Annotated in this window: 107 protein-coding genes, 1 tRNA gene, 1 other RNA gene, 2 pseudogenes and 4 other annotated features (2 of these 115 only partly in view); of the genes and pseudogenes, 11 read left to right on the forward strand and 100 right to left on the reverse strand. The window is 47.8% G+C overall.

The window, feature by feature from the left end:
• The 13 genes from fabF to recD2 form a co-directional block, all read right to left on the reverse strand.
• Positions 1-249, reverse strand: partial view of a beta-ketoacyl-ACP synthase II gene (fabF, locus tag KNQ09_RS07980; RefSeq protein WP_064299573.1) — the beginning only. Its footprint begins 990 nt before the window's first position; the window shows 249 of its 1239 coding nt (coding positions 1-249); its start codon is at positions 247-249; its stop codon lies off the left edge, out of view.
• Position 250: 1 nt separating this feature from the next.
• Positions 251-1195, reverse strand: a complete 945-nt coding sequence (locus KNQ09_RS07985; protein ID WP_064299572.1) for a beta-ketoacyl-ACP synthase III — start codon at positions 1193-1195, stop codon at positions 251-253.
• A 107-nt stretch (positions 1196-1302) separates the two neighbouring features.
• Positions 1303-2001: a 5'-methylthioadenosine/S-adenosylhomocysteine nucleosidase gene (mtnN, locus tag KNQ09_RS07990; protein WP_023468903.1), complete on the reverse strand. Its 699-nt coding sequence runs from the start codon at positions 1999-2001 to the stop codon at positions 1303-1305.
• 52 nt (positions 2002-2053) lie between these two features.
• Positions 2054-2527 carry a transcription elongation factor GreA gene (greA, locus tag KNQ09_RS07995; protein ID WP_029342224.1) on the reverse strand — a complete coding sequence of 158 codons (474 nt, stop codon included), beginning with the start codon at positions 2525-2527 and terminating at the stop codon, positions 2054-2056.
• Between the two features lie 56 nt (positions 2528-2583).
• Positions 2584-3231 (reverse strand): uridine kinase, encoded by a 648-nt coding sequence (udk, locus tag KNQ09_RS08000; protein ID WP_023468905.1) that lies wholly within the window; start codon positions 3229-3231, stop codon positions 2584-2586.
• Positions 3232-3247: 16 nt separating this feature from the next.
• Positions 3248-3886 carry an O-methyltransferase gene (locus tag KNQ09_RS08005; protein ID WP_081834729.1) on the reverse strand — a complete coding sequence of 213 codons (639 nt, stop codon included), beginning with the start codon at positions 3884-3886 and terminating at the stop codon, positions 3248-3250.
• Positions 3887-3957: 71 nt separating this feature from the next.
• Positions 3958-5106 (reverse strand): endolytic transglycosylase MltG, encoded by a 1149-nt coding sequence (gene mltG / locus KNQ09_RS08010; protein ID WP_050677579.1) that lies wholly within the window; start codon positions 5104-5106, stop codon positions 3958-3960.
• A gap of 78 nt (positions 5107-5184) precedes the next feature.
• Positions 5185-5478, reverse strand: coding sequence for a DUF1292 domain-containing protein (locus KNQ09_RS08015; protein WP_023468908.1), 294 nt, complete (start codon positions 5476-5478; stop codon positions 5185-5187).
• Positions 5465-5752, reverse strand: coding sequence for a DUF1292 domain-containing protein (locus tag KNQ09_RS08020; protein WP_023468909.1), 288 nt, complete (start codon positions 5750-5752; stop codon positions 5465-5467). The genes KNQ09_RS08015 and KNQ09_RS08020 overlap by 14 nt, the downstream gene beginning before the upstream one ends.
• A gap of 14 nt (positions 5753-5766) precedes the next feature.
• Positions 5767-6189, reverse strand: a complete 423-nt coding sequence (gene ruvX, locus KNQ09_RS08025) for a Holliday junction resolvase RuvX (protein WP_023468910.1) — start codon at positions 6187-6189, stop codon at positions 5767-5769.
• Positions 6186-6455 (reverse strand): IreB family regulatory phosphoprotein, encoded by a 270-nt coding sequence (locus tag KNQ09_RS08030; protein ID WP_029342229.1) that lies wholly within the window; start codon positions 6453-6455, stop codon positions 6186-6188. The genes ruvX and KNQ09_RS08030 overlap by 4 nt, the downstream gene beginning before the upstream one ends.
• Before the next feature lie 34 nt (positions 6456-6489).
• On the reverse strand, positions 6490-9132 hold the full coding sequence (alaS, locus tag KNQ09_RS08035) for an alanine--tRNA ligase (protein WP_214858079.1): 2643 nt from the start codon (positions 9130-9132) through the stop codon (positions 6490-6492).
• 57 nt (positions 9133-9189) lie between these two features.
• Positions 9190-9400, reverse strand: a binding site (T-box leader).
• A gap of 42 nt (positions 9401-9442) precedes the next feature.
• On the reverse strand, positions 9443-11668 hold the full coding sequence (gene recD2 / locus KNQ09_RS08040; protein WP_023468913.1) for an SF1B family DNA helicase RecD2: 2226 nt from the start codon (positions 11666-11668) through the stop codon (positions 9443-9445).
• A gap of 116 nt (positions 11669-11784) precedes the next feature.
• Here recD2 and KNQ09_RS08045 point away from each other — a divergent pair, with 116 nt between their 5' ends.
• On the forward strand, positions 11785-12333 hold the full coding sequence (locus KNQ09_RS08045; RefSeq protein ID WP_023468914.1) for a VOC family protein: 549 nt from the start codon (positions 11785-11787) through the stop codon (positions 12331-12333).
• Positions 12334-12378: 45 nt separating this feature from the next.
• Here the strand turns inward: KNQ09_RS08045 and KNQ09_RS08050 are convergent, their stop codons facing one another.
• The 4 genes from KNQ09_RS08050 to cymR are packed head-to-tail and all read right to left on the reverse strand — an operon-like array spanning position 12379 to position 15744.
• Complete coding sequence (locus tag KNQ09_RS08050; RefSeq protein ID WP_064299569.1) at positions 12379-13044, reverse strand: tetratricopeptide repeat protein; 666 nt, start codon at positions 13042-13044, stop codon at positions 12379-12381.
• A 13-nt stretch (positions 13045-13057) separates the two neighbouring features.
• Positions 13058-14179, reverse strand: coding sequence for a tRNA 2-thiouridine(34) synthase MnmA (gene mnmA, locus KNQ09_RS08055; protein WP_064299568.1), 1122 nt, complete (start codon positions 14177-14179; stop codon positions 13058-13060).
• A gap of 16 nt (positions 14180-14195) precedes the next feature.
• On the reverse strand, positions 14196-15323 hold the full coding sequence (locus tag KNQ09_RS08060; RefSeq protein ID WP_214858081.1) for a cysteine desulfurase family protein: 1128 nt from the start codon (positions 15321-15323) through the stop codon (positions 14196-14198).
• 13 nt (positions 15324-15336) lie between these two features.
• Positions 15337-15744, reverse strand: coding sequence for a cysteine metabolism transcriptional regulator CymR (gene cymR, locus KNQ09_RS08065; RefSeq protein WP_029342236.1), 408 nt, complete (start codon positions 15742-15744; stop codon positions 15337-15339).
• A gap of 60 nt (positions 15745-15804) precedes the next feature.
• On the opposite strand from cymR, the gene KNQ09_RS08070 reads away from it, so the two are divergent.
• A complete protein-coding gene (locus KNQ09_RS08070) occupies positions 15805-17142 on the forward strand; it encodes a replication-associated recombination protein A (protein ID WP_214805223.1) in 1338 nt (445 codons plus the stop codon).
• Between the two features lie 11 nt (positions 17143-17153).
• Here the strand turns inward: KNQ09_RS08070 and KNQ09_RS08075 are convergent, their stop codons facing one another.
• The 19 genes and pseudogenes from KNQ09_RS08075 to KNQ09_RS08170 form a co-directional block, all read right to left on the reverse strand.
• Positions 17154-17918 carry a tRNA threonylcarbamoyladenosine dehydratase gene (locus tag KNQ09_RS08075; RefSeq protein ID WP_023468920.1) on the reverse strand — a complete coding sequence of 255 codons (765 nt, stop codon included), beginning with the start codon at positions 17916-17918 and terminating at the stop codon, positions 17154-17156.
• A gap of 93 nt (positions 17919-18011) precedes the next feature.
• Positions 18012-18201: non-coding RNA, 6S RNA (gene ssrS / locus KNQ09_RS08080), on the reverse strand.
• Between the two features lie 74 nt (positions 18202-18275).
• The gene (locus KNQ09_RS08085) at positions 18276-19460 is read right to left on the reverse strand and encodes a DASH family cryptochrome (RefSeq protein WP_214858084.1); all 1185 of its coding nucleotides are present in this window, start codon (positions 19458-19460) and stop codon (positions 18276-18278) included.
• 290 nt (positions 19461-19750) lie between these two features.
• The gene (locus KNQ09_RS08090; protein WP_214858085.1) at positions 19751-20335 is read right to left on the reverse strand and encodes a DNA-3-methyladenine glycosylase; all 585 of its coding nucleotides are present in this window, start codon (positions 20333-20335) and stop codon (positions 19751-19753) included.
• A gap of 62 nt (positions 20336-20397) precedes the next feature.
• Positions 20398-22164, reverse strand: a complete 1767-nt coding sequence (gene aspS, locus KNQ09_RS08095; protein ID WP_214858086.1) for an aspartate--tRNA ligase — start codon at positions 22162-22164, stop codon at positions 20398-20400.
• Complete coding sequence (gene hisS, locus KNQ09_RS08100) at positions 22161-23441, reverse strand: histidine--tRNA ligase (RefSeq protein ID WP_214858087.1); 1281 nt, start codon at positions 23439-23441, stop codon at positions 22161-22163. Before hisS ends, aspS begins: the two co-directional genes overlap by 4 nt.
• 42 nt (positions 23442-23483) lie before the next feature.
• Positions 23484-23705, reverse strand: a binding site (T-box leader).
• A gap of 45 nt (positions 23706-23750) precedes the next feature.
• The gene (dtd, locus tag KNQ09_RS08105) at positions 23751-24200 is read right to left on the reverse strand and encodes a D-aminoacyl-tRNA deacylase (RefSeq protein WP_064299562.1); all 450 of its coding nucleotides are present in this window, start codon (positions 24198-24200) and stop codon (positions 23751-23753) included.
• 14 nt (positions 24201-24214) lie between these two features.
• Positions 24215-26413 carry a RelA/SpoT family protein gene (locus KNQ09_RS08110; protein ID WP_023468927.1) on the reverse strand — a complete coding sequence of 733 codons (2199 nt, stop codon included), beginning with the start codon at positions 26411-26413 and terminating at the stop codon, positions 24215-24217.
• Positions 26414-26554: 141 nt separating this feature from the next.
• Positions 26555-27073 (reverse strand): adenine phosphoribosyltransferase, encoded by a 519-nt coding sequence (locus KNQ09_RS08115; protein ID WP_023468928.1) that lies wholly within the window; start codon positions 27071-27073, stop codon positions 26555-26557.
• Positions 27052-29361 (reverse strand): single-stranded-DNA-specific exonuclease RecJ, encoded by a 2310-nt coding sequence (gene recJ, locus KNQ09_RS08120; RefSeq protein ID WP_214858088.1) that lies wholly within the window; start codon positions 29359-29361, stop codon positions 27052-27054. Before recJ ends, KNQ09_RS08115 begins: the two co-directional genes overlap by 22 nt.
• 72 nt (positions 29362-29433) lie before the next feature.
• Positions 29434-31645: pseudogene (gene secD, locus KNQ09_RS17435) on the reverse strand (protein translocase subunit SecD).
• A 153-nt stretch (positions 31646-31798) separates the two neighbouring features.
• On the reverse strand, positions 31799-32089 hold the full coding sequence (gene yajC / locus KNQ09_RS08135; RefSeq protein WP_029342244.1) for a preprotein translocase subunit YajC: 291 nt from the start codon (positions 32087-32089) through the stop codon (positions 31799-31801).
• A gap of 71 nt (positions 32090-32160) precedes the next feature.
• Positions 32161-33306 (reverse strand): tRNA guanosine(34) transglycosylase Tgt, encoded by a 1146-nt coding sequence (gene tgt, locus KNQ09_RS08140; protein WP_029342245.1) that lies wholly within the window; start codon positions 33304-33306, stop codon positions 32161-32163.
• Positions 33306-34346, reverse strand: coding sequence for a tRNA preQ1(34) S-adenosylmethionine ribosyltransferase-isomerase QueA (queA, locus tag KNQ09_RS08145; protein ID WP_064299560.1), 1041 nt, complete (start codon positions 34344-34346; stop codon positions 33306-33308). The genes tgt and queA overlap by 1 nt, the downstream gene beginning before the upstream one ends.
• Before the next feature lie 4 nt (positions 34347-34350).
• Positions 34351-35346 (reverse strand): Holliday junction branch migration DNA helicase RuvB, encoded by a 996-nt coding sequence (ruvB, locus tag KNQ09_RS08150; protein ID WP_023468935.1) that lies wholly within the window; start codon positions 35344-35346, stop codon positions 34351-34353.
• A gap of 4 nt (positions 35347-35350) precedes the next feature.
• Positions 35351-35944: a Holliday junction branch migration protein RuvA gene (gene ruvA, locus KNQ09_RS08155; protein WP_023468936.1), complete on the reverse strand. Its 594-nt coding sequence runs from the start codon at positions 35942-35944 to the stop codon at positions 35351-35353.
• Between the two features lie 163 nt (positions 35945-36107).
• Positions 36108-37205 carry a quinolinate synthase NadA gene (gene nadA, locus KNQ09_RS08160; RefSeq protein WP_214858089.1) on the reverse strand — a complete coding sequence of 366 codons (1098 nt, stop codon included), beginning with the start codon at positions 37203-37205 and terminating at the stop codon, positions 36108-36110.
• Positions 37195-38037, reverse strand: coding sequence for a carboxylating nicotinate-nucleotide diphosphorylase (gene nadC / locus KNQ09_RS08165; protein ID WP_214858595.1), 843 nt, complete (start codon positions 38035-38037; stop codon positions 37195-37197). The genes nadA and nadC overlap by 11 nt, the downstream gene beginning before the upstream one ends.
• Positions 37961-39430, reverse strand: coding sequence for an L-aspartate oxidase (locus KNQ09_RS08170; protein WP_214858091.1), 1470 nt, complete (start codon positions 39428-39430; stop codon positions 37961-37963). Before KNQ09_RS08170 ends, nadC begins: the two co-directional genes overlap by 77 nt.
• Before the next feature lie 98 nt (positions 39431-39528).
• Here KNQ09_RS08170 and KNQ09_RS08175 point away from each other — a divergent pair, with 98 nt between their 5' ends.
• Entirely contained in the window at positions 39529-40611 is a 1083-nt protein-coding gene (locus tag KNQ09_RS08175; RefSeq protein WP_214858093.1) for a cysteine desulfurase family protein, read from the forward strand.
• 21 nt (positions 40612-40632) lie between these two features.
• Positions 40633-41178, forward strand: a complete 546-nt coding sequence (locus KNQ09_RS08180) for a transcription repressor NadR (protein ID WP_251138113.1) — start codon at positions 40633-40635, stop codon at positions 41176-41178.
• A 41-nt stretch (positions 41179-41219) separates the two neighbouring features.
• Here the strand turns inward: KNQ09_RS08180 and KNQ09_RS08185 are convergent, their stop codons facing one another.
• From KNQ09_RS08185 to KNQ09_RS08310, 26 genes and pseudogenes are all read right to left on the reverse strand, one after another.
• Positions 41220-42494: a hemolysin family protein gene (locus tag KNQ09_RS08185; RefSeq protein ID WP_251138114.1), complete on the reverse strand. Its 1275-nt coding sequence runs from the start codon at positions 42492-42494 to the stop codon at positions 41220-41222.
• Between the two features lie 53 nt (positions 42495-42547).
• Entirely contained in the window at positions 42548-43843 is a 1296-nt protein-coding gene (gene obgE / locus KNQ09_RS08190) for a GTPase ObgE (RefSeq protein WP_149427670.1), read from the reverse strand.
• A gap of 15 nt (positions 43844-43858) precedes the next feature.
• A complete protein-coding gene (locus KNQ09_RS08195; RefSeq protein ID WP_023468944.1) occupies positions 43859-44341 on the reverse strand; it encodes a Spo0B domain-containing protein in 483 nt (160 codons plus the stop codon).
• Positions 44342-44409: 68 nt separating this feature from the next.
• Positions 44410-44688 carry a 50S ribosomal protein L27 gene (gene rpmA / locus KNQ09_RS08200; RefSeq protein ID WP_012370976.1) on the reverse strand — a complete coding sequence of 93 codons (279 nt, stop codon included), beginning with the start codon at positions 44686-44688 and terminating at the stop codon, positions 44410-44412.
• 14 nt (positions 44689-44702) lie between these two features.
• On the reverse strand, positions 44703-45041 hold the full coding sequence (locus KNQ09_RS08205) for a ribosomal-processing cysteine protease Prp (protein WP_023468945.1): 339 nt from the start codon (positions 45039-45041) through the stop codon (positions 44703-44705).
• A 3-nt stretch (positions 45042-45044) separates the two neighbouring features.
• Positions 45045-45353 carry a 50S ribosomal protein L21 gene (gene rplU / locus KNQ09_RS08210; RefSeq protein ID WP_012370978.1) on the reverse strand — a complete coding sequence of 103 codons (309 nt, stop codon included), beginning with the start codon at positions 45351-45353 and terminating at the stop codon, positions 45045-45047.
• Positions 45354-45368: 15 nt separating this feature from the next.
• Positions 45369-45438 (reverse strand) — a sequence feature (ribosomal protein L21 leader region).
• Positions 45439-45512: 74 nt separating this feature from the next.
• Positions 45513-46853, reverse strand: a complete 1341-nt coding sequence (locus KNQ09_RS08215; protein WP_064299552.1) for a ribonuclease E/G — start codon at positions 46851-46853, stop codon at positions 45513-45515.
• Positions 46854-46916: 63 nt separating this feature from the next.
• Complete coding sequence (gene minD / locus KNQ09_RS08220) at positions 46917-47720, reverse strand: septum site-determining protein MinD (protein WP_029342255.1); 804 nt, start codon at positions 47718-47720, stop codon at positions 46917-46919.
• Positions 47721-47770: 50 nt separating this feature from the next.
• On the reverse strand, positions 47771-48445 hold the full coding sequence (locus KNQ09_RS08225) for a septum site-determining protein MinC (RefSeq protein ID WP_214858095.1): 675 nt from the start codon (positions 48443-48445) through the stop codon (positions 47771-47773).
• A gap of 3 nt (positions 48446-48448) precedes the next feature.
• Positions 48449-48952 carry a rod shape-determining protein MreD gene (mreD, locus tag KNQ09_RS08230; protein ID WP_023468949.1) on the reverse strand — a complete coding sequence of 168 codons (504 nt, stop codon included), beginning with the start codon at positions 48950-48952 and terminating at the stop codon, positions 48449-48451.
• Positions 48945-49829, reverse strand: a complete 885-nt coding sequence (gene mreC, locus KNQ09_RS08235; RefSeq protein ID WP_058703839.1) for a rod shape-determining protein MreC — start codon at positions 49827-49829, stop codon at positions 48945-48947. The genes mreD and mreC overlap by 8 nt, the downstream gene beginning before the upstream one ends.
• 14 nt (positions 49830-49843) lie before the next feature.
• A complete protein-coding gene (locus KNQ09_RS08240) occupies positions 49844-50878 on the reverse strand; it encodes a rod shape-determining protein (RefSeq protein WP_029342258.1) in 1035 nt (344 codons plus the stop codon).
• Between the two features lie 162 nt (positions 50879-51040).
• A pseudogene (locus KNQ09_RS08245) lies at positions 51041-51325 on the reverse strand (JAB domain-containing protein); the annotation flags it as partial.
• A gap of 161 nt (positions 51326-51486) precedes the next feature.
• A complete protein-coding gene (locus KNQ09_RS08250) occupies positions 51487-52101 on the reverse strand; it encodes a hypothetical protein (protein WP_214858097.1) in 615 nt (204 codons plus the stop codon).
• Positions 52102-52638, reverse strand: coding sequence for a hypothetical protein (locus tag KNQ09_RS08255; protein WP_214858099.1), 537 nt, complete (start codon positions 52636-52638; stop codon positions 52102-52104).
• A 1472-nt stretch (positions 52639-54110) separates the two neighbouring features.
• Positions 54111-54743 (reverse strand): RadC family protein, encoded by a 633-nt coding sequence (gene radC, locus KNQ09_RS08260; protein ID WP_050677672.1) that lies wholly within the window; start codon positions 54741-54743, stop codon positions 54111-54113.
• A gap of 46 nt (positions 54744-54789) precedes the next feature.
• Positions 54790-55365, reverse strand: coding sequence for a Maf family protein (locus KNQ09_RS08265; RefSeq protein WP_214858101.1), 576 nt, complete (start codon positions 55363-55365; stop codon positions 54790-54792).
• Between the two features lie 107 nt (positions 55366-55472).
• Complete coding sequence (locus tag KNQ09_RS08270) at positions 55473-56204, reverse strand: YfgM family protein (RefSeq protein ID WP_214858103.1); 732 nt, start codon at positions 56202-56204, stop codon at positions 55473-55475.
• Complete coding sequence (locus tag KNQ09_RS08275) at positions 56201-57937, reverse strand: type IV pilus biogenesis protein PilM (RefSeq protein WP_214858104.1); 1737 nt, start codon at positions 57935-57937, stop codon at positions 56201-56203. The genes KNQ09_RS08270 and KNQ09_RS08275 overlap by 4 nt, the downstream gene beginning before the upstream one ends.
• A gap of 18 nt (positions 57938-57955) precedes the next feature.
• Positions 57956-58711, reverse strand: coding sequence for a prepilin peptidase (locus KNQ09_RS08280; protein ID WP_029342263.1), 756 nt, complete (start codon positions 58709-58711; stop codon positions 57956-57958).
• A 60-nt stretch (positions 58712-58771) separates the two neighbouring features.
• Positions 58772-59296, reverse strand: a complete 525-nt coding sequence (locus tag KNQ09_RS08285; protein ID WP_029342264.1) for a type II secretion system protein — start codon at positions 59294-59296, stop codon at positions 58772-58774.
• Positions 59297-59433: 137 nt separating this feature from the next.
• Entirely contained in the window at positions 59434-60651 is a 1218-nt protein-coding gene (locus KNQ09_RS08290) for a type II secretion system F family protein (RefSeq protein ID WP_214858106.1), read from the reverse strand.
• Between the two features lie 4 nt (positions 60652-60655).
• Positions 60656-61702 (reverse strand): type IV pilus twitching motility protein PilT, encoded by a 1047-nt coding sequence (locus KNQ09_RS08295; protein ID WP_214858109.1) that lies wholly within the window; start codon positions 61700-61702, stop codon positions 60656-60658.
• A complete protein-coding gene (locus KNQ09_RS08300) occupies positions 61699-63363 on the reverse strand; it encodes a GspE/PulE family protein (protein ID WP_214858111.1) in 1665 nt (554 codons plus the stop codon). Before KNQ09_RS08300 ends, KNQ09_RS08295 begins: the two co-directional genes overlap by 4 nt.
• 8 nt (positions 63364-63371) lie before the next feature.
• A complete protein-coding gene (locus KNQ09_RS08305; RefSeq protein ID WP_029342268.1) occupies positions 63372-63686 on the reverse strand; it encodes a hypothetical protein in 315 nt (104 codons plus the stop codon).
• A 15-nt stretch (positions 63687-63701) separates the two neighbouring features.
• Positions 63702-64898, reverse strand: coding sequence for a G5 domain-containing protein (locus tag KNQ09_RS08310; RefSeq protein WP_251138115.1), 1197 nt, complete (start codon positions 64896-64898; stop codon positions 63702-63704).
• Positions 64899-65252: 354 nt separating this feature from the next.
• Between KNQ09_RS08310 and KNQ09_RS08315 the strand changes: the two genes are divergently transcribed.
• From KNQ09_RS08315 to KNQ09_RS08325, 3 genes are read left to right on the forward strand one after another with little or no spacing between them, the layout of a single operon-like run.
• Entirely contained in the window at positions 65253-65780 is a 528-nt protein-coding gene (locus tag KNQ09_RS08315) for a prepilin-type N-terminal cleavage/methylation domain-containing protein (RefSeq protein ID WP_214727454.1), read from the forward strand.
• Positions 65743-66363: a prepilin-type N-terminal cleavage/methylation domain-containing protein gene (locus KNQ09_RS08320; RefSeq protein WP_029342271.1), complete on the forward strand. Its 621-nt coding sequence runs from the start codon at positions 65743-65745 to the stop codon at positions 66361-66363. Before KNQ09_RS08315 ends, KNQ09_RS08320 begins: the two co-directional genes overlap by 38 nt.
• A gap of 18 nt (positions 66364-66381) precedes the next feature.
• Positions 66382-67953, forward strand: a complete 1572-nt coding sequence (locus KNQ09_RS08325; RefSeq protein ID WP_214807567.1) for a type IV pilus modification PilV family protein — start codon at positions 66382-66384, stop codon at positions 67951-67953.
• Positions 67954-67999: 46 nt separating this feature from the next.
• Here KNQ09_RS08325 and KNQ09_RS08330 read toward each other — a convergent pair whose 3' ends face one another.
• The 30 genes from KNQ09_RS08330 to KNQ09_RS08475 form a co-directional block, all read right to left on the reverse strand.
• The gene (locus KNQ09_RS08330) at positions 68000-68686 is read right to left on the reverse strand and encodes an ankyrin repeat domain-containing protein (RefSeq protein WP_214858115.1); all 687 of its coding nucleotides are present in this window, start codon (positions 68684-68686) and stop codon (positions 68000-68002) included.
• A gap of 18 nt (positions 68687-68704) precedes the next feature.
• Complete coding sequence (locus KNQ09_RS08335; RefSeq protein ID WP_214858117.1) at positions 68705-72304, reverse strand: GEVED domain-containing protein; 3600 nt, start codon at positions 72302-72304, stop codon at positions 68705-68707.
• Between the two features lie 82 nt (positions 72305-72386).
• Complete coding sequence (locus KNQ09_RS08340; RefSeq protein ID WP_214858119.1) at positions 72387-73619, reverse strand: bifunctional folylpolyglutamate synthase/dihydrofolate synthase; 1233 nt, start codon at positions 73617-73619, stop codon at positions 72387-72389.
• A 54-nt stretch (positions 73620-73673) separates the two neighbouring features.
• Entirely contained in the window at positions 73674-76310 is a 2637-nt protein-coding gene (locus KNQ09_RS08345) for a valine--tRNA ligase (RefSeq protein WP_035396608.1), read from the reverse strand.
• A gap of 50 nt (positions 76311-76360) precedes the next feature.
• Positions 76361-76590: a binding site (T-box leader), on the reverse strand.
• Positions 76591-76644: 54 nt separating this feature from the next.
• Positions 76645-77955 (reverse strand): glutamate-1-semialdehyde 2,1-aminomutase, encoded by a 1311-nt coding sequence (hemL, locus tag KNQ09_RS08350; protein ID WP_023468969.1) that lies wholly within the window; start codon positions 77953-77955, stop codon positions 76645-76647.
• Positions 77952-78941: a porphobilinogen synthase gene (gene hemB / locus KNQ09_RS08355; protein WP_023468970.1), complete on the reverse strand. Its 990-nt coding sequence runs from the start codon at positions 78939-78941 to the stop codon at positions 77952-77954. Before hemB ends, hemL begins: the two co-directional genes overlap by 4 nt.
• Positions 78938-79618: a uroporphyrinogen-III synthase gene (locus tag KNQ09_RS08360; RefSeq protein ID WP_214858121.1), complete on the reverse strand. Its 681-nt coding sequence runs from the start codon at positions 79616-79618 to the stop codon at positions 78938-78940. The genes hemB and KNQ09_RS08360 overlap by 4 nt, the downstream gene beginning before the upstream one ends.
• On the reverse strand, positions 79608-80534 hold the full coding sequence (hemC, locus tag KNQ09_RS08365; RefSeq protein ID WP_023468972.1) for a hydroxymethylbilane synthase: 927 nt from the start codon (positions 80532-80534) through the stop codon (positions 79608-79610). Before hemC ends, KNQ09_RS08360 begins: the two co-directional genes overlap by 11 nt.
• A gap of 83 nt (positions 80535-80617) precedes the next feature.
• The gene (gene hemA, locus KNQ09_RS08370) at positions 80618-81958 is read right to left on the reverse strand and encodes a glutamyl-tRNA reductase (RefSeq protein ID WP_050677617.1); all 1341 of its coding nucleotides are present in this window, start codon (positions 81956-81958) and stop codon (positions 80618-80620) included.
• 214 nt (positions 81959-82172) lie between these two features.
• Entirely contained in the window at positions 82173-83315 is a 1143-nt protein-coding gene (locus tag KNQ09_RS08375) for an AI-2E family transporter (protein WP_214858124.1), read from the reverse strand.
• Positions 83316-83342: 27 nt separating this feature from the next.
• Positions 83343-84776, reverse strand: a complete 1434-nt coding sequence (locus KNQ09_RS08380) for a glycosyltransferase family 2 protein (protein ID WP_050677619.1) — start codon at positions 84774-84776, stop codon at positions 83343-83345.
• Positions 84766-85785 (reverse strand): HEAT repeat domain-containing protein, encoded by a 1020-nt coding sequence (locus tag KNQ09_RS08385; protein WP_214858125.1) that lies wholly within the window; start codon positions 85783-85785, stop codon positions 84766-84768. Before KNQ09_RS08385 ends, KNQ09_RS08380 begins: the two co-directional genes overlap by 11 nt.
• Entirely contained in the window at positions 85785-86531 is a 747-nt protein-coding gene (locus KNQ09_RS08390; protein WP_214723761.1) for a response regulator, read from the reverse strand. The genes KNQ09_RS08385 and KNQ09_RS08390 overlap by 1 nt, the downstream gene beginning before the upstream one ends.
• Positions 86532-89579 carry a hypothetical protein gene (locus KNQ09_RS08395; protein WP_251138116.1) on the reverse strand — a complete coding sequence of 1016 codons (3048 nt, stop codon included), beginning with the start codon at positions 89577-89579 and terminating at the stop codon, positions 86532-86534.
• 183 nt (positions 89580-89762) lie between these two features.
• Positions 89763-90344 carry a ribosome biogenesis GTP-binding protein YihA/YsxC gene (yihA, locus tag KNQ09_RS08400; protein ID WP_023468975.1) on the reverse strand — a complete coding sequence of 194 codons (582 nt, stop codon included), beginning with the start codon at positions 90342-90344 and terminating at the stop codon, positions 89763-89765.
• Position 90345: 1 nt separating this feature from the next.
• Entirely contained in the window at positions 90346-92655 is a 2310-nt protein-coding gene (gene lon / locus KNQ09_RS08405) for an endopeptidase La (RefSeq protein ID WP_023468976.1), read from the reverse strand.
• Positions 92656-92724: 69 nt separating this feature from the next.
• Positions 92725-93990, reverse strand: coding sequence for an ATP-dependent protease ATP-binding subunit ClpX (clpX, locus tag KNQ09_RS08410; protein WP_023468977.1), 1266 nt, complete (start codon positions 93988-93990; stop codon positions 92725-92727).
• Between the two features lie 234 nt (positions 93991-94224).
• A complete protein-coding gene (gene tig, locus KNQ09_RS08415) occupies positions 94225-95517 on the reverse strand; it encodes a trigger factor (protein ID WP_023468978.1) in 1293 nt (430 codons plus the stop codon).
• Between the two features lie 110 nt (positions 95518-95627).
• Positions 95628-96611, reverse strand: a complete 984-nt coding sequence (locus KNQ09_RS08420; RefSeq protein ID WP_064299534.1) for a hypothetical protein — start codon at positions 96609-96611, stop codon at positions 95628-95630.
• A 28-nt stretch (positions 96612-96639) separates the two neighbouring features.
• Entirely contained in the window at positions 96640-97164 is a 525-nt protein-coding gene (locus tag KNQ09_RS08425; RefSeq protein WP_231681742.1) for a hypothetical protein, read from the reverse strand.
• A gap of 102 nt (positions 97165-97266) precedes the next feature.
• Positions 97267-97340: transfer RNA gene (locus tag KNQ09_RS08430), tRNA-Arg, on the reverse strand.
• Positions 97341-97413: 73 nt separating this feature from the next.
• Complete coding sequence (locus KNQ09_RS08435) at positions 97414-97923, reverse strand: metallophosphoesterase family protein (protein WP_214858126.1); 510 nt, start codon at positions 97921-97923, stop codon at positions 97414-97416.
• Between the two features lie 5 nt (positions 97924-97928).
• Complete coding sequence (locus KNQ09_RS08440) at positions 97929-98522, reverse strand: XTP/dITP diphosphatase (RefSeq protein WP_214858127.1); 594 nt, start codon at positions 98520-98522, stop codon at positions 97929-97931.
• Positions 98519-99274 carry a ribonuclease PH gene (gene rph / locus KNQ09_RS08445; protein ID WP_214858128.1) on the reverse strand — a complete coding sequence of 252 codons (756 nt, stop codon included), beginning with the start codon at positions 99272-99274 and terminating at the stop codon, positions 98519-98521. Before rph ends, KNQ09_RS08440 begins: the two co-directional genes overlap by 4 nt.
• A complete protein-coding gene (gene racE, locus KNQ09_RS08450) occupies positions 99275-100081 on the reverse strand; it encodes a glutamate racemase (protein ID WP_023468984.1) in 807 nt (268 codons plus the stop codon). It abuts the gene before it with no gap.
• An 86-nt stretch (positions 100082-100167) separates the two neighbouring features.
• Positions 100168-100431 (reverse strand): phosphocarrier protein HPr, encoded by a 264-nt coding sequence (locus KNQ09_RS08455; RefSeq protein WP_012371023.1) that lies wholly within the window; start codon positions 100429-100431, stop codon positions 100168-100170.
• A gap of 65 nt (positions 100432-100496) precedes the next feature.
• The gene (locus KNQ09_RS08460) at positions 100497-100952 is read right to left on the reverse strand and encodes an acyl-CoA thioesterase (RefSeq protein WP_058713782.1); all 456 of its coding nucleotides are present in this window, start codon (positions 100950-100952) and stop codon (positions 100497-100499) included.
• Between the two features lie 56 nt (positions 100953-101008).
• Positions 101009-101815, reverse strand: coding sequence for a succinate dehydrogenase iron-sulfur subunit (gene sdhB / locus KNQ09_RS08465; RefSeq protein WP_023468986.1), 807 nt, complete (start codon positions 101813-101815; stop codon positions 101009-101011).
• Positions 101815-103578: a succinate dehydrogenase flavoprotein subunit gene (gene sdhA, locus KNQ09_RS08470; RefSeq protein WP_023468987.1), complete on the reverse strand. Its 1764-nt coding sequence runs from the start codon at positions 103576-103578 to the stop codon at positions 101815-101817. Before sdhA ends, sdhB begins: the two co-directional genes overlap by 1 nt.
• Before the next feature lie 19 nt (positions 103579-103597).
• Complete coding sequence (locus KNQ09_RS08475; protein WP_029342294.1) at positions 103598-104215, reverse strand: succinate dehydrogenase cytochrome b558 subunit; 618 nt, start codon at positions 104213-104215, stop codon at positions 103598-103600.
• A gap of 213 nt (positions 104216-104428) precedes the next feature.
• On the opposite strand from KNQ09_RS08475, the gene KNQ09_RS08480 reads away from it, so the two are divergent.
• Together KNQ09_RS08480 and KNQ09_RS08485 are read left to right on the forward strand one after the other, a co-directional pair.
• On the forward strand, positions 104429-104848 hold the full coding sequence (locus KNQ09_RS08480) for a YslB family protein (RefSeq protein ID WP_050677628.1): 420 nt from the start codon (positions 104429-104431) through the stop codon (positions 104846-104848).
• Positions 104849-104965: 117 nt separating this feature from the next.
• Positions 104966-105580, forward strand: coding sequence for a PH domain-containing protein (locus tag KNQ09_RS08485; protein WP_023468990.1), 615 nt, complete (start codon positions 104966-104968; stop codon positions 105578-105580).
• Positions 105581-105621: 41 nt separating this feature from the next.
• Here KNQ09_RS08485 and uvrC read toward each other — a convergent pair whose 3' ends face one another.
• Positions 105622-107406, reverse strand: a complete 1785-nt coding sequence (gene uvrC / locus KNQ09_RS08490; RefSeq protein ID WP_064299530.1) for an excinuclease ABC subunit UvrC — start codon at positions 107404-107406, stop codon at positions 105622-105624.
• Positions 107407-107488: 82 nt separating this feature from the next.
• Here uvrC and KNQ09_RS08495 point away from each other — a divergent pair, with 82 nt between their 5' ends.
• Together KNQ09_RS08495 and KNQ09_RS08500 are read left to right on the forward strand one after the other, a co-directional pair.
• Complete coding sequence (locus tag KNQ09_RS08495; RefSeq protein WP_214858129.1) at positions 107489-108811, forward strand: dihydrolipoyl dehydrogenase family protein; 1323 nt, start codon at positions 107489-107491, stop codon at positions 108809-108811.
• A gap of 14 nt (positions 108812-108825) precedes the next feature.
• On the forward strand, positions 108826-109203 hold the full coding sequence (locus KNQ09_RS08500) for a VOC family protein (RefSeq protein ID WP_214858130.1): 378 nt from the start codon (positions 108826-108828) through the stop codon (positions 109201-109203).
• Between the two features lie 61 nt (positions 109204-109264).
• Here the strand turns inward: KNQ09_RS08500 and trxA are convergent, their stop codons facing one another.
• The 7 genes from trxA to KNQ09_RS08535 form a co-directional block, all read right to left on the reverse strand.
• On the reverse strand, positions 109265-109576 hold the full coding sequence (trxA, locus tag KNQ09_RS08505) for a thioredoxin (protein ID WP_023468994.1): 312 nt from the start codon (positions 109574-109576) through the stop codon (positions 109265-109267).
• Positions 109577-109737: 161 nt separating this feature from the next.
• Positions 109738-110703 carry an electron transfer flavoprotein subunit alpha/FixB family protein gene (locus tag KNQ09_RS08510; protein WP_050677630.1) on the reverse strand — a complete coding sequence of 322 codons (966 nt, stop codon included), beginning with the start codon at positions 110701-110703 and terminating at the stop codon, positions 109738-109740.
• Between the two features lie 13 nt (positions 110704-110716).
• On the reverse strand, positions 110717-111490 hold the full coding sequence (locus KNQ09_RS08515; RefSeq protein WP_214858132.1) for an electron transfer flavoprotein subunit beta/FixA family protein: 774 nt from the start codon (positions 111488-111490) through the stop codon (positions 110717-110719).
• 74 nt (positions 111491-111564) lie between these two features.
• A complete protein-coding gene (locus tag KNQ09_RS08520) occupies positions 111565-112143 on the reverse strand; it encodes a fatty acid metabolism transcriptional regulator FadR (RefSeq protein WP_050677632.1) in 579 nt (192 codons plus the stop codon).
• Between the two features lie 71 nt (positions 112144-112214).
• Positions 112215-113888 (reverse strand): AMP-binding protein, encoded by a 1674-nt coding sequence (locus KNQ09_RS08525; RefSeq protein ID WP_214805255.1) that lies wholly within the window; start codon positions 113886-113888, stop codon positions 112215-112217.
• A gap of 198 nt (positions 113889-114086) precedes the next feature.
• Complete coding sequence (locus KNQ09_RS08530) at positions 114087-114983, reverse strand: YitT family protein (protein ID WP_050677634.1); 897 nt, start codon at positions 114981-114983, stop codon at positions 114087-114089.
• A gap of 185 nt (positions 114984-115168) precedes the next feature.
• Positions 115169-115343, reverse strand: the 3' portion of a protein-coding gene (locus KNQ09_RS08535) for a DUF350 domain-containing protein (RefSeq protein WP_023469001.1). The gene runs 233 nt beyond the window's last position; the window shows 175 of its 408 coding nt (coding positions 234-408); its start codon lies off the right edge, out of view — the gene reads right to left on this strand; its stop codon occupies positions 115169-115171.

Below are 115343 nucleotides of genomic sequence, written 5' to 3' on the forward strand. Positions count from 1 at the left end.
CATACTTGCAACGAGTGAGTAATGAACGAAGCGGTCCATCTTACGTGCTTCTTTTGCCTCGATGAATTCTGTCACATCGAAGTTCTGCAATTCGCCAGTGACCTTCGTCGGATACTCATCGATATCGAGACGCTCCATCGGTCGAATTCCGTTCGTTCCTTCTTTTAATGCTTCCCAGAATGTATTGGCATCATTCCCGATTGGTGTCAGTGCTCCGATTCCTGTGACTACAACGCGTTTTCTCATCATCTTATGTGTTCTCTCCTTTAGTCCAAGTAATGTATGCTGCTCCCCAAGTCAATCCGGCACCGAATCCAGCAAGTACAAGTTTCGTACCTGGTGTCAGGCGTCCTTGTTGACGTGCTTCTTCGAGTGCAAGTGGGATCGAAGCAGCCGATGTATTCGCATGCTCATCGATGGTGACGATGACTTTCTCTTGTGGTATATGCAGTCGTTCACACGCTGCATCGATAATTCGCAGGTTTGCTTGATGCGGAATCAAGATATCGATGTCTTCGAGCGTACTATCCGCTTTTTGAATGACTTTTTCAACGATTTCCGGTAATTTACGAACGGCGAACTTAAAGACTTCACGACCATTCATCTCGATTGGTCCATCGATGTCCTTAAACAACAGATGAGCGCCACGTCCGTCTGTCCCGAGTTCAAAAGCATTTAGCCCCTCTTGCTCAGTTTGTCCGATGACGACCGCTCCTGCACCGTCTCCAAATAAGATGGCAGTTGACCGGTCTGACCAGTCGACGATACTCGACATTTTTTCAGCACCGATGACGAGCGCATGTTTTCCTTCGACTGTTGCTAACATGCTAGCAGCTGTTTGTAATGCAAAGATGAAGCCACTACATGCCGCACTAATATCGAATGCAGTCGCTCCGCGTGCTCCAAGACGCTCTTGAACGATACAGGCAGTAGAAGGAAATGCTCGTCCTGTTGCCGTTCCGACGACGATCAACCCGATGTCCTCTACTGTCAATCCAGCATCATCAAGCGCTTTCTGAGCAGCTTCTGTCGCTAAGTCAGTGACATCCACATCATCGGCTGCAATCCGTCGTGCCCCGATTCCTGTCCGTGTCCGAATCCATTCATCGCTCGTATCGAGCGTCGTTGCTAATTCATCGTTCGTCACGCGCCGTGACGGCAAAGACGTTCCTAATCCTACAATCCCGATCTTCATAAGGCATCCCCTTTTGTTATTAGTATCTGGTACTAATATAAAGCGTTAATATGCTTTTGTCAAAGAAAAAAGGAAGAGCATGGTCTCCCGTGCCCTTCCCCCATACCTCATTCTGCTAACGTCCGTACGACTTCCATGACCATTTTAGCGGAATTGATTGACGCAATCTCGAGGAATTCATCAAACGAGAGTGACGCTTCTTCATTGGCGCTATCTGAAATCGAACGCGTTACGACAAACGGAACACCGAACTGATGACAGACCTGTGCGATTGGTGCTGCTTCCATCTCGACGGCTGCGACTTCTGGGAAGTGCGCCTTGATTTGAGCAGAGCGCTCTGAATCGTGGATGAATGAATCGCCTGTCGCAATCAATCCATGAACGACGCGAATCGCATCCATCCGCTCAATGACGGCTTCTGCCGTCGCAACAAGCTTCGGATCTGCTTGATAGGCAGCTGGCATTCCAGGTACCTGACCATATTCGTATCCAAATGCCGTCACGTCGACGTCGTGGTGACGTACTTCTGTTGAGACGACGACATCCCCGACCGTTAAGCCTTCCTTGAATCCACCTGCTGAGCCCGTATTGATGACAGCACTTGGTTTATAGTGATCCAGCAATAATGTCGTCCCGATCGCAGCATTCACTTTCCCGATTCCTGACTTCAAGATGACGACAGGAACACTATTTAAAAGCCCTTCATAAAAATGATAGTTTGCGATGACTGTATCTTTACGTTCTGATAACTCATTACGCAATAAGTTAACTTCCTCTTCCATTGCGCCGATGATTGCGATTGGCATAATTCATTCCTCCATCAAACAGAAAGCCGGATTGCTCCGGCTCCTGTGTTCTTTATTTGATCGATGTAATTTTTACTGCGTATTCGCCGCCTGGTGCTGGTACAGAGACTTGATCTCCGACTTGGTGCCCCATTAAACTTTTCGCGATTGGTGATTCGTTCGAGATTTTACCAGTGAACGGATCTGCTTCGGCACTACCGACGATCGTGTACGTATCTTCTTCGTTATCTTCAACACTTAAGAAAGTGACCGTCGTTCCGATACCGACAACCGAGATATCTTTCTCTTCTTCTGAGATGATGGCAACATTACGAAGCATCTCTTCAAGTTGAGCGATTCGACCTTCGACCATCGCTTGCTCTTCTTTTGCTGAATCGTACTCTGCGTTCTCTGAAAGGTCACCGAACGAACGGGCAATCTTGATGTTCTCGACGACTTCTTTCCGGCGGACTGACTTCAATTCATTCAATTCATTTTCAATGTTCGCTTTACCTTCAAGCGTCATGTAGTATTGCTTTTCTGCCATTTTTGTCACGCTCCTTTTTATTCCACTAGTATAGTATATTCACATCTTTTTTGGAATCAATATCCTCTTTGATCGAGTGCTGAACGATAATCAAGAATCGCTCGAATCTTCGTCACGAGTAAATCGATAGCGACATGATTCTCGCCGCCTTCCGGTACGATGATGTCCGCATACCGTTTTGTTGGTTCACAGAACTGCAGATGCATCGGACGAACGACGTTCGTGTACTGCTCAACGACTGAGTCGATTGAACGTCCACGTTCGTTGATATCGCGTTGCATCCGACGCAGAATGCGAACGTCCGCATCCGTATCGACGAACACCTTGATATCCATTAGTTCCCGTAACCGTTCGTCTTCAAGCGCTAAAATTCCTTCTACGATGATGACATCGCGTGGTTCGAGACGAATCGTTTCTTGTGCCCGTGTGTGGGCGACATAATCATATACCGGTTTTTCAACGGCAATGTTTTCACGGAGCGACTGAATGTGCTCGATCAACAGACCATTATCAAAAGCGAACGGGTGATCATAGTTTGTCTGATACCGCTCCTCCATTGATAAATCGCTTTGATCTTTATAATACGCGTCCTGCTCAATCATGACGATTGATTCACTTGGGAACGCATCGACGAGTGAACGTGCCACCGTCGTCTTCCCTGAACCCGTTCCGCCCGCCACACCAATTACTACCGGTTTTTGCATGTCATTCGTTCCTCCATCATTTCGACTTTTTCCTACTGACGGATACACCGTCACCGAGCGGAAAAATCGTCGTATCGTATTGTTCTTGTTCCATCATCCAGACCGTGAATTCCTTGACGAGACGCACGAGTCGACGTCTTCTTCGATCGAATGTCTTCGGATCAGACTCGAGGACATCTCCGTGTAAGAAGAGATTATCCGTATAGAGCACGCCGCCCTCAGGAATGAGTCGCCCATATCCTGCAAAGAATTTTTTATACTGTCCTTTAGCGGCATCAATGAAGACCGCATCGAACTGGTCTTCAAGCGTTTCGGCTAATTCTACTGCATCACCGAAAATGATGTCAATCCGGTCCGCCACATCTGACCGGGCGATGAAGGTTTTTGCTTCTTCATACCGCTTCGCATTTCGTTCAATCGTCGTAATCCGCGCATCCGGTAGCGCACGCGCCATCCGAATCGCACTATATCCGATTGCGGTTCCGACTTCTAGAATGCGCTTCGGTTGTTGTAACCGCAGGAGCGATAACAAGACTTCGGAACCTGTCAGTTCGATGATTGGTATATGATTTTCTTCCGCATAACGCTCCATTTCTTCTAACAGAGCATCTCGAGGATGAATCATTGATTCGACATAGGTCGTGAAATCATTCACGCCATTCACTCCCTCTTCCGCATAAACAGGTTGACTTGAAGCGAACTTCCCGCTTCAACCCAACCCGTTGCTCATTGCTCTTTACTCGCTTCGTATTCGACCCATTCCGGCTTATACTTAACGACGTTTCGTTGATGTTCTTCATATGTCTCTTCGTATAGAATCTGTCCTCGTGGATGTTTATCACTTGGTGGACGGGCGAAGAAATAGACATATTTCGTTTTATTCGGATTTAACACGGCAAGTACCGAATCCTTACTGACCGTTGAAATCGGACCGATCGGAATGCCTTCGTACTTATACGTATTGTACTTCGAATTATTCTCGAGATCCTTCAGCGTCGTTAAGGCCGTATTTTCACCTGTGCCATACCAAACCGTTGGATCCGACTGTAACTTCATGCCGTCATCCAATCGATTTTTGAAGACACCAGCGATTTCACGACGATCATCTGGTGTCGCCGCTTCACGCTCGACCATGGAACCGAGACTGAGTACTTCATGGAAGGTCATGCCTGATTTTTGAATGGCATCCTCATTCTCATCGTAGACTTTTTCTGTTTCATCGAGCATCGTCTCGACGATTTGATCAATGCTTTTTCCTTTATCAAACTCATATGTTGCTGGGAAGAGATACCCTTCAAGTGCATACAAGACACCATTCTTCTTCACTTCATCCGTCAACATCGGATATTTTTCAATCATGCTGTCGATGAATGTCGCATCCGTCAATTCTTTACGGACCGTCTCTTCCTTGAAGTTCGTTGCTTTCGCGATCAAAGCAATTTGACGATCCATCGTGATGCCTTCAGGTAACGTGATTTTCACATCCGCTGCCTTCATGACCGTTCCCGTCTTTAATTCATTGATGATTTCATCCGGGGACATGGCTTGTGACAGTGTATACGTACCCGCCTGGAATGACGATTCATTCTTGTAACGGACGTAGTAACGGAAAATCGTCTCGTTTGCAATCAAGTCTTTTTCCTTTAGTAAAGAAGCAATCGAACTCGTCCCTGCTCCTAAAGGAATTTCGACTTTGACGGATTTCGTCGCTGTTTCATCGACTGGTTCAAGCGCATTTTTCAAAAAGACATAGACGACCGCACTGGCAACTAGAAAAATCGTCAACAATACAGAAAGGATGATTAGCGTAATCCGGCGTGATGTCCGGCGTCGCCTTTTTTCGATTTCAGCATTTTGCTTCCATTCGTTCTCCATCGGTTCCTCCTTCTTCTCTTAAAACAAGGTGACATCGTAAGAGAAAGTCTCTTACGACGTCACCTGTCATGAGTCGGGTTAGTCTAACTGGTCTTCGAGCGTGTTAAAGACTTCTTCGATTTCATCCCAAGTCGCTGTATCGTCTTCATCGATTGGTACGAGGTTGAAGTCGTTATCTCCATCACCGTATTCGTCGAGTTCGTAAACGAAGATGTCGACTTCTTCTGCTTCGTCATAGTCTGCTCCGATTGGCTCGAGGAAGATGTATGTCTTGCTCGAACGTGGGCTTTCATAACGCAGACGTTCTACGAATTCGAAATCATTTCCTTCGCCGTCCGGAATTACGTAACGTGTTGGTTCATTCTGTTGCATCAGTGATCCGCTCCTTTAACGCAAGCTCGAGTTCATCCCAAGTTTGCTCATCATTTTCATCGATCAGGCTCAATTCGAAATCATCTTCGCCTTCTCCATATTCATCGATCTCACAGATGATCAGATCATCTGCTCCTTCGTCAGGGTTACCGATCATTTCAAGAAACAGATAGGTTTTTCCTGTACGTTCACTCGAGTAACGGTACCATTCTTCGAAAAGATGTTCGCCGCCCTCTTCATCTGGAAAGAGATACTGACGTTTTTCTTCAGCCATCGGTTTCTCCCCCTTCATCGGTTCGTCCGATCCAAGTACGATTGCAGGATCATGACGGCAGCCATCTTATCGATGACTTGTTTACGCTTTTTACGGCTGACATCGGCATCGATCAGCATCCGTTCTGCTTGCATCGTCGTCAACCGTTCATCCATGAAGACGACTTCAAGCCCGGTATGCTGTTCGATTTCCTTCGCAAAAGCTTCACTTGCTTCTGCGCGGGGACCGATGGAACCGTTCATGTTTTTCGGAAGACCAATGACTAGGATTTCGACATTGTATGTCTTCATGATGACATCGAGCCGTTTGAAGGCTTCTGGATAATCTGGTTCCGTCCACTTGACCGTCTCAACGCCTTGCGCCGTCCAGCCCATCAAGTCACTGACCGCTACCCCGATCGTCTTCGAACCGACATCTAGTCCCATTGCACGTTTCATTTTGAATTTCCACTCTCCGCCAAATAAGATTTCACGAGTTCTTCGAGCAATTCGTCGCGTTCAATCTTACGAATTAAATTACGTGCGTCATTATGACGAGGAATGTAAGCAGGATCTCCTGAAAGGAGATAGCCGACGATTTGGTTGATCGGATGATATCCTTTTTCTTCTAAAGCATGATAGACCGTCAACAACACATCACGTGTCGCTGCTTTGTTATCGTCTTCCGGAAAGTTGAATTTCATCGTTTGATCCATCTGACTCACGTTCATCACCTCTTTCATATACACTACGTTTCTATTATGCCAGTGATTGCACGTATTGTGAAGCGTACGCGAGTGCTTCTTCTAATTTCGACGCATCTTTTCCGCCAGCTTGAGCCATGTCAGGGCGACCGCCACCGCCACCACCGCAGCGTGTTGCGACTTCCTTGATCAATTTACCAGCATGATAGCCTTGGTCGATTAAATCTTTTGAGACGCTTGCGACGAGATTGACTTTCTCACCCTGCGCACTTCCGAGAACAATGATTGCTGATCCGAGCGAGCTCTTCAACTCGTCCATCATACCGCGAAGAGCATCCATATCTGAGACGTCGACGCGTTTCGCAAGCACACGCACACCGTTGATTTCCTCAACATCGTCCTTCAATGAAGCAGCTTCGATGTTCGCAAGTTTTGCTTGCAACGATTCATTCGCCCGTTCCGTCTCACGGAGCTGTTGTTGCAGTGCTTCGATGCGAACAGGAACTTCTGTCGTCTTCGTCTTCAAGACAGCTGCTGCTTGTTCGAGTGTTTCCAAGTGTTGATTCATGACACGATATGCGCCTGCACCCGTTACCGCTTCGATTCGGCGTGTACCTGCACCGATACCAGACTCTGAAACAATCTTGAACAAGCCGATTTCTGCTGTGTTCCCGACGTGGATACCGCCACACAACTCGATCGAGTATGTGCCTGCTGAGACGACACGGACCGTTTCACCGTATTTCTCACCGAACAATGCCATTGCGCCTTTTGCTTTTGCATCAGCGATGTTCATCTCTTCGATATCAACCGGTAGTGATGCCCAGATTGCTTGGTTGACGTCTTGTTCAATCTTCGTCAACTCTTCTTGTGTCACTGCACCGAAGTGTGAGAAGTCGAAACGAAGTCGATCTGGAGAAACGAGTGATCCCGCTTGGTTGACGTGTGTTCCGAGCGTATCTTTCAATGCTTTATGAAGCAAGTGTGTTGCCGTATGGTTTTTCGTGACGGCTTTACGCTCTGCTGCTTCGACTGTTGCAACGACGTCTGCAGCTTCCGTTGCGATCCCTGTACGAACGATGACCGTATGCAAGTTTTGACCGTTCGGCGCTTTTTGAACATCTTTGACATCAAGAACGAAGTCTTTGCCTTCGATTGTTCCTGTATCCGCGACTTCACCACCACTTTCAGCGTAGAACGGTGTGATGTCGAGAATGACTTGTGCTTCTTCACCAGCAGCGACTTCTGTGACTCGTTCTCCATCATGCAACAATGCCATGATTTTCGCATCCGCCTTAAGGTCGGTATAGCCGACGAACGTACTTTTATCTTTTAGCGTCGAGAGGACTTCCGATTGCTGTTGCATCGAACCACTCTCTTCACGCGCTGCACGTGCCCGCTGACGTTGTGCATCCATCGCTAGTTTGAAGCCTTCTTCATCCACAGACATCTGATGATCTTCCGCATACTCGACTGTCAATTCGAGTGGGAAACCATACGTGTCATACAGACGGAACGCATCTTCACCACTGATGACATGCTCACCGTTTGCCTTAGACGTCTGAGCGACCGTGTTCAAGATTGCAAGACCGTCATGCAGTGTCTCATGGAAACGTTCTTCTTCGTTTTTGATGACGCGTTTGATGAAGTCCGCTTTTTCTGGCACTTGTGGGTAGAAGTCGACCATGACGTTTCCGACCGTATCGACGAGTTCATACATGAACGGACGCTCGATTCCAAGCATCTTCGCATAACGAACCGCACGGCGTAGTAAACGACGAAGGACATATCCACGACCTTCATTCGAAGGAAGCGCACCATCACCGATCGCGAATGATACGGTACGGATGTGGTCTGCGATAACTTTGAATGCTACATCCAGTTTTGAATCGTCACGGTAGATTTTACCGCTGATTTCTTCTGTCTTATGAATGATCGGCATGAACAGATCCGTATCGAAGTTCGTCGGCACGTCCTGCATGACACATGCCATCCGTTCGAGTCCCATTCCTGTATCGATGTTTTTACGCGGAAGTTCCGTGTAGTTGCCGTGTCCATCGTGGTTATACTGACTGAAAACGATATTCCAGATCTCAAGATAGCGTTCGTTTTCGCCACCTGGGTAAAGTTCTGAATCGTTCGGATCGTCTCCAAAAGCAGGTCCACGGTCGAAGAAGATTTCCGTGTTCGGACCAGATGGACCTTCACCGATTTCCCAGAAGTTATCTTCAAGTGGAATGATCCGCTCAGCCGGTACGCCGAGTTCAAGCCAGATTTGACGCGCTGCGTCATCTTCCGGGTGAATCGTGACCGAGAGACGTTCTGGGTCAAGACCGTACCAGTCATCACTCGTCAAGAGTTCCCAGCCCCATTTGATCGCATCTTCACGGAAGTAATCACCGACAGAGAAGTTTCCGAGCATCTCGAAGAACGTATGGTGACGTGCTGTTTTCCCGACGTTTTCGATATCGTTCGTCCGGATTGATTTTTGTGCGTTAACGATACGTGGATTATCAGGAATGACACGACCATCGAAATACTTCTTGAGTGTCGCAACCCCTGAGTTGATCCACAAGAGCGATGGATCCTCGACCGGTACGAGTGAAGCACTCGGTTCGATCGCATGCCCTTTGCTTTGGAAGAAATCAAGATACATCTGACGGATTTGTGCACCCGTTAATGGTTTTAGAGCTTTCATGAACAGTTACCCCCATTGGTTTTATTTGGACGCAAAAAAGCGATGTCTTCATCCCTGAAAAGGGACGAAAGCATCGCTTCCGTGGTACCACCCTCGTTCGTAAGCAATCCATTGCTTACCTCGAACATCTGATAACGGGGATGACCCGCAGGTGTTTACACCCGACTCCGGAAGGAGCTTCAAAGGGACTCGAGAAAGTGATTGCAGCAGACTCACTTCTCTCTGGACTCGAGTTTTCCTTTTACTTATCTTCCATCAACGTGTTACGTCCATTCATCTATCGTGATTATTACCTATCGCACAGCATCCGTCAAGTCTTTGTCACCCCACCGAGTCGTTCAATCAATCGTGTTCGGCGCCGTGGCTCCTCTTCTTGCGACGCTTTATGAAACGCTCGTGGGTCGCCGAACAATAATAAACTCGACTTCGCACGGGTGACCGCCGTATAAATCAAGTTTCGGGAATGCTTGAATGCTCCCGTGAAATAGACCGGCATCAAGACGATCGGAAACTCTGATCCTTGTGCCTTGTGAATCGTAATCGCGTAGGCATGCGTGAATTGATCCCAGTCACTTCGGTTGTACTCGACTTCCGTCTGGTCGAAGCGGGCGATGATCTTATCCACCTTGTCGACGTTTTCTTTGGCGAAGAAGATATTGACGATTTCGCCGATATCTCCGTTATAGACGTTCTCTTCCGCATTGTTGACGAGCTGAAGAATCTTGTCCCCGGTCCGGTAAATCCGGGTGCCTTGTTTGACTTCGCGTTTTTTCGGTTCCTCCGGATTGTAGACGCGTTGCAAGGCGACATTCAGTTCGTCGATTCCGACCTGACCACGGTAAGTCGGTGCCAAAACCTGAACATCGAATTTCGAATACCCTTTTGCAAGTGCTTTTTCCGCGAAGGCTGAGATGCCGCGTAACGTCTCTTGCGGAGACGCGGTGTAAAAGCGACGATCCGCAAGTGGTGATAACAAATCAGCTGACGTCGTCCGGTTCTTCAAATCGTGCGCGAGCCGTAAAATCGAAGAATCTTCCGCTTGGCGATGGACGACGTTCAAACGAACGACGGGAATCCCTTCCGTATCCATCAAATCTGCCAGCACCTGCCCAGGACCGACGGATGGTAACTGATCGCGGTCACCGACGAACAAGATTTTCATGCCGTTCGGCACAGCACGGAGCAGACTCGATAACAAGTAGATATCAATCATCGACGACTCATCGATGATCAGTACTTTCCCCGTGATCGGCTGATCTTCATTTAGCTGAAAGTTCGTTCCGTCATACTTCAATAGACGATGAATCGTCATCGCTGGGACGTCCGTTGCTTCCGATAGACGTTTAGCGGCGCGTCCGGTCGGTGCGACCAGAACATACGGATAGACATCCCCCGTCTTGACGCGACTTTTCTCAAGCGGCCAATCATGAATTTCTTGCAGGGCATGTAAAATTCCCTTGATGACGGTCGTCTTACCGGTACCGGGTCCACCTGTCAGAACCATTAACGGTGCTTTGACCGCTAACTCGATCGCTTCCCGCTGTTGCGCCGCATATTCCATGCCAAACTGTTCTTCGAGGTGCCCGATTGCTTCAAGGATCGTCGCGACATCGACTTCCTGTTCGGCACCGTTCGCCATGACCCGCGCCAGTTCCTTCGCCGCCCGAACTTCGGCATAAAAGATCGTCGGTAAATACAGACAGCCTTCTTCGAGCTTGACCTTATCTTCAGCGAGCAACAGTTCAATCGCTTGTTCCAGCCGTTCCCCTGGGTCTTCACCAAGCAACCGGGGCGCCCGTTGCAATAGCGAGTCGACTGTCGCAAAGGCATGTCCCTCTCCTGCTTCTTGTTCTAATATGTGCATGATCGAAGCAGCGACGCGCTCCGGGTGTAATCCGACGAGTCCAAGATGTGATGCGATATGATCGGCTGTCTTAAAACCAATCCCATTCACTTCATACATCAAGGAATATGGATTCTCTCGTATTCGCGCCATGGCGTCCCCTTCGTAAGCAGCATAAATCTTTGCCGCTAGCTTCGGTGTGACATCAAACGGTGCTAAGAACAGCATCAACTGATCGACACCGTATAACGTGGCGAGTCGACTCAAGATGATGTCAGCTTGTTTTTGTTTTAACCCAGGCACCTGATTCAGTACCCGTTCATCTTTCAAAATGAGATCCACTGCCTCTTCTCCGAGAGCATCGACGATATTTTTCGCTGTCTTCGGACCAATGCCGGTGAACGAACCATTCGTCAAGAAGCGGATCGTCGCATGTTTTGTCATCGGAACCGATCGTCGAATCAGCTCCGCCTTCAGTTGTTTTCCGAACCGGGGATGATCAACGAGACGACCGAATGCTTGATACGTTCCTCCGAGTTCGATTCCAACCCCAGTACCCGTGATGACGAGCTCGGTTTCCTTCAGTTCAAAGTTCTTTTCTTTGACGGCGACCAATACAATGGAGTGTGCTTCTTCTTCAGAAGAAAAGAGCACACGTTTGACGCGCCCGACGACTTGATGGGGGTGCTCCATCACTCCACCTTCTTTCTCTCTTTTTCATTCGCTGCTTTCATCATAGCATTCGTTTACCGGATTTTAAATCAGGGAAAGATACCGTGAAACATTTCGTTAAGAGGAGGAGTTCAAGGATGGCACGTTTACCGATTGCAGGATTGTGTGAATTAGTACTTGAAGTCGAAGATATGGACCGTGCGGTTGGCTTTTGGAATGGGACACTAGGCATTCCAGTCGTCGAGCAATGGGCTCCTGAGGACGCTGAACCAAGTAAAGAACAATCTAAACAAGACGGGGTTTGGGCCACGTGGCTTTACATTGGCGGTAATACTCGACTCGGTCTGTGGCTGAAACGGGACTTTACGATGGAAGAACGGACCGTCAAACACTTACCAGTGTCCGAATGGGACACGTTGTACGATGAAGGTGGTGTCCATGTCCACTGTGCTTTCTACGTTGAGAAGGACGAGTTCCAGCAAGCCTTGAATCAATTGCGGGAAGCCTCGATCACCGTGAAGCTCAGAGAATGGGACGAACAGGAGACCTCGAATCAAAAAGAGCATTCTGCTTATTTCAAGGATACGGAAAATAACGTCATCGAACTGTACACGAAAAACATGGATGAAGCCTATGAAGACTTTTCCGGTCCACCACTTCGTGTCATCCGTGAAGTTGGGAATTAAATAGCATAAAAAAAGACGACTCCAGGCGGAATCGTCTTTTTTATATCAGTCTGCTTGTTTTAATAACGCATCCATCTTCGCTTTCGCGTCCCGCGCAAGGGCGTGTTCCGGCTGGTAGGCAAGAACGGCTTCGAGTTCTGCATAACAGGCTTCCTGTTGACCAAGGAAAGCAAGGGCAATCGCATAATTGTATCGTGCATCTGTATGCGTTTCGTCAAGCATCAAGACGTGCTCGAACATCTCGACCGCTTCTTCCAACTTCTCGTTTTGCGCTAAGGCAAGTCCGTATTGGAATGCGATCTCGATATCGACACCGTTTAATTCTGACGCGCGTTGTAGACGAGGTAAGCCACGTACTGGATCACCAAGTTTTTGATACGTCATCCCCAGCATGAAATGGAGATCCGCGTCGTCAAGTCCATATAATAACGCTGCCCGCAATGATTCCTCTGCTTCGACGAGTTTGTCGGCAGCAAAGAACAGCGCCCCTTTTGCATAATAGGCACTCGCAAACGTATTATCGATCATCAGTGCCCGGTCATAAAAACGAAGGGCACGATCAGCATCGTTCATCGATTGGAGTAATGTTCCAAGATTGACGTACGCTGTCGGATCTTTTGGATTTTCTTCGATCGCGTCGTTAAACGCTTGCGCTGCTAATTCATAATTACCAGCTTCTAGATGCCGGAATCCTACTTCATTATAGTTCATCTTCTTTTGCTCCTTACGCTAGATAAGCGAGGCGTTCGCCTGCTTTATAGGCTGCATCGATCGTCGCACCACCGAGGCAGATGTCCCCATCATAGAATACGACTGCTTGTCCTGGTGTGATTGCTCGTTGACGCTCGTCAAATGAAACATCGAGTCCATCTTCGAGGACACGAACCGTGACGGCTGTATCTTGTTGACGGTAACGGAATTTCGCCGTACAACGGAATGTCTCACCGACCGGACGCTCAGATGTCCAGCTGACATCTGAAGCAAGTAATCCTTCCGAATACAACAATTCGTTATGGAATCCTTGATCGACATAGAGGATATTCTCCTCTAAATTTTTCCCGACGACGAACCAAGGCTCTCCGTCGCCACCGATACCGAGTCCATGACGTTGCCCCATCGTATAGTACATCAATCCATCGTGACGTCCCATGACGTTGCCGTCAAGTGTCCGCATCTCACCGGGTTGCGCCGGCAGATATTGACCGAGGAACTGTTTGAAGTTCCGCTCGCCAATGAAGCAAATGCCTGTCGAGTCTTTTTTCTTCGCCGTTGCGAGGTTCGCTTCTTCTGCGATCCGGCGCACTTCTGATTTTTCCATGTGCCCGATTGGGAACATCGCCTTCGCGATTTGCTCTTGCGACAATTGATTCAAGAAATATGTTTGATCCTTGTTTGCATCAACGCCTCGAAGCAATTTATGTTCTCCATCCTCATAGACGGCACGCGCATAGTGCCCTGTCGCGACGAAATCGGCACCAAGACGCATCGCGTGATCGAGGAAGGCTTTGAACTTGATTTCCTTGTTACACATGACGTCCGGATTCGGTGTCCGACCGAGTTTATATTCATCGAGGAAGTACGTGAAGACTTTATCCCAGTACTCTTTCTCGAAATTGACCGCATAGTACGGAATGCCGATTTGATTGGCTACCGCGATGACGTCTTCATAATCTTCCGTCGCCGTACAAAAGCCGTTCTCATCCGTGTCATCCCAGTTTTTCATGAAGATTCCGATGACGTTATAGCCTTGCTCTTTTAATAAATGAGCGGTCACAGAAGAATCGACACCGCCCGACATCCCAACGACGACTGTCGTTTCACTCGGGGCTTTCGCTCGTGTATTCATTTATTTCACCTCTTAGTTAATTCTGAAACGATTTTACGACATCTTGCAAGGCTTGTGCGAGTAGTTCGACTTGCGCGAGCTCATTTCCGTGACCAAAACTGATTCGGACCGATGCTCGTGTCCGTTCATCTTCGCCATACATCGCCGATAAGACATGCGAAGGTTCGACGGATCCTGCCGTACATGCACTCCCGCTCGATACGGCCATCTGACGCATGTCAAGCATGATCAGGAACGGTTCGATTTCAATCCGCGGGAAGTAAAGATTGAGGACATTCGGCAATCCTTCAACGCCGTTGACTTCGTAAGTGACGCCACTTTCATCCAATCGCGTTAGTAAAACGCTGCGCAGTTGTTTGATGTGGTCCTGTTGTTGATCACGCTCTGCGATCATCAGTTCGAGCGCTTTCGCTAAACCGACGATTCCCGGTACGTTCTCTGTACCAGCACGACGCTTGCGTTCCTGTTCTCCCCCGAACGTTTGAGGCGCTAACTTCACACCAGTCCGTACATACAACAATCCGATTCCTTTTGGACCATTGATTTTATGACCAGACGCGGATAAGAGATCGACCTGTAACGCTTCGACATCGATTGCTTGTTTCCCGAACACTTGCACCGCGTCCGTATGGAACAAAATACCGCGTTCTCGTAAAAATTGACCGAATGCCGCAATCGGCTGAATCGTTCCGACTTCATTGTTGCCGAACATGATCGAGACGAGTGTCGTATTTTCCCGTACCGCTTCTTGCAAAGCAGCCATTGAGACGACACCTGTATCTGGAACATCGAGATACGTGACGTCATAGCCTTGTTTTTCGAGCTCTTCGAACGCATGTAATACAGCATGGTGCTCAAACCGTGTCGTAATGAGATGACGCCCTTTTTCACGCGCCGCCTCAGCCGCACCGAAAATCGCATAATTATCCGATTCCGTTCCACCACTCGTAAAAATCAGTTCGGTTGGTTTCGCATTCAATTCTTGTGCGATCTGCCGGCGTGCTTTGTCAATTGCTGCACGAGCAGACCGACCAGCCGCGTGAACACTCGATGGGTTGCCGTACTGTTCGAGCAAATAAGGCGTCATCGCCTCAAGGACTTCCGGACGCATCGGCGTCGTCGCCGAATGGTCAAAGTAATTCATTCGTTTTCACCTCTCAAATATAGAACATGTATCCTGTATCTTCTTCTTCCGCTAAGTCTTGTAGCGTTGTTGAATCGAGTACTTGATCGACTGCTTGCTGGATTTTATCCCAAAGTTTGCGCTTCGTGACCTCGTCACACGCATCGCCTTCGACGACCACGAGTGGTCCTTCAAGCAGACGGATGATTTCACCCGCTGTGATGTTTTGCGCTTCACGACCGAGCTTATACCCGCCGTAAGCACCACGGACACTTTTGACGAGACCTCCATTACGAAGGGGGGCAATCAACTGTTCAAGATAATGCTCAGATAAGTCATACATCTGCGCGATTTTTTTTAGGGATAATGGTTTAGATTCAGCTTCTTTCGCGAGTGCGATCATGATCGTCAGACCATATCGCCCTTTCGTCGAGATTTTCATCATGCGAAGGATCATCCTTTCTAGTATAGTAGTAGCTAAAAGTGGAAGGAGCGTATGTGTATGGCACATTTATTTGAATCCCAGTCACCTGCCGGACCGCTCGCGAATCGAATGCGTCCGCAGAATCTGGATGAAATCGTCGGACAACGCCATCTGATTGGAGAGACGACGCTCCTGCGGCGTGCCATCTTAGCCGATCGTCTCGGAACCGTCATTTTTTACGGTCCACCCGGAACCGGTAAGACGACGCTCGCGCGTGTCATCTCCAGTTATACGAAATCAGCGTTCGAGCAATTGAACGCGGTCACAGCGAAACTGGAACAATTACGGGAAATTCTAAAAGCGGCCGAAGCCCGTCTTCAGTTCGAGGATCAAAAAACAATTCTCTTTCTCGATGAGATCCATCGATTCAATAAGATGCAACAAGACGCCCTACTCCCGGCGCTTGAAGCAGGTACGATCACGTTGATCGGGGCGACGACTGAAAATCCGAGTTTTGAGGTCAACGCCGCTCTGTTATCGCGGGCAACGGTTTTTCGTTTCGAACCCCCGACGCCAGATGACTTACGGATCGTCCTCGACCGGACCCTAAAAGACGAAGAGCGTGGTCTTGGCAAATATCCGATCACGATCACGGATGACGCGATCGATCATTACGTCAAGTTGTCGGATGGCGATTACCGGGCATTGTTGAATGCGCTTGAACTCGCCGTCTTAACGACACCGGAAATCGATGGTCAGATCACGATCGATCTCGCTGTCGCCGAGGAATCGATTCAACAAAAAGCATTGAAGTACGATAAGGACGGCGATCGGCATTATGATGTCATCTCCGCCTTCATCAAATCGATTCGGGGTTCCGATCCCGACGCTGCGCTCTACTGGCTCGCTGTCATGATTGAAGCGGGCGAAAGTCCGCGCTTCATCGTACGGCGTCTCTACGTCCATGCGGCAGAAGACATCGGTCTGTCTGATCCGCAAGCGTTATTGATGGTCGATGCCTGTGCACGTGCGTGCGAGTACGTCGGTTTCCCTGAAGCAAGGATTCCGCTCGCTGAAACCGTCTTATATCTCGCGACGGCACCGAAATCGAATGCTGTCATCTCAGCGATCGATCAAGCATTGACACTCGTCCGTCGTTCAGACGGTGGTCCGGTACCGCCGCACTTGCGCGATGCCCATCATCCAGGGGCAGCAGCACTTGGAAATGGCGTCACCTATCAGTATCCGCACGACTTCGAACATGCCTATGTGCCACAGAATTACTGGCCGGAGAACCTTGCCCGGACAAAACCGGTCTTTTATCGTCCAAGCCCACGCGGTTTTGAGAAACAACTGCAAGCTCGACTTGATTTTTGGCACAAACAAACAGCCACACATCAGAAAAAGCGACCATAAGGTCGCTTTTTTTAACGAACGCGTTCGATCGTCACGCCGGCTTCACGGACGATCTCATTGATGACGTAGCTCGCTGCGATCAATCCACCAACTGATGGAACGAACGCATTCGAACTTGGCGGCATCTTTGCCTTACGAATTGCAGCCGCATCGTTTCCGACGACTTGACGGACTTCTTCGATGATCTTAACAGGCGGTTCATCAGAGAAGACGACAGGAACACCTTTATGAATACCGGCTTTCCGAAGTTTCGTCCGAATGACCTTCGCTAGTGGATCATAACTTGTATCTTTGATGTCAACGATCTTGATGCGTGTCGGATCCATCTTGTTCGCCATCCCCATGCTTGAGATGATTGGGATGTTACGTTTCTTACATTCCTGAATCAAGTGAATCTTGAACGAGACCGTGTCCGATGCATCGATGACATAATCCGGTTGCTGTTCGAAGAACGACTCGAATGTCTCTTCATTGTAGAACATCTTCAAGCGAACGATTTCAAGATCCGGATTGATTAACGCAAGACGTTCTGCCATCGCATCGACCTTCGGTTGACCAACCGTCGGAAGCAAAGCATGGATTTGTCGGTTGACGTTCGTGATGTCGATATCGTCCTTATCGACAAGAATCAAACGACCTACACCACTGCGGGCAAGCGCTTCTGCTGAGAACGATCCAACACCACCGATACCCAGAATAGCGACGGACTTGGATGCCAATGCGTCAAGTCCAGTTTTACCAATTGCTAATTCATTACGCGAAAATTGATGTAACATCTCATAACCTCACAATACTCATACTGTTTTACTCGGAATTATATCATAAAAAAAAACGTCATGCGACGTGTCAAACAACAAAATAATAAGACGATGGGACCCGAAGTGCCGTGTCGATACCTTATTTTTGAACCTGCTGTGCAGGTGGGTGTCTTATCCGATTCCTATTCGTACGTCCTCCTGCTGTGTTACGAGGCATGTACTACTAGTTGGAACGTCAAACTCCCTATCAAAAAAGAGTGGCTCAAAGATAAAAGGCGGCTCTCGTACAATTCAGGAACCCCATCTGATGCATTTAATATAGCATCCTCCCCTCTGAAATGCAACTACTTCCCACTCCAGAAAAAGATGCTTTTTTCAGGTCCAACGTTTCGTGAAGTGTTGATTCGGATCATATCGTTGTTGTTGGAATGCAGGATCGAATCGTGGTGTGCGTGTTGCATTCCCGACACCCGCGATGAACGCCCAGTTCCCATAGTTCGAAGCGACATCATAGTCGATCAACTGCTGTTCGAAATATCGCGCTCCGATGCGCCAGTCCTGCTTTAATTCATGAATCAGATAACTGGCAACGATCTGCCTGCCGCGGTTCGACATCCATCCCGTCTCGCGAATCTCGTTCATGAAGGCGTCGACGAATGGCACACCGGTTTTTCCTTCTATCCAACGTTCGACAGCTAGCTGGTCCGCCTTCCACGTGTATTGACCTTCTTGTAATCCGCTCGCACGGAACAGACGGCTTCCTGTCTCACGCATCGTCAAATGGAAGAAGTCACGCCATAACAGTTCGAAATACAACCAGTACGTCGATTCATTCGCTCCCTTTTTTCGCTCGGCTTCCTGCAATTCAGCCATGACGCGACGCGGCGAGAGTGATCCGTTCGCTAGCCAGGCAGACAGCTTCGAAGAATCATTTCGTAAGAACCCATTCCGTGTTTCTTTATAGGTGAATACAGGCTCAGCAAGGTATTCCTGAAGGCGCGCTCTCCCTGCTGACTCTCCACCACGGAACGGGAACGCGATTTCGGGATTCGCTTCGACCGATTCTTCTTTTACTAACTGAATACCGGTTGGTGGATCGAGTGGATCGTAGAAGGTCCCTTTCGCCTCGACACGTTTTCGAAATGCCGTAAAGACACGCTTTAATTCATCACTTCCGATATCTTCCCGTCGATGTAATGTCTGTGTCTCAAAAGAACGGACGGTATATCTGTCTTCGATATACTGCTCACTTGTCGCTTCTTCTGTTCCGGTCATCTTATGGAAATAGACGGTATCATCCGCTTGCAGATAAGAATCGAGTGTCTCATGCACCTTCCCTTCTAGAATATCTAGCGTGATTCCGATCTGAGCCAGATGACTCGCTAGGTTCTCTAGTGTCTCTTGTTCAAATCGCGCTTGTTGTGTACCTCTTTTAAAATCGCGTTTCTTTTGGTCTTTGACGTATACGGCACGAATGACGTCCTGTTCTTCACACGCACTCCGAAGTGCCTCATGATCATCGACACGTAAATCATGACGATACCAAACGACTGCTCCCATATTGATCGACTCCCTTCTCCTTATACTATGACCCGACCAAGGTAGATAGAAAACCACTTGATGTGCCGATGAGGTTTTAAGACGTTGTTTTCGTGGAATATGATTAGTACAACAAATCAGAGGAGTGAATGAATCAATGGCAGCAAAACGCGGTAAACTCAGAACATTAATGACGCTCGTAACGACGGTTGGTCCAATCGTCTATAAATTCTATAAAAAACAGCAGTCGAAAAAATCAATCAACAACCCTAAATAAAAAATGGACGTCTCCTTATCGGAGCGTCCATTTTTTAACGTTTACTTACCCCTTCACTCGCCTCTACATAAAACCGCCATGGATAGGCTGTCGCTTCTCCTGCATTCGGAATACCGATCCGTGTCGTCTGGACGACCGCGTCGACCGAGTCAGCAACGAGTCGGAAACGGGCTTGATAAAGATCCTGTCCCGAATCAGCTGTCGTTAGACCGAATCCTTGGCACAATTTCGCCGGTCCATTGACGAGATTGCGTCGTTGCGCCGCTGTCAACGCTGCGTAGGAACAACCAAAACGACGTTCAGCGACCCGATCGTGCCCATTGATGATTTCCGCACCTCGTAGCAACAGTCCGTATCCTTCCCCTTCGTGTCCACAAACGATATTCATGCAGTGATGCATACCATATGTGAAGTACACATAGAGATGCCCCGGTGGACCGAACATCGGTGCCGTCCGTTTCGTTGGTTTTCCGGAAAACGAATGCGCTGCTTGATCGTGAGGACCGAGATAGGCTTCGACCTCGACGATCCGCATCGTCACCTCATCGACTGTGATCTGTGTTCCTAAGAAATCTGGACCGACTTCAACCGGAGACCGTTCAAAAAAGTGTCGTTCCATCCGTTCACCCTCCTTCATGAAACAAGCGAACCTCCCATATCGGAAGATTCGCTTGTCGTATCTTAAGATTGTTTGACTGCTGTTCGAATCGAGAGATCGTTTAATTGCGCATCCGAGACTGGGCTTGGTGCTGCCGTCAACAGATCACTTGCTGATGCTGTTTTCGGGAAGGCAATCGTATCACGCAAGTTTGAACGTCCTGCGAGTAACATGACGAGACGGTCTAGACCAAGTGCGATCCCCGCATGTGGTGGTGTTCCGTATTCGAATGCTTCCATCAAGAAGCCGAACTGCTCGTTTGCTTCTTCTTCTGTGAAGCCAAGCAACTTGAACATCCGCTCTTGGATATCCCGTTCGTAGATTCGTTGTGATCCACCGCCGAGCTCATATCCGTTCAAGACGAGGTCATACGCGACGGCGAGGACTTTTCCAGGATCCGTCTCGAGCAATTCGAGATCTTCACGACGTGGCATCGTGAACGGGTGGTGGTTTGCGTAGAAACGACCATCTTCTTCTTCATACGTGACGAGCGGGAAGTCCGTCACCCAAAGGAAGTTGAAGACCGACTCATCGATCAAGTCTAGTTCCTTTGCTAACTTCTGACGGAGCGCACCTAAGCTGTCTGCTACGATCGATGCTTTTGCTGCGACGAACAACAATAAGTCGCCTGCTTCCGCATCTGTCGCCGCTGTCAGGCGAGCAGCTGCTTCTTCTTCGAAGAACTTCGCGATCGGACCGTTCAGTCCGTCTGCTGTCACTTTGACCCACGCGAGACCTTTTGCACCGTAGATCGCCGTGAATTCTTGTAACTTATCGATGTCTTTACGCGAGAAGCGCTCTGCTGCACCTTTAACGTTCAAGGCTTTGACTTCGCCACCTGCTTCTAGTGCCATGTCGAATACTTTGAATCCTGCCCCTTTGACGGCTTCCGCGACATCAATCAATTCGAGACCGAAGCGTGTATCCGGTTTATCCGAACCATACCGGCTCATCGCTTCCGCATATGGCATCCGTGGGAATGGTGTCACGATATCTTTATCAAGCGTTTCCTTCATGACACGCGTCATCATCGACTCCATCATCGCATACAAGTCTTCGATGTCCATGAAGCTCGTCTCGATATCGACTTGTGTGAATTCAGGTTGACGGTCTGCCCGTAAGTCTTCGTCACGGAAACAACGTGCAATTTGGAAGTACCGTTCAAAACCAGACACCATCAGCAATTGTTTGAACAATTGCGGTGATTGTGGCAAGGCATAGAACTCACCTGGGTGAACACGACTCGGAACGAGATAGTCACGTGCGCCTTCTGGTGTTGATTTCGTTAAGATTGGTGTCTCGACTTCCAAGAAGTCTTGCTCATCGAGGAAGTTCCGCATGATGTTCGATGCTTTCGAACGGAGACGGAATGTCTCTTGAAGCGACGGACGACGCAAGTCAAGATAACGATATTTAAGACGTAAATCTTCTGACGTCTGCTCTGCTTCTTCACTGATCGGGAATGGTGTCATCTTCGCTGCGTTCAAGATGACGACTTCATCCGCGACGACCTCGACTTGCCCAGTCGGGATGTTCGGGTTCGGATTCTCACGGGCGATGACGTGTCCTTTGATGTCGAGGACATACTCTGAACGAATCGATTCCGCAAGGCGATGTGCCTGCTCGTTTTCCGGTTGGAAGACGATTTGGACGATGCCACTACGGTCGCGGAGATCAAGGAAGATTAATCCTCCTAAGTCACGTCGTTTTTGAACCCATCCTTTAAGTTGAACGTGTTGTCCGATGACTTCTTCTGTCACCTGACCGTTCATATGCGTGCGTCCGATCATTGTGCTTCCTCCTTTAATTTCGCGACGATCGTATCAGCGACTGCTGATAACGGAACGTCCGTCTGTTCCCCTGTAGCCATGTTCTTCAGCGCTGCTGCACCACGCTCAACTTCTTCATCCCCGAGGATGACCGTATAGCGTGCTTTCAAGCGATCGGCTGCCTTGAATTGTCCTTTGAACTTTCGACCGAGATAATCCCGATCCGCGACAAGTCCTTCGAGACGCATCAATTGAAGGAGACGTGTTGCTGTCTTTTCGACTTCGTCACTGCCTTGCGCGACGATGAAGACATCGATTTGATCGTCGACTGGCGGTAAGACGTTCTCATTCTCAAGTGCCATCAATAAACGCTCGATGCCGATTCCGAATCCGATTCCCGGTGTTGCCGGTCCACCGATCTGTTCGACGAGACCGTTGTATCGTCCACCACCACATAATGTCGTGATCGCTCCGAAGCCTTCTGCTTCTGACATGATCTCGAATGCCGTATGGTTGTAATAATCGATTCCGCGAACGAGCGTTGGATCAACGACATACTCGATGCCGAGTGCATCTAAGTGAAGCAGTACTTCATCGAAGTAGGCTTTTGATGCCGAGTTTAAGTAATCGAGAATCGATGGTGCCGTTGCCATACTCGGGTGATCGCGGTCGACCTTACAGTCAAGGACACGAAGTGGATTCGTTTCGAGACGGTTCTGACAGTCCTGACACAACTCGTGAACGACCGGTTTGAAGTGATCGACGAGTGCTGCCCGGTGTGCGGCGCGACTTTCGTTATCCCCGAGTGTATTGATGACGAGCTTGAGGTGCTTCAATCCGAATGAACGGTAGATGCTCATCGCGAGACTGATGACTTCCGCATCGATCGCTGGTTGTTCACTACCAAGTGCCTCGACTCCATATTGGTGAAGCTGACGGAAACGACCTGCTTGCGGACGTTCATAACGGAACATCGGTCCAATGTAGAACAATTTCGTCGGTTGGTTCGGTGAACCGAACAGTTTGTTCGTCACGAATGAACGAACGACAGCAGCCGTTCCTTCTGGACGTAACGTCAACTGGTCTTTTCCGCGTTTCTCAAGCATGAACATTTCTTTTTGAACGATATCCGTCGTCTCACCAACGCCACGTTTAAAGAGTTCTGTCTCCTCAAAAATCGGCGTCCGGATTTCCTTATAGTTGTAACGCTTACTAATGTCACGTAATTGTTGCTCGATGTACTGCCAGCGTTCGACTGTTCCTGGAAGGACATCAAACGTACCGCGTGGTAATTTCATCTCAAATTCCTCCTTTTTTGAATACAAAAAAGTCCTCGTCCGCAAAGGGACGAGAACTTGAAGATCCCGTGGTACCACCCTGGTTGTCAAATCACATTTGACCACTCGGTGCAGTTAACGCCTGCGTACGACCTTCCCTACTATCAGTTCAGGAAGATACCTCGGAAGGGTCTTTCATCGAGTTCGTCTGTTCGCCCTTCCAGCCAAGGGGCGACTCTCTAAGCAGACAAGGTCTTGATTACTCCTCTTCGTCTTCGGTCGTATGAATCATTTGGTTACGTCTAATATTGCCTCGTCTCTCGGTTCCTGTCAAGCGTTTGCTTCTTTTTCAAGAATCAATGTCACCGGTCCATCATTGACGAGCGCGATATCCATCATCGCACCGAACTGACCTGTCTCGACCGTCAGTCCTTGCGCACGAAGACGTTCATTGAACGCTTCATACAACGCGTTGGCAAGATCCGGTTTCGCTGCTTCCGTGAACGCTGGGCGACGTCCTTTTTTGACATCACCATACAGCGTGAACTGTGAGACGGATAGAATCTGACCGTCGACATCTTGCAACGAACGATTCATCCGTTCCTCTTCATCTTCAAACACGCGGAGTCCTGCGATTTTATCAGCTAACCAGTTCACCTGATCGATCGTGTCTTCGTGCGTGACACCGACAAGCAAGAGAAAACCTTGCTTGATTTGACCGATGATCTCCTGATCGACTGTGACACTTGCTTCTTTAACTCGTTGTAATACGACTCGCATGACTCATCCGCTCCTTACGTCATCATGACGCGATGTACAGCATACACGTCAGAGATTTGTTTGATCCGATCGACGACTTTTTGTAAATGGTTGACGTTGTTGATCGCGATCGTCATCGTGATTTTGGCTTGTTTACTGTCGTCGCCTTTCCCGCTGACGGCAACGATGTTCGTATTCGTCGCAGATACCGACTGCAGGACATCGTTCAATAATCCAGCCCGGTCGAATCCGGAAATTTCGATTTCGACGTTATAACTCTTAACGGCTTTGCCTTCGTGTTCCCACTCGACTTCGAGCAAGCGTTCTGGATTTTGTTCATGAATGACGTTCAAACAATCCGTCCGGTGAATCGAGACACCCCGTCCACGTGTGATGTACCCGACGATATCGTCCCCTGGTACTGGATTACAACAACGACTCATGCGAACGAGCATGTTATCGATTCCTTTGACACGAACACCTTCTGGATTTTCCTTCTTCGGACGATCGAACGTCTTCATCTCACTGATCGCTTCGTTCAGTTCAAGATTTTTAGATTCTTTGTCTTTGCGTAACTTTTCCGTCAATTTATGAGCGACTTGGGCAGCTGTCAGACCATGATACCCAACGGCAGCATACATGTCTTCTTCTTGCGCGAAGTTGAACTTCCGCGTCACGTCTTCGAGCGTCTTCTCATTGATGACTTCCTTCGGCTCGAATCCGAGTTTCTTGACTTCTGCTTCGATCAGTTCCCGTCCCTTAGAGACGTTCTCTTCGCGTTGCTGACGTTTGAACCATTGACGGATCTTGTTCTTCGCCTGACTCGACACACAAATCTTGAGCCAGTCCTTACTTGGACCATAACTGTGTTTTGATGTGACGATTTCAATGATGTCACCTGTCTTCAGCTTATAATCAATCGGTACCATCCGTCCGTTGACTTTCGCTCCGATCGTCCGGTGACCGATCTCTGTATGAATCCGGTAGGCATAATCAATCGGAACAGAGCCTTTCGGCAATTCGATGACGTCGCCTTTTGGTGTAAAGACGTACAACATGTCACTAAAGAAGTCGACTTTGACAGATTCCATGAATTCTTCAGCATCCGCCGTATCCTTCTGCAACTCAAGGATTTCCCGGAAATGGGCAATCTTATCCTCAAAGCCTGATTTCGCTTCCTGTTCCTTGCCTTCTTTATACGCCCAGTGAGCGGCAATCCCGTACTCGGCAATAAAGTGCATGTCCCGTGTCCGAATTTGGACCTCGAGCGGCTCGCCTTTCGGTCCGATGACCGTCGTATGCAGCGATTGATACATGTTCGGCTTCGGCATCGCGATATAATCCTTGAAACGTCCCGGCATCGGTTTATATTGCGTATGAATGATTCCGAGAACAGCGTAACAGTCCTTGATTGAATCGACGATGATGCGCACAGCCATCAAGTCATAAATTTCGCTGAACTCTTTTTTCGAGTTTTGCATCTTGTTATAAATGGAATAGATATGCTTCGGACGTCCATCGACTTCCGCTGCGATTTGTACATCATCGAGTACTTCGTTGACCTCTTCGATGACCGAACTGACGAGCGCTTCGCGTTCCGTCCGTTTTTGTTTCATCATTGAGACAATCCGGTAGTACTGTTGTGGATTGATATAACGCAAACTGATGTCTTCGAGTTCCCATTTGATCGTCGAGATCCCGAGACGATGCGCAAGCGGTGCAAAGATTTCGAGCGTCTCTTCTGCCTTTTGCACCTGTTTTTCCTTGACCATATGCTGCAACGTTCGCATGTTGTGCAGACGGTCAGCCAGTTTGATCAAGATGACGCGAATGTCTTCTGCCATCGCGATGAACATCTTCCGGTGGTTTTCAGCCAATTCTTCGCGTTTCGATTTATATTTGATTTTCCCGAGTTTCGTGACGCCGTCAACGAGCATCGCGACGTCGGGTCCGAATCGTTCCGTTAATTCTTCGAGTGTAATGTCCGTATCTTCGACGACATCATGAAGAAGCGCAGCGACAATCGTCGTTGCATCCAAACCAATATCGACTAAGATACCGGCAACTTGTACCGGATGAATGATGTAGGGTTCACCAGAACGGCGGAATTGCCCATCATGTTCGTCTTTCGCGAATTGGTAAGCCCGTTCGATGTCTTTGACTTCAGCTTGCGTCATGTATTCCGCACATCGAGCGAGAAGGTCTTCTACATTTACGATTTGTTTGTTTGTCATCCCTTTTCCTCACCCAGTCCCCGGGATCGTCTGCAACGGAATCCCTAATATATAGTTCTTATTATCGTGAAATCTTGAGAAGATGTCAAAATAAAAAGAAATACCCCCTTGGTCACCATCTACCAAGAGAGTATATATGCTTTAGTCTTCGTAGCGAATCAATGAGAGAACGTCGTATCCTTCGAGTTTCTCACGTCCACCAAGACCATCGAGTTCAATCAAGAATCCGATTCCGGCAACCGTTCCGCCTAATTTTTCAATCATTTGGATCGTCGCTTCGATCGTACCACCTGTTGCAAGCAAGTCGTCAAGGATGACGACGCGTTGTCCTGGTTGAATCGCATCTTCATGCATCGTCAAGACGTCTTTTCCGTACTCAAGACCATACTCGACACGGACTGTCTCACGTGGTAACTTTCCTTCTTTACGGACAGGTACGAATCCGATCTCCATCGCGTAAGCGGCTGGGCAACCAACGACGAATCCACGTGCTTCTGGACCCGCGATGACATCAGCACCTTTACTGCGTGCATATTCGACGAGTGCATCAACCGATTGTTTGTACACTGGTCCGTTCTGCATGAGTGATGTGATGTCTTTGAAACTGATTCCTTCTTTCGGCCAGTTTTCGACCTCTTTTATATGCTGTTTGAACTCCATGTCTTTTCCTCCTGCTTCGCCGCTTCTACCAAAGTATCAAAACGCTCTTTCAACTGAGCGAGTGACGAATAAATGTATTGTTGCTCGAGCTCTTGACGCGCTTCATGACGCTGATACGTCGGAGCTTCCGTCAGATCTCGTTTTGCAGCATTTGGGTTCACACCCGGCAGCCCGTCCTCCATTGTAACAAGAAAATCAAGTTCCGAGAATACCGAATGCATAAAGTTAATCGATCGTTTCGTCCATTTTCGCGATTTCGACAAACGTACGAGACCAATCCGGAGCTCGTCACGTGGACATTTCGCGAAATACTGGAAGTAATGCTTGAAGTCCTCGCGCGACGGAATCGTCTCAAAATAATAGCCCTCATCCTTAAAGGCACAATAAATCCGCTCTGCCTGTTGGACATATGGATAAAATGCCGCTTCTTCTTCCGGTAGATCGAGAAAGACGATATTTTGACGGATCGGACCGTTCAACGGACGTTCCGCGTACTTCTCCTTCACCTCATCGGTAAAGGCGACGAACGTCGTCGTCTCATGCGGTAAGGCGAATAGTTCGCTCAGCGGGCGCTTACCCCCACGGTAATCAAATACTTGGACATCTTCGACAGCGACATCTTGAATCATCAATTGTGGTTTACGGAACCCATTCCACTCATTGATGTTCAGACTGCCCATCAAGTGAATCTCCGATAATGTCGAGACTTCATCGACGAGGTCGCCGAAGCCGAAGCCGATCGCATCGAGTTCCTTCCCGTCGCCTGATAATAGTGCTTTGACATGCGTCAAATCACGACCGATCCGTTTCATGTCACGGATCTTCGCTTGCTCGATGACGATTCGTGGCGCAGGATTTCCCATCCCGAACGGCGCGAGTCGCTGAATATCCTCAATCAACTGAATCGAGACATTGCTGACCTGTAGACGTAAATCGACATCGATTGTCGCGATGAAGGCATCGTCTGGCAACGTACTGGCTTGTTCATTCAAACGTTGACGTAACGCCTCGACGTCATCAGAAGAGAGCGTCATACCAGCAGCAGCGGGATGGCCTCCGAAATGCGGCAAGATATCTTCACATTTCGTCAGTTCAGCGAAGAGATCGAAGGCAGGGATTGAACGTCCAGATCCTTTCGCTGTTCCTTTTTCAGCATCGTGACACAGCATGATGACGGGACGATGATATTTTTCAACGAGTCGCGAGGCAACAATCCCGACGACACCTGGATTCCAGTCTGCCGCATCGACGACGAGCACGCGGTCCTCTTTAAAACGTTCTTCGACAAGCGCCGTTGCTTCCTCTGCAATCTGCTTGACGATATCTTGACGTTGTTTATTTTGTTGGTCGAGTTGTTTCGCGAGATGAAGTGCCTCGTCCTTGCTTTCCGCTAGTAACATCTCAAGCGCTGGCATCGCCGAATCCAGACGACCTGCCGCATTGATCCGCGGACCGAATGCAAATCCGACCGATTCTTCCGTCAGTTCGTCTTCCGTCAAACTACAGACGTCACGTAACGCAAGGATACCCGGACGTTCACTTGCATTCAGCGCCTCGATGCCGCGAATCGCAAGCAACCTGTTCTCTCCGACGAGCGGTACGAGATCGGCGATCGTTCCGAGCACGGCAAGATCAAGTAACTCGACGGGTTCACGGTCAAGCAGTGCATGCGCGACTTTAAAAGCAACGCCTGCCCCAGCAAGCTTCGAGAACGGATATGCTGGATCGACACCTGGATGTATCAAGGCGAAAGCATCGGGTAACGTCTCTTTTGCTTCGTGGTGATCGGTGATGATTAAATCAACCCCGAGTTCCTTCAGGACATCGGCTTCATGAATACCGGAAATCCCGCAGTCGACCGTGATGACGAGGCTGAAGCCTTCTTCTGCAGCCCAGCGAAACGCGGCTTCGTTTGGTCCATAGCCTTCCGTGAATCGGTTCGGGATATAACACTCTGCCATTCCTCCGATTTCAATCAAGGCATGCCATAGAATCGCAGCGGAACTCACGCCGTCGACGTCATAATCACCATAAATCAAAATCATTTCGCCTTCGTTGACGGCACGTTGAATCCGTTCGACGACTTTTGGCATGTCTTTAAAAGCAAATGGATCATGAAATGCCATTTGATCGGTTTCTAAAAAATCACGGGCTGCTTCACGAGTCGTGAATCCCCGTTGGACAAGTAGTTGTGCGACGTGCGGTGAGATCGTGCCATCCGCCGTCAATTGTTCGATTTGTTCTGAATCGATGACTTTATCAAGCCATGTTTTTTTAGCATGGTACATCTCAAACCCTCCAATCAACTTCCCCATTATAATAGAAAATCCGCACCAGCGATAGCTGATGCGGATACTCTTTTAAGAAGCACGTTTTGTCCGACCCAGTGTCCGACCTTTCATGACGAGCCAGAGTTGCGCGGCGATGAAGATCGAAGAATACATCCCCATGATCAACCCGACAAGCAAGGCAAGACTGAATCCACGGATCGCTTCGCTACCGAAGATGTAGAGCGCTGCTGCTGTCATGATGACCGTGACGACCGTATTGATCGAGCGGATGATCGTCTGTTGGATCGATTCATTGACGATATGCTGCAACTCATCAAATGAGACTTTCCGTCCACCTTTTTCAGCAAGTCCGAGATTTTCTCGTACCCTGTCGAAGGTAACGATCGTATCGTTGACGGAATATCCAATGATCGTCAAGACGGCTGCGATGAAGTACAGATTGACTTCGATCTGGAACAGCGAGAAGAAAGCAATGATCATCAACGCATCATGTAGCAATGCGAGTACTGTCGCAATCCCGTAGAGCGGTTGGAATCGGAACGAGACGTAGATGACGATCCCGAGTGACGCAAGTAAAACCGCATAAATCGCGTTACGCGCGATTTCCCGACCGACTTGTGCCGAAACTGTCGAGATACTCGGTTCTTTCTTGTATTCCGCTTCAACCGATTGTTTGATTTCAGAAATTTGTTCTTGGCTGAATTCACCAACGAACGTGACGTTCGCTAACTTTCCGCCTTGAGCGAATTGAATACCATCGATTTCTTCCGCATCAATCCCGGCATCTTCAATGACAGAGCGGACGTCCGCTTCCTTGATTTGATTCTCAGAAGAAATCTCGACGCGCGTTCCTTGCGTGAAGTCGATCCCGAGGTTCAGACCACGGAACGACAACAATAGGACCGACACGATGACAAGCGCGATCGTGATTGCGAAATAGATTTTACGATGTTTGACGTAATCGAATTTCGTAGGATTAAAGCTCACGGATTTCACTCTCCTTTACACCGAACCATGATTTCTTCTTATCGAACCATCGGCTACTGACAAGGAGTTGCATCAGGTAACGTGAGACAAAGACGTTCGTGACGAACGTGACGGCGATCGAAACCATCAACATGATGGCGAATCCTTTGACCGTACTTGTACCAAAGTAGTACAACACACCAGCAGAGATCAACGTCGTCAAGTTGGCATCAAGAATCGTACCGAACGAACGACGGTTACCGGCTTTGAATGCGGACAAGACGGATTTACCACTTCGTAATTCATCCTTGATCCGCTCAGCAGTGATGATGTTCGCATCGACCGCCATCCCGACTCCAAGAACGAGTGCCGCAATCCCCGGTAACGTGAGGACGGCATTGATCCCGTTAAAGAAGATCATGACGAGATAGATGTAGAACAGTAATGTAATGATCGAAACGAATCCAGAGATCCGGTAGAACAAGAGCATGAACAAGAAGACCGCAGCTACACCAATCGCTGACGCGAACAATGTTTGATCAAGTGCATCCTGTCCAAAAGCAGCAGAGACCGACGTCGAGTAAATCTCCTCGAGTTTGACCGGTAATGCGCCGGCGTTTAGGATCGATGATAATTGTTTCCCGTACTCGGCATCGATATCGCCACCAGAAATGATCGCTTTATCCGAATTGATCGGTTGTGTGACCGATGCATCCGAGACGATCTTCGAGTTTGCTTTTTGAATTTCTTTTTCATACGAATCGCCTTTCTCGTAATCGAGCCAGATGACGAGACGATTCGCAGGTGGTTGCATTTGTGAGACTTTTTGTGTCACTTCATAGAATTTCTCTTTTGATTTCATCGTCAACTCGACGAGTGGTTCATTCGTGTTCGGATCATACCCGACTTTTGCCCCTTTGGCTTTTAAGTCTGATCCATCAAGCAACAACTTATCGTTGATGTCACGGAATGACAATTGTGCTGTCGAAGATAGGATTTGACGCGCTTCCGTCTGATCCTTGACGCCAGCAAGCTGAACGCGAATCCGGTTATCGCCTTCGATCCGGATATCTGGTTCAGAGACACCGAGGACGTTGACACGGTTCTCGATTGCCGTCAGCGTCGCACTCATCGCATTTTGATCGATGACGTCTCCTTCTTTCAGCGGTTGTACTTCATACAAGACTTCGAAGCCACCCTTAAGGTCAAGGCCGAGCTTCGTATCCTTCAACAACCATGACGATGTCGTACCAATCAGTACGAGCAACGCGATGACGACGATGAAGAATGTGGCAAGTTTCCCTTTCTTGATCATGCTACATTGTCCTTTCTCTAGTTCCCAGTATATTTTCAGACAACTTTGTTCTCCTACCCTAGCTTACAAAAGAAATGGTAATCTTAGCAAACGTTTTTCTCATATATAAACAGAAAAGACGCTCCGGAATCCGGAAAGCGCCTTTTCAATGCCTTATTCGACAGTTTCGTCGTCCATGACAGTCGTTGATTTTTTCGTCACTTCTGCGACAGCACTTCGGTTGAATGTCAATTGTGCATTACCTGACTTCAATGTCACCGTCATGTCGTCAACTTTTTGGACAACCCCGTGAAGACCACCGATCGTAACGATCGAGTCGCCGCGTGAGAGTTCATTTTGCATCTGACGCACTTGCTTCTGGCGTTTGTTCTGTGGACGGATCAACAAGAAATAGAACACCACGAAGATCAAGATCATCGGGAGGAATGTGATTAAGCCTTCCATCTGATTCAGCTCCTTTATCATTCAAATCACGTTCATTATACCGTGAAAGAATTGATTTGTCAGACGATTTGTTAGAAATTCTTTGCGTTCGGTAAATTGTAACCGTATTCTTCGAAGAATTCTTCCTTGAAATCGAGCAGACGATCCTCACGAATCGCTTGGCGAACGCCTTCCATCAACTTGACGAGGAAGTGAAGATTGTGTGTCGAACACAGATGCAGACCGAACGTTTCTTGCGCACGGATCAAGTGATGGATGTACGAACGCGAGTAGTTCTTACACGCGTAGCAATCACATTTCTCATCGAGCGGACGGAAATCACGTGCATACTTCGCGTTCCGGACGACGAGACGTCCTTGTGATGTCATCAATGTGCCGTTTCGTGCGATCCGTGTCGGTAAGACACAGTCAAACATATCGATTCCGCGGATCGCACCCTCGATCAATGCGTCCGGTGAACCGACGCCCATCAAATAACGTGGTTTGTCTTCCGGCATGAGTGGTGTCGTGAATTCGAGCGCACGGTACATGACGTCTTTTGGCTCTCCGACTGATAGACCACCGACCGCATAACCAGGGAAATCAAGGGCAACGAGGTCTTTTGCACTTTGACGACGTAAGTCTTCGTATTCTCCACCTTGGATGATACCGAACAGCGCTTGATCGTGTGGACGTTCATGCGCAGCAAGACAACGTTCTGCCCAGCGGCTCGTTCGTTCGACGGATGCTTTCATGTACTCGTGAGAAGCTGGGTACGGTGGGCACTCATCAAACGCCATCATGATATCTGAACCGAGTGCATTTTGAATTTCCATCGCTTTTTCCGGTGACAAGAACAATTTGTCCCCGTTCAAGTGGTTACGGAAATGAACACCCTCCTCAGAAATGTTCCGAAGGTCAGCAAGTGAGAAGACTTGGAAACCACCTGAGTCCGTCAGAATCGCGCCATCCCAGTTCATGAATTTATGCAGACCGCCCGCTTCCTTGATGACATCATGTCCTGGACGCACCCAGAGGTGGTACGTGTTCGCGAGGATGATGTTCGCGTTCATGTCCTTGATTTGTTCCGGTGCCATCGTCTTGACCGTCGCTTGCGTTCCGACCGGCATGAAGACCGGTGTTTCGAAACTACCGTGCGGCGTGTGGACGATTCCTAACCGCGCTCCGGATTGTTTACATGTCTTGATATGTTCGTATGTTACCGCGTGTTTTGTCATTAGTTTCGTTCCTCTCTCGTTAAGAACATCGCATCACCGAAGCTAAAGAAACGATAGCCGTTCGCGACTGCTTCTTCGTAGGCGTGCAAAATGTGTTCCCGTGTCGATAACGCGGACACGAGCATGATCAATGTTGATTTCGGTAAGTGGAAGTTCGTGATCAGACCATCAATCCCTTTGACTTCCTGACCCGGGAAGATGAAGATGTCCGTCCAGCCCGTTGCTTCGACGAAGTCGCCGTGGTCACGAATGACCGTTTCAAGCGTCCGTGTCGATGTCGTTCCGACCGCGATGATCCGTCCGCCTTGTTTCCGTGTTTCGCGTAGCAAAGCAGCTGAACTTTCCGGCAGTTCATAGTACTCACTGTGCATCTTGTGACTATCGACGTCGTCGACCGAGACAGGACGGAATGTGCCAAGTCCAACGTGTAACGTCAACGGTGCGATCCGGACGCCTTTTGCTTGAAGCGCTTCGAGCAATTCCGGTGTGAAATGCAGACCAGCCGTCGGTGCTGCCGCACTTCCGCGTTCTCGAGCATACACCGTCTGGTAACGATCTTGATCCTCGAGTTGTTCATGAATGTACGGTGGCAGTGGCATCGTTCCGAGTTGGTCAAGCACTTCATAGAAAATGCCGTCATAGAAAAACTTCAGGATTCGTCCCCCGTCTTCAAGTGCTTCGACACACTCAGCACGGAGTAACCCGTCACCAAACGACAAAATCGTTCCTGGTTTAACGCGTTTTGCCGGTTTCGCAAGTGTTTCCCAGACATCGTCACTCGTCTGCTTCAAGAGTAACAATTCGATTTTCCCACCCGTCTCTTCCTTCACACCAAAAAGACGTGCTGGTAAGACTTTCGTATCATTGATGACGAGTGTATCGCCTTCGCGGAAGTGGTCGACGATATCATGGAAGTGCTGATGCTGAATCGCACCTGTCTCCCGATTGAGAACCATCAATTTCGAACTCGTCCGGTCGAGCAATGGCACTTGGGCAATTTGTTCTTCTGGTAAATGAAAATCAAATAAGTTTACATCCATTGGTTCAATTTCCTTCTTTCAGTCCTAAATGTTGGCGAGCGAACGGTGTTAAGACACGTCCGCGCGGGGTACGTTGTAAAAAGCCTTGTTGCAGTAGATATGGTTCATACACATCCTCGATCGTCTGCGCATCTTCACCGATCGTCGCTGCGATCGTCTCGAGACCAACCGGACCACCGGCAAATCGTTCAGCAAGCGATCGTAGTAAACGATGGTCGACATCGTCGAGCCCTAGTGCATCGACATGCAAACGATCAAGCGCACTTGTCGCGAGCACAGCATCGATCTCGGTTTGATGGGCTACTTGAGCGAAGTCACGGACACGCCGTAACAACCGATTCGCGACACGTGGTGTTCCGCGTGAACGGAGTGCGATCGCTTCTGCAGCGAGACGATCCGCTTCGAATCCGAACAATCGCGACGTCCGGGTCACGATGGCAGACAACTCTGACATCGTATAATATTCAAGCTTCAGCGTCACGCCAAAACGATCACGGAGCGGTGCCGATAACATCCCGGCACGTGTCGTTGCACCAACGAGCGTAAACGGTGGTAAATCAATGCGGACACTGCGGGCGAGTTCCCCTTGACCGATGACGATATCGAGACAATAATCCTCCATCGCCGGATACAGAATCTCTTCGATTGATCGACTCAATCGATGAATCTCGTCGATGAAGAGGACATCACCCGGTTCCAGTGATGAAAGGATTGCCGCTAGATCACCCGGTCGTTCGATTGCAGGACCGGCTGTCGTCTTGATGCCGACTCCCATCTCGTTCGCGATGATCGTCGCAAGCGTCGTCTTCCCAAGACCCGGAGGACCATAGAGAAGCACGTGATCGAGTGTTTCCTGACGAATTTTTGCCGCCTCGATGAAGACACTCAAGTTTCCCTTAGCTTTCTCCTGCCCGATATATTGCTCGAGCGTCTGAGGACGCAGGCTCCACTCTTCTTGATCTTCCGCATGGGCGGATTCTGACAAAATGCGCTCTTCCATGTCCTCACCTCACATTCAATAACAACTGGAGTGCCCGTTTGACATATTGATCCGTCGACAGGACTTCTGCCTGCAACGCTTTTTTGACTTTCTCGACTTCTCGGTCACTGTAACCTAGCGCCGTCAAGGCTTCACAAGCTTCATTCAATTCAGCATTGCCTTGTGCGAACAAGCCTTCGCTCGGTACGTAATCCGGTGCGAGCTCGGCTAACTTTCCTTTTAGGTCGAGTGTCATTTGTTTTGCTGTTTTCTTGCCGACCCCCGGGAACTTGACGAGATAACTTTCTTTCTCTTGTTCAATCGCTTCAACGAGCGCATCGACATTCCCTGATGCGACGATTGCAAGCGCTCCTTTAGGTCCGATTCCTGTGACACCGAGCAACTTCGTGAACAAGGCACGCTCACGACGGGAACGGAATCCAAATAAGACTTCTTGGTCCTCACGGACATAATGATACGTATATACGATGATCTGTTCGTCTCCGGTCCGATAAAAAAACGGGTTCGGTGCTACGATCTTGTAGCCAATCCCGCCAACTTCTACCGTCACGAATTCCGCACAGACATAAGCGACTTCGCCGCGTACGAATTCTATCAATGTGGAACGCTCCCATCTTTAAACAAACTCTCGTGTTATTGTAGCATACATCTTCGTTTGGCTTCAAAGCGTTCTTCAGCAAAAATCAATACATATGTTCGCTCTCTCAAACAGAAGACAAAAAAGCGTGATCGTTCGAACGACCACGCTCTCCCCTTTATTTTTATGAACGCGCAAGCATCCGTTCGAGTGCCAACACGGCATGCCGCGTCGTCTCCGCGTCGACTGTAATGACGTTGACCGGCTCACCGGCTTCGACTTGTTCGAGCGCCCACGCTAAGTGCGGTAAGTCGATCCGGTTCATCGTCAGACACGGACACATGAATGGATTGAGCGACACGATATCGAGTTCCGGATGCGTCGTCGCGAGTCGATTGACGAGATTCATCTCTGTTCCGATTGCCCACTTCGTTCCGGGAGCAGCCTGTTCGATTTGTTGAATGATGTACGCAGTTGACCCGTTGAGATCTGACGCCGTCACGACTTCATGCGAACATTCCGGGTGAACGAGAATCTTTCGCTCCGGATCCGTCTTGCGAAACTGTTCAATCTGACCGACCGTGAATTTCTCATGGACTGAGCAGTGTCCTTTCCATAAGATGACGCGGACGTCCTGGTCTTCCCCGTCAAAAACGAGTTCGTCCTTGATCGGATCCCAAATCGCCATCTGTTCTAACGGAATTCCGAGTGCGTGCGCCGTATTGCGACCGAGGTGTTGATCCGGCAGGAAGAATAAGATGTCGCGTTCAGCAAGCGCCCATTGGACCATCTGGACAGCGTTTGATGACGTCACCGTCGCCCCACCATGACGACCAACGAACGCTTTGATGGCTGCCGTCGAATTGACATACGTCAACGGTAAGATCGACTCCCCGAACCGTTCCGTCAAGATCGTAAAAGCACGCTCCGTTTGTGTGTCATTCGCCATATCCGCCATCGAACAACCAGCACGCATGTCAGGCAAAACGACCGTATGTGACGCATCGGTCAACATGTCTGCCGTCTCTGCCATGAAGTGGACACCACAAAAGACTGTATATTCCGCTTCTGTCATCTGCTTCGCGACTTGCGCGAGCTGGAGCGAATCTCCCGTCGCATCCGCGAACTGGACGACTTCATCCTTTTGGTAGTGGTGGGCAGGTAAGAACAAGCGACTGCCCATCCGTGCTTTGACCCCTTCGATGATCGCGATCAAGTCTGCTTCTGTTTGCTGTAAGTACGACGCCGGAATTCCCTCGTGACGTAATAGATCAAATGGCATCTTTTTTTCCTCCTTCGATTTTCATGCTGATATCAAGTGCTGTTGCTGAATGGGTGAGTGCCCCGAGTGAGATGACGTCTGCTCCGCTATCCGCGAAGTCTGATAACGTGTCTATCGTGATCCCGCCGGATAACTCGACCGTGATATGCGGTGGAATCAATTGCCGGAGTTGTTTGATTTCTGCTGGTGTCCGATTATCGAGCATGATGATATCGACTTCTGCAGCCACTGCCTCGAGCACTTCCACTTCCGTCTCGACTTCGACTTCGATTGGTGTCGTATGACCTGCGACACGTTTTGCTCGTACCACCGCCTCTGTGATCGATCCCGCGACCGTGATGTGGTTATCCTTGATCATGACAGCGTCATCGAGTCGTCCGCGATGACTATAGCCACCCCCGACGCGAACGGCGTGTTTTTCGAGCATTCGTAACCCTGGGGTCGTCTTTCGTGTATCCGTGATTCGGATTCGTCCTGCTGCTACCTCGACCGCTTGACGTGTCTTCGTCGCAATCCCGGATAAGCGTTGCACTAGGTTCAAGGCGACCCGTTCTCCGCTTAAAATGTCCTGTAACGAACCAGACCACTCGGCAAGGAGTGTTCCTCGCGTGACGATCGTTCCTTCCGCTACATGAATCGTAACGTCGACTTGTAAGAGATGTGCCATCTCCCGAATGATGTCGACTCCGCAAAAGACACCGTCTTCCTTTGCTAGAAAACGACCGGTCCCGCGTTCTTGTCCCGTCAGACATCCTTCACTTGTGATATCCCACTGTCCGATGTCCTCGATTAAAAATGCTTCCAGTTGTTGCCGTAACTGCCACTTGTTCAATGTTCTCATCCTCTCCTGTCAACCGACTTCGCGCCCCTTCAAGCAACAGACATGCCGTTACGTGACGTAATCGATTCTCTTCTGCTTCCTGTCCGGATTCGTCTAATGTCCAGCTTTTTAACTCTTCTAAACTATCTTCTATTTGCTTAACATCCATTTCGACACCAATGACCTGTGATAGACGGTCTGTCACGGAACGAAGTGTTCCCGGGCGTCGTTTGACTTGTTTGACTGAAAGTTCCGGTAACAACTCGAGCTGTTCTGCTACTGCTTTCCCCATGACAACACATTCAAGGAGCGAGTTCGACGCCAGACGATTTCGACCGTGAAGTCCAATCGATGCTGTCTCACCGACCGCGTATAGTCCTTCGACATGCGTCTGCCCCGTCAGATCCGTTTCGATCCCACCCATCAAGAAATGGATGCCTGGTGCAATTTCAACGAGATCCGGATTTATGTTCAGTTTTTCACATTTTTCAACAAACGTTGGAAACCGTTTCGTCCGGTCGACGACGTTTGACGTATCGAGATAGACCGGTTCACATTTTCGCACCTCATGGATTCGTTTTGCGACTTCATCTCGCGCCGCTAAATCTTGCATCGGATGATCCGCCATGACCCGGTCACCATTTTTCGTTACAAGCGTCGCTCCTGCACCTCGTAGTGCTTCCGTGATCAAACCTTCCGAGCGACCAGCATGAACGAGTACCGTCGGATGATGCTGGATATAACCGAGATCACGAATCGTCGCTCCCGCTTCAAAAGCGAGTGCAATCCCGTCTCCTTGAATCAAAGGGTCATTCGTCGACGCCGCGAATAATCCACCCACTCCACCGGTCGCGAGAATCGTCGCGCGCGCCACAATCTCGATCGGCTCCCCATGGCTATATCCGACTGCACCAACTACCTGCCCATTTACTTGAATCAACTCTGTGATACGCGTCTGCTCGAGAATCGGAAATGGTACTTGCGGCATCAACGTCTCCATGATCCGTTTACCAGTCTCGTCCCCGCCAGAGTGATAAATCCGCGGCAAACGATGTGCTCCTTCACGACCGAGCAAAAACTCTCCCTCGGATTGATCGAATGGAACGCCTTGTCGTAACAAGAATTCCATCGCCTCGGTTCCCGATCGGGTAACGTAATCGACGACGGACGGACTGATACGCCCTTTTGCTGCTTGGCACGTATCTTCAAAGTGACCACGATGATTGACTTCTGCATAAGCGGAAGCAATCCCACCTTGTGCTCGAACGGAATTTGTCTCAAACCGCGTGCCTTTTGTGACAAGCAACGCTTCCGTTCCAGGTGGAAGATGCAGGGCAACCGAAATCGCAGCAAGTCCTGTTCCAATGATCAACACATCCGTCTCAAGTCTTTTATGTAAAGACATATGTTTTACACCTCTATATCTAAATGTTTACTATTGACTTGACAATAAGTTTGGCATACTTTTAGCTGAGTGACAAGACGAAAGGACAGGATTTTTTCATGATCTATCTCGATTACGCAGCGACGACTCCGCTGCATCCACAAGCACTCGATCATTATCAACAAGCCGCTCAGTCGTTCTACGGCAACAGTTCTTCTCTTCATGACATCGGTGGGAACGCTGAACGTTTACTCGAACGCGCCCGTCAGTATCTGATGCAACAATTGGCTCAACAAGAAGGAACCGTCATCTTTACAGGGAGCGGATCTGAAGCAAACTACATCGCGTTGACCCATCTGATGCGACAGAGTAACAAATCAGTTGTCTTGACACTTCGATGTGAACACGACTCGGTCTTGCTTCCGCTTGCGCGCTGGGCACAAGAAACACGGCACCTTTCTTTATTACCGGACGGAACGTTCGATTGGGAACAATTCATCGCAGCTTGTACGGATGAAATCGGTGTTGTCTCGATTCAACATGTCAATTCGGATACCGGTTTTCGTTTTCCGGTCGAACGGATTGCAGCATATTGTCAGTCGCGTGAGATTCTGTTTCATTGCGATGGTGTCCAAGGATTTTTAAAAGATGCAATCAACATCGACGCTTTTGATGCCTACACGATTAGTAGTCATAAAGTATATGGACCAAAAGGATTGGGTGCCCTGTATTTGCGGCGTCCTCTCTTCAGCCCTTATTACGAGGGACACCACGAATTCGGAATCCGTCCAGGCACAGTGGACGTTCCAGGAATTGCCGCGTTCATCGCTGCCTGTGAAGCGTCTCGATTAGAAAATCCAGGAATCCAAGCTTCAAGCCGTCGATTTCGTGGTATGCTAAAAAAAACATTGTCTTCGTCTCGTTACACGATGATTGAGTCGCCAACGCAACTCGCTTCCATCTGCGCCATCCATACGAAGCAACGGGACGGTCAATACGCGTTGCTCGCCTTGAATCGTGCTGGAATCGCGGTTTCCGCCGGTAGTGCCTGCCGGGCTGGAGAAAATGGTCCGAATGCGACATTACGTGCCATCGGCTTTGATGAATCAGCGGCTCATGGGTTGATTCGACTTAGTTTTGGAAGACACACGACGAACGAAGAAATCGAACAGTGCATCGATGTGTTGAACACAATTTCATGACACTGGAGAAAGGTAGGAGACATGATGGGGAAACGCATCTCCGGAGAAGAACGCCGGAAATCATTACTTCGTATGATTGAGGAAAGTGAGCAACCTGTCACAGGAACGGCACTGGCGAAACAAGCAGGCGTCAGTCGTCAAGTGATCGTGCAGGATTTATCCTTGTTAAAGGCAAAAGGATATCCTGTCATCGCGACAGCTCGTGGTTATTTGATCAATGATCCGGAAGTCGACGGATCGAAATTACGTCGCAAGATCGTTTGCCGTCACGGCATCGATCAATTAAAGGATGAGTGTGACGCCATCGTTGACGAAGGGGTCGTCGTCCGCGATGTCATCATCGAACATCCCGTCTACGGCTTCATCACTGGAGAGTTGATGCTGAAAAGCCGTCGGGATGTCCGCGTATTACTCGAGCAACTAAAGGAGACGCAAGCTACTCCGCTCTCAAGCCTGACGGACGGAGTCCATATTCATACGCTGGAAGCGGATCATGAAGACGCACTGGAAGCCGCCATTGCGAAACTCGATCGTCTCGGAATTCTCGTTTCGGAGCTCGATGTCTGAACATACAAAAACCGCCTATTCCTAGGGAATAAGCGGTTTTTTTATCGTTCAATCGGTTCAAGTCGTGTCTCCGGCATCGTAGATGGCGGATCGAACGTTGCTAAGACTTTGCGGACGCGTCGGTTTTCGATATGCAAGACGGTCAACGTGACACGTTCATAACGCATCGCCGTTCCGACGTCCGGCAATTGTCCGCTCTCCTCCATGATCCATCCCCCAAGTGACTGGGCATCGGTGTCTGGCATTTTCAATTGAAATTGCTGACAGAAGTCTTCAATGTCATACTCTGCTAGACATTCGTATTGCTCTGGACCAATCCGTTTCGTATATTCCAATGATTCATCGTGTTCATCCCAAATCTCCCCGACGATTTCTTCTAAAATATCCTCAAGGGTGATCAGACCTGCCGTTCCTCCGAATTCATCAAGGACAACTGCCATGTGGGACTGTTTGACTTTGAGTTCCGGTAATAAATCCATCAATCGTGTCTGTGGTACGACGAACGATACCGGTCGAATCCATTCTCGGATATCAACGGAGCCGTTCTTCACGTATGCACGCAGAAAGTCCCGCTCCGATAATACACCGATGACGTGATCAATCGAATCTTTATAGACCGGTAGACGAGAATAGCCACCCTTCTGAACCTCTGCAAGGATGTCTTCAAGCCGCGCATCAATATCAATTGCCTGAATATCCATGCGAGGTGTCAGCGCATCCTCGACCGTCACATGTTGAAAATCAACCGCTTGGTGAACGAGTTCCGCCTCTGCAAGCCCCATGATCCCCTCTTCCTGACTGATATCAACAAGTGCCTTGAGTTCCTGTTCGGTCACGAGCGGTCCTTTCGGATCTGCTCCAATCAACCGAAGCGCCAACTGACGTAAGCGAAGTAACAGAAAAACGAGCGGTCGAAAGCACAGTAAGAAGAAACGAAGCGGACGTCCGATCAATAACACGTAACGTTCCGTATGCTCACGGGCATACGACTTCGGAATCAATTCTCCAAACAATAGCAACAAAAAGAACAGCGCGAGAAAGGCAACGGTTTGTGTTGCGATCGTCTCGACGAACTGGATGATCCACCAGCCACCAAATAAGATAAAGGCGACGTTGACGATCGTATTCCCAATCAAAATCGAAGTCAGTGTCTCTTCGTAGCGTTGAAGTAAGCGAAATACACGGGACGCACGCGCGTCTCCTGCTTCCGATTGGTGCAACAACCGCAACCGATTGACACTCGCGAGTGCCGTCTCGGCTGAGGAAAAGAACGCGGATAACATGAGAATCGGAATTAACCAAACGACTGAAATCATGGGCAATGGGTCCACGATGCTTTCACACTCCGTTTCCTAATGGAATGAACCGCTTAGAATGATGACTCGACGAATTCGAACTCGAAATCACGGATTCGAACGACGTCGCCGTCAATCGCACCAAGACGACGCAACTCTTCGTCGACACCCATTTGACGCAGTGTCCGAGCGAAACGTTTAATCGATTCTTCACGCATGAAGTTCGTCATCGTGAAGAGTTTTTCGATGCGTGGTCCTTTGATGACGAAGCAATCGTCTTCATCTTTCGTGATCGTAAAGCCAGCTTCTGGTGCTTCGTAACCGTAGACGACACGTGGTGTCGCTGTTTTCTCTTCGAGTTCCTCAAGACCGAATTCCGGAGTTGCATCGACGAGGTCAGCGATTCGGAATAACAGATCGCGTAAACCTTGACGTGTTGCTGCTGAAATCTCGAATACTTCAAGCTCTGGGAAAGCTTCCTTGAAGGCTTCAAGATGTTCTGCCGCATCCGGCATGTCCATCTTGTTCGCGACGACGACTTGCGGACGTTCTGTTAAGCGGAGGTTATAGTCCGCGAGTTCTTTATTGATGATGTTGTAGTCTTCGATTGGATCGCGACCTTCCATCCCGCTCATGTCGATGACGTGGACGATGACTTTCGTCCGTTCGACGTGACGGAGGAACTGGTGACCGAGTCCGACACCTTCACTTGCACCTTCGATCAATCCTGGCAAGTCAGCCATGACGAAGCTTCGGCTATCTTCCGTTTCGACGACACCGATGTTCGGTGTGATCGTCGTGAAGTGATATGCGCCGATTTTCGGACGTGCGGCTGAAACGACGGATAACATCGTTGATTTTCCGACGCTCGGGAAACCGACGAGACCGACGTCTGCTAGCATCTTCAGCTCAAGTTTCAAGTACTTCTCTTCTCCTGGCTCACCGTTTTCCGCGTGCTCAGGTGCTGGGTTGGCTGGTGTCGCAAAACGTGTATTTCCACGTCCGCCACGTCCACCTTTTGCGACGATCGCTTGTTGTCCGTGATGGACGAGGTCAGCGATGACCGCATTCGTATCATCATCGTAAACGACCGTGCCGGGTGGAACCTTGACGATTAGATGCTCGGCTTTACGACCGTGCATCCCTTTTGACATACCGTTTTCACCTTGAACCGCTTTAAAGTGGCGTTTGTAACGGAAGTCCATCAATGTCCGAAGCCCTTCGTCGACTTCGAGGACGACGTGAGCCCCGTGACCACCGTCACCGCCGGCAGGACCGCCGTCCGGAACGTATTTCTCGCGACGGAACGCTACTTGCCCACGTCCTCCGTCACCTGCTTTTACATAAATATTTACCTGATCGACAAACATGTCGGATCCCTCCTCTTACTTCTCTTCCTCAAACGGAAGACTTTCAATCTCAATCACACACTCATTTTCCGTCTGCGACTCGATTTCCATCGGCGTCACTAGATCCTCAAGGCGCGACATATCTAGTAGATCCCGATAGATCTCGATGGTCACGCCCTCGTGGAAGGTCACGGATACTTCTCCTACTCCTACATCAATCATGGCGATGGCTGCTTCGACGAGTTGCTTCAGCCGCTCATCTTCCATGTGGGGTGCTCCGATGACATCATACGTCACAGTTTTGCCTGACCATTCAGCTTGCAGTAACGCCAGTGCGGTTTTCGGCAATCCGATTCGCGCTAGACGCCCTTCCCGTGATGCTTGCTCCCGGTACGCCGAACAGATCGACTCGACTGCTTGTTCGTCTCCGATCGCGCCATACGAACGGACGAGTTGTATCCGGTTCAACCACTCGTGACGAAGAGTCTTCAAAAGATCAAGTACCTGCTGTTCCTCCATCGGTCGTTCCCTCCTAAAAAAAACAGACCCTAACCCTCGAAAGTGGCTAGAGTCTGCTTCGTCGTTCCTTATGCTGGGTAAACGCTGACTTGTTTCTTGTCGCGTCCGAGACGTTCGAAACGAACGACACCAGTTGCAGTTGCGAAAAGTGTATCATCGCCACCACGTCCGACGTTCATACCTGGGTGAATCTTCGTACCGCGTTGACGGTAGAGGATTGAACCAGCAGAAACAGTTTGACCGTCTGCACGTTTCGCCCCAAGGCGTTTCGATTGCGAGTCACGACCGTTCTTTGTCGAACCTACCCCTTTTTTCGATGCGAAGAACTGAAGATTAAGTTTCAACATGTGGAATCCACCTCCTATACTTGTTCAAGTTGGATAAACTCACCGTAACTTTCAGCGATGGTACCAAGTTGGACCAAAGTCGCTTCCAGTAACAATTGGGTGCGCTCACTGACATCCGGTGCTAAGTCAGCGTACGGTTCTACATAAAAGTAGCCACCCTCTTGTTGTTCTGCCATTTCAAGGAGCAGGACCTGCCCGAGTAATGCTTCTATGGCATTGTATGCCCCGAAGATCACCGACGAGACGCCGGCACAGACAAGGTCGAGACCTGGTTCTGCGAACTCGGCATGTCCTGTCACTTCGATGGAGCGGACGAGTTCCGCTTCATCTCGTCGAATCTTGACACGTATCATGGCTTACGCTTCGATTTTCTCGATGCGGACCTTCGTGTAAGGTTGACGGTGACCTTGCTTACGACGGTAGTTCTTTTTCGCTTTCATTTTGAAGACAGTGATCTTTTTCGCGCGAGCGTGTTTGATGACCGTTGCTACGACCTTCGCACCTTCTACGAGTGGAGCGCCGACTTTAACATCGTCACCACCAAGGATCAATACTTCACCAAATTCAACTGTGCTGTCGACGTCTGCGTTTAATTTCTCAACGTAGATTTCTTGGCCAGCTTCGACTTTGACTTGTTTACCACCAGTTTTGATAATTGCGTACATTACGTGCACCTCCTCTTAGGAACTCAGACTCGCCATCACGGGCAGCGAATGCTTTAAAACCCGGTCTGTGCGGTTGTAGTCATTTGGGTGCTTCCAAACGAACTAACGTTATTCAGAATACCAAACGTTCTTCTACCTTGTCAATGCTGTTCTGAAGGATTATTCCGATCGCTTGATGAAATCGAGACAGTCCTGTGACGACCCCGTGAACAGGACCGCCGGATCGCCTTCGAGCACATGGACTTCGAGCGGTTGACGGGAGATGAACTCGTCTTGCAACAGATGCCGTGGTGCGCGAATCACGACCGCTTCCGCATAGGTCGCAATCTCAAGTAACTTCGGTTCAATCAAGCGATAGACACTCAATCGCGTCCACTGCCCGGATTCCTGTGAGCGTTCCTGTAGCGATTTCCCGTGACGTTGTCGTGTCAGTTCGCATAAGCCCATCTTCGTAAAGCCGTAGACTTCGATTTGTTTCGTCTCGAGCGCCGCCCGTTCTTTGAGGAGTTGTGTCACCCGTGTCTGACCTTTACTAGAGCCACGTAAAAAATCGATCGCAATCATACCGCTAATGTTGCGCAACCGTAATTGTCGCATGACTTCGACGGCAGCCGCTTCATTGATTTGATCAAACGTCCGCTTTTGTTCCTTGACGGAGATCGTCTTCCCACTGTTGACGTCGATGACAGTCATCGTCTCGACCTCTTCAATCAAGAGATACGCTCCCCCGTCAAGCCAGACGACCCGTTGCATCGCCTTCTCGATTGCGCCATCGATCGCTTCCATCTCAGGTAAGCGTCCTTTTCGTAGCGACCGTTCGACGGACAGACCAAGCAATTCCAGGCGTTCCTTTTCCTGACGCGTCATGACGAGCGCATCGGTGACATGCGGAAGTCGTTTGGCTTCCTGAACGATCAGTGCCTCGTCTTGTTCAAGACGCGGTGCCTGCATGAGTTCTTTATGTCGTGTCCGTAATGACTGAAGCTCTTGCTTCAATTCGTCAATTGATGCTTTTGCTGCCTCCGTCCGGTAGAGAATCCCCTCTTCGTCCGTCGTCGTCAATTGCTCCGCCAGTTGACGCTGAACGACGAGATCCAGCTTTCGACTGAAACGGATGCGCCGCCCGTACGGGAAATAAACGAGATAACGTCCACCATAGGTGATGTTCTGCGTCACTTTGTGTTGTTTCGGTGCCACTCCTTCCTTGACGACCTGGACGAGTAACGTCTGTCCGACCTGGACGGCTTGTCCGATCGTCGGTACGTCCGGATAGCGACGAAGTGCTTCCACCGTTTCATTCAGCGGTAAGTAAAGCGGTGTGCCGTCAGTCGCAATCAAAAAGGCTGCTCCGAGCGTCGGATGCAACCGGTCGACCTTGGCATAGACGAAAGTGCCAACCCGGATCTCGTCGCGCATCCGCTCATGATATTCAATTAATCGACCACCTTCGACCAATGCCAATCGTTCAAGCGAAGCGGTCTGTTCACTAATCCATCGCATACTGATCCCTCCAAAAAAATTAGACTAGGCGCGACGATGTCGTCCTAGTCTAATTTCCCATTCTTATTTCATCCCAAGCATCTTCTTCAATTTGACGAAGAACCCTTTTTGCGGTTGTTCATTTAAATCAAGCAGTGGTACAGATTCGCCAAGAATCCGGCGAGCAATGTTCCGGTAGCCGAGTCCAGCCCGGTTATCCGGATTCATCGTCACAGGCACACCACGGTGGGAAGCGGCGATGACTTCTTCATCATCGATGATCAGACCAAGTAGATCAATCGAAAGGATACGCATGATCTCATCGATGTCGAGCATGTCACCTGATGCCATCATGTGTGAACGCACCCGGTTGATGACGAGTTTCGGAACGATGTTACGTTCTGAGCGCTCGAGCATCCCGATGATCCGGTCCGCATCTTGAACGGCTGCTTTTTCCGGTGTCGTCACGACGACGGCTTCATCCGCTCCAGCGATTGCATTCATGAAGCCTTGTTCGATTCCGGCAGGGCAATCGATCAAGACGAAGTCGTATTCGAGTTTCAGTGTATCGATGATTGCCTTCACCTGTTCGGGTGTGACGGAGGACTTATCCTTTGATTGAGCAGCAGGCAACAGATACATCTCTTCAAAACGTTTATCGCGGACGAGTGCTTGGTGCAATTTACATTGCCCTGTCACGACGTCAACGATGTTATAGATACTCCGGTTATCGAGACCAAGCACGATATCCAGATTACGTAACCCGATATCCGTATCAACGAGGCAAACGGAATGTCCCATCAATGCAAGTGCTGTTCCGATGTTTGCAGTCGTCGTTGTCTTTCCGACGCCACCTTTACCGGATGTGACGACGATGGCGCGTCCCATGTTCGTCTTTGCCTCCATATGTACCTGTTCTTTCACTTGTTCCATATCCGTCACCCTCTTTCACTATCAATCGCAAACTGATCCATCCGCGCGAGCGGAACGGTTTGAAGGCGGGAGAATTCCACCCCGTCTTCGCCTAAAAATGCACAACCCATATCGAGAGCAGGAATCGGTGCGTCGTCCGGTTCTTCGTGGACGGTGCCAGCGACTGCGACCCATTTCGGTTGCAATATACTCGCAGCGATGACGGCTTCCGTATTGCCACCTTTACCTGCATGAACGGTACCACGTAAAGCACCGAGACAATAGATACTTCCTGTCGCATGGACGACCGCACCCGGATTGATATCTCCGATGATGACGATCGATCCTTCGACGTCTAATACGTGCCCACTGCGTGCCGTTCCACCGAAGTAATGAAACGTTCGCTCTCCGTACAAGGCTTTTGCCTCGTCCTTCGTAATGCACTCACTATCATAGCCTTTGAAAGAGAAGGAATCATGTCGCGCGACGATAGATTCGACGGCCGTCAACACCCCTTCATCGACATAACGTCGACCGAAGAAGAAGGTGATCGGTACGGCGCGTCCGTTCTCGACGGATTTGTCCGCAAGCGTCAACTCTAAATCGTCAAGAAATTCATCCACACTGCACCTTTCATTCACATAGACGGCGAGGCCACCACGATGACCTTTCATCGTTACATAACGTTTACGCTCAATCATGACTCATCCTCTTTTCTCGTCAAGGGTCGACTGCACGAGTCGGGTCATCGGATAATACAGGATGATGATCCCGATCAGCTGCGCAACCAGACTCCTTGGAATGATCTGTGTCGCAAGTTCCTGGAAGGAGACTCCGACACCCACGACCGAAGCCGTGAAGAAATATATATCGAGCTCATACAAAATGGCACTGAACGTGAACGTGACAAGAATCGTCAATACGTTCTCCTTTACATATTTTAGCACGAAGCTACTAAAAAGCGGAATGGCGGATAACGCAAATAAGTAAATGCCGATGATATCCGAGTACACGAAATCATACAGCAATCCGAAAACGAGTCCGAATCCGAGTGCCTGTTCAAGTTTTCCGTACCGACCGAGGAACATCAGACCGATCAATGTCGCATGGATGACGTACGGCGAACCATCTCCGAGTGGTCCCGCGAACAACGTCCCTTCTAAGATAAAAAGAAGGAACACGGCGAAAAACAACTTAACGTTATTCACGAGTGTCCCCTCCCTTATCGGTCTCAGCGAAAGGTTCCTTCGCTTCGCGCTCAATCACGAAGACATGACCGAACTGTTCGAAGTCTGCTGCCGGTTTGACGTATGCGATTTTTGAAGCCCCATACTGATCGGCTTTCACTTCCTCGATTTTTCCGATGACAATTCCGCTCGGATACTTTCCACCGAGACCGGACGTCGTGACGGTCTGCCCTTTTTTCAGCTTCGCATCATTCGGAATTTTCGTGAACTTGAGTAATTTCGTCTCTTCATCAAAGCCTTCGATCGTACCGAAGACTCCTTTTCCTTTCGTGTCATCTGCCGTTGCCGAGACGTTATTCGTCCGACTTGTATCTGACATCAACTGCACGAGGGATGTATAAGCACTCGCCTGGATGACGCGACCGATCAGTCCATCTGCTGTTACGACGGCCATGTTCGCCTTGACTCCTTTTTGTTCGCCGATGTTAATCGTGACGAACCGTTGCCATTCGGACGATGTCCGACCGATCATCTCTGCCGGTAACAATTTGTAGTCGCGAATCGATCCGTTCAGGTCGAGCATGTCTTTCAATTCTTTATTCTCACGTTCAAGATCACGGACTTTGACGGCATTGCCGGCATAGTCACTTAAGCGTGATTTCAAGTGTTCGTTCTCTTTGTACACGTCACGCACTTCTTTAATCGAAGTGACCGTATCATCAATCCAGCCAATCGGTGTCGCGAAAAGGCGTTGACCGACGCCCACGGTATCACGCACGAAGCTTTGATACCAGTGGGATTGGTTACGCCCTTGTAGCGAAATCCCGATCAAGATCACCAAAAGGAGAAAACTAAGGAGTGTGATGAGCAGTTTTCGATTATTTAAAAATCGCTTCATCGCTCATCCCGTCCTTATCTTTTTTGCGAGATGCCTGATTTCGAACGAAGAACATTCATCATCTCGAGTGATTTTCCTGTACCAATTGCGACGCAATCGAGTGCATTTTCTGCAACGAGTGTCAAAATACGTGTTTCGTCTTCGATGACAGCGTCGAGGTTCTTCAAGAGTGCCCCACCGCCTGTCAAGACGATTCCGCGGTCCATGACGTCTGCTGATAATTCAGGAGGCGTCTGCTCAAGCGTGTGCTTGACACCTGCAAGAATCGCTTCAACTGTATCCGAGAGTGCGTCACAAATTTCCGCACTTGTGACTTCGATCTGTTTCGGAAGACCTGTGACAAGGTCACGTCCACGGATTTCCATCGTTTCATTTTCTGATTCTTCATCGATGCGAGCGTAACCGATCGTCATTTTCAACGTCTCAGCTGTCCGCTCCCCGATCATCAAGTTGTACTTCGATTTGATGTAACGAATGATCGACTCATCCATCTCATCACCACCGACACGGATCGATTGGCTCGTGACGATACCACCGAGTGAGATGACAGCAACTTCTGTCGTACCACCACCGATATCGACGACCATCGAGCCTGTTGGTTCTGAAACCGGAAGACCAGCTCCGATTGCTGCTGCGAATGGTTCTTCGATCGTGTACGCTTCACGCGCACCTGCAAGTTTCGCTGCATCTTCGACCGCACGTTTTTCGACCGATGTGATACCACTTGGTACACAGATCATGACGTTCGTCTTAGAAGAGAACAAGCCTTTTTTCTTCGAAGCTTGATCCATGAAATATTTGATCATCGTAGCGGTTGTTTCATAATCCGCGATAACCCCGTCTTTCATCGGGCGTCGTGCAGTCACGTTACCCGGCGTACGACCGATCATGTTTTTTGCCGCGTTACCGACAGCTTCGATTTTCCCTGTATCCGTACGGAAGGCGACGACGGACGGTTCGCGGACGACGATTCCTTGCCCCTTTACATACACAAGCGTGTTAGCCGTACCTAAGTCAATGCCGATTTCACGGCTGAATGATCCAAACATTATTCAAAAAACCCCTCTCTGAGAATACACTTCACTAATTATAACGGAAAAGCCTTCATTGGAAAGCGTTAAAACGTTACAGCTTGTTTACAGTTCGCCTTAGAAAACACACAAAAAAACGTCTGACGGAAAGAATCAAAGCTTTCCCTTCAGACGTTATTCTTACATAAATCCGCGCTGTTTCATACTAATAAATTGCCCATGCCCGATGATGATGTGGTCAAGACAACTGATTCCAATGAGTCGTCCCACCTCAACAAGTCGCTCGGATACCTCGATATCTTCGCGACTTGGCGTCGAGTCACCGGACGGATGATTGTGGACGGCAATGAAGTTCGCAGCCGAGCAGCGAATCGCTTCCCGGAAGACGTCTCGCGGGTAGACGATTGACGTGTTCAATCCTCCAATGAATAACGTCTTTTTCCGATGAATAACGTCTTTTTTTGAGACGATTTTGTTTTTTAAGATTCAAATAAATATAGTAAATTTGCAAAAAAAGTAAACTTTTTAACATGTAAATCATCTTAATATTAAAGCGCATCTATAATTAAAAAAAGAACCTCCTCAAAGGAAGTTCGTAATTTCAAAATTTTTTTAATAATAAAATATTATTTAATTAATAACTCTGCAATAAGAATTAGAATAGGAACAACAATGGCAATATATACTCCCCACTGTGTATGCTTTAAGCCTGAAGCATTTCGTAATTCACTTGCGATAACAACTTTAACATCATTTTCGGAAAGAGAATTGTCTTTGATTTCATTTAATCTATTCATAGTAGAAGTTTGAGATTCAGTTAATTTTACGTTCAATCGTGATTCCATATCTTTAATAGCACCTAACATCTGATTCATAGAAGAGTCAATTTTAGATTCGAGTCTCTCTTCAATGCCTTGTAATTTTAATTCTGTAATCTCTTTATGCTTTTCGATTTCGTGTTCTAATTTATCGATTCGCTTATCTACCATAATTGAATCACTTCCTTCTTTTAAAGGTTGATAGGCTTCACTTGGGTTTTTATTTAATGAGTCGTACCTTTGAGGGTTCAATAATAGTTCTTGTAAATACATTATAGCACTCTCTGCAGATTTATGTTCAACATCTAGTTCACCTGTAAAAAGTTCTACATTTTCTTCCGATTCAATCTCTTGATCAATAGATTTATCTGGTTCATACTCTTTATCTATGTAATACACGTTACCATTTTTATTAGGAATCATTTATTCATCCTCCAGCTTAATTGACAATCTAGCTGCAACCGAGCTGAGAATCACGTTACTCTCTATAAGTTTTTCATCTATTTTCATTAGTTCTTTATTAATTGAGTCAATTAATTCTCGATCTTTAAATACAGCTTCAAACCGCAGTACAAGATTAGTATTTTTTTCAAAATTGAGATCAGCTATTTCTGCCGTCAATTCAAAACCTCTCACAGTCTTAGATTCAACGGCTTCTGGAATCGAAGTAGAGAAAATACGTTTCAAACTATTATCATCCTCCGTAGAAGTAAAAAGGCTAAATCTAATATCATCTGCTGATTTTAAAATATTACCTCTCACACCAAATGAAAAAGTAATATTAAAATCTTTTTTACCTCGCTGAGTAGATTGTATTTGTGGTACTACATAAGGAATTTCTTTGTCGCCATTGTGAACCTTTAAAATCGGGAGCGTAGAAAGCATTCCATGCATAATTTGGACAGTAGAATATCCGTACTTTTTTTCCAACATTTCTTTAATAATCTGTGATCTATTCATTTTCAATAACCTCCATTAAAATTCAATGATTTAAAGAAAATTTACTTTAAACTATTTAGCTTACTTCAATTATTAATAATTCCTTAACCATTTTTTCTTTATTTGCACCTTCTAAACAACAAAAGCTTAATGACAAATTTAGTGACGAACCAAGCTTTATTTTCTCATATAAACAAACTCTAAGGATTCGAGTTTTATGATTGTTATAATAACTTCTCTTAATAAAAAGAACGATCTCTTTTTTGTCGATTTCTTTTCATTATAAAACAATATTTTTTTGAGATTCTCATAATTGCTTTTTACTAAGTGAAGATTGTATTTCTTCTTTTTGATATATTGTTTTTATTTTCAAATTTCTTTAAGGATTACTACAAGAATCACTACTCTTAAACATTTATAATTTTTTGGGGACTATCCTTAAAATATCAATGTATTTGATTCCGATGTTTTCATGTAATATTGTGTGAATCCATTTGAGTTTGCAGAAACTTCAAGGTTATCGAAGTTATTTGGTTTTCATCGAACATTTAAATTTAATTAGTGGATATTCAAGCTTATTTTCCTTTTCTCCATATAATTAAACTAATAATATATACATGTTTTGTGAATAAATGAAAATAAATCAGTTATCAAGCACCTTCTTTATATATCATTATTTAAAACTCAAGATTTTTTTGTTCATTCATCATACTTATCCCTTTCAATTCAGTAATTTCATAATAATCCCTTATTAACAAACATTCCATCTATTTTTATACATCTTTGTTGAATAAAATAGCAAAAAAGACTATTGCTTGTCTTTTTCATTTTTATATTTCCTTAATAAATCTATATAGTCCAGTCGATAACAATCTTGTAATCAGTCCAGATCATCCCATAACATATAAGCTTAAATCTGTTGACGGAAATAAGATAATGCCCAAAAATATACCGACCATCGTTGCAACAACTGGAATATATTTAACTTTTACAGGTTCTAACACTGTAACAGTAAATAAATCTTTTGATAAAAAAATATCTATCTAGAGTGACTTTTGATTAAATTTCTTTCGAATTGATAATACATATCCCATTATTAAGCTTAGTTTTATCATTATTTCCAATCAATCACTTGAAGATTGTCCATACGAAAGGAATTAATGAAATTCCCAATCTCCTATAATATTCATCTTTAGATGTCCATAGGATTTATCGTAGTATCTATGTTCCCTTTCCAAATGGTCGAGGATTTTAATAGTGTCAGTGAATGAGCTTTAAAACGAACTTCTGAATTCGATTCAATATGAAGGTGTGATGGTAACAATATATTTACCAACAGAACAATATTCAGCAGCATTTACTCTTTTGGAGGAACTTCTTTTCTTTTTACACAAATCTTTTTACACAAAATGCTTGTTTACAGTTCGCCTTAGAAAACACACAAAAAAAACGTCTGACGGAAAGAATCGAATCTTTCCCTTCAAACGTTATTCTTACATAAATCCGCGCTGTTTCATACTAATAAATTGTCCATGCCCGATGATGATGTGGTCAAGACAACTGATTCCAATGAGTCGTCCCGCCTCAACAAGTCGCTCTGATACCTCGATATCTTCCCGACTTGGCGTCGGGTCACCGGACGGATGATTGTGGACGGCAATGAAGTTCGCAGCCGAGCAGCGAATCGCTTCCCGGAAGACGTCTCGCGGGTGGACGATCGACGTGTTCAATCCTCCGATGAATAACGTCTTTTTCGAGACGACCTCATTTTTCGTATTCAAATACAGGCAGATGAAATGTTCCTGCTGATAGAGGCGCATCTCTTCTAACAACAGTTCGGCTGCGTCTTCCGGTGAGCGGATCGTCGGCCGCACCCATTTCGGTTCCGTGACGAGCCGCCGACCGAGTTCTAGTCCAGCCATGATTTGTAGTGCCTTCGCCTTCCCGACACCCGGTGCTTTTTCGAGTCCACCAACTCCGGCCGCCTCGAGTTCAATCAACGAAGGATAGATGTGCAGTAATTCTTCCGCGATTTCAAGTGGTGTCCGGTCGCGCGTCCCACTTCGGACGAGACACGCCAGCAACTCGACTGTCGTCGCTTGTGCCAAGCCTTTCAACTGAACCATATCCTTCGGCCATTCAATCACAGCATCCGACCTCTCTGTTTCAGAATTACGCAAACATCGGCTTGATCGCAAAGGACGCGAGACGTTTTGTGATCTCGTGGATCGGCAGTCCGACGACATTATAGTAATCGCCCTCGATCGCCTCGACGAACAGACCACCCATCGCTTGGATGCCATAACCACCCGCTTTATCATAGGGCTCGTTCGTAGAAATATAGCCTTCGACCCAATCGGTTGGCAATGAACCAAAACGGACGTGCGTCGTCACGTCGAACGTCTCTTCCTTCTCCCCGAAGCGAATCGTCACCCCTGTCACGACTTCATGAGCGCGTCCTGACAGACGAGCAAGCATCGCCCGCGCTTCAGAAATATCCGCCGGCTTCTCAAGAATCATGTCATCGATCGCGACGACCGTATCAGCAGCCAGAATGACACCATCTGCTGTAATCGCTCGCGCTTTCTTTTGAGATAGATGACGGACGTACTCGTGTGGTGTCATCGGGTACGGCGCTTCTTCGACGACATTCGCTGGTACGACTTCATGAGGAATGCCGATTTGTTGTAGGAGCTCCGTCCGCCGTGGTGAAGCCGACGCGAGAATCAAGTGTGGTTGCGTTATCATCAGTATCACGTTCTTTCCCGTTAATTTCGAATCGGATAATTCGAGTCATCGTTTAGTCTAACAAAAAACAAGCGGTCCCTAACAGAGTAGGAACCGCCAAATGAACCTTAATTTCCTGTCACATCGACAAATGGATCCGACTTCGGTGTCTTCTCCTCGAGTGGCGTTTGTTTATCCGGCGTCAACTTCGTCAAATCCGGACGATAATACGACTCGATCTCGACTGTGAATGAGAGCATCTCATCCTCAAGTAAGACTGTTCCACTGCCTGGACCCGGCTCTTCCGGTCCCGACAACTGGATTTGGCGTAAGACCGTGATTCGATCCGTCCGCTCGATTTGCTTCAGGAATGCCATTAATTCAACATACGACGGGGCTTCGACTGTTAGTGATGCCGGAAGCGGTGTTGCATTCGCTGTGGTCGTTCCCGTCGTTGCAGATGAAGCTGCAACTGCCTGATCAGACTCCGTCGCCATCGCTCCGTCAACAGCAGGTGTTGAGGTCACCGGTGACTGTGGTGCTGTCTCTGTCGCCTGACCAAACGTGATCGACTGGACTTTGACACCAGCAATCTGACTCGATGCGTTGATCGCATCGATGACATCATCGTTCGATGCCGTCACCGGGACTTTTTGTTGGAGAAAACTCGACTCAGCGACGTCGACTTTCTGCTCGTTCGCTTTCGCTTGTTCGAGTACCATCTGTTCCCGCTTCAGCGTCGCTTCTTTTTCTTGCAACATTTGGTGTGTCGTATAGGTCGTATAACCGAAGTAACCAACCGCACCGAGGACGATCAAGATCGTTAGACCGAGGAGGATGAAGCTACTATAACGTTTCAATTGTCCGTCACCTCCTCGATTTCAGTCGTTACATTCGGATCAGTCGTCTCCGTCGTATCGGTCTCAGGAGTCGCTTCCGTCGAGCCATCCGTTTCCGATTCAGACGGCTGATCTTCTTTTGGTACTTCCAGATCAGCCTCGTTCGTCTCACCTTTGACGACTTCCGTCGGGTTGACGTTTAACGAGAATTGTCCGATATAACGGGGTTCTTCTGATTTGGCATCGTCAGACGGTGTAATTTCCGTCGTCGGGACTTCTTGTCCGGTCGTCGGATCAACCGTCGTTGTCGTGACGACGTCGGCCTTTTCGTTCATCGTTCGTGTCGTCACACTCGTAAGATTCGTTCCTGAGAAGACTTTATCCGTCAGTAACTCGCGATAAAAATCGTTCAGTTCATCAAGTGTCTCGAACTGGGTCGTCATCGTCACGGCATGATCTGCACCGTACGCAAATTGAAGAATGTAACCGCGTTCCGGGAGATAACGGGTAATCCGCTCAAGTGTTGGTACAGCAGGACGAGGCGTCGTCTCAAGTCCTTCGACCGTCTGTTTAAGTTGTGCAACTTCTTGTTTCGCCGATTGATCCGATTCCGACTGCAGCTGACGAACGATCTGGATTTGATCATTCGTCGATTCGACGCGATCCGCGAATTGATCGGTTTGCCAGTAGAGATAGCCACCGGCGAGTCCCCCGAACAATAAGAGGATCAATGAAGCGACGAGTGGGTACTTCGGTGCTTCATCGTTTTCGGGTAACAAGTTGATGCGGTCTTTTCGCGGTGAAGCAAGACCAGCAAGCGGTAAGTAGGCTCGTGGAATCGACTGTCCGTCGATCGTCATCATGTCAGGAATCTCATCAAGGTTTAAATCGAAGTTCGACCGGAAACGCGTCGCCAGTTCATCTCGGAACGGGAAGTCGCCGGCAAGGACGACGTTCGTGATTTCCCGTCCTTCGCGCGCGAGCGAAAAGCGATAGAAATCGAGCACTCGTGAGAACTCGAGCAACATCTCGTCTAAGACGAGTTCAACCGTCGGATCATCCGAACGGTAACGATAATGCAATTGATCATCGATGACATCAACATCCCACGCGTCAGCCGCAAACGTATCAACGGAGCGAATCAGACGCGGCACGTGATCTTCGATGATGATCAACTGGTGGTTCGTTGCATTCGCATTCCAGATCAATAATGTATCGGCTTCTGTCGTGACCGGATGATGGGCTTCGATCCCGAAATAGGTCGCGAGTGGTTGAGGTTCAGCTGCGACCAGTCGTAAATGCTTTTGTTTGAACAGTTGCGTATATTGCTTCAGCGCCTCGTTTGGCGCGGCATAGAGCATGATTTCTCGCTTGCCGTCTTCTTCCAGAACCGTGTAATCAAAATACGGTTCTTCAAACGGCAAGACGATACTATGTCCAATTTCCATGAATAAGTAACCGCGGATTTGATTCGTCTCGATCGTCTCCGGGATATCAAGTTTCCGAGCGAGAACGAGTGAACCATCGAGTGCCAGCACCGCTTGCGAGCCACGTGGTACTTTCAGCTTCGTCAGTAACCCGTCAAAGATGAAATCAAGCGAGGCTTCGGGTTGCAACCAGCCTCCTTGCAGTGTTCCCGGCGGCAGCGCGACGACTGCCTGGCGCTTGATGACGCCTTTTTTGACGACTGCACCGAAAATTGCGACATCGGTGAAATTAAAGTAGATATATGTACCTTTACGCCGTTGCGCCATATGTACGTTCTTCCTTTCTTAAAGCAGTAAATCGAGGTACCACGATACCCAATCATCCGCAAAATAATATGTCAGTAAGGTCCCGACGGCAATCGACGGGACGAAGGGAATTGGTTGTTTCCGTTTCACGCGTCCGAGTCCAAGTAACGTTAAACCAAGAACGGAACCGACGAATGCCGAGACGAACAAGGCAATGACGACGTGAAGCGGTCCAAGGAAGATTCCGAGCAGTCCGAACAGCTTGACATCCCCTGCTCCCATACCACGCCGGGAAGCAAGAAAGATGACAAACAATAGAACGAACCCGACGATTCCACCAATAATTGGATTATACCAGTTTTCGAGTGGAGAAAGGTAGCGCACAATCAAGGCAATCGGTAAAAAGATCAGCAAAATTTTATTCGGGATCAGCATGTAGGCTAAGTCCGACATCGTCAGGATGAACAGTAGGCTTGTCAGGACGAGCGTCAATGCGAGTTCCATCGACCAGCCGAACTGCCAGAAGGCATAGGCATAGAGGATTCCTCCGAGTAATTCAAGCGCTGGATACTTGATTGAGATCGGTTGTCCGCAAGAGCGGCATTTGCCGCCAAGCAGTGCATAGCCGAGTACTGGCGTCAGTTCGAGCGGTCCTAAGACATGTCCACACGTCGGACAATGAGAGCGCGGATGAACGATCGACTCCCCGACCGGAACGCGCAGACCGACGACGTTCGTAAACGACGTGATGAGTAAGCCTAATAAGAAAAAATAAACCGTGAAGACGATCGTCATGACACGACCTCCCTTTCAAAAAAGTTCAGAAAAAAACCCCCGAGGAGGGGGTGGTAATTATTACTTTTCTTTTACTCCACTGCGCTTTAATGCTGAAGGAGCTGAAGCACTAAAATAAGTATAATCTGTTGATTTACTAGTTAACGTGACTGCATATGTGTATGAACCATTTTTCTCAGTGACAACTACATATGAATCTTTATAGTCTGCATCAGAGTTCAATGCATCCTTCATATCATCAATATACTTTTTCAAAGAGTCTGTGCGTGGTGCTGCTGCAGTACCTTTAGTAACATCGTTAGCCACGATAGCGTCGTTATTGTCATTAACCCCAACTTTTACTGTTTCACCAGGCTGAACAGGATTCGAAGATGTATAAAGTTTTGCTGCAGCTACTAATTGCTTCGCATCCGAAACAACTGCATCCTTACGTGAGTTCTCGATCAATCCACCGATTGCGACGACAGCGATTGCTGCAATGATTCCTAAGATAACGACGACGACAAGTAACTCGATCAATGTCAGTCCGCGCTCATCGCGCATTTGTTTTGCATCTAACCATATTTCTTTTAACCGTTCTACCATTTCATTATGCCTCCCTAGTACTTTTTGACTGTTCTTGGCTAGTAGGTAATACTATCCAGACGAATACTATTATAGTAGCACCATATTTTTTGTAGATTATGCCTTTTTTTCACAACAGGTAAATGTTTTTACAATTGTCAACTTGCTTGGATATCTGAGTAAATTTTAAACATTGGTACGACGACAGCAATGACGATGACACCAACGATTGCTGCTAAGACAACAATCAAGAGTGGTTCAATAATCGACTTTAATCGGTCTGTCGTCGTCTCGACTTCCGTCTCATAGAAGTTCGCGACTTCTGTCAACATAGTATCAAGACGCCCAGATTCTTCTCCAATCGCAATCATCTGTGTGACGAGCGGTGGAAAATATTTGTTTTTCTCAAGCGGCTCATGCATCGGAATTCCGCGTGACATCGCTTCATTGGCGCCGGCGATCCCCTTTCGGATGATCCGATTCGTGACGATGCGTTCCGTAATGTCGAGCGATGCCAGGATCGGGACCGAAGCGTTCAACAATACCGATAGTCCACGTGTCATCAAGGCGATTTGTGATTTTTGAATCAATGGACCAAAGACTGGAATCATCAACAAGAAGCGATCAAAGAATAAGCGTTGACGTTCGTTTTTTAAATTGAAATACAGTAATCCAATCAATCCGAATGCAATCAACAGCATCACCCACCAATAAGCGACGAAGAAGTCGGATACGGCGACGACGAGCTTCGTGATCAACGGTAGTTCACTACCGAGCTGATCGAAAATTGACGCAAACGTCGGCACGACATTCATCATCAAGAAGACGACGACGCCAACGGCAACGAGTGAAACGACCGCTGGGTAGATCAATGCCGAGATGACCTTCCGTTTGATTTCATATTGTTTCTCAAGTTGAGTGACGATGTTATCGAGTGCTTCCTCAAGATTACCACTCGCCTCTCCCGCCATCGCCATACTGACGAAGAATGTATCAAAGACACGTGGGTGTTTTTCGATTGCTTGTGAAAACTGGATCCCACTCCGCAAGTCATCTTCGACCTCAACGAGTGCGCGTTCGAGTGGTTTCGACTCCGTCTGCTTTCGGAGAATTTCCGTCGCTTTGACGATCGAAACACCGGACCGCACGAGGGTCGCGAACTGACGCGCATACATGACGAGATGTTCGATTTTCGGTTTGGCACTGAGGAATGTAATCTCGGTGTTCAACCCTTTTGATTCTTGTTTTTCAAGCGAAGTGACAGCAATCTGATCCGTCCGCAACCGTTCTGCAGCTTCTCGTTTCGTCAGTGCTGTAATCTTGCCTTTCTTTCGTTTGCCGGCAATCGTCCGACCTTCATAAATGAATACTGCCATGTGTTCACCCCGATATGTACGGTGATGCAGCAGAAGCCGGAATCAAGCCCCGACTGACGAGATCCTGCAATGCCATCTGCATCGTCTGCATGCCGTATTGTTTACCCGTCTGCAGGACGGATTGAATCTGATATTCCTTACCGGTCCGAATCAAGTTCGAGACAGCTGGTGTATCGACCATGATCTCGAGTGCTGCGACGCGTCCTGAACCGTCCGAACGTGGCATTAAGCGTTGCGAGACGACGCCCGCGAGGACATTCGCGAGCTGAGCCCGAATTTGGTCTTGTTGCTCTGACGGGAAGACATCGATGATCCGGCTGACCGTCGAGGCAGCCGTTGACGTATGGACCGTTGCAAAGACGAGGTGACCCGTCTCTGCTGCCGTTACGGCGGTCGCGATCGTTTCAAGGTCTCGCATCTCTCCGAGCAAAATGACATCCGGATCTTGACGGAGCGCTGACCGTAACCCGGTTGCGAAGCGCGGTGCGTCAATTCCGATTTCTCGCTGATCGATTAGACTTTTATGATGACTATGTAAATACTCAATCGGATCCTCCAGCGTAATGATCCGTTTATACATCGTCTGATTGATTTCATTAATCATCGCTGCAAGCGTCGTCGATTTCCCGGAACCCGTCGGACCTGTCACGAGAATCAAGCCGTGTGGTTTCGTTAAGAATCGTTTTAAGACAGGCGGCAACGCTAACTGCTCAAGCGTTGGCACCTCGGTCGGAATCGTTCGAAACGCCATTGACAAAGCGCCTCGTTGGTAAAAACAGTTGACCCGGTACCGCGCGACACCGGTCACACCGAACGAAAAGTCGATGTCCCGGTCCTGTTTCAACTGTTGATACATCTCTTCCGTAATCAACGATTGGACAAATCCATCAATGATGATCGGTTTCATCTTCTCTGTTCCAAACGGTGTCAACGTTCCGTTGATCCGAAAGACGGGTGGTGATCCTGCCGTTAAGTGAACATCGGACGCTCCTCGTTCTTTTGACGAACGTAAAATGTCTTCGATTTGTGCCCGTTCGATCGTACTGTTCATTCTGAAATCACCGTCCGTAAAATCTCTTCTGTCGTCGTGATTCCGTCCGCGACCTTTGATAGACCATCTGCAAGCAGGAACCGTTGACCTTGTTCCTTGACGTACGCTGTAACATCACTTTCCGTCGATTGATTCATGATCATCCGGCGTAATACCTCGTCGACCATGATAACCTCTTGAATCGCAACCCGTCCGCGATACCCCGTCATATTACAAGACGAGCACCCACGTCCACGCATGACCGTCGTTGCTTCAATTCCTTCTTGATTAAATAATTCTTGCTCTCGTTTTGAAATCGGATGGACTTCGCCACAATCACGACAAACACGGCGAACGAGTCGTTGTGCAATCAATCCACTGACAGAAGCAGCTACGAGGAACGGTTCCACTCCCATGTCGATCAATCGCGTAATCGAACTAACGGCAGAGTTCGTGTGCAAAGTCGAAAGAACTAAGTGTCCTGTCAGCGAGGCACGAATCGAAATCTCAGCCGTCTCAATATCTCGAATCTCCCCGACCATGACGACGTTCGGATCCTGACGAAGGATCGAGCGAAGACCACTCGCAAACGTCAAACCAATCTTCGCATTGACTTGAACCTGGTTGATCCCATCGACCTGGTACTCGACCGGATCTTCGACAGTGATGATGTTGCGCGACTCGTCATTCAACTCATTTAAGGCGGCATACAACGTCGACGATTTCCCGGAACCGGTCGGACCAGTAATCAAGATAATCCCGTTCGGACGCTTCAACATCTCCCGGAACTGTGCTTCATTCCGCGAACTAAAACCGATTTTTGAAATCGAGATGTTCGAGTTCGAGCTGTCAAGAATCCGGATAACGACCTTTTCACCGTAAACGGTCGGCAAGGTCGAGACACGGAAATCATATGGTAATCCGTTAAAGACATATTTAATCCGTCCATCCTGTGGCAAGCGTGACTCGGTGATATCTAGTTCACTCATGACCTTGATCCGGGTCGTCAGAATGCTTTGGATCTGTTTCGGATAGTTGTTCTCCGTTCGTAATTCTCCATCAATCCGGATTCGGATCGTCATCGACGTTTCCTGTGGATCCATATGAATATCTGATGCACGCTGGGCAATCGCGTTCTCTAAAATTTGATTGACGAGCCGGATGATGGGTGCATCTTCGCGTGTCACGACATCACGGGATTGATCCGACTCCATCATGTCATCGGATTCGAGTAGCTCCCGTAACGACGAATCAATGTCGTAGTATTTCAGGATCGTTCGTCTGATTTCGTCACGCGTCGCGATTCCGACATCGATTGATAGACCGGTCTGCATCCGCAAATCATCGATCGCGATCAAATCCATCGGATCCGCCATAGCGATGAACAAACGATTTCCTTCCCGGTAGACCGGGACGAGTGTATGTCGCTGTGCGAGGTCTTTTGAGATCAGTTTCGTGACGGCGACGTCAACTGGATAGTTGTACAGCTGGATGATCGGAATCTTCAATTGGTGATGTAGCGCCTCTAGTAATTGTTGTTCCGTCAAGTGACCAAGTCGAAGGAGTGCATCCCCGAGTTTTTCGGTCGACCGTTTGACCGTCAACGCCTCTTCGACTTGTTGCTCCGTCACGAGGCTTTCTTCGATCAACATTTCCCCTAAACGTTTTCGTTTCATTGCCATTTAACGTGTCATCCTTCCGCGTGCCATGTTTCTTCTTCCTCTAACACATCCGGTTTTTGATGTTTTTCATCCATTACACTCGTCACTGCTGCCGTCAACAGACATAAGACGACAATTCCGACTAAAACGAGTGGGTTCGTAATCCAGTCGAGCTGGATGCTGAAGTAGATCAACGTCACGATCAAGATCGCCGCAACGGATAAAATCGCCTTTGTCGTCACAGTCGTCACGTAAGGGATCGTCACCGCAAACATCAGACCACAGATGATTGTCGCTAGACCGATGATGATACCGAGTTCAATTGCTATCGTCGTCCAGTTCATCTTGTTTCCTCCTTCTTATCCGACAGGTTCCCCTGTTGTTTCACCTTCTACTGGTGAAGCAGGATCACCCGTTTCATTACTATCAGGTGTATCGGGTGACGTCGGACTTGTCGGAGACGTTGGTGTATCTGGCGTCTCGACGCCATCTGTCTGCGGCTCATCCGTTGTTTGGTCATTATTTGTATCCGTTGAATCATTGGAATCATTCGTATCTGTCGAATCATCGGAGTTCGTGTCGTCTTCCGGTTCAGGTACGACGACAGGTGCTTGTTCTTCTTGACTACTCTTTGTGACGATTGCCGGGATGGCGCTGTAGAAATCAAGAGACAATAACTGCTTCTTCTCCCCTTGAGCCGTCTTCGTCACGCGATAGACTTCAATCGATTTCCCTTCTTCTCCCGCTTGTGTATCACTCGTCGTTCCTGCGGTGAGCGTTGCAGAATAACGTGTGATCGTCCGGAATGGAATCGTTTTTTCGCCTTCAAGGACGGTCGTGACCGTTTCTTTGAACGGTGTGCCTCGCAATTCAAGCGTGACATCGCTTCCGTTTTGGGTCGCAATGACACGATAGATGGATGCTTGTGTATTACGAACGGCAAAATCTGTTTTTTCGTCAATTTTGACATCGTATCCCAGTGTGACGCCGTCTGGTAATGCCGCATGCGGCATCCGTTCGACGATTTCAAATGGCGTTTTTGCAAACAATTCGTATAACTTGCTACCGACATACGATCCCGCGACTGCATCCATACCGTACGTCTTGACATTCATCAATTGTCCCGGCTTGATTTCCACATTCATCATTGCTGTGATCATCTGTTCTTCAGCAGCAGAACGCGTCGAGAACGAAACCGTTGAAACGACCTCACCTGTTGGATCGACTGCAGCATCCGATTGAGCAGGATCAAAGTTTCCTTCCTGTAACGTTTTGCTCGTATCGATTAACCATGTCTTAAAGGTAACGAGTTGCTCATCCGAGTAACTGATTGGCTGCGTCGCTAGAAAATTCTCAAGCGACGCTTCATCTACCGTCACCATCAAGTCTCCGCCTTTTTTCAAAGAAGCTTTTTTGACAGAATCAGCGGCGTTGATCGTCACGACTTCTGTTGGAATCGGTGTCGTCTCTTCTCCCGTTCCAGTCGTCAGCGGCGTTTTCTTCGTCCACTCCGTAATCGCTTTCTCAACTTTCGATTGTGCTTCCTTTCGATCCATGCCACTGACTGGAACCGATCCAATCCGTGCCGTCTCAGAAAACGTCGTAGGTGCCGTTGCTTTACCGGTAAAGGAAATCAAGGCAAACGATGGTACGTAAATCAGAGCTATTAGTACAAGGAGTAAAAGTGTATGTATAACAAAACGCTTCGGATTAATCATCATCTGTTTCCTTTCTGTATGAATTTAATCATTTCAGGTGCCTAGTATTTCCATTATAATGAATATTATGATGAAACATAAGTCCTATCCTGACAAATCCTTTCATGATCTGTGAATAGGTGCTGTTTTTGATTTTCTAGAAAATCATTTAGGATCTTTCATCCTCATCTATCATGAAGTAGAGGTGAATCCATGCAACGCGAGCAAGGCGGTTTTTCGCTAATCGAAGTATTAGTCAGTATTACGATCTTATCTATCATATCGGTCTCTCTGATCAGCATTTTTTCTCAGTCACTAGCTGCCTCACGCGACAGTACAGAGTTGACGTTTGCGAATTATTTGGCAAAAAACGCAACCTCTTATATCAAGCGAGAAGCTTTAGAAGCGACAAGTGATGAACCCTTCGCCTTCAGTTCTCTATCTACACAGGCAGACAAAGCTACTTATCTGAATGGAAATTATGTCATTCCAGAGCCTACGTCTCCTTCTTGTGAACTATCGGCTATTTGCTCATCAATCTTTACTAATCCTGAAATCAATAATATTGCCTTTGAAGTCAAATACAGCGTGACTCCTCGGAAACTCGAAGGAGTCGTTAATCCGAATCTTCTGGACCTCCATGTATTCGTTTACATAGAAGGAACAACTGAACCGATTACATCATTGAAAGGATCGATTACGAATGCGACGCTCAATCAAAGTTTTCCGACAACAAAATGACGGCTTCTCGCTCGTCGAACTACTCGTCGCCATCGTCATCGCCTCGATTTTCAGTGCTGTCATCCTGACGGTATTCATCTCTGGTACGAAAAGCTTTCGGGCAACAGGAATCATCAGTGAACTGCGTAGTGAAGCTGATAGCCGCGTCGGTATCATATTAAATGAAATCGGTGGATTTGATGCAATCCGAATCGATGAAGCAAAACAGCTATCGTTTTATAAAAGAACACTTCCTGTCTTAAACGCCGACACCGGTCTACTTGAACGCGCCAGTGGATTTGAACCTTTTAACGCAACAGAAGAAGCATCTTCTTCAGAGAAGGAAGTGACACCAGTTCGTTATACGTTCGCAGAACAAACTTTAGACAGCACCGAACTAACGTACGAATCGACACCACAGTCGATCGACGACCAAACGGAATTACTTCAAACTTTTAAGTTATCGAGTCCCGAGTATCAAACCATTACATCAGGAACATATCCGGGGCGCTATGTCATTCACGGGATTTTAACGATTACAACTACGATTCAATCGACAGATCAAGAAGAAGTCCAGACCTTCACGAGTACGATTGGATTTTAACTCAGAAAGGAACACGGTATGCGTAAATCCGAACAAGGCTATACATTACTTTTCGTTCTTGTGACTTTAACCGTCCTGTCCGTTCTCGCTGTTGCGACGATTGGCATCAGTTTACAGTCAACTCGCCTAACCGAAATCCGCGAGACGGATATCGATGTCGAGACGACGACACAAAATGATCTTGATTTAGCAGTCGCCTCCCTCCAAAACATTGTTTCAAAGACGACCGGGACTTCACCAACGACTTCTTCTCAAGCATTGTTTGAGAATCTCGACAGTTCTATCGTCTTACCTTTAAAAACAATCGTTCCGAACGTGACCGTCAAGCTAAATGAAGCCGCATCGAACGTTCGTGTCAAAGCGCTTGATTTAACAGCGACAGTTTCAAAACAAAAAGGCGATCAGCCGGCAATCAAAAAAACGTATCGACAACGTGTTTATTTGTCTGCGATTCCTAGTTTTTTGTACTATACGTTAGGTTCAGATGATCAAGTCATCTTAAATGGCGCTCCCTTGATCGAAGGTAATATTTTTTCCCGCAACGCTCTGCAAGCAACTGCGACCCCGATATTTAAATACAACGACGAGGATGGAATCTTCACTAATACAAAAGCACTTCCTTATATCGCAGGTCAGGTACGCGTTTTTCAAGAGAAGAATCAGCCATTACTGAAGTGCGGAGATTACCTTGTGTGTGATAAAACGATTTTTGATCCTAAAGGTGAGACAGAATTAGTATCAACGAAAGAAACACTCGTTCCGTTCGATTTCGATTATGCGTTGAACGATTTTCTGAAACTACCGGTGAATACGCCTCTTACACAAGTCGCGTCTACATTAAAAAATTCCTCGATTCCGCAGTCTATACTAACAGGACCTTTTTTAACAGAACTTGATACGAAGCGACAAATGATTAGTCCAGCATTAAACACAGGTAATACCGTGACGTTGACAGATGATCTTGTTCAGGAAACACTCGAACCTTTAATCATTAACGGGAATTTAACAATTTCTTCTTTGAACCCTTTGACCCAACCGCTTGAAATCAAGCGTCCTCTCGTCGTTCTTGGCAACTTACTGATTCGAGGAAATGTTGGGTTTGCAACGACGATTTATGCGACCGGGACGAGTCGCCTGGATGACGCAAACATTCAAGGGCTGACTTCAACAGCTAAACAAAATACATTGATTTTACTCAGTAAAGGAAATCTCGTTATTAACCGCGTCAATAAATTTTCGACGCCTCAAACGACTACACCTGATTTAAATGCCTTTCTATATAGTGATGACAATCAAAAAAATACGATTTACTCTGTAGGTTCGACGATGAATGTACGCGGTGGCATTTTTACGAAGGGTAATCTAGAAGTCAACGCCTATCGTGGAAAATTGGATTTACCAGAAAATGCGTTTCCTGCAAACGTAAGAGAACTCGAAAAACTGATGGTCGCTAACAAATCATCTGACTTTGAAGCATCCCGTCTACGCATGGCGTATGATGCGACGGTATTAAAAAATCCAACCGCATTACTTCCACTCAATCGAGCAGTTCAATTGTATGTCGAAACACCAAAGCGCGTTCAACCGTAACACACATAAAAAAGAGTCATTCGTCTCAGGCGAATGACTCTTTTTTCTAGAATTTTGTTGCTCGATATTCCTTAGCGAGCTTTTTCACCTTTTTGCTTTCTACCGTTGCTCCGTTCTGTTCTAACATGGCGTACAAATCTTTTCGATTTTGTTTGACCGTTTCATAGACCGGTTTCTCTTTCCCACGATTCGAATCAGCTCCTGCTTCTAACAACAGTTCAATCGCTGCCTCATTTTGATCTAGTGTCGCATAAAAGAGTGGTGTATGACCAAAGTCATCGATCCGATTGAGCTCTTTTTTCGACGCTTTTTTTATCAAAAGAGCATACGCATCAATCGATCGATTCACACTCGTTGCAACATGAAGAACCGACTGACCTTGTGCATTCAATTGGCTGATTTTTGCACCTTCTGCCAACCATTCAGCGACCGTGCTACGTGGCGCGAACTGCGCCGTATAAAACCAGTTCGCTTTATTTTTTACGGTCTGCTCATCAAGAAGGAGGTTTGCTTTGTCAAAAGCGAGTGTTTCCTGGAAGCGACGGATGTAACGATTTTTCTCCTTTGTTGATAAAGAAGTATCTTTTAATGCGTTCGCAAGTCGTTCTGGTTTTTCTGAACGCAGTCCTTGTTCCAGTGCTGCTTGTTGATTTGATTTCGTAACATATATCGCTCCCCCGATTCCAATGATGATTAAAATCAAGAGGACGACAATTATTCGTCTGCGTTTCATATATAGCGTCCCCACTTCTTAATAAACATCTCCATCCAAGTCTGATGTTCCTGACTCAGAACCGATCGTCACCTTGAATGTCGTCGTTAGTGGTGTTTTTTGATTGTCTTTCATGACTTCGAACACATCTTTATTTTCTTTTAATGCTGTTACCTTGATACGTGCTACACCTGGACGAAGTGGTTGTAGCGCTTGTCCTGTTGGATCAATTTTGACGTATTCCTTACCCTGAAGCACTTCCAACCGATAGAAGCGTTCCGTCGTCGTCACTGGGAACCAGCGCAGAATCGGTGATTTCTTATCATCCTTCATCGTCATCGCGATATCATCGGCTGTCAGATTAAGTGGGTTCTCGCGTACCCGTACGAGCGTCTTCGCGACTGTATCTGGGAAATCCGTCAATGTGAGTAACGCTTCGACCGGACCGTTTGGTGTGCCAGTTTTACCCGTGATCGTATAACCCGATGCCGTCTGTTTCAATTCAATTGCATTACTAACAGTTGAAGTCGTAAATGGTAATGGATAGTTCGGATTGAATGTCGCCGTTACATCTTGATTCGATCCAACCCACAGTTCCAGATTACTTGGGGAAACGGATAATTCCGGCAACTTGACTTGAATCGTATACGTCGTTGATTGGGCAAGATAAGTCGAGCTTCCAGCTGTCGCAGGTACGACCGCTTTGACCGTGACTATGCCTGGTGTCTTTCCTGTCAACTCCAACGTATTCTTAGTTAAGCCACTTGTCGTAACACGCGAATCGTTCGTTATGATCCATTGAATCGGCGTGTTGCTTCCCGATACCATCGAAGCGATTCCTGTCATTGATTTTGTTTCGCCGACATATAACGTATCTGGCACGTTTCGGACGATGAGTCCTCCGAACACATCATTGATGACGAGTTCAGAAGTCGCCGTCAACTCCTTACCGTTTCCGACTGGTACGACAAGTTTAATCTGTGTCGTCCCGACTTTTTTCGGTTTAATGACACCAGCTTCATCGATGGATGCGATTTCTGAATCTACGATTGACCATTTTAACGTGCCGTACTGACTACCTATAGGACTGATTTCTGGTAAAACTTTATATGATGGTGTCGTGATATCCATCTTGACGGACGGAATTTTCGCACTTGTCGCATAGGATGGTGTCAGTGCATAACCAATCGTCGGAAAAGCTTGTGGATCATTGGTGACAGTTGTTGATTTATCTTTTCCGTTCTTTTTATCTCGGTAGACGTTTTTCGTTGATGTCAGCGTATTATCTTTTTTATCAAGTACATGAACTCCTGCATTATCTTTGGCACGTACTTTGACAGTGAATGTTACTTCTGATTGATCTGCGATCCATTCACCCTTATGAACACCTGAAATCGCCTCATCGTATTCGATATCCGGGAGTCTCCCTTTAATCGTCTGTCCTGTAATATTCGCTCCAGTCAGACCAGTCGTTGATAAGATTTCAAGATTACTTGGAAATTGTTCGTTGAACAGGATATTTTCCATCGTCACCGAGAATTGTCCCATGATGTATCCGTTGTTACCAATGGCATCCTTTTGCATCATTGGAGACGTTTTGACGATGTAGGTGATATCCGCTGTTTCCCCTTTTGGAATCGTAGCTGGATCAATCGAGCGTGACAGGACGAAAGGCATAGATGCAGCCGGACGAACGACTTGAACCGTTCGTGTCTCAATTGTTTTGGCACCTCGTTGATCCTCTGCTTCAATACGGATCGTCACGCTCGTTTTTCCTTTGAGCTTTGAATCGAACGATTGACTGACGAACGAGTTATTTTTCAATTTATTGTTTTCAAAAACTTTCTCATCATCAATGTAGATGCGCGTCTTTAACTCACGATCTTGTAGGTCGTAGTCGTTGACTTGATACGAGATAGTCAACGGTTCGTTCTCGAGGTAACTTGATTTATCCGTTGGTAAGATGTTCTTGATGAGCGGCTTATGGTTCGCACCAATGAACGCTCGGTACATCGTGTTTGAGAATAGTTCTTTTTCTTGTTGTTGATTGAAGCTCGAAGTATGCCCTGCTCCTGAATACGTAACGTTTCCTTTGGTATACATATAATAGTGGTTGCGTGCATCACCAATTGTTCTTCCGGCAGCCTGATTCGAACTACTGAGGTTGTTTTCACGGATGTTATACCATGGAATCAAGTCCGGTTGTTCAAGATCCAGACCAAAGTATTGATTGTGTGTCGTTGCGATAGCAACCGTATCAGCTAAGGCAAATGGATAAGAAGTCATGACGCCCGCATTTTGTTTGACTGCTTGACCCGATGTTCGAGGTGCCGCGTACCCCATGTTCGTAAAGTTCTTTTGACCTGCGAGATCCGCAAACTTTGTTTCCCAGAATAGCTCTGGTTTGCTGGATTGTGCCGGTCTAAAGATCGTATCATGTGTCAACATCAATCCTTGCCCCGTATTCGTGAAGTTAAGAATAGCATCTGATGCAGGGTCACTGAGTGAAGCTGCACCATACGAATCTTGAAAACCGAAGATTAGCATATCATAGGATGTATTTATATTTTTACTGGCATACGTTTTGTTAAACGTGTCCGCAGAAATGACTTCTACATTAAAGTCATATAACCCATCTTGTTTTAGTAAAGTTCCTGAGTTCATAAAACCGTTGATTGAACCGGTCGTTCCGGAACGCGTGACTTGTAAAATTTTTGCTTTAGCTTCTTGGTCCTGCATTAAAAAGCTTCCCATTTTATAATCCGTCAGTCCATCTTCACTTACGAGTCGAATCATCCAATTGCGTGGTCCCGTATAGCTTGGTGCATCAAAGCGATACGATACTGAACCAGAAACCGTAGCTACTTTCTCATCGACTTTCTCCGACTCATCGAATTGGTCGTTACTATTAAAGTCAATATACAACTGGACACGTGTATTAGCCGTAGTTTGATCAAGCGTAAAATTAAAATCAATTGGTTTATCTGGTGAAGCCGGTGCTGCTTTATCCACCGATGTTAACGATTGACCAGCCTGCGAAACCGCTACCTTGCTTAAACGAGGTCGTTCAATTTTTTCGGATTGTAATCGGGAGACGACCTGTTTTGAATCCGTATAGGCAATCGCAGCACCAGACGTCATGCTTGGCTTAAAAATCGAAGTGAAATTACTCGTTGCATGTGTTAACACATCAGCGTGTAAAAAGACGGGTAATCCTTTTTGAATATAGTTCGTCAAAATCTCATTCGCTTTTAACTTCGTAATATCATTCTCAATTTTACTCGTATTATGTTTTTTGGATGTATCAGATACTGTAATCGAATAACGGTCTGTTCCAGTAAAAATAGATGGATCAAAAACGATCGCATCAAATGCGCCATCAAGTGGAAAACGAGACGCATTCAACTCTTTGACCGTCATCATCTTGATTTCGTATTGACTAGTATTCAAGTCTTTTAACAGTGACAACGATGTAATGGTCGTTCCCGGGTCAATCCGGTTCGTCGTCGACCAGTCATCTCGAATCTCTAAAATCTTAAACTTTTCACCCGTTGCCGCTTTGGAATGTGGCTCATGTATATACGTAAAACTTGAAAAAATCAGTAAGATGGCTAAGGCTAGACGGACCCACTGTTTCATCACTTATCGTCTCCTCATCGTGTCATTGAGATATGGGACTATACTCCCCCATTTCATTATAACGAGAGAATGCGGATTTTCCCTATTTTGTAAAAATGGAAGCGTGATAATGCCGCACTTCACTAATGAAATAGAGTGATCCCGTCACGACGTATGTCCGGTCCATCTCTAATTGATCGAAGAACGCTTCGACCGTCGTCACATTGGCGCCTTCTTGCTGCAACTCCTCTATCGTCCGCGCTCGTGGAAAATCAAACGTCGTCTCATAAATATCTGGAGTAATGCTACGTAACTGTATTAGCATCGCCGTCCGGTCTTTGTCACGCAAAATCGAACAGAGTAACGTCACGGGTTTTGATTCTTCCTTTAAGCGTTCAACAAGTGCCGTGATGCCTTCCGGATTATGTGCACCATCGAGAATGATCCGTGGTTTGCGCGAGATGATCTCAAACCGTCCCGGATGTTTTGCCTCCCGTAATCCTTTTCGGATTGCCGCTTTCGACCACCCAAGTCGCCGCGCACAAATGACGGCATTCGCCGCATTATGGACTTGATGATGACCTTCGAGCCCTAAGCGTGTCTCTGGTATTCCATCATACGTCGCCCAGGTCCCCGTCTCTTTTAAGCGGTAACGAATGATGGCTTCCTGACTCCATTTCAACGTCGCATTCCGGTCCCCGCAATACGCCATTAACGGCACGGTCAGCTCTTCCTGCAGTTTTCCGGCGATGACCGGTGTTCCTTGTTTGATGATGCCGAACTTTTGTAAAGCAATCTCTTGGAGCGTATCTCCGAGAATCGCTTGGTGATCGTGCCCGATTGACGTGATGATCGCGGCGACCGGCTTCTTGAAGACGTTCGTCGAATCATACAGTCCACCGAGACCGACTTCATAGATGACGAAATCGGGACGAATCTGATCAAAATAATAGAAGGCAAGTCCTGTTAATGCCTCGAACTCAGTGACCGTACCGAGTGCCGGATCGATGCGCCCGATGGCCGCTTGAACAGCGATCGCAGATGCGACGAGATCGTCTTCTGCAATCGGTATCCCATTCAACATGATCCGTTCCTCGAACTGAATGATATACGGCGACGTAAACGTCCCGATTCGTAATCCTTCCGCAATTCCCATCTCACGTAAGAACGCAACCGTCGATCCTTTTCCGTTCGTGCCAGCGACATGAATCGTCGGAATCGCGTCTGGGTCAATCTGTAATTCCAGTAACATCGCCTGCATCCGTTCAAGACCCGGTTTGACGCCGAATGCTAGTAAGCTCGATAACCATTCCAATACATCTTCTCGCGTCCTCATGCTGTTCGCTCCTTTAAAAAAAGTGGCTCAAGGAGACTTGAGCCACTGCTGTAATTAGTGTGAGAGTTCGTTGATACGTGCTTCGACAGCTTGACGTTTTTCCGTATAATCAAGTGCCTTCGCTTTTTCTTCATCAATGACATGTGCTGGTGCTTTGCCGACGAAGCCAGGGTTGTTGAGTTTTTTCTCGACCCGTTCGACTTCTTTCGTATACTTGACGAGTTCTTTATTCAAGCGCGCGATTTCTTCCTCGATGTTGATCAAGTCCGCGAGTGGGATGAACAATTCTGCTCCCGTTACAATCGCACTCATTGCTTTTTCTGGCGCCGGCATCTGTTCTTCAATCCGGAGTTCAGACGCGTTCGTGAACTTTTGCAAGTAAGAGCTGTTTGACGACAAGTCGTCTTGAACACGTGCGTCATTCGTCGAGATGAACAGTTGGATCTGTTTCGACATCGGTGCGTTCACTTCCGCGCGGATGTTACGAACCGAACGGATGACGTTCTGAACTGCTTCGAATGCTGGAACAGCTTCCGGGAAGTCGAGTGATGCCTCGCGTGTTGGCCATGCAGCACGTGTGATCGTCTCACCTTCATGCGGTAAGTGTTGCCAGATTTCTTCCGTGATGAACGGCATGAATGGATGCATCAGACGCATGATCCGGTCGAGCGTATAGGCAAGAACCGAACGCGTCGTCTGCTTCGCTGCTTCATCTTCCCCGTTGAGCGGTAATTTCGCCATCTCGATGTACCAGTTACAGAAGTCTTCCCAGATGAAGTGATAGAGAATACGTCCCGCTTCACCAAACTCATATTTGTCCGACAGACGCGTCACATCGTCGATCGTCGTCTGTAAGCGTGTCAAGATCCATTTATCTGCGAGTGACTTCTCACCTGTCAAATCGATCTGATCAAACGTTAGACCATCCATGTTCATCAAGGCAAAACGGCTTGCGTTCCACAGTTTGTTCGAGAAGTTCCATGTTGCTTCGATCTTTTCCCAGTAGAAGCGGAGATCGTTCCCTGGCGTTGATCCTGTCGTTAAGAACCAACGGAGTGAATCGGCACCATACTTCTCGATGACATCCATCGGGTCGATCCCGTTACCGAGTGATTTTGACATCTTGCGTCCTTCCGAATCACGAATCAATCCGTGGATCAAGACGTCTTGGAATGGACGTTGTCCTGTAAATTCATACGATTGGAAGATCATCCGTGATACCCAGAAAGCGATGATGTCATAACCCGTAACGAGTGTTGATGTCGGGAAGTATTTTTGATAATCGGCTGCGTCCGTGTTCGGCCACCCCATCGTTGAGAACGGCCAAAGCGCTGAAGAAAACCACGTATCAAGAACATCGTTGTCTTGCTCCCAGTTCTCGATATCGGCTGGTGCTTCCTTACCAACGTAGACTTCGCCTGTTTCTTTATGGTACCAAGCCGGAATCCGGTGTCCCCACCAGAGTTGACGGCTGACACACCAGTCACGGATGTTTTCCATCCAGCGCACATACGTGTTCTCAAAGCGTTGTGGAACGAAGTTGACCTTGTCTGGTCCTTGTTGTTCCTCGAGTGCTTTTTGCGCGAGTGGTTCCATTTTGACGAACCATTGGAGTGAAAGATACGGCTCAACGATCGCGTCTGAACGCTCCGAGTGACCGACAGAGTGCAAGTGTGGTTCGATTTTGATTAGAACACCTTCTGCTTTTAAATCTTCAACGATTTGTTTTCGGCATTCGAAACGATCCATGCCTTCGTATTTCCCTGCGTTCTCGTTCATCGTTCCATCTTCATTCATGACGAGGACACGTGGTAACTCGTGACGGTTACCGACTTCGAAGTCGTTCGGGTCGTGTGCTGGTGTAATCTTAACGACACCTGTACCGAACTCCATGTCGACATAGTCATCGGCAACAATCGGAATCTCGCGACCAACGATTGGTAACGTGATTGTTTTTCCGACGAGGTGAGCATAACGCTCATCCTTCGGGTTCACGGCGATCGCTGTATCACCGAGCATCGTCTCAGGACGTGTCGTCGCTAGTTCAACGTGACCTGAACCGTCCGTTAGTGGATAGCTGAAGTGATAGAACGCACCTTCGATATCCTTGTAGATTACTTCGATATCCGAGATCGCTGTTTTCGTCGCTGGGTCCCAGTTAACGATGTATTCGCCGCGGTAGATTAAGCCTTTTTCGTAAAGTTTCACGAAGACTTCTTGAACCGCTTCTGACAATCCTTCGTCAAGCGTGAAGCGTTCACGCGAATAATCGAGTCCGAGACCTAGTTTTGCCCATTGTGCACGGATCGTTGACGCGTACTCTTCTTTCCATGCCCATGATTGCTCGAGGAATTTCTCACGACCCATTTCAAGGCGTGATTGTCCTTCTGCCCGCAGTTTTTGTTCGACTTTTGCTTGCGTCGCGATACCGGCATGATCCATTCCTGGTAGGTAAAGGACGTCGAACCCTTGCATCCGCTTCATCCGTGTCAGCATGTCTTGTAACGTCGTGTCCCACGCGTGACCAAGGTGCAATTTACCTGTGACGTTCGGTGGTGGAATGACGATCGTATATGGCTCTTTCTCTGGATCCTGATCGGCTTTGAAATAGTCACCTTTCACCCAAAAGTCGTACCATTTTTCTTCCGTTGCCTGCGGATCATACTTCGTTGGCATTGATAATTCCTGCATCCTGATCGCTCCCTTTTTGTCCATAATAAAAACGGCTTCTCTCGTCCTATGCTAAGGACGAAAGAAAGCCGTTGCTTTTTTCCGCGGTACCACCTTAGTTCATCCAAAATCGGATGCCCTCGAGCCACGTAACGTGTGGAGGACGGATATCGCTCGTAAGACTCACGATACCAGCTCGTGGGGTGACCTTCCTCCTGTTCGCCCGTCACATCTTTCAGCCAAGGATGTGTTCTCTACGCCGGTACAAATACAGGACTACTCTTCCCGTCATCGCTGTTGCCATTTTCTTCTTTACTCATTTTAGCCGAGAGTTCAAGTAATCGTCAAGAACTGCTTAACGACCAAATTCAACTTGGAGTTCTTGGAACGTCAATTCGACGGCTTCGATCGTCCGCTCGATGTCTTCGTCCGTATGGGCGATCGACAGGAAGAGACCTTCGAATTGTGACGGTGGTAAGAAGACACCACGCGCCGCCATCTTTTGATAATACGAACGGAACATCTCAAGGTTCGACGTTTTCGCTTTTTCGAAGTTCGTGACACGTTCATCCGTGAAGAAGACACCGAACATCGCGCCTGCACGGTTCGTCGTCAGCGGAATGTTATATTTCGCTGCAGCGTTCAGGTAGCCTTCTGACAGACGGCTCGCTTTCCGGTCGAACTCTTCATAGTGTTCTGGTTTCAATTGTGTCAGTGTCGCTAGACCAGCTGCCATCGCGAGTGGGTTCCCGGATAACGTACCCGCTTGATAGATTGGACCTTGTGGTGCGATCTGTTCCATGATGTCGCGACGTCCGCCGTAAGCACCGACTGGCATTCCTCCGCCGATGACTTTACCGAGACACGTGATGTCCGGTGTGACACCGAAATGTCCTTGTGCACAGTGGAATCCGACACGGAAACCAGTCATGACTTCGTCGAAGATCAATAAGGCGCCGTTTTCCGACGTGATTTCCCGTAAGCCTTCGAGGAATCCCGGTTCTGGTGGCACGAAGCCCATGTTCCCAGCAGCCGGTTCGACGATGACACCCGCGATATCGTCGCCATGTTTTTCAAAGGCAATCCGAACAGCGTCTAAATCGTTATAAGGAACCGTAAGTGTCATGCTCGCGATTTGCGCTGGAACGCCTGGTGAATCCGGTAGTCCGAGTGTCGCGACACCTGACCCTGCTTTGATCAAGAGCGAGTCGCCGTGACCGTGGTAACAGCCTTCGAATTTGAGGATTTTCGTCCGACCTGTATAGCCGCGTGCGAGACGAAGGGCAGCCATCGTCGCTTCTGTCCCTGAGTTGACCATCCGGACGACTTCGACTGACGGCACCCGACTAATGACGACTTCCGCCATCGCTGATTCGATTTCCGTTGGTGTCCCGTAGCTCCAGCCACGTGTCGCTTGTTCTTGGATCGCTGACGTGACGATTGGATCGGCATGGCCGAGAATCATCGGTCCCCATGACAAGACGTAATCGATATATTCTTTACCATCGATATCATAGAGCTTTGAGCCTTTTGCGTGATCCGCAAAGATCGGTGTCATCCCGACCGATTTATAAGCACGAACCGGGCTGTTGACGCCACCCGGCATGAGCGGGAGCGCCCGCTCGAATGCTTCTTTTGATTTTGAGTTCTGATTAATTAAGCTCATTTCGACCCCTCCAGGTAACGACAAATGTCTTTTGCGAAATAGGTGATGATTAAATCAGCGCCTGCTCGTTTAAAGCCAAGCATCGTCTCAAGGACGATTCGTTCTTCATCGATCCAGCCGTTCAAGGCAGCGGCTTTGACCATGGCATACTCACCCGATACGTTATAGGCGACGATTGGTAAATCGATTCGCTCGCGCACATCACGAATGATATCCATGAACGCAAGTGCAGGTTTGACGATCATGAAGTCAGCTCCTTGATCGACGTCCGCTGTTGCTTCGCGGAACGCTTCGCGACGGTTTGCTGGATCCATTTGATAACCTTTCCGGTCGCCTTCTCCCGGTGCCGAATTCGCTGCATCACGGAATGGACCGTAATAAGCAGACGCATATTTAACGCCATAGCTCATGACCGGAATATGGCTGAAGCCGTTCTCGTCTAAGCCTTGACGAATCGCTGCGACGAATCCGTCCATCATTGATGATGGAGCGATGACGTCGGCACCCGCTCGAGCTTGTGAGATCGCTGTCTTGACGTGAAGCGGTAATGACGCATCATTATCGACCGTACCGTCAGCGACAATCCCACAGTGACCTGTCGACGTATATTCACATAAGCATGTGTCGGCGATGACCGTTAGCTGCGGGGCAACCTTCTTGACGAGACGTGTCGCTTCTTGAACGATCCCATGATCGTGAAACGCACCTGATCCTTGCTCGTCTTTCAAGTGGTCATGCGGAACACCGAATAAGATAACAGATTCGATTCCGAGTGCGACGACTTCTTCAATCTCAGCCGTCAAGTGATCGAGTGATAAGTTGAAGACGCCAGGCATCGAGCTGACTTCGCGTTTGATATCTTCGCCTTCAGCGACGAAAATCGGATAAATCAAATCTGATTTATGCAATTGATTCTCGCGGACGAGTGACCGGAGTGATGCGGTATGACGCAAACGACGGTGACGTGCGTATTCTAATGTGTTCATGCTGATTCCTCCTCAATGATACGATCAATCATGCCGTCTACCGTGAATTCACGGGCGACATGGATCGGTTGAAGTCCGGCTGCTTTTGCTGCTTGCTCCGTAATCGTCCCAATGACGATGAACGTCGTCTGTGGGGATAATGGAGCAATCGCTTCGACAGCGGAAGGACTCTGCAGTCCAATATAGGCGGCAGTTCTGACAAGTGCTTCAGGTAGCCGACGGGTGACGGTTTCATACGTGATGATATCTTCGACCGTATATCGATTCAGGTTTCGTAACTGATCGACCGGTGCTTGCCGCGATCGGTTCCCTCGTGCAAAGACGATATGATCGCCGTCAGACAAGTGTGGTCCGAGTTCTGCGACGAGTGCGTCTCCTGTAAAGGTCGACGGACAGAAGTCTGCTGTTCGACCGTACTTCGCAAGTGCGTCTGCCGTCTTTCGTCCGACGACCGCGATACGCGTTTCTGCTAATTCAGGCAACGCATCAGCAATCCGGTGGACACCATTCGGACTCGTCACGATGAGCCAATCAATTCCCTTCGGCAATGTAAACGAAACCGGTCGCGTTTCAATGACAGGATAATGCACTGACTCGATCGCGACGGCGCGCAGTCGCGCCATCTGCTCGGTCGTCGGTGGTCGGCTGCCCGTGAAGAGTACCTGCTTACAAGTCATCCGGAAGTGTCGCGAGAATCTCACGACCGCCCGAAGCAAGCAGACGTTCGGCAACATCTTGACCGAGTTGCATCGGGTCTAGACCTGATTCGCGCTCGAGTAGGATTTGCTCTCCATCGACGGATCCAATGAATCCGACGAGTGTCGTTGACATGTCTTCGTTGATCGTTGCAAATCCACCGACCGGAACGTGACAACTACCTTCGATCGCAGCTAAGAAAGCGCGCTCTGCGTAAGCTACTTTTTCTGTCATCTGATCATGGATCAGGTGCAAGAGATCACGTACTTCTTGGTCATGTTCGCGACATTCGATACCGAGGATTCCTTGACCGACGGCTGGAATCATGTCATCTGTCGAGAGATATTCCGAGACGACGTCTTCAGACCAACCCATCCGTTGTAGACCAGCTGCTGCGAGTAGGATCCCGTCAAACGGACCATTCTTTAATTTATCGAGTCGTGTGTCGATGTTTCCGCGAATCGATTCGATTTTTAAATCAGGGCGGAGTTTTAGCAATTGCGACCCACGACGTAAGCTACTCGTGCCGACAACCGCACCTTCCGGCAAGGAAGCAAGACCTTCGCCTGTTTTCGTGATCAAGGCATCACGCGCATCGACACGCGCTGGTGTTGCACCGATGATGAGACCGTCCGGTAATTCAGAAGGTAGATCCTTCATGCTGTGAACGGCAAAATCGATTTCTTCGTCAATCATCTGTTGCTCGATCTCTTTTACGAATAATCCTTTACCGCCGACTTTCGAGAGCGTCACATCCAAAATACGGTCCCCTTTTGTGATGATGTTCTTGATTTCGAACTCATACGGCGCGCCGGCTTGTTTCAACTGGTCAATGACCCATTTCGTCTGTGTCATCGCTAGCTTCGAGCTTCGCGATCCAACAATGATTTTTCGCATGCTAAAATCCCCCTGTACAATGATAAAGGGGCGGCACAAGTCCGCCCCATGCATTTTCTATTGTAACACAAATCGTGCTTTGTTCACCGGTTCACAGCTTTTGCGGAAGGTGCCGTCTCTTCTGATGTCATGACGTCATCTTCGAGCCCTTCAAACAAGTCTTCGTTTAATGCAAACGTATCCATGAACTGCGCAATCCGCTCATCGGCATCTGGCTTCGCTGCCGCATCTTTAATATAAGACAACGGTTCACGCAACAACTGGTTGATGATTGATTTCATGTGTTTGCCAATGACGGTTTTTTCACGTTTCGACATCTCCGGTAATTTCCGTTCCAAGCTTTGCATCGTTTCTTGTTGAATCCGTAACGCCTGGTCTCGTAATTCCGTGATGATCGGTACGACACCAAGTGTCGTCATCCAACCTTCGAACTCAGCGATTGCCGCTTCAATCCGTTGTTCGATCTTCGCCGCTTCCTTCATCCGTTCCGCCATGTTTTGTTGGACAATCGATGTCAAATCATCGACATCATACAAATGAACACCTGGCAAGTCACCGACGGTCGGTTCAATGTCGCGTGGTACGGCGATATCGATCAAGAGGAATGGACGATCGTGCCGGAACAACTGTGCAGCCGCGATGTCTTCGCGTTTGATGATGGCACGTTTTGCACCCGTTGAAGAGATGACGATGTCTGCCCGAAGCAAACCGCACTGCATCTCGTTAATCGAATGTGCCGATCCTTCGAACCGATTCGCGACCTCTTCTGCTTTAGCTAACGTCCGGTTAAAGACCGTGATATCGCGTGCCCCTGCTTCATATAGGTTAAGCGTCGTCAATTCGCCAGTTTCTCCCGCACCGATGACGACGATTGATTTATCTTCAAGCGATCCGAGTAACTGTTCGGCAAGCGTGACAGCAGCAGCACTGACAGAAACGGCATTTTCACCGATTCCAGTTTCTGCGTGAGCCCGTTTGGCGAGCGTGACCGCTTCTTTGAAGAGTTTATTGAAAACCGTTCCTGTCGTTTCAAGCTTTTGCGCCATGAAGAAGCTTGTCTTGACTTGACCAAGAATCTGCGTTTCACCGACGATCATCGAATCAAGCCCACTTGTCACGCGGAACAGATGCTTCATCGCATCAAACCCTTCATGAATGAAGAGATACGGCTCGAGTTCCTCCATCGTCAATCCGAACCAGTTTGCAAGGAAACGTTTCGTATAATACCGTCCTGTATGTGGCTGATCCGTCACGACGTACAGTTCCGTCCGATTACATGTCGAGACGATGACACTTTCAAAAATACTTTTTTCATCGCGCAATGCGACGACCGCTCCCTTCATCTCATGCTCCCCAAATGAGACTTGTTCGCGTATTGATACAGGCGCTGTTTTGTTATTCAAGCCGACCACTACGATATGCATGCGCTCTACCCCTTACGTCCAAAGATTTCGTTCCGATCTATCTTTTCGTTCTCTATCCTACATTATAACCATTATAAAAAAGATTCCAATCAATTTATAAACTAAAATGAGTCGAAGTTGTGAAATCTTCTTCATTTTTTCTCTTCTTCTACCTTATCCCTCTCTCATGAAAATCACAAACCCTCTGCTCCTAAAAAGAGCAGAGGGTTACACTTTACTTCAAGGATTCAGGTGATACCGTCACGTCCGGTACGTCGAGACGTTGCTGACGTAAACGATAGATCCGAGCGATATTCTGAATGACGACCTTTGAGACCGCATAGGTCGGTACGGCTAGGATCACACCAATGATGCCGCCGATCTTTCCGGCGACAAGTAAGACGATGATGATCGTCAACGGATGAACCTTGAGTGTCTTTCCTTGGACATAAGGAGAAATCAAGTTCGACTCGATTTGCTGCGCGACGACGATCGTGATGATCGCATAGACGGCTTTGATCGGATCATCGATGAACCCGACGATGACCGCCGGTACGGCACCGATGTAGGGACCAAGATACGGAATGATGTTCGTGACCGTACAGAATAAGGCAAGCAGTAACGCATATTGAATATCTGCGATGAAGAAGCCAATCAATGACATGAGACCGACACAGATCGAGACGATGACCTGTCCATTGACATAATGCTTCACTGTCACGTGCATGTCGTGCAAGATTTTACGCGTTTCTGTTTCATAGCTTTTCGGCAACAGCTTCACGACGGAATCCGGAAACTTATAGCCGTCAAGCAACATGTAAACTAAGATGAACGGCACTAAGACGATGATTAAGACGGTCGAAGAGATGACACCGAAAATCGTTCCGACAGACGTCGAGACAGACTTAAAGACTGTACCGATATACGATGTTGCTTCATTCGTCCACTTGTCAAACAAGTCCGTGTTCTCGTGAACCCATGTCGAGATGAATCGGTTGTTCATCAATTGATCGCGTAAATTTAACGTCTGATCACGCAATTCAACGACGAGTGTCGGAATGCTCGTCGCAAAATCCGTCACCTGTTCGACTAAGATGGGTCCGATTGATGCAACCGCAATCGTCAGGATCGAAATGAAACCAAGCAAGACGATTAGCACGGCAAGACCACGCTTCTTGACTCGTTTTTGTAGTGCGTCCACAATGCCAAGCGTAAAGTAATAGAAGATCCCTGCGATGATCAATGGCGGGAAGATCAAGGCTAACATGACACGAATTGGCTGGAATAAAAATGAAATTTTCGTTCCAACCCAGATGACGAGAAAAATCACTAATATCCAGATTAATGCTTTAAACCACTTGTTTCGTAACAACTCCACCTAACTTATCCCCCTCATACCTATTCGTCAGCCGACTTTTTCCTCGGTGACGTCTTCGAGACGCTGACGCTCCATCTGACCCCAGTTTCCTCGACCAGTCAAGAATTGAATCAATCCTCCTAGCTTGAAGAAGACGAGAATCGGACGGTACCAGAACGACTCGGTTAAGGACCAGAGATACAACCGAATCAATTCCTTGACGTTCTTGAATCGGTGCATCGTCCACTCTTCCAATAATACGGCACCTGCTGACAATAGGGAACCATAGAGTAAAGCGACGACCAGCAAGACGATCCCAAATTCAAAGTTGAGTGTACCGACGAGTAGGTTGAGCGGAATGATGAAATAACCGATCAGTTCGACGATTGGTCCGAGTAGTTCAATCAAAAAGAAATACAACATCGAGACGCTACCAACAGAACCATATTTCGGATTGCCAATCATTCGTTTATGCGTCCACAACGTCTCAGCAAGACCACGATGCCAACGTGTTCGCTGTGACCGTAACACTTCCATCGATTCTGGAGCCTGTGTCCAGCAGACTGGCGCCGGAACGTACTCGATGCGTTTATCGAGCTTATTTTCCTTCATGTACCGGTGTAAGCGGACGACAAGCTCCATGTCCTCACCGACGAGACCTTCTTTATATCCACCAGCCTGTACGACAATATTCTTTTGGAACAATCCGAAGGCGCCGGAGACGATCAATAAGATATTGAAACGACTAAGACCAAGGCGACCGAACAAGAATGCACGGAAATACTCGATCATCTGCATCAGGACGATCCGTTGCTTCGGTGTCCGAATCTCAACGATTTCGCCGCCTTCAATCGTACAACCGTTAACGAGGAAGATCGAACCACATGTCGCGACGACTTCTTCATCTGACTCAACGATCGGTTTCATGACTTTTAATAACGCATCGCGCTCTAAAATCGAATCCGCGTCGAGCGAACAGAAATAGGGATAACTCGAGTAATCAATACCGGCATTCAAGGCGTCTGCCTTTCCACCATTCTCTTTATCGATGACAATCAAACGACTATCAATGCGGGAACGGTAGACTTGTTTGACCGGCTTTGAACCAATCAAGATACGTGGATATTGAATTTCTTTTTCCAACTCATACGCGCGAAACAGCTCATCCATCGTTCCGTCCTTTGAACCATCGTTAATGACGAGTACCTCATGCTCTGGGTAGTCAAGGGCTAGCAAGGCTTGGACACTTGAGACGATCGTATATTCTTCATTATAGGCTGGAACAAGGATACTGACCGGTCGTGTATAGAGAGACCGCATCAATGGTAAATAGGAGCTTTCTTTTCGGCGGAACCGTTGCCGTCGCACCATCTGAGCAGAAATCAGATACAGCGTCGAATAGAATACGATGACGAGTAACATATAGATCAATACTGTCCATGAGAGGACTTCAATAATGGCTTGGATTGTCTCAGACGACATGATGCTTCATCTCCTTTGCCAACCGTTCGGTCGCTTTTTGACGCGCATAGCGGTCGGGGTGTCTACTTGAAACCTTCGCCAACTGTTCGATCCCACCACAAGCAAGTAACGCATCAAAGGCTGCCGTCCGGACCCACCATGATCGACTGCCGACAAACGGCAGGATCGCTGGTATCGCATCATCTGGAACGACGTGCTCTAAGAAACGAAGGGCAAGCATTTGCTCAACCCAACTTGATTCTTCTTCCAAGTAAGGCACATACAATTTCCAGTCTTCCTCAAGTCCAATCCGTGTGAGCGCGCGAAGGGCTCGCTTTCGGACTTCTGGATTCTTATCAGTCGTTTTATCGCGTACGAGCGCGATATAACGTGTCTCATCTCGATCAAAGATCAACTGGAGTATTGCTAGTCGAAACGATAGTGTAAGTTCATCGAACGATGTGACCCATTCTTGTAAGTCGTGACTACGACCGATCGCAAGAATCGCACCAAAGAAGCTGATATCATTTTCTTGTTTAGCAATCGCAATCGCATCTTGCGGGGATAAGGAGACAAGTGTCCGGACGATGACATCGCTCTCCTCTTTTTCAATTGCCTTTCCCCAACGGGCATGAATCATCGGTGCGACTGCGACCAAACGGAATTGAGAAACGGCTTCATAGGCGTTCAAGCGACGATCAATCCGCCGATGCTTCAATTGTTGCTCATAATACGCTTGCATATTAGAAGCGACGAAAGCTTGTATACGTTCAAGATGCACCGGCGTTGCCGTCAAGTTAGACAACGCGAACAATTCAAGCTCCGCTAAATCTTCGTTTCCTTTTTGAATCGTTGGCATGTCTTGACGTTCACTTGTCGCATAGTCATAGATGTCATCTCGAAAGGCAAGCTGCCAATCGCGACGCGCATGCTCACGATTGGCGCGTTTTCGTTTTTGAACGACAAGATAGATCAACGCTCCACCTTGTAAGAAGATGAGTACGACGATGAATACTAGAATCGCCTGCATCATCGGCCGTCCTCGACTTTGCGAATCCACGCACGGAACTCTTCGATTTTCAGTGGAAGCGTCATGATGTAATCAACACCACGATCAATCGCTAGGACATGATCACGTTCGCGGTTATACATCGAGATCATCATCGATTGGAATGGTGCGACACTCTGTTGTTTCGCTCGCAGCAGTAATTCCAATCCATCTGCTCGCGGCAATGCGGACGTGAACACGAGTAAGTACGGACGGGATGCTACATACTCATCAAGGAACGTCTCCGCTCGCTCGAACGTCATGAAGCGTTCGAAACGGTCCGTCAATTCCCGTTCCATCATCCGACGGATATGCGGATCTTCCGTTACGACGACAACGTCTGCGATATGATGGATCTTCTTATAACGCGCAAGGCGATCGAGAACAAGCTCCCTCGACAGCGTCGCCGGCAGAACTTCACGTGCGTTCTCTAACCCATAGAAAGAGGGTTCCGTATTAAAGTAAACGACGGGAATCCGCTCCTCAATGACGGGTTTGCTCGCGAGAACGACATCGGCATAAGAGATGTCCGTCCGCACGCACCATCCTTCCTCGATCAGACCATTGACCGTCTCCGGCATTTGTCCGACCGTGTGTACGAATAAGGTATTCGTCGTTGATTCTCGGACAGCCTCTTCCGTCCATTCGATCGTCGAACTGACCTCACGATCTTGAGTTGTTGATTCAAACGACTGATTGATTAATTTCCACATCTCTTCACGTCGCATTTAGTTTCCTCCCTCAGTGAATGCTTTTTTCATCGTATGATAGATAGGTTTCAATTCTTCCCGTTGCTGTGGATTCGTCCACTCGGCCCAGTTGTAGAAACCACGATTCTTCTCTGGAATACGTGTCTCACCGACTTGACCTGTGACTTCGATTCCTTCCGTGATCATCTTCGATTCGAGTCCATCTTTCCAGAAGTCTCCGATGATTTCATGTTTACTTGGATCACGCATATTCAAGACCATCCATGGAATACGAAGTTCAACGGTTGGTTTCGTGACATCTGAGATATCCGTTAAAATGTCATCTGGTTCTCCTTCATGTAAAACACCTGTGTCCCATTTGACGGCTGGTTTGACGATTTTTTTCGTCACCGGGTCTCGTCTTGCATAATCGAGCATTTGATAGATCGAAACGAACTTGCCGCTGTCTTTTTGATCAGACGGAGGTTTCACCATCTCAAACGGCATCTTCAGACCGTAGTGGTATCGGAAGATGTCATAGCGAGCATCGACATCGATACGCGCTGTCTGATCGATCGTCAGGCGGTATTCAGCTCCTTCGTCAAGCGTCAACGAACCGACTTTCGTGTTCCCATCATTCGGTTTCGTCGATAGTGCAAGTGTCGTCGGCTCTGCTTTCTTCCGGTCGATGCGTAAGTAGAGATAAGCCTCGTCGGAAGTCATATAAATCGCTCGATCCTTATTTTCAGCTACTGGTGCATACCCTTTCCAATCATCCAATTTCCCATCAATGATGATGTCTGAACGGAGGAATCCAAGCATCCCGAAATGTTGTTCACTTGTTTGAACATTCGACCAACGTGGACGGGTATCCGCATCGTCATAATCCATTGTGTTCCATGTTCGTTTGAACCATTCGTCTTGCCAGATGAAGACCAGTCCACCAGCCGTCTTGACGTCCTTGATGTCTTGATAGAGCTGCGCGACGAGTTCGCCTTGTTTCTTTTCACTGACATGTCCTTGGTCGAAACCGTTCGGTCCAAGGTGTGTCTTCCCGCGTGAACTTGGAATACCGAATTCCGATACAAGTAACGGCATATCATGATAGTCTTTCATTTCTTTCAAATAACGAGCGTAGGATTCAGAGCTCTTATCTGCTTTTTGACTGTATTCTTCCTTGATGAACGAAGGGTAATACGGATAGATGTGATAAGACGCAAACAAACCACCTGGGAAATCCTTCGTTGCTTTTAAATGATTGAAGTCGATCGAGACGAGATCCTGCTCTTCTTCGACCTCTTTCGGGTGTTTCAATGGATCCGTCGTCGGCCAGTTCGTCGAACCAATTGGTCGAGTCGTTCCGTACTCTTTGATTTCGTGTGCTGTCGCTGTATCCATCCGACCAGCAAGCCACGATTCGAACGGTGACGCCTCTTGTGTCGTCGTCACGTATTTCCCTTCGAATCGCGTGCCTTTGTTCTTTTTATTCGTCTCGACGACGGCTTCCGGTAACCATTCGATTCCGAAGACGAACGCTGAAACGTATTGCGAGACGTCTGAAGTATATGTTCCGGAAGCATGACCGACGACTTCCTTGACGACCGCGTTACCATGAATGACATCGACCATTCGTTTGGCTTCCGTATCGGTCATCTTCAAGAAGTCTGGTTCAAAAGCGTTCTTCAACTCTTCGAATGGTTTTTCCTCGACCCACATACCTTGCATCAAATAAATCGGTTGCTTCGCCCGTTCGTTATACGCTTTTAATGCATCGTAAAAAGCAGGAGGATGCAATGTATACACGCGAATCGTATTGACACCCAACTCGCCGATTTCCTTTAGCCAACGATCGTATTCATTACGACTGATGGCATGTTCCCCGGGAAATGCACCCGGTCGACCGAGTCCGACGTTAACGCCTTTGACGAAATACGGCTTCCATTCGCCATCTTGATACATCTCAAGCGTGTCTTGTCCTTCTCGTGCCCGAGTTCGTAATTCCTGATTGCCGACTTTCGTTTGTGAGAGTGGTTTTACTTTTGCAGCCTGCGTCGAAACACGTTTTGTATCTTCTAAAATTCGCGTCAATGTCGGGGCATAAATCTTCCAAAAGAATGCTGATTCACTCTCTGCACTATCGAGGATGAACTGTTTACGGAACCAATCAAGCCCACTATATCGATAGTAGCGCGGGATGTCCGCGACATCTGTATAGTCACCAGCAAAATAGTGTCCACTTCCTTGCGTAACATACGCAGGGAACTCAAGCGGCAACTGATATTTCCGAAGCATCGCTTGGGTCTGCTTTGACGGTTTCCAAGAAAAATGCGCTTGTTGCTCGCCACCATCTAGCTCTAAAATCTCAAACCAGTAGTTATAACGCACCTCATCTTTTGCATTGCCCTTGTTTTTATCCCATTTATAAAGTAATGGTGTGTCATCATTGACGAAAAAAGCTTTTTCCGTTGAGTCATTGATGAAGACATAACCTGGACCAGATAGTTTGAATTCTTTTTCTTTTGCCTGCGCTTTTAATTGAGCTACGACGTTCTTCTCAAGACCTTGCAACTTTGTTAAATCCGGGAAAAAACGACCGATCCATCCTGTCCATGCCGTCCCGAACAATTGGCGAAACGCATTGGACCGCTCGACTGACGTCGGACTTGCCGCCGTATTAAACTCCGCTACGACCGTTTTCCCTTGCGAAATCGCTTCGGTCGCGAGATCAACGTCTTCTGCCGTCAACCCCCCACGGTGTTCTTGTTTCCCGTTGACCTCATAGGATTTCCCATACGTATCCGTAAACAACAGCACATCTGCTTTAGAAGCCTGTTGTAGCATTTGCTTCCCTTGTGTACCGTCATAACGATTAATGTAATCCGAATACTTATAATCTTGCTCTTGCGCATTTCGGATTTTCAAGTGATTCAATAACCACGTCGTTCCAGCGTGCTCTCGCTCATCTGTACCGTTCGTATAATCAAATAGCGCGATATTTAATGTCTTTTCCTGCTTTAAGAACCAAATGGCAAATGGTGTCAGAATAAGTAATATGACGATTGCAAACGTCCATTTATAACGCCTCATATTGGCATAGCCTCCCACTAGAACAATTTGTTCCTATCATTGTAACGTGAATTAAATAATGTTCATATAATGGAAATCAAAAATGATGGAAGGAAATGATTAGATGCTATTTATAGATTACTTTAACCCTAATTAAAAAACGTTCTGCTCTCCTATTGCCGGAGAACAGAACGTTTCGTTATTTTACAGTAGACGATAAATCGCTTCCCATGCGGCATCGACGCCTTCTCCTGTCTCAGATGAGAAAGGAATCAAGGTATCTTGACCGTCAAATTGCAATTTACGTTTGATTGCCGCGATATGTTTATCACGTTGACTCTTTTTGATCTTATCGAGTTTTGTCGCAACGACGATGACCGGTAGATCGTAATACTTCAAGAAATCATACATCGTCACATCATCCGCAGACGGATCGTGTCGGATGTCGACGAGCTGTACGACACCTTTGAGGATTTCCCGTTGCGTGAAGTACTTCTCCATCATCTTGCCCCATGCTTCACGCTCCGTCTTCGAAACTTTCGCATATCCGTAACCCGGTACATCGACGAACATGACTTCATCATTGATGTTGAAGAAGTTCAAGGTTTGCGTTTTACCTGGTTTCGAAGATGTCCGCGCGAGTGCTTTACGCTGGACCAGTTTATTGATGAAAGAGGACTTTCCGACGTTCGATCGCCCTGCGAGTGCCACTTCTGGCAACAATGGCTCCGGATAATGTTCCGGATTGACGCCACTCGTAATAAAATCAGCTTTATAAATTTTCATGTTACTCTCCTTTTAATGCATGTTCGAGCACTTGCTCCATCGTCGCGACCGGAATGAATTCCATTCCTGCGCGGACGCTTTCCGGGATATCATCGATGTCCCGCGTATTGTCTTGTGGCAACAGAACGGTCGTCAAGCCCGCACGATGTGCTGCGAGTGACTTCTCCTTTAATCCACCGATCGGTAAGACACGTCCACGCAACGTGATTTCACCTGTCATCCCGACATCCCGGCGAACCGGGCGTTTTGTTAAAGCGGAAATCAATGCTGTCGCGAGTGTGATCCCAGCAGATGGACCATCTTTCGGTACGGCACCTTCAGGAACGTGGATGTGGATGTCTTGCGTTTCGTAGAAGTTCGGTTCGATGCCAAGGGACGTCGCATTCGCTCGGACGAAGCTGTACGCGGTCTGAGCCGACTCTTGCATGACATCACCGAGTTTCCCGGTTAACTGCAATTTCCCTTTACCCGGAGCAAGGCTGACTTCGATCGTCAACGTATCGCCCCCAAAAGCAGTATACGCTAAACCAGTCACCGCGCCAATCATATCTTCGAGCTCGCCTTGACCATAGCGGTAGATCGGTTTGCCTAGGAAATCGTCCAGATTACGTTTTGTCACCGTCACCCGTTTCTTCTCACCCATCGCGATTTGTTTCGCTGCTTTCCGGCAAAGTGAGCCGAGGACACGTTCGAGATTCCGGACACCGGCTTCTCGTGTATAACGACGGACGACTTCTTCTAGCGCGTCTGCTTTGACCGTCAATTGACTCTTTTTCAGACCGTGTTCAGCCAGTTGCTTCGATAAGAGATGACGAACGGCAATTTCCGTTTTCTCTTGTTCCGTATAGCCACCGATTTGAATCAATTCCATCCGGTCGAGCAATGGTCCGGGGATATTCGAGACATCGTTCGCTGTCGCGATGAACAGAACGTTCGATAGATCGAACGGTTCTTCGATATAGTGATCAGAAAAGCTGTTGTTTTGTTCCGGATCAAGAACTTCAAGCATTGCGGACGACGGGTCACCACGGAAGTCATTTGACATCTTATCGATCTCATCAAGCAGGAAGACCGGGTTGTTCGTTCCTGCTTGTTTTAAACCACGAATGATCCGTCCTGGCATCGCACCGATATACGTCCGGCGATGTCCACGGATCTCCGCTTCGTCGCGCACGCCACCAAGTGAAACGCGGACGAACTTCCGCTCAAGTGCTGTGGCAATCGAACGGGCAAGCGACGTTTTCCCGACTCCCGGAGGACCAGATAGACAAAGAATCGGTCCACGTAATGAGTCCGTCAATTGACGAACGGCAAGATACTCAAGGATCCGTTCTTTGACCTTCTCTAGACCGTAATGGTCCTTTTCAAGCTGTTCCGAAGCAGCCGAGACGTTCAAGAAATCATCGGTTGCTTCATTCCACGGCAACGAGAAGAACCATTCGAGATAGTTGCGAATGACCCCATGTTCGGGACTCGTCGCCGGTACGACCGCTAAACGACTGATTTCCTTCTCGACGTTCGCAACCGTCGTTTCTGGTAAATCAAGCATCGCAAGCTGCTCCCGATATTTCGTCGCATCGCTTTCAACAGAAGCCGACTCGCCACCTAGTTCTTGTTGAATCGTCTTCAATTGTTCCCGCAAGTAATACTCGCGTTGCGATTGTTCAATCGTCTTCTTCGTCCGTTCACGCATCTCACGTTCGAGTTCGACGACTTCATATTCGTGTTTCATGACATCAAGCAACATCAATCCTCGTTCGACCGGATCCTGTTGTTCGAGGAACTCCTGTTTCTTCGAGATATCGATTGGTAGCTTCGACGTAATATAGTCCGTCAATGAATCGAGGCGTTCGTATGTCTCGAATCGGCGACGTTCATCCGTTCCGATTCCTTTGATCCGAGAGACGAGCTGACCGAACTGTTCTTTGATGAGACGAACGAGCGCTTCTTGTTTCGCTCCTTTGATGTCCATCTTCTCGATTGGTTCGATGACGGCTTGATAACCTTCGTCTGTCTCTTCGACGTTTTCGATCCGGACACGTTCCTTCCCGATGACGCGGACACGGACCGTATCATTCCCGAGTTCACTCATCTTCGCGATTTGAACGAGCGTACCAACTTGGTGCAGCCCGTCAACAGACGGCTCTGCCTCTGGATCACGTTGCGTGACGACGACGAGATCGATTTCGTGTTCCTTTGATGCAAGTAAGGCTTTTAAGGATACCGGACGCCCTACATCAATCGTCAATCCGATCAACGGATACGCGACGACACCGCGTAACGGTAAAAGTGGATATTGTTTTTTCTTCATTCGAATTCCTCCTAAACAAAAAGACTCGGAAAGGCGTACAAGTAGCCTCCGAGCCGATTTGTCACGGTGTTACGCCGTTTCTTTTTCTTTCCCATGTTCAATTGTACCATCTTTCAACTCAAGCGTTGGACCGCGTTTACCAGTCAACGTTTCTGCTGTAATGATGACTTTCGCGATGTCTTCACGTGATGGGATTTCGAACATGATATCAAGCATAGTTTCTTCGATGATCGAACGAAGACCACGCGCACCTGTTTTACGTTCGATTGCAAGTTTTGCAATCTCAAGAAGTGCATCTTCCGTAAAGTCGAGTTCGACATCATCGAGTTGAAGCATTTTTTTATATTGTTTCACGAGGGCGTTTTTCGGTTTCGTCAAGATTTGAACGAGTGCCTCTTCATCAAGTGGCTCGAGCGTCGCCATGACCGGCAAACGACCGATGAACTCTGGAATCAAACCGAACTTTTGAAGATCTTCTGGTAATGCAGCTGCCAGAATTTCTTTTTGTGTAAGGTTACGGTTCTCTGAATCGTTTCCGAATCCGATGACTTTTTTACCAAGACGACGTTTGATCGACTGATCGATACCATCGAATGCGCCACCGACGATAAACAAGATGTTCGTCGTATCGATTTGGATGAATTCTTGATGTGGGTGTTTTCGTCCACCTTGTGGCGGTACACTCGCAACCGTTCCTTCCAAAATCTTCAGCAAGGCTTGTTGGACACCCTCACCAGATACGTCACGTGTAATCGACGGGTTTTCTGATTTACGAGCAATCTTATCGATCTCATCAATGTAGATGATTCCTTTTTCAGCCTTCTCGACATCGTAATCCGCAGCTTGGATGAGTTTCAATAAGATGTTCTCGACGTCTTCACCGACATAACCGGCTTCCGTCAAACTTGTTGCATCTGCAATCGCAAACGGTACGTTCAAGATACGTGCCATCGTTTGGGCAAGAAGTGTCTTACCGCTACCTGTTGGTCCAATCATGACGATGTTCGATTTTGAGAGCTCGACATCATCTGCGCGACCACCAGCATTGATTCGTTTGTAGTGATTGTACATCGCTACAGACAACGACTTCTTCGCTTTTTCTTGACCGATGACATAATCGTCAAGTGTCGTACGAATTTCATGCGGTTTCGGAACATTCTTTAGCTCGACTTCTTCTTCAGTGCCGAGTTCTTCCTCTACGATTTCATTGCAGAGTTCGATACACTCGTCGCAAATGTAAACGCCAGGTCCAGCAACAAGTTTGCGTACTTGTTCTTGTGTCTTTCCACAGAAAGAACATTTTAGCTGACCTTTTTCTTCGTTAAATTTAAACATAAAGGTCCACCCCTTTAACGTGGAAATTGTATGGATGCCTGTAGCATCCCGTCTCACGTTTTACTATTTATGATTGTAGCATGAACAAGGAAAGTCTTTCAAATCCTGGACGAACGATTTACAGTTTGATGTTCTGAACCAAGGATCGTTTGTCCTTGTTTGACCTATCGTACAAAAAAATCGACTCCAAGACCAGAAATTGGGCTTGAAGTCGATCGAAAACCATGAAATGGCTTATTTTGCTTTTGCGTTGTCGACGAGAACATCGATAGCTTTACGGAATTGAAGATCGCCTTTAAGCGTTTCAAGACCACCTTGTGGTGCAAGCATCGTTTCAAGTTGATCTGCAGGGATGTTGTAGAGTTCTGACATTGATTGAAGTTCAGTTTGAGTTTCCTCATCTGTTACTTCGATTTTTTCGTCAGCAACGATTTGCTTGAGGACGAGACGTGCTTTAACACGCTCTTCCGCTTGCTCTTTCATTTCAGAACGCATTGCCTCTTCTGTCGTTCCAGTCAACTGGAAGTACATGTTGAGGTCGATACCTTGTGATTGAATACGTTGTGTGAACTCTTGAACCATACGCTCGACTTCGTTTTCGACCATGACTTCTGGAAGATCAACTGTCGCGTTTTTCGTAGCCGCTTCGACTAACTCATCGCGCATTGAAGCATCAGCTTCTTGTTTGCGTGTGTTTTCGAGACGCGTACGGATTTTTGTTTTCAACTCGTCGAGTGAAGAAACTTCTTCATCCATTTCTTTTGCGAACTCATCTGTCAATTCAGGGAGCTCTTGTGCTTTGACTTCGTGGATCGTTACTTTGAATGTAACTGGTTTTCCAGCGAGTGATGCTTCGTGGTATTCCTCTGGGAATGTCACTTCAAGATCTTTTTGCTCGCCAGTTTTTAAACCGACCATTTGCTCTTCGAATCCAGGAATGAAGTTTCCAGAACCGATGACGAGTGAGTAGTTCTCAGCAGTTCCGCCGTCGAATTGGTTTTCCCCATCGAAACCTGCGAAGTCGAATACGACTGTATCGCCATTCTCGATGACGCCATCTTCTTTAACGACGAGTTCTGCACCGCGTTCTTGTAATGTTTTGAGTTCAGCGTCGACGTCTTCGTCAGTAACGTTCGTTTCAACTGCTGTGTACTCAAGACCTTTGTACTCACCGAGTGTAGCTTCTGGCTCGATGACGAACGTGATTTTGAATTCGACTGGCTTGCCTTTTTCGAGTGTTTCAACGTCGATGTTCTCAAGCGCGATTGGCTCGATTCCTGATTCGACGACTGCACCTTCGATTGTGTCCTTGTAAAGGATATCGAGTGCATCTTGGTACAGTGCTTCTTCACCGTACATTTTGTTGAACATTGCGCGTGGCATTTTTCCTTTACGGAAACCAGGTGTGTTCAAAGTCTTAACGACTTTCTTGAACGCTTGGTCTACCGCTTTATCAAATGCTTCAGCAGGCGCTTCATACGTGAGGACGCCGAGGCTACCTGATTGTTTTTCCCATTTTGCAGTCATGCTGAGTCCCTCCAAAATTGTCAATTAGCGTACATGTGTGTACAACAAGTCACATTATAGCACAATCGTTCTGACGATTACCACTGTTGAACGAATCGTTTCCAGATGTCTCAATCGAAGTAAATCTGCTCGAATGCGATGACTTCTGGATAAAGGATATGTGCCGCTCGATATAACCGCTTCGCCAGCGGACTGAGGATACGTTCCGGTTCTTCACGTTCAAATGTCAGACCTGCGAGTTCTTCGCATGCTGCGAGCCATTTCTCCATATCTGATCCGATTCGTTCTCGTTCTTCAAGATGAATCAGTTGATCCGATCGCAAGACGAGCAACGCTCGGAACGGATCCATTCGCTCTAACGTATGCATCGATGCCAGTAACGCTTGTTGCTCCTGTTGATGTACCATCAGGATTTCTTCTAAATCTTCGCGTGACGAGATCGTCCAGTCTACAGCTAAGTGTGGTACATGAATGCTTATCGGATATGACACGTGATCCAGCACGCTTCCTAATAACTGATCAATGACGAGTAGACTTTGATGTGCAGTCTCTTGCGCCTGAAGATATTTCTGGGTAATATATGCAATGAGCTCAGAGGTCCGTTCGAATTCAATACCGGTCAAATGGCGCATTTGTTCGACCCAACTCCCATGTCGTAACACATGCATCAGTTCCGTTGCTGATGTTACCTCACGCTGCGCAACAGGGTTGTTTTGAACTGCCGGCTTTTGTTCGCGAACACGCATCTGTTGTTTGATTTCATCTAATCGAAGCGCGAGCCCATAAGGCAGATACGGTGACGCCGAGCGCAAAGCGAGTTTCATCGGATAACGTTCTCCGAGTTCATAAAGAAAGAGTGCGAGCACTTGCTCGACACCCTCGACTTCAAGAAATCGTTCTGCCACTGTTTCAAATCGTTCACGGTCATGCATTAAGAGTGGTTGAATGACATAGAGCCGGTGTAATACATCTTCTCCTGTCAATTGGTCAGTCTCTAATTCCATAATCAATTGTTCTTGTTTAGAAGCGGGCAAACGAAGAATCCGCGCTCGTTCTACTTCTAGTTCATGTTCCATCCAGCGCGATGTCCCCATATTCCGGCACTCCTTCATGTTCAACTTCTTATTTCGTAAATGGATCGAGTAAAGACGTCCAGTTCGTGATCGCTTCTTGAAGTTGTCCCGCCTGCTCGATTCCTAATCGATTCAACGTATCTAATGAGACGTCAGCTTCAAGTAATCGAGCGATGTCTTCCGATTGATTCACGTACTGCTCGAGTTTTGCACTTAAATTCTGCAATTCTTGCGGCGGATTTTCAAGTCCCGCTAATCGTTGATCGATTTGATCCAGTTCTTGATTGAACTGATCAATCGTTCCGTTTTCCTTCAATTTTTCGATTTGTTGATCAAGTGCTTGTTCAGGGTTCGCGGATTCACGCGCTGTCGTAGCAGCCTCATTCAAGGAAGCCGACAAATCTGACGTGACTTGGGCCGTATCTTTCGCAATGCCTTGAAGTTCTCCAGCGTAATCAACACTATTTTTTACATCGTTGACTTGTTGTTTTGCATCGTCGACTGTATTTGAAATCTCACTACATCCAGCAAGAAACGTACTTAGCACGAGGACTGCTCCAACTTTCTTCCACATTGCATTCATCCCTTTCGAGTTCATGATACCTTAATTATAATCGAAAATCGGAATAAAAAAAAGAGACCACCCTCGTAAGGGCAGTCTCTATTTTAATTATAGCGTCCCAAGAGGGATTCGAACCCCCGACCGACGGCTTAGAAGGCCGTTGCTCTATCCTGCTGAGCTATTGGGACGTGTCAACACGAATAAACTATACTAGAACAATTCTTTCGTGTCAATCACATTACAAACATTGTATTTATTTTATTACAAAAATGTTCCGTCCAGATGCAGGGCATTCACTCGATCGCCATTCACATCGAGAAAATCGACAGAATAACGGTTTTGATCCACTTCAAGAATCGCATACGTCTTGTCTGGTCGATGACGTGGCATCCGGATTGAACCTGGATTGATGAATAACACACCGTCCCGATATTCAGCCTTCGCAACATGGGAATGACCATATAAGACGATATCCGCCTGCTTTTCCTTCGCATGATGCTGTAAGACATCTAGACTGTATTTGACGTCCTGACGATGTCCGTGGACACAAAGGATGGTACGACCATCTATTTTCGACATGACTTCTTCCGGAAAATCGTGTCCGTAATCGCAATTCCCTCGCACAACACGATATGGATATAATGATTCGATGTCGCGCGTCAATTGGGAGTCCCCACAATGAAATGCCAAATCCACGTCTTGGTGACGTTCGAATATCGTAAGCAGTTCTTGTTCTAGTCCATGGCTATCACTAACGATCAACGCTCTCATCTTCATCACACTCCTAAGAAAGTAGTTAAGTCCTGTTCGAGCTTGCGCAATGCATTGCCACGATGACTAATCATCGCTTTTTCTTCTTTCGTCAACTCAGCAGCCGTCTGTCCGCTTGCCGTGACGAACAATGGATCATAACCGAAACCGTTCGAACCCGCCGCTTCAAAACCGATTCGCCCTTCCATCGTCCCACGAACCGTCAATGTCTCACCCGTTGGTTTCGCTAGCGCGAGTACACAAACGAAGCGCGCCGTCCGCTCTTCCTCCGGAACACCTTCTAACTTTTCAAGTAGTAGAGCATTGTTCGCCACATCCGACTTTTCAAGACCCGCGAAGCGTGCCGAGTAGACGCCGGGAGCGCCATCTAAAGCATCGACTTCAAGACCTGAATCATCAGCAAGTACCGCGTGGCCAAAGTAGGCTGCTGCCTCTGTTGCTTTTAAAAGTGCATTCTCCTCGAATGTCTCACCTGTTTCATCCGTTTCCGGAGCATCGGCGTGATCGAGTAACGACTCGACCGTATAACCGAGACGACCCAGCATGCTTTCAAGTTCCTTCACTTTACCTGCATTGTGTGTTGCGACGATGACCTTCATCTATGTTCCCCCACTTCTTCTCCTACATACCACCAAGAGACACCGAGTGCCTCACGGCCAGCATCAATCAGTTCCTTAATTCCTTTTTCCCCAAGTTCGAGCATTTCGAGCATCTCTTGACGGGAAAATGTCGACTCTTCCCCTGTCGCCTGCATCTCGACGATTTTCCCCGACGAGGTCATGACGAGATTGAAGTCGACTTCCGCCGCAGCGTCCTCTTCATAGCATAGATCGAGCAAGACATTCGACTCGACGATTCCAACCGAGATCGCTGCGATGCCCTCTTTAATCGGTGTATCTGTCAGTTTTCCCGCTTGAATCAATTGATCGACTGCTCGGACGAGTGCCAAAAAACCACCAGTGATCGATGCCGTTCGTGTGCCGCCATCTGCCTGAATAACGTCACAATCGATCCAGATTGTTCGTTCCCCGAGCTTCTCTAAATCAACGACGGCCCGAAGCGAGCGGCTGATCAGACGTTGGATTTCCATCGTCCGTCCCGTCTGCTTGCCACGGACGGCTTCTCGTGCGGTCCGCTGAGCCGTCGCACGTGGTAACATCGAATATTCCGCATTGATCCAGCCCTGGCGTTTACCGCGAAGGAACGGTGGCACCTTATCCTCGACGGTCGCCGTACAGAGGACTTTCGTATCGCCCAGTTCAATCAAGACAGAACCTTCTGCGTGTTTATTGACATCAATCGATAATTGAATAGGACGGAGATGGTCCGCCGTTCGTTGGTCTATCCGCATTTAATCTTCCTCCGTTCCAAGCACGATGCGCTCCGCATGGATGGTCTGATCGAGCCAGTCCGTCGCAATCTGATCAAATGAGCGGATATCGCCTGTCGCATAATAACGATGTTCCGGAATTTGTGTCACATCTGCTGAAATCGTATTGTAATCAAGTAGTGCTGCTACCTCGAGCGCTGTCTCGTCTCCTGAAGAGATTAGCTGGACGCCTGGTCCGATGACCCGTCCAATCACATCTGCTAGGAGCGGGTAATGGGTGCACCCGAGGATCAATGTATCCATATCGTAATTCATCAATGGTCGTAATGTATTGGCAACGACACGTTCGACGTACGCACCGTCTGTCTGCATCGACTCGACGAGCGGGACGAACGGCGGGCACGCTAACGATTCGACGACGACTTGTCCTTCGACGTGGCGTAATGCCTTCTCGTAGGAATTACTTGTAATCGTCATCTTCGTTCCGATGACACCGATTCGTTTCGTACGCGTCACCTTGACTGCCGCACGGGCCCCAGGATCAATGACACCGATGACAGGTATATTTAAACGTTCTCGCGCTTCTTTTAGGACGACAGCCGTGGCTGTATTACAGGCGATCACGATCAACTTCACATCTTGTTGCACGAGATAATCAATCATCTCCCACGTAAACTCACGAATCTCTTCTTCTGGGCGAGGACCATACGGACACCGCAATGTATCCCCGACATAGATGATTCGCTCATGGGGCAACTGTCGCATCAATTCACGTGCGACCGTCAACCCACCGACTCCGGAATCCAGTACTCCAATCGCTCGATTCACTCTTCTCCACCTCTTTCTCTCATTCCTATGGTAACAAAAAAGGACGACGGTGCAAGACCGGCGTCCGAGAATGTACGATTACAGGATTACTGAGCAAGACCTTCGCTAGTCAGCATATCTGAAAGAGTCGTGATTGCTTCAGAAGCATCGTCACCGTTTGCAACGATTTTGATATCTGAATCTTTCGCGATTCCGAGTGAAAGAACACCCATGATTGACTTCAAGTTGACAGTCTTCCCGTTGTATTCCAAGTTGATGTCTGATTGGAATTTAGAAGCTGTGTTGACGAGCTGAGTAGCCGGACGAGCGTGAATGCCTGAATCCGCGATGACTTTGAATGTTTTTTCCATGATTAAGAAATCTCCCTTCACTAATAACGTACTAGTGAGTCGTTTTCGAATATGTGAACTCATTATCAAATGATAACGGATTCGAATCGATTCTGCAAGGAATTTTTATATGCTTCACTCCACGGGAATGCTTTCCCGGCACGGTCGATTTGTACCATCGATGTCCGTCCTGTGAACATCAGTTCACCTTGCTCATCAAATGCCGCATAGTGGACGTCACACGATGCACTACCGACATGTACCGGATACGCATAGACAGCGAGACGTGCCCGTGGGTAGACTTGGCGAATGTAATTACACTGGGCATCCGCAACGACGATGATGCCGTCTTCTGCAAGCGAATATCCTGTTTCCTCTAACATCAATGTACGAACGTCCTCAAAATAGACGAACGGTACCCGGTTATTCATATGACCATAGGCATCCGTCTCCGCAAAACGAACGGCGACATCGAGTCGTGTGCCATGTTTCATCTGTTCAAGCCATGATTCAAGTTCTGGAATATAAGCTGGTACGCGCACAATGAGTTCCTCCTGTCTGAATGAAAAAAGAAGGAGCAAGCTCCTTCTTTGATAAATCATGAACTAACGGCTTCACCTGTCCGTCCTTCGTCACTACCGAAGAACTTCTTGAATGAATGAAGTGTCGTCTGACGGTTCATCGCTGCGATCGAAGTCGTCAGCGGAATCCCTTTCGGGCAAACCTCGACACAGTTTTGAGCGTTACCGCACTGCATGATCCCGCCGTCTTCCATTAACGCTTCAAGGCGTTCTTCCTTGTGGAAGGCACCTGTTGGATGCGAGTTGAATAGACGAACTTGTGAGATCGATGCCGGTCCGATGAATGTCGAACGATCGTTGACGTTCGGACATGCCTCGAGACACACGCCACACGTCATACATTTCGATAACTCATATGCCCATTGACGTTTGTTTTCTGGCATACGCGGTCCTGGTCCTAAATCGTACGTTCCATCGATTGGGACCCATGCTTTGACCTTTTTCAACGCATCGAACATGCGTTGACGGTCGACTTGAAGGTCACGAACGATCGGGAACGTCTGCATCGGTTGCAGACGGATCGGTTGTTCGAGTTTATCGACGAGTGCCGTACACGACTGACGTGGTGTGCCGTTGATGACCATCGAACAAGCGCCACAGACTTCTTCTAGACAACCCATGTCCCAGTTGATTGGTGTCGTTTTTTCACCAGCTGCATTGACAGGATTCCGGCGAATCTCCATTAAAGCAGAGATGACGTTCATGTTCGGACGGTACGGAATTTCAAACGCTTCATCATACGGTTTACCATCAGGTCCATCCTGACGTTGAACGATGAATTGAACCGATTTTTGCGTAGTAGATGATTCGAGTGGTGTCGCCATTATGCTTTCACCTCTTTCTTCGACTTCTTGCTGTAGTCGCGTTTCCGTGGTGGAATCAACGACGTGTCGACGTCTTCATAGAAGATTTCTGGATGACCGTTCGTATAACGTGCCATCGTCGTCTTCAAGAACTGTTCATCATTACGTTCCGGGAAGTCCGGTTTATAGTGCGCTCCGCGACTCTCGTCACGTTTTAAGGCACCAAGCGTGATTGCTTCAGCTAGGTCGAGCATGTGATCGAGCTGACGGATGAACGATGCCCCTTGGTTACTCCAACGTGCTGTATCCGTTGCCGAGATGCGTGTGAAGCGATCGCGGAGTTCCTTGATTTTTGTCAGTGTCTCTTCGAGCTTATCGTTGTAACGGACGACCGTGACGTTATCCGTCATGATTTCTCCAAGCTCACGGTGGATTTGATACGCGTTTTCCGTACCTTCCATGGATAGGATATCGTTGAAGCGGTTGATCTCTTCAATCTTATGCGCTTCGACGACGTCCTCGCTCATCTCATGAACCGATGTCTCGAGTTCGTTCATATAAGCGATGGCTGATGGTCCTGCGACCATTCCGCCGTATACCGCAGAGAGAAGTGAGTTCGCTCCAAGACGGTTACCACCATGCATCGAATAATCACATTCACCAGCTGCGAACAATCCAGGGATGTTCGTCATCTGATCGTAGTCGACCCATAGTCCACCCATTGAGTAGTGAACAGCTGGGAAGATCTTCATCGGTACTTTTCGTGGATCATCACCAACGAATTTCTCGTAGATTTCAAGGATCCCACCGAGTTTGACGTCGAGTTCTTTTGCGTCTTTATGCGATAGATCCAGATAGACCATGTTTTCCCCGTTGACGCCGAGTTTTTGATTGACACAGACGTCGAAAATCTCACGTGTCGCGATATCCCGTGGAACAAGGTTTCCGTACGCAGGATATTTTTCTTCGAGGAAATACCAAGGCTTACCGTCTTTATACGTCCAGACGCGACCACCTTCACCTCGTGCTGATTCACTCATGAGACGTAATTTATCGTCTCCAGGAATCGCTGTCGGGTGAATCTGGATGAATTCACCGTTCGCATAAATCGCACCTTGACGATAGACAGCAGCTGCTGCTTGTCCTGTGTTGATGACCGAGTTCGTCGATTTTCCGAAGATGACCCCAGGACCACCTGTCGCGAGGATGACCGAATCCGCGGCAAATGCCTCGATTTCCATCGTCCGGAGGTTTTGACAAACCGCTCCACGACAGATGCCATTGTCATCGATGATGGCACGAAGGAATTCCCATCCTTCATATTTTTCTACCAAACCTTGCGCTTCGAACTTACGAACCTGTTCATCTAATGCGTACAACAGTTGTTGGCCTGTCGTCGCTCCAGCGTATGCCGTCCGGTGATGCAACGTTCCTCCGAAACGTCGGAAGTCGAGTAAGCCTTCCGGTGTCCGGTTGAACATGACACCCATCCGGTCGAACATATGAATGATCTTCGGCGCTGCTTCCGCCATTTTTTGAACAGGTGGTTGATTTGCGAGGAAGTCCCCACCGTATACCGTGTCATCGAAATGCTGGTATGGTGAATCCCCTTCCCCTTTTGTATTGACCGCTCCGTTGATGCCACCTTGTGCACAAACAGAGTGTGAGCGTTTAACGGGTACGAGTGAGAATAACTTAACTGGTACGCCTTGCTCCGCTGCTTTTATCGTAGCCATCAGACCGGCAAGCCCTCCGCCGATGATGACAAGATTCTTGTTCGCCATGTTGTCAGTTCCCCTTTCCTTACAACACGCCTGCAAACGTTAAGATCGAGCGTACGCCTACAAACGATAAACCGATGAATACGAGTGCTGCCACGTAAGACATCGCCCGTTGAGATGCTGGTGACTGCGTAATTCCCCATGTGATGCAGAACGTCCAAAGTCCGTTCGCAAGGTGGAATGTCGTCGCCAAGATCCCGACGATATAGAACGCGAGCATGAATCCGTTATCGACGATGTTCTGCATCATGCTTGCATCCACTGGTGTTCCCATCGCAGCGGCAATCCGTGTTTCCCAAACGTGCCACGTGATGAACACGACAAGGAATACACCGCTGAACCGTTGCAGTACATACATCCAGTTCCGGAAGTATGTATAACGCCCTGTGTTCGCAGAACCGGTGAATGCGATGTACACACCGTAGACACCATGCAAGATGATCGGAATGAAGATGACAAAGATCTCTAAGAACAATCGATACGGAACGTTCCCCACGAATTCCGCGGCCTTATTGAAGTCTTCCTCACCACGTACGATGAAGTAGTTCGTCGTTAAGTGCGAAAGTAAAAATAACCCGATTGGAATGACGCCGAGCAGTGAGTGTATCTTACGACTCACGAAATCACGATGATTCGCCATCCAAATCCCCCCTTTTGTTTGCCAATCAACCGTTGGCGCATTTTGGTAGAAAAGCGCTTTCATAAGGAAATTCGTCTTTTCATCACTTATTCTACTCCTGTCCTTTTTAGAAGACAACCCGAGCCGTTGCATTTAACTGCAAATTTTTTTAGGAAAACAATGACCGACAAGAATCATCTCGGTATAATGGTTCACAGATAGGAGTGAATCATGATGGATGCTACACCAAATCAAACACCACTTTTCGGTATCGAATTGATCCGAGATTATGTGCTGACTGATCTTTTAGGATCGGATTATCGGCAAGTCATCTACTGGGCAGGTAAACGTCTAGCGCGTCAATTCCCTGTCGTAGATGAATCTGAATTAGCCTCATTTTTTGAACAAGCAGGTTGGGGAACGCTCGAAATCAAGAAACGTAAAGGAACTGCTATCTCATTCGTTCTGTCTCCTCCTGATACGACGAGAGATGAACGACCACAAGGGTACTTCCAACTCGAAGCGGGTTTCCTCGCTGAACAGTTCTCTCGTTTTAACGGATGTGTCGCGGAAGGATATGCCGAGTTAAATAAAGAGCTCGTTCAAATCACGGTCCAAATCGACCCTAAAGATCCACTTGAACCGCTCAAGTGAAATTTACATAAAACGTGACAGGAATCTTAATTTTCAACATCGAAATAGATTCATGAAACCTTTTGCAGTAAATGCTCGTAAAATCATTCGTACACAAATCGCGAGGAGGAACTTCACATGTTCAAAAAACTAGCAGCAGATTTAACAGGATTCAGTGATATCGGACAAGTCATTCATCCTGATGATTTCGACAAGGCAGCCGCTGACGATTATGTCTTACATGAAGACGGCGAGAAAATCTATTTCTTGATCAAATCTAAATCTGACGAGTATTGCTTTACGAATCTGGCTTTAATTCACCTCGATGGTGAAAGTGCCGTCAGTTCGAAACGCGTCTTGTATCGTTATCCGTACGCACACTATCCGATTCGCCACGTCATGTTCGAAACGGCGGGAACAGTAGATCTTGATGTCGAGATCAAATTCGAGATTGGTGGTAAACATTATTCGATCGACGTCGATAAGAAACAACTCGAACATGTGAAAGATCTTTATAAAACACTTCTTGCCATCGCTGAAAAACAGTATGAAGGACAAAAGATGCTCGAGTTCGCAAACAGCTCATTGAATCATTCGGTCACGATTCTCGGCGGACTTCGTCAAGGTGACATGAACGTGCCGCAAACATTCAAGGAGTTGTCCGAACAATCCTTCGAGTGGCTACAAGGTCACTACCATCAGTGGAACCAGCGTGACTTTGGTTCATACTACGAAAAGTACATCAACAACTAATTATTTAAAAATGCCGCCCTCTTCAAGAGGACGGCATTTTTTCATTCTTCATTTGCTTGACTTAAATATTCAGCGACGGTTTCCGCTAACTTGACAGGTAATCCTGCTTCCGCCAACTGTTCGATCGTTGCGCGTCGCAAGCTACGCATCGATCCGAAATGACGAATCAACTGCTGGCGTCGTTTCGGTCCGACTCCTGGTATCTCGTCGAGCAAGGAACGGGTCATCCCTTTTGAACGGAGCGAGCGGTGGAACGTGATCGCGAACCGGTGGACCTCATCTTGCATCCGTTGAAGTAGATAAAACGCACTCGAACGCGGACTTAGTTCGACGAGACGGGCATCTTCTCCAAACAACAATTGACTCGTCCGGTGTTTGTCATCCTTTTTTAATGAGCCGACCGGCAGGGATAAGCCGAGTTCATCTTGAATGACTTCTAAAGCAGCATTCAACTGTCCGACTCCTCCGTCAATCAAAACGAGGTCCGGAAGGCGCGCTCCTTCGAGTAACAACCGTCGATAACGCCGACGTACGATTTCCCGCATCGATTCATAGTCGTCCGGTCCTTGAACCGTCCGAATCTTGAACTTCCGGTATTCTTTTTTCAGTGGTTTACCGTCTTCAAAGACGACGAGGGCCGAGACGGCATCCGCACCTTGAATGTTCGCATTATCGATGATCTCAATCCGGGACAATGGATGAACGTCGATCGCGTCAGCGAGTTCTTCGACTGCTTGAACGGTCCGTTTCTCGTCTTTCGCTAACAACTCGAAGCGTTCAGAGATCGCATTTTCAGCATTCTTCGTTGCTAAATCAAGTAATTTCCGTTTTGATCCTCGGACCGGAACATGAATTTTAATCGATAGCGCCTCTTTGAGCAACAGCTGATTGACGAGTGGCGGTACATAGACTTCACTTGGCTTGATGTTCTTTTCGTAGAACTGGACGATGAAACTCTCGAGCTCTTCTGCCGGTGTACCATAAATCGGGAAAAGCGAGACATCACGTTCGATCATCTTTCCGCCGCGAAGGAAGAAGACTTGGACACACATCCAACCTTTATCGACATGGATTCCGAATACGTCGCGTGACGTCAAATCCGCTGTGATCATGTTTTGTTTGTTCATGATCGACTCGATCGCCCGTACTTGATCGCGCAATTCTCCGGCACGTTCGAATTCCATCGTTTCGGCCGCGTCCGCCATCTTCTGTTTCAAGTCTTCGACAAGCTCTTTCGTGTCGCCCGACAAGAAACGTCGGATTTCTGAAACGAGCGCTTTTTGTTCCGACTCGAGATTCGGGATTTCGCATGGACCGAGACACTGACCGATATGGTAGTACAGACAAAGTTTTTTCGGCATCGGTTGGCATTTACGTAGCGGATATAAACGATCTAACAGACGTTTCGTCTCGTTCGCCGCATACGCATTCGGATAAGGACCAAAATAATGACCACCATCCTTTTTTAACTTACGCGTCGTGATCAGGCGAGGATAGGTTTCATTCGTAATTTTCAAGTACGGATATGACTTGTCATCCTTCAACATGATATTGTACTTCGGATCATGTTTCTTAATTAGTGTCATCTCAAGCAGCAACGCTTCTAGTTCACTGGCTGTGATGATGTATTCGAAGTCACGGACTTCCGCGACGAGACGTTCCGTCTTAATATCATGTGCTCCCGTGAAATAGGAACGGACACGATTCTTGAGATTTTTTGCTTTTCCGACATAGATGACTTCGCCGAATTCATTTTTGTGCAGATAACATCCTGGCTCATCAGGCAAAAGGGATAGTTTCGCTTTGATATGTTCTTGATGTCCCAAATAAATGTCTCCTTTCACCGTTTTTAGTTTTATTCGTTCGGGTAAATACCATACATTGATTATGACATACGGAGGATGAAAAATGCGTACATATGATTGCATTGTGATCGGAACAGGTTCCGCTGGAAACCAAGCGGCTTATAAATTCGCTGAAAAAGGACTACGTGTTGCCATCGTGGAGAACTTCACTCCAGGTGGCACATGCGCACAACGTGGATGTGACGCAAAAAAAATCTTACTGACGGGTAGTGAGACGAAAGACGCTGTCGAGCGATTGCTCGGATACGGCGTAAAGGGGCTGATTTCGATTGATTGGCGCCAATTGATGGAGCGAAAGAATGAATACACACGCGCCATCCCGGAGCAAACACGAAAGCGGTACGCGGAAACGGACATCGACTATTTCCATGGAGAACCGCATTTCGTGTCTTCACATCGCCTTCGAATTGGTGAAGACGAAATCGAAGGGAAACAGTTTTTAATCGCAACCGGTCTAAGACCTCGCGAATTATCTGTACCCGGTATTGAGCGTTTCATAACAAGTAATGAGTTTCTTGAACTGAAAGAACTTCCACGCCGACTCGTCTGCATCGGTGGCGGTTATATCTCGTTCGAGTTCGCCCATCTCGCTCGTATTGCTGGCGCAGACGTCACGATCGTCTTACGTTCTAACGCCTTAAAACAATTCGAGAGCGAATTGGTCGATGTGCTGTTAGAAGCCACACGGGCACTTGGTATCTCGATCATCAAAGAAGCAGAGGTCGTCGCTTACGAAGAGGAATCCCTTCATTTATCGAACGGTGACGTCTTGAAGACGGATGTCGTCTTGAATGCGACTGGACGTGTCGCAAGTATCGATCAGCTTGGTCTCGAAGCAATTGGCGTTGCTCATAATGAAAAAGGAATCCATGTCAATGCGTACCTTCAGTCTTCCGTCGAACATATCTATGCCGCAGGGGATGTTGCTGTCAGCGGGAATCCAGCGTTGACGCCGTTTGCTGGAACCGAAGGACGACTCGCTGCCGATAACATGCTCGAAGGGAACAACCGGAAACTAGAGCTGCTCCCTGTACCTAGCGTCGTATTCACCGCGCCGAACCTCGCCCTCGTCGGTGAGACGGAAGCTGCTTTGAAAAAAGCAGGTATTCCTTATCGTGGTCGCTTGATTGATACGTCCGCTTGGCAAACGAACGCACGGATCAAGGACAGTTTCGCTCGGGCGAAAGTGCTCGTCGGGGAAGATGATCAAGTCCTTGGCGCACACTTCATCGGTGTCAATGCAGCGGAACTAGCAAACTATTTCTCGTTTGCGATGCAACACCGGATTCCAAGTACTTCGATGCAACAGACTGGATTCGCTTACCCGACACCGGCTTCAGATATCGCTTCGTTATTCGAGGATTGACAGGAGGCTTTTGGATGATTCAATACGGCTATACGATTTTATACGTTGAAGACACTGCACGAACGCTGACATTCTATCGAGACGTTCTTGGACTATCCGTCAAGGCGGAGCACGGGAGCTACATCGAGTTCGAGACCGGTCAGACGACACTCGCCTTCAATACGCGTGAAGACGTGCAACAGTTGATTCCGGATTACATGATACCAAGCGGAAAAACACAACAGACGTTAGAGATTGGTTTCATCACGGATGACGTCCCGACTCTTTTTCAGAAGGTGGTGGAGGCAGGATATGAGACCGTCCTCTCTCCTGCTCAAAAACCATGGGGGCAAGTCGTCGCCTATGTCCTCGACCCCGATGGTCACCTGATTGAACTTTGTACGCCAATGTAATCTAAAAAAAACAGACCGTTCTGCCTGTGCAGAACGGTCTGTTTTGATATGCAGGAAAGAATTAGTTAGATGTTTCAACGAATTCTTTAAGTGCGTCTTTTGGCATGAAGCCCATTGTTTTGTTGACAGGTTGTCCATCTTTGAAGAGAACGAGTGTCGGGATACTTTGAACTTGGAATGCTCCAGCTACTTCTGGGTTTGCATCTACGTCGACTTTGACGATTTTTACATCTTGCATGTCAGCATCGAGTTCTTCAAGAACAGGTGCGAGCATACGACATGGTCCACACCATGTTGCCCAAAAATCAACAAGGACGAGTCCTTCTTGTGTTTCTTCTTTAAATGATTGGCTAGTTGCGTGTACGATTGCCATTGATCATAACCTCCTAATGAGTAGATCGACCCGGTAGAAAAATGGGTGATCTCTTTATTGATTCGAGTATATCATAGCAGTCTCTTCCAACAAACGAAACTGCTCACGCGAAAAATCTGCAAAAACAACCGGCACCATGATAATGGCACCGGTCTTCAAACTCATCCGTGAACGAGCATTTTTTTGAATTCAGCTGTCAATAGTGGCACGACATCGAACAAATCACCGACGATGCCATAGTCAGCGACAGAGAAGATGTTCGCTTCCGGGTCCTTGTTGATCGCAACGATCACTTTGGCATTTGACATCCCTGCTAAGTGTTGGATCGCACCTGAGATCCCACACGCGATATAAAGATCCGGTGTAACGACTTTACCTGTCTGACCGATTTGAAGCGCATAGTCGCAGTAATCTGCATCACAAGCACCACGCGAAGCACCCACTGCTCCTCCGAGGACATCTGCTAGTTCTTGTAACGGTGCGAAGCCGTCCGAACTCTTGACGCCTCGTCCACCTGCGACGATGACTTTTGCCTCTGACAAATCAACGCCGCCTGTTGCTTTGCGTACGATGTCTGCGACGATTGTCCGTAAATCCTTCAGTTCAACCGTAACCGACTCGACCGTTCCTTGTGAACTACCTGCTTCGAGCGGATCGATGTTGTTCGGACGGACTGTAAAGAGTGTCTTGCCTTCTGCGACTTTGACTTTTTCAAATGCTTTCCCCGAGTAGATCGGGCGAATGAATGACGCATCTGCGCCTTCCCCTTCAATCGCCGTCACATCACTGATCAAACCGGCTTGTAGTTTTGCCGCAATCTTCGGTGATAGATCCTTGCCGAGCGACGTATGACCGAAGACGAGCACGTCGGGTGACGTCCGGTTCATCAACTCGAGGAAGACTTGTCCATAACCGTCTGGCGTGTAGTGTAAAAGACGCTCATCCTCGACGACGAGGACTTGGTCCGCTCCGCGTGATGCTAGTGCATCGGCATCCTTTGCGACATCATGTCCAATCAGGACCGCGATGACTTCATCCGCGACACGTCGCGCTGCTGCGATTGCCTCAAACGACACATTCCGTAAACTGCCGTCCCGTGATTCTGCGAGTACTAATGCTTTTGTCATTCGTTTCTCCCCCTTAGACCACTTTTGCTTCGTTGCGTAATAATGATGCGAGCTGCGCGACTTGCTCGTTCAGTTCACCTTCAAGGATCTTACCAGCTGCTTTGTTCGGTGGTAAGAAACGCTCAATCGTCTCTAGACGTGGTGCGAGTTCGTCTTCATCAAGTTCAAGATCATCGAGTTCGAGTTCTTCAAGCGGCTTTTTCTTCGCCTTCATGATCCCTGGCAGACTTGGATAACGTGGTTCGTTCAATCCTTGTTGCGCAGTGACGAGTAACGGAAGCGTTGTTTCGATCGTCTCCGTATCCCCTTCAGCGTCGCGTGTCACGACAGCTTTCGTACCGTCGAGCTCTAGTTTCGTGATCGTCGTCACGTAAGGGATATCAAGTAGTTCTGCGACGCGAGGCGCCACTTGACCACTTCCGCCATCGACTGCGACGTTCCCGGCGATGACGAGATCAACCGTTTGTTCCTTCAAATAACTAGCGAGCACTTCAGAAATCGTGAAATGATCTGCCTCTTCGATATCATCTTCAATCGAGATACGAACTGCTTGATCCGCTCCCATTGCGAGTGCTGTTCGTAATTCTTTGTCCGCATCTTCCGGTCCGACCGTCACGACCGTTACCGTTCCCCCTTGTGCATCACGAACACGAATCGCTTCTTCTACCGCATACTCATCGTATGGGTTAATGATGAACTCAGCGCCATCCTCATCGATTTGACCATTCTCGAGTTGGATTGCTTCTTCCGTATCGAATGTGCGTTTCAACAGTACATAGATTTCCATCTCATGCTCCCCCTTGTCGTCTATTCACCATCATCCTTTGTATCCGCTTACATAGTTGTTGTCATGAAAAGGGCTTAACTCAGCCCTTTGATCAACATCCGATGAATCCCGTCGCGTGTCTCAAGCAACTCATATTTGAATCCACTTGCCATCCAGCTCGTCACGACCTCATCGATTGTTCCGAAAATCATCTGACGTGCTAATCGATAATCCAGATCGTTTGAAAACTCACCTGTCGTCATCCCGTGCTTAACGACCCGGTCAATCAGATGCAAGTACGGCTTTAAGACGGCAGCGATGTTTTGACGCATGTCTTGGTTCGATTGACGCAACTCAATCTGCGTGACGACCGCTAAATCATAGTCGACGGATAATTGCTCGAGGTGTGCCTCGATCAATGCTGCCAATTGTTCCGTCGCTGATGTATGGCTCGCGATTTGTCCTTCGGAATATTCGATGAAGCTTCCCATTTTCGCTTGGAATAGCGAAATCAAGAGATGTTCTTTATTCTTGAAGTACAGATAGATCGTTCCATCCGCAACCCCGGCTTCCTTTGCGATGGCAGTCACTTTCGCTCCATGGTAGCCGTTCTTGGCGATGACTTTTACGGCGGCATCAATGATGCGGTCACTCTTTGACATTGTTCGTTTCATTCCACTATCTCCCAACGCATAAAATGAATGATGGTTCATTCATATTTATTCTATCATGTCATTTTATCCTGTCAACTGCTTTCTTCGAGTTGTTTGGCACGTTCTTCTTCAACGAGAACACGGCGGAGAATCTTACCAACGAACGTCTTCGGTAACTCTTGCCGGAATTCATACTGCTTCGGCACTTTGAACGATGCTAACTGCTTGCGACAGAATTGATCGAGTTCTTCTTCTGTGACCGTCATCTCATCCTTGACGACGATGAACGCCTTGACGGTCTCTCCGCGGTAGACATCCGGAACACCGATGACGACCGCTTCTTTAACGGCTGGGTGTTCATATAGGATTTCTTCGACTTCACGTGGATAAATGTTGAATCCAGAAGCAATGATCAAATCTTTTTTCCGATCGACGATTCGGAAATAATGATCCTCACCGATATATCCAAGGTCTCCCGTATGCAACCAACCGTTTCGCAGAACAGCTTGCGTATCTTCTGGTCGTTTCCAGTACCCTTTCATGACTTGCGGACCTGTGACGATAATCTCACCAATCTCACCTGGAGCAGCCGGTGTCTCTCCGTCCGCTTGGACGATTTTTGCTTGCGTATCGGGTACCGGAATACCGACCGTTCCAGGAATCCGACGATCCCAGATACAGTTCGTATGCGTCACCGGACTCGTTTCAGACAAACCGTATCCTTCAACGATCCGCCCACCCGTCAGCGCTTCGAATTTTTCCTGCACTTCGACTGGTAGTGGAGCTGAACCAGAAATACAGGCTTCAATCGAAGAGAGATCATACTTCTTCAGCTTCGGATGATTCAATAGACCAACATACATCGTCGGAGCACCTGGGAACAGATTCGGTTTTTCCTTATGAATCGTCTTGAGTACCTGTTCAATATCGAATTTCGGAACGATGATTTGTTCATAGGCATTAAATATGCCGAAATTGAGGTTACACGTCATGCCATAGACATGGAAATAAGGAACGACTGCTAACAGCTTCCGTCCATCTCCTCGATTGTATTTATAGAACCAGTTGTCGATCTGTTCGACGTTTGCACTCAAGTTAAAGTGTGTCAACATGACACCTTTGGGTGCGCCTGTCGTTCCACCCGTATATTGGAGAACCGCGACGTCCTCCTTCGGTTGAATCGCGACTGGTGTAATCGGTTCATACCCCCGCAAAGATAAAAACGGGATCGAACCTGTCGTATCAATGATGATGTTGTTATCTTTCCGTGCTTTAATCGGATAGAGTTTATTTTTAGGGAAGGGAAGGTAATCCGCGATACTTGTCGTCACGACGGTCTTGAGTGTCGTCGACGCCTTGACACGAGACGCTTTCGGATAGAGTAGATCGAGCGTCACGAGTAGATGTGCTCCTGAATCGACGAGAATCTGTTCAAGTTCACGGTCTGTATAGAGTGGGTTCACTTGGACGACGATACCACCTGCATAGAGAACAGCATAATAACTGATCATATACTGGGGACAGTTCGGTAACATCAGTCCGACGCGATCCCCTTTTTTTAGTCCATGCTCTTGTAATAGGCTCCCAAGTGCGCGGGCCTCGTCACGTACTTCACGAAACGTCATACGTTTTCCTAAGAAACTCAAGGCACGTTGTTCTGGAAAATCAGTCGCTGCCTCATCGAGTGCCTGATAAAGAGGTAATTCTCGATAATCAATCGATGCGGGTACTTGCTCGGGATAATCAGATAACCAAACGGATTCCATACGTTTCCCTCCCTGATAATGAATTACTATTCATTTTTATTATACGTTGAATCGAATTCGACATGCCAGTAAAATCCAAAAAAAGAAATCAAATCTGCTTGTTTTTTTCGATTCGTTCAATTAGAAATCATCATACAAAAAAGCAGCACCACCCTTTCTCGTTTCCGAAAAAGAAGAAGCACTGCTTTTTAATAGACATCACCGGGATGGATACGTAAATCCTTCACCAATGACTTCGCGCACTTTATGAATGACGACGAAGGCGCGGGGATCCGCTGCTTCGACGATCTGTTTCAACGGTGCCAGTTGTCGTTTATCGACGATCATATACAACATATCATTCTTTTGTTTCGTGAAATGACCGTGACTGTGGATGACCGTCGCGCTACGACCGAGCGTCTCTGTCAGGATCGTCGCGATCTCCTCTTGGCGATGACTGATGATCGTGACCGCTTCGCGGACATTTAATCCTTCGCTGACGAGATCAATCAAGTACGAGCCGATGATAATTGCAATCAACGTGTATAGCATCGTCTCTTCTCCGAACAGAAATCCTGATGCACCGACGACCGCGACGTCGATGATGAACATCGAGACCGCGATACTGAGATTCAAGTACTTATTCATCAGTCGAGCGATGATGACTCCCCCGCCCGTCGTTCCACCAGCACGAATGACAAGTCCGATTCCGACGCCAATCAGAATTCCCGCATAGACCGTACCGATTAAACGGCTATCTGATGATGTCGCTAGACTAGCAGTCGAGGAGAGGACAAATGATGTGACGGCGACCGAAATGACGGAGTAAAGCATCGTCTTCCGGCTGAGGAATCGATAACCGACGACGAACAGCAAGGCGTTCGCAATCAGGGAAACAAGTCCCGTATCCCAGCCATAGAGGTAGTAGAAGATGACCGTGATCCCGATCAATCCACCTTCAGATAAATCGTTCGGAATCGTAAAGTAGTTGATTCCAAAGGCGAGAATCGCAGACCCGATGATGACCCAGAAGATGTCCTTCCAAGAAATCAATTGCATCGCCTCAAAAGCACGGCGTCTCGTTTCTGTCGTTGTTGATGTTTTTCTTACGTTCATATGCGTTCCTCCTTTTTTGATTAGGCGTGGCTTCCAATAAAAATTCCGTACTGAAACGATGTCAGTACGGAATGATCACACGGTAAGACCGGTTCTTTTAATTAAATACAATCCAAAGGATACCGACGACCAAAAAGGCAATCGAAACCCCGAACATGATTTTCGCTAAACGTTCTAACACGGATTCACCCCACTAACGCTGATCCGATGACGTAGGACATGCCGATCGATAAGGCACATGAAATAATGCCGACAGCAATGTTGCCGTTCTCGATTTCACGGTCTACCGGCAAATTCGGTGTCAGGAATTCAAAGATCCAGTATGTCGATATCAACAGTAAGAAGCCAAAAGCACTTTCA

It is taken from the genome of Exiguobacterium sp. s191, assembly GCF_018618955.1.
Taxonomy (GTDB): domain Bacteria; phylum Bacillota; class Bacilli; order Exiguobacteriales; family Exiguobacteriaceae; genus Exiguobacterium_A; species Exiguobacterium_A abrahamii.

Excerpts from the sequence above, each read along its gene's own strand:
- KNQ09_RS07985 (WP_064299572.1), bottom strand. The coding sequence starts at position 1,195 with ATGAAGATCGGGATTGTAGGATTAGGAACGTCTTTGCCGTCACGGCGC.
- mtnN (WP_023468903.1), bottom strand. The coding sequence starts at position 2,001 with ATGCCAATCGCAATCATCGGCGCAATGGAAGAGGAAGTTAACTTATTG.
- greA (WP_029342224.1), bottom strand. The coding sequence starts at position 2,527 with ATGGCAGAAAAGCAATACTACATGACGCTTGAAGGTAAAGCGAACATT.
- udk (WP_023468905.1), bottom strand. The coding sequence starts at position 3,231 with ATGCAAAAACCGGTAGTAATTGGTGTGGCGGGCGGAACGGGTTCAGGG.
- mltG (WP_050677579.1), bottom strand. The coding sequence starts at position 5,106 with ATGGAGAACGAATGGAAGCAAAATGCTGAAATCGAAAAAAGGCGACGC.
- KNQ09_RS08015 (WP_023468908.1), bottom strand. The coding sequence starts at position 5,478 with ATGCAACAGAATGAACCAACACGTTACGTAATTCCGGACGGCGAAGGA.
- KNQ09_RS08020 (WP_023468909.1), bottom strand. The coding sequence starts at position 5,752 with ATGGCTGAAGAAAAACGTCAGTATCTCTTTCCAGATGAAGAGGGCGGC.
- ruvX (WP_023468910.1), bottom strand. The coding sequence starts at position 6,189 with ATGAAACGTGCAATGGGACTAGATGTCGGTTCGAAGACGATCGGGGTA.
- alaS (WP_214858079.1), bottom strand. The coding sequence starts at position 9,132 with ATGAAAGCTCTAAAACCATTAACGGGTGCACAAATCCGTCAGATGTAT.
- recD2 (WP_023468913.1), bottom strand. The coding sequence starts at position 11,668 with ATGGAGCACCCCCATCAAGTCGTCGGGCGCGTCAAACGTGTGCTCTTT.
- KNQ09_RS08045 (WP_023468914.1), top strand. The coding sequence starts at position 11,785 with ATGGCACGTTTACCGATTGCAGGATTGTGTGAATTAGTACTTGAAGTC.
- KNQ09_RS08050 (WP_064299569.1), bottom strand. The coding sequence starts at position 13,044 with ATGAACTATAATGAAGTAGGATTCCGGCATCTAGAAGCTGGTAATTAT.
- mnmA (WP_064299568.1), bottom strand. The coding sequence starts at position 14,179 with ATGAATACACGAGCGAAAGCCCCGAGTGAAACGACAGTCGTCGTTGGG.
- KNQ09_RS08060 (WP_214858081.1), bottom strand. The coding sequence starts at position 15,323 with ATGAATTACTTTGACCATTCGGCGACGACGCCGATGCGTCCGGAAGTC.
- cymR (WP_029342236.1), bottom strand. The coding sequence starts at position 15,744 with ATGAAAATCTCGACGAAAGGGCGATATGGTCTGACGATCATGATCGCA.
- KNQ09_RS08070 (WP_214805223.1), top strand. The coding sequence starts at position 15,805 with ATGGCACATTTATTTGAATCCCAGTCACCTGCCGGACCGCTCGCGAAT.
- KNQ09_RS08075 (WP_023468920.1), bottom strand. The coding sequence starts at position 17,918 with ATGTTACATCAATTTTCGCGTAATGAATTAGCAATTGGTAAAACTGGA.
- KNQ09_RS08085 (WP_214858084.1), bottom strand. The coding sequence starts at position 19,460 with ATGGGAGCAGTCGTTTGGTATCGTCATGATTTACGTGTCGATGATCAT.
- KNQ09_RS08090 (WP_214858085.1), bottom strand. The coding sequence starts at position 20,335 with ATGGAACGACACTTTTTTGAACGGTCTCCGGTTGAAGTCGGTCCAGAT.
- aspS (WP_214858086.1), bottom strand. The coding sequence starts at position 22,164 with ATGATCGGACGCACGCATATGAACGGTCAGGTGACAGAAGAAGTCATC.
- hisS (WP_214858087.1), bottom strand. The coding sequence starts at position 23,441 with ATGAAATTACCACGCGGTACGTTTGATGTCCTTCCAGGAACAGTCGAA.
- dtd (WP_064299562.1), bottom strand. The coding sequence starts at position 24,200 with ATGCGAGTCGTATTACAACGAGTTAAAGAAGCAAGTGTCACAGTCGAT.
- KNQ09_RS08110 (WP_023468927.1), bottom strand. The coding sequence starts at position 26,413 with ATGACAAACAAACAAATCGTAAATGTAGAAGACCTTCTCGCTCGATGT.
- KNQ09_RS08115 (WP_023468928.1), bottom strand. The coding sequence starts at position 27,073 with ATGGAGTTCAAACAGCATATAAAAGAGGTCGAAAACTGGCCGAAAGAA.
- recJ (WP_214858088.1), bottom strand. The coding sequence starts at position 29,361 with ATGTACCATGCTAAAAAAACATGGCTTGATAAAGTCATCGATTCAGAA.
- yajC (WP_029342244.1), bottom strand. The coding sequence starts at position 32,089 with ATGGAAGGCTTAATCACATTCCTCCCGATGATCTTGATCTTCGTGGTG.
- tgt (WP_029342245.1), bottom strand. The coding sequence starts at position 33,306 with ATGACAAAACACGCGGTAACATACGAACATATCAAGACATGTAAACAA.
- queA (WP_064299560.1), bottom strand. The coding sequence starts at position 34,346 with ATGGATGTAAACTTATTTGATTTTCATTTACCAGAAGAACAAATTGCC.
- ruvB (WP_023468935.1), bottom strand. The coding sequence starts at position 35,346 with ATGGAAGAGCGCATTTTGTCAGAATCCGCCCATGCGGAAGATCAAGAA.
- nadA (WP_214858089.1), bottom strand. The coding sequence starts at position 37,205 with ATGCCATTTGATCTATTACGTCACGAGGGAATTCCGGCGTCGTACTTA.
- KNQ09_RS08170 (WP_214858091.1), bottom strand. The coding sequence starts at position 39,430 with ATGTCTTTACATAAAAGACTTGAGACGGATGTGTTGATCATTGGAACA.
- KNQ09_RS08175 (WP_214858093.1), top strand. The coding sequence starts at position 39,529 with ATGATCTATCTCGATTACGCAGCGACGACTCCGCTGCATCCACAAGCA.
- KNQ09_RS08180 (WP_251138113.1), top strand. The coding sequence starts at position 40,633 with ATGATGGGGAAACGCATCTCCGGAGAAGAACGCCGGAAATCATTACTT.
- KNQ09_RS08185 (WP_251138114.1), bottom strand. The coding sequence starts at position 42,494 with ATGATTTCAGTCGTTTGGTTAATTCCGATTCTCATGTTATCCGCGTTC.
- obgE (WP_149427670.1), bottom strand. The coding sequence starts at position 43,843 with ATGTTTGTCGATCAGGTAAATATTTATGTAAAAGCAGGTGACGGAGGA.
- KNQ09_RS08195 (WP_023468944.1), bottom strand. The coding sequence starts at position 44,341 with ATGGAGGAACAGCAGGTACTTGATCTTTTGAAGACTCTTCGTCACGAG.
- rpmA (WP_012370976.1), bottom strand. The coding sequence starts at position 44,688 with ATGTTGAAACTTAATCTTCAGTTCTTCGCATCGAAAAAAGGGGTAGGT.
- KNQ09_RS08205 (WP_023468945.1), bottom strand. The coding sequence starts at position 45,041 with ATGATACGTGTCAAGATTCGACGAGATGAAGCGGAACTCGTCCGCTCC.
- rplU (WP_012370978.1), bottom strand. The coding sequence starts at position 45,353 with ATGTACGCAATTATCAAAACTGGTGGTAAACAAGTCAAAGTCGAAGCT.
- KNQ09_RS08215 (WP_064299552.1), bottom strand. The coding sequence starts at position 46,853 with ATGCGATGGATTAGTGAACAGACCGCTTCGCTTGAACGATTGGCATTG.
- minD (WP_029342255.1), bottom strand. The coding sequence starts at position 47,720 with ATGGGACGCGCCATCGTCGTCACATCCGGTAAAGGTGGCGTCGGAAAG.
- KNQ09_RS08225 (WP_214858095.1), bottom strand. The coding sequence starts at position 48,445 with ATGATTGAGCGTAAACGTTATGTAACGATGAAAGGTCATCGTGGTGGC.
- mreC (WP_058703839.1), bottom strand. The coding sequence starts at position 49,829 with ATGAAGCGATTTTTAAATAATCGAAAACTGCTCATCACACTCCTTAGT.
- KNQ09_RS08240 (WP_029342258.1), bottom strand. The coding sequence starts at position 50,878 with ATGTTTGGATCATTCAGCCGTGAAATCGGCATTGACTTAGGTACGGCT.
- KNQ09_RS08250 (WP_214858097.1), bottom strand. The coding sequence starts at position 52,101 with ATGATTCCTAATAAAAATGGTAACGTGTATTACATAGATAAAGAGTAT.
- KNQ09_RS08255 (WP_214858099.1), bottom strand. The coding sequence starts at position 52,638 with ATGAATAGATCACAGATTATTAAAGAAATGTTGGAAAAAAAGTACGGA.
- radC (WP_050677672.1), bottom strand. The coding sequence starts at position 54,743 with ATGGTTCAGTTGAAAGGCTTGGCACAAGCGACGACAGTCGAGTTGCTG.
- KNQ09_RS08265 (WP_214858101.1), bottom strand. The coding sequence starts at position 55,365 with ATGATAACGCAACCACACTTGATTCTCGCGTCGGCTTCACCACGGCGG.
- KNQ09_RS08275 (WP_214858104.1), bottom strand. The coding sequence starts at position 57,937 with ATGGCGCAACGGCGTAAAGGTACATATATCTACTTTAATTTCACCGAT.
- KNQ09_RS08280 (WP_029342263.1), bottom strand. The coding sequence starts at position 58,711 with ATGACGATCGTCTTCACGGTTTATTTTTTCTTATTAGGCTTACTCATC.
- KNQ09_RS08285 (WP_029342264.1), bottom strand. The coding sequence starts at position 59,296 with ATGGTAGAACGGTTAAAAGAAATATGGTTAGATGCAAAACAAATGCGC.
- KNQ09_RS08290 (WP_214858106.1), bottom strand. The coding sequence starts at position 60,651 with ATGGCAGTATTCATTTATGAAGGTCGGACGATTGCCGGCAAACGAAAG.
- KNQ09_RS08295 (WP_214858109.1), bottom strand. The coding sequence starts at position 61,702 with ATGAACAGTACGATCGAACGGGCACAAATCGAAGACATTTTACGTTCG.
- KNQ09_RS08300 (WP_214858111.1), bottom strand. The coding sequence starts at position 63,363 with ATGGCAATGAAACGAAAACGTTTAGGGGAAATGTTGATCGAAGAAAGC.
- KNQ09_RS08305 (WP_029342268.1), bottom strand. The coding sequence starts at position 63,686 with ATGAACTGGACGACGATAGCAATTGAACTCGGTATCATCATCGGTCTA.
- KNQ09_RS08310 (WP_251138115.1), bottom strand. The coding sequence starts at position 64,898 with ATGGATCGAAAGGAAGCACAATCGAAAGTTGAGAAAGCGATTACGGAG.
- KNQ09_RS08315 (WP_214727454.1), top strand. The coding sequence starts at position 65,253 with ATGCAACGCGAGCAAGGCGGTTTTTCGCTAATCGAAGTATTAGTCAGT.
- KNQ09_RS08320 (WP_029342271.1), top strand. The coding sequence starts at position 65,743 with ATGCGACGCTCAATCAAAGTTTTCCGACAACAAAATGACGGCTTCTCG.
- KNQ09_RS08325 (WP_214807567.1), top strand. The coding sequence starts at position 66,382 with ATGCGTAAATCCGAACAAGGCTATACATTACTTTTCGTTCTTGTGACT.
- KNQ09_RS08330 (WP_214858115.1), bottom strand. The coding sequence starts at position 68,686 with ATGAAACGCAGACGAATAATTGTCGTCCTCTTGATTTTAATCATCATT.
- KNQ09_RS08335 (WP_214858117.1), bottom strand. The coding sequence starts at position 72,304 with ATGAAACAGTGGGTCCGTCTAGCCTTAGCCATCTTACTGATTTTTTCA.
- KNQ09_RS08340 (WP_214858119.1), bottom strand. The coding sequence starts at position 73,619 with ATGAGGACGCGAGAAGATGTATTGGAATGGTTATCGAGCTTACTAGCA.
- KNQ09_RS08345 (WP_035396608.1), bottom strand. The coding sequence starts at position 76,310 with ATGCAGGAATTATCAATGCCAACGAAGTATGATCCGCAGGCAACGGAA.
- hemL (WP_023468969.1), bottom strand. The coding sequence starts at position 77,955 with ATGAGCTTAATTAATCAGAACTCAAAATCAAAAGAAGCATTCGAGCGG.
- hemB (WP_023468970.1), bottom strand. The coding sequence starts at position 78,941 with ATGAACACATTAGAATACGCACGTCACCGTCGTTTGCGTCATACCGCA.
- KNQ09_RS08360 (WP_214858121.1), bottom strand. The coding sequence starts at position 79,618 with ATGACTTGTAAGCAGGTACTCTTCACGGGCAGCCGACCACCGACGACC.
- hemC (WP_023468972.1), bottom strand. The coding sequence starts at position 80,534 with ATGCGAAAAATCATTGTTGGATCGCGAAGCTCGAAGCTAGCGATGACA.
- hemA (WP_050677617.1), bottom strand. The coding sequence starts at position 81,958 with ATGCATATCGTAGTGGTCGGCTTGAATAACAAAACAGCGCCTGTATCA.
- KNQ09_RS08380 (WP_050677619.1), bottom strand. The coding sequence starts at position 84,776 with ATGTCGTCTGAGACAATCCAAGCCATTATTGAAGTCCTCTCATGGACA.
- KNQ09_RS08385 (WP_214858125.1), bottom strand. The coding sequence starts at position 85,785 with ATGCAGGCGATTCTAGTATTCATCGTCGTACTCATCTTCTTACAAGGT.
- KNQ09_RS08390 (WP_214723761.1), bottom strand. The coding sequence starts at position 86,531 with ATGCGACGTGAAGAGATGTGGAAATTAATCAATCAGTCGTTTGAATCA.
- KNQ09_RS08395 (WP_251138116.1), bottom strand. The coding sequence starts at position 89,579 with ATGAGGCGTTATAAATGGACGTTTGCAATCGTCATATTACTTATTCTG.
- yihA (WP_023468975.1), bottom strand. The coding sequence starts at position 90,344 with ATGAAAATTTATAAAGCTGATTTTATTACGAGTGGCGTCAATCCGGAA.
- lon (WP_023468976.1), bottom strand. The coding sequence starts at position 92,655 with ATGAAGAAAAAACAATATCCACTTTTACCGTTACGCGGTGTCGTCGCG.
- clpX (WP_023468977.1), bottom strand. The coding sequence starts at position 93,990 with ATGTTTAAATTTAACGAAGAAAAAGGTCAGCTAAAATGTTCTTTCTGT.
- tig (WP_023468978.1), bottom strand. The coding sequence starts at position 95,517 with ATGACTGCAAAATGGGAAAAACAATCAGGTAGCCTCGGCGTCCTCACG.
- KNQ09_RS08420 (WP_064299534.1), bottom strand. The coding sequence starts at position 96,611 with ATGGGGACATCGCGCTGGATGGAACATGAACTAGAAGTAGAACGAGCG.
- KNQ09_RS08425 (WP_231681742.1), bottom strand. The coding sequence starts at position 97,164 with ATGTGGAAGAAAGTTGGAGCAGTCCTCGTGCTAAGTACGTTTCTTGCT.
- KNQ09_RS08435 (WP_214858126.1), bottom strand. The coding sequence starts at position 97,923 with ATGAGAGCGTTGATCGTTAGTGATAGCCATGGACTAGAACAAGAACTG.
- KNQ09_RS08440 (WP_214858127.1), bottom strand. The coding sequence starts at position 98,522 with ATGAAGGTCATCGTCGCAACACACAATGCAGGTAAAGTGAAGGAACTT.
- rph (WP_214858128.1), bottom strand. The coding sequence starts at position 99,274 with ATGCGGATAGACCAACGAACGGCGGACCATCTCCGTCCTATTCAATTA.
- KNQ09_RS08455 (WP_012371023.1), bottom strand. The coding sequence starts at position 100,431 with ATGGAAAAAACATTCAAAGTCATCGCGGATTCAGGCATTCACGCTCGT.
- sdhB (WP_023468986.1), bottom strand. The coding sequence starts at position 101,815 with ATGGCGACACCACTCGAATCATCTACTACGCAAAAATCGGTTCAATTC.
- sdhA (WP_023468987.1), bottom strand. The coding sequence starts at position 103,578 with ATGGCGAACAAGAATCTTGTCATCATCGGCGGAGGGCTTGCCGGTCTG.
- KNQ09_RS08475 (WP_029342294.1), bottom strand. The coding sequence starts at position 104,215 with ATGGCGAATCATCGTGATTTCGTGAGTCGTAAGATACACTCACTGCTC.
- KNQ09_RS08480 (WP_050677628.1), top strand. The coding sequence starts at position 104,429 with ATGGATGCTACACCAAATCAAACACCACTTTTCGGTATCGAATTGATC.
- KNQ09_RS08485 (WP_023468990.1), top strand. The coding sequence starts at position 104,966 with ATGTTCAAAAAACTAGCAGCAGATTTAACAGGATTCAGTGATATCGGA.
- KNQ09_RS08495 (WP_214858129.1), top strand. The coding sequence starts at position 107,489 with ATGCGTACATATGATTGCATTGTGATCGGAACAGGTTCCGCTGGAAAC.
- KNQ09_RS08500 (WP_214858130.1), top strand. The coding sequence starts at position 108,826 with ATGATTCAATACGGCTATACGATTTTATACGTTGAAGACACTGCACGA.
- trxA (WP_023468994.1), bottom strand. The coding sequence starts at position 109,576 with ATGGCAATCGTACACGCAACTAGCCAATCATTTAAAGAAGAAACACAA.
- KNQ09_RS08510 (WP_050677630.1), bottom strand. The coding sequence starts at position 110,703 with ATGACAAAAGCATTAGTACTCGCAGAATCACGGGACGGCAGTTTACGG.
- KNQ09_RS08515 (WP_214858132.1), bottom strand. The coding sequence starts at position 111,490 with ATGGAAATCTATGTACTGTTGAAACGCACATTCGATACGGAAGAAGCA.
- KNQ09_RS08520 (WP_050677632.1), bottom strand. The coding sequence starts at position 112,143 with ATGAAACGAACAATGTCAAAGAGTGACCGCATCATTGATGCCGCCGTA.
- KNQ09_RS08525 (WP_214805255.1), bottom strand. The coding sequence starts at position 113,888 with ATGGAATCCGTTTGGTTATCTGATTATCCCGAGCAAGTACCCGCATCG.
- KNQ09_RS08530 (WP_050677634.1), bottom strand. The coding sequence starts at position 114,983 with ATGAACGTAAGAAAAACATCAACAACGACAGAAACGAGACGCCGTGCT.